Source organism: Caenimonas soli (assembly GCF_013155545.1).
Classification (GTDB): domain Bacteria; phylum Pseudomonadota; class Gammaproteobacteria; order Burkholderiales; family Burkholderiaceae_C; genus Ramlibacter; species Ramlibacter soli.
Genome location: NZ_JABJVV010000022.1, coordinates 1 through 98,667, shown reverse-complemented (window position 1 = coordinate 98,667; position 98,667 = coordinate 1). Strand labels below are relative to the sequence as shown.

Sequence of the window (98,667 nt, the reverse complement as noted above, 5' to 3'; positions counted from 1 at the left end):
GCCGTGAAGTTCACCGACAAGGGCGAGATCGTCATTTCGGTGCGGGCCAGCGAGCGAACCGAGAAAGACGTGCTGCTGCACTTCCGGGTGCAGGACACCGGCATCGGCCTCACGTCCGAGCAGATGAGCCGGCTGTTCCAGAGCTTCTCGCAGGCCGACACCTCCACCACCCGCAAGTTCGGCGGCACCGGCCTGGGCCTGGCGATCTGCAAGAGGCTGGCCGAACTCATGGGCGGCGAAGTGGGCGTGCAAAGCGAGCACGGCAAAGGCAGCACCTTCTGGTTCAGCGCGCGCTTGGGCATAGGCTCCATGGCGCGGCGCGAACTGCTGCCCAACCCCGACCTGCGCGGCCGCCGTGCGCTGGTGGTGGACGACAACGACCATGCGCGCGCGGTCATCATCGGCATGCTGGAAGGCATGACTTTCCTGACCACCGAAGTCGCCTCCGGCGCGGCCGCGATCGAAGAGGTCCGCAGGGCGGCCGGCGAGAGCCGTCCCTACGACGTGGTTTACCTCGATTGGCGCATGCCGGGCATGGACGGAATGGAAACGGCGCGCCGCATCAAGTCGCTGGGCCTGCCGACCACGCCCATGTTTCTCATGGTGACGGCGTACGGCCGGGAAGAGGTGCTGAAGGAAGCCGAAGGCGCGGGCATCCAGAACGTGCTGATCAAGCCGGTCAACGCCTCCATACTTTTCGACACCACGATGGACGTGCTGGGAGGCCGGCGGCTGGAGCAAGCACCGGGCGCGCAGCAGCCCGGCGGCGGAGTCGACGAGCGCCTGGCCGCGATACGCGGCGCGCGCATCCTGCTCGTCGAGGACAACGACATCAACCAGCAGGTCGCCCGCGAATTGCTGGAAGACGCGGGCCTGATCGTCGATGTCGCCGACAACGGCCAGGTCGCGCTGGAACTGACGCAGAAATTTTCTTACGATATGGTCTTCATGGACATGCAGATGCCCGTCATGGACGGTGTCACCGCCACCCGTGAAATGCGCAAGCAGGAGCGGCTGGAGCATCTGCCGATTGTGGCGATGACGGCCAACGCGATGGAGCAGGACCGCCGCAAGTGCATGGACGCGGGCATGAACGACTTCCTGATCAAGCCGATCGATCCGAAAGACATGTGGGCCATCCTGGTTCGCTGGGTGCGGCCGCGCCGCGCCGCCCCGCTCGCCGTCCCGACGGTACCGGTCCAGGCGCGGCCCGCTGCGCCCATCCAGGGTAGCGCGCCCGCGAACGACGGCCTGCCGCATGGCATCGCCGGCCTGGACACGGCGCTGGGATTGAGCCGCATGATGGGAAAAAAGCCGCTGTACCTGGCGATGCTGCGCCGCTACGCGGTGGGCCAGCAGGATGTGGTGCGCGACATCCGCAACGCACTTGCCACCGGCGACGTCGCGACGGCCGAGCGACTCGCACACACGACCAAGGCGGTATCGGGGAACGTAGGGGCCACCTTGATCCAGGAGCGCGCCACGGCCCTGGAAGCCGCGCTGCGACAGGGCCATGGCACGCCACAGGCCGAACCGCTGCTCGCCGAGCTGGAAGCGCCAATGAGCGAATTGCTCGCCGCACTGGGCGCCCACCTGGCGCTGGAAGCTGCCGCGCGCGCCTGATTCGGGGCGATGGTTTGCGCGATTCTCCTAGCGCACGCTAAGCAATCGGCTTAAGCAGCAAGGTGGGTCGCGTGGTTTGATAAGGTATCGCGCGCAGCTGCGCTTCACGACAAGGGTTTTTCTTATGGGTCATGCACAACCGGTTGGGGCTAAACCAGAAAGGCAGCAGGCGCCGCAAGCCGCCGGGCTCGCGGACCTGGTCAACCGCCTCGCGCAGGAGCTGGCCGAAGCACGGCGCGCCCTGGCGGCCGCTACCCAGAAACTGGGCACGACCAGCCGCACGCTGGAAGGCCGGACACAGGAATTGACCGAAGCGAAGGCCGCTCTTGCCCTGCTGCTGGCGACCCTGGATTCCACCACCGAGGGCATCCTGGCCATGGGCTATTTCGGCCGCGCCATGCACTACAACACGCGCTTCATCGAGATGTGGGGCATCTCCGCGGACAAGCTGGCCACGCTCAACGACGGCGCGCTGATGGCCATGCAGATGTCACTGGTCAAGGATCCCGCGCGGTTCCTGGCGCATGTCGAAGCTCGCAAGGCCAACCCCGACACCGAACAATTCATCATGATCGAGTTGACCGACGGGCGCATCTTCGAATGCCACGTCATGCCGCAACGCGTGCGCGGCAAGCGCGTCGGCTCGGTCACCAGCTTTCGCGACGTGACGGAGACCCAGCGCCTGGGCCGCGTGATCTCGGCGCTGGAAGCCGAGATGCCGCGCGAAGTGGCCGAGGCCAAGGCTTCTGCGTACTAGCGGTCACCGGAAGAAGCCGTCCCACACCAGCTTGGTGCCGGTGAGGAACATGCCGGTATAGATCAGGCGGTAGAACACCAGCGGCTGGATGCGATGGGCCAGCTTCACGCCGACGAGCACGCCAATCGGAGCGATCGGCAGCAAGGCCAGCGACGTCGCCATGTTGCGCAGGTCCAGCAGGCCCAGCCAGGCGTACGGAACCCACTTGCTGAGGTTCACCACGAAAAAGAACGCGGCCATCGTTGCCGTGAACACCAGCGGCGGCAGGCGCATCGGCACCACATAGGCACTGACCGGCGGCCCGCCCGCATGCGCCACGAAACTGGTGAAGCCCGACGCCACGGTGAGTATGGCGCCCAGCCACTTGGGCGGATGCGGGCTGTCCGGCCTGGGCGGGAACAGCAGGCGCTGGGCCAGGAACAGCAGCGTGAAAACGCCCACGATGCCTGCGACCAGGCGGGCGTCCAGCAGCTTGAACGACAGCGTGCCCACGACCGTCCCCAGCAGGCCCAATGGCACCAGGAAGCGGATCAGCTCGCGGTCGAAGTGCTTGCGAAAGGTAGCCAGGCCCATCACGTCCATCAGCAGCAAGATCGGCATCATGATGGCCGCCGCCTGGGGCACCGTGACCGCGAGCGCCAACAGGGGCACGGCGAGCGAGCCGAAACCCGCGCCGAAGCCGCTTTTGCTGATGCCCATCAGCAGCACCGCCGGAATGGCGACGGCGTAGAAGTACGGATCGGTGATGAGCGGGAAATTCAACAGGGCTATTCTGGCAGCATCCCGCCCGGCGCAGCCCTAGCCCCAGCTCGGCACCAACTGGAACTGCGCCTGCAAGGTTTCGCCGGGCGCCAGCCGCGCCCCGCCCAAAGGCCCGTGGCCATGCTGGGGCAGCAGGTTGAGCCAGTCGGTGCATTGGCTCACCGGCTCGGCGCAGAAATGGTCGAATCCGCGCGGGCAATAGACCACGAAGTAGTCGAGCGGCGCCTGCGCTTGCATGACCAGCCTGCGGCGCGGGCCGGCTGAGTCGGCCGGCCACTCGACGATGGCCTCGCGCTCCCAGCCGACGAAATTGTTGTCCAGGTCGAGTTCCGACAGCACGATGCCGGTGCGCAGTTTCTTCACCGCATCACTGACTTCCACGGTGGTGGGCATGACTTCGGCGTCCCCGCCCCACATCGCCTGCGTGCGACTGGTGAGTCTGGCGCCAGGCGTGTGGGGAAAGTAGGGGTGATGTCCGATGCCGGCGGGCATGGCGGCGGTGTCCTCGTTGGTCAGGGACATCGACACCGAAAGCCGGCGCTCGCTGAGCGCGAAGCGTTGCCGCGCCGAGAACCGCCAGGGCCAGGCCCGGCTGGCTCCGACCTCCAACGCCAGTTCCGCCTGCGCCGCATCGGCAGTCACCACCTGCCATGGAAGCTGCCAGCCGATGCCGTGCAGGGGATGCGGCGAATCGGCCGATGGATGGTTGGGTGGAAAGCGGATTTCGCGTCCCTCGAAACTGGCCCTGCCCTGGCGGATGCGATTGCAGAACGGCAGCAGCGGGAAGCTGGCCATCCCCAGAGGATTGCGCATTGCCCGGGCCTCGTCGGTTGCAGGACGCAGCCAATCGAGGCGCCGCTCCACCCCACCCTCGCGCCACTCGCGGCTGAAGCCGGCGATGGAGCCGCCGACGGCGGGCGCCAGGGCGAGCCTCAATTCGCCCGCGGCCAATTCGACCAGGTCGGTGTCAAGCGCAATTTGCGTGTATTCGTACTCGGCAGCTGTATAGGGCATGGCGGACAGTGTAGGAACTGCCGCCATGCGCGCAACGTTGGTGCCCGGTCACAATTGGCACAAGTTGTGGGTTCTCAGACCCGTTCGAGGATCACGGCAATGCCCTGTCCGACGCCGATGCACATGGTGCACAGTGCATAGCGCCCGCCGCTCTTGTGCAACTGGTTCACTGCCGTGGTGGCCAGCCGGGCGCCCGAGGCGCCCAGGGGGTGCCCCAAGGCAATGGCGCCGCCGTTCGGGTTGACGCGCGCGTCGTCGTCCTTCAGTCCCAGGAGCCGCAACACGGCGAGGCCCTGGGCCGCGAAGGCTTCGTTGAGCTCGATGACGTCAAGCTGCTCGAGCTTGATGCCGGTGAGGGCCAGCACCTTCTGCGTGGCAGGCGCCGGGCCTATGCCCATGACGCGCGGCGCCACTCCCGCCGTGGCCATGCCGACCACCCGGGCGCGCGGGGTTAGGCCGTGCCTGGCGGCCGAGGCTTCATCTGCCAGCAGCAGCGCGCAGGCGCCGTCGTTGACGCCGCTGGCGTTGCCGGCCGTTACCGTGCCGTCGGGCCGGACCACGCCTTTGAGCTTGGCCAGCGCCTCCAGGCTGGTTTCGCGCGGATGCTCGTCGCGGCTCACGACGATAGCGTCGCCCTTCTTCTGCGCGATCGTGACCGGCGTGATCTCGGCATCGAAGAAGCCGGCCTTCTGCGCGGCCACGGCTTTCATCTGCGACGCCAGCGCCATGCGGTCCTGCGCCGCGCGTTCGATCTTGTAGTCGGTGGCGACGTTCTCGGCCGTCTCGGGCATGGAGTCCACGCCGTGCATCTCTTTCATCAGCTTGTTGACGAAGCGCCAGCCGATGGTGGTGTCATAGACCGCGTTGTTGCGCGCAAAGGCGCTCTCCGCCTTGGGCATGACGAAGGGTGCGCGGCTCATGCTCTCGACGCCGCCGGCAATCATCAGCGTGGCCTCGCCGGCCTTGATCGCCCGTGCCGCCGTGCCGATGGCGTCCAGCCCCGATCCGCACAAGCGGTTGATCGTAGCGCCCGGCAGCTCGATGGGCAGGCCCGCGAGCAGGCTCGCCATGTGCGCCACGTTGCGATTGTCTTCGCCCGCCTGATTGGCGCAGCCGAAGATCACATCGGTCACGGCCTGCCAGTCGACCTTGGGATTGCGCGCCATCAGCGCCCTGAGCGGGATGGCTCCCAGGTCGTCGGTGCGCACTGACGACAGCGCGCCGGCATAGCGGCCGAAGGGAGTGCGGATGGCGTCGCAGATGAATGCGTGTTTGGTCATGGCGTGTGCTTCCAGTTAATCAGGTGGCAATCGGCAGGCCGACCAGCCGTTCAAGTTCAGAGTGCGAGAGACCATCGATCTTGTCGATAAGCTTCATTCCCTGGGGCGTGCACTCCAGCGTAGCGAGGTCCGAATAGATGCGCTTGACGCAGGCGATGCCGGTGAGCGGGTAGCTGCACTGGGAGACGACCTTGCTCTCGCCCTTCTTGGTCAGGAGGTCCATCATCACCCAGGTCTGCCGGGCGCCTATTGCCAGATCCATGGCGCCGCCCACGGCGGGAATCGCATCCTTCTCGCCCGTGTGCCAATTGGCGAGGTCACCGGTGGCCGAGACCTGGAAGGCGCCGAGGACGCAGATGTCCAGGTGGCCGCCGCGCATCATCCCGAAGCTGTCGGCATGGTGGAAGAAAGCGCCGCCGGGCAGCAGCGTGACGGGCTGCTTGCCCGCATTGATGAGGTCGTAGTCTTCCTCGCCCGGCGCCGGTGCCGGTCCCATGCCCAGGATGCCGTTCTCGCTGTGCAGGATGACTTCCATGCCGGCCGGCAGGTGGTTGGCCACGAGCGTCGGCATGCCGATGCCGAGGTTGACGTAGGCCCCGTCGTGGATGTCGCGGGCGACTCGCTGGGCGAGCTGGTCCTTGTTGCGTTTCTGGTAGGTCATGTGCTTTCCTCAGGCCACTTGCTTGAAGCCGCCGGCCTGCGTCGCGGTGCGACTTATCTTCACGATCTTGCTGACGAAGATGCCGGGTGTCACGATGTGCTCGGGATCGAGAGCGCCCAGCGGAACGATCTCATGCACCGTGGCGACGGTGCGCTTGGCCGCCGTTGCCATCACCGGCCCGAAGTTGCGGGCGGCCTTGCGGTAAGTGAGGTTGCCCCAGCGGTCGCCGCGCTCGGCCTTGATGAGGGCGACGTCGCCGTAGATTGGGTACTCCAGCACATAGGGCCGGCCGTCGATCTCGCGCGTTTCCTTGCCCTTTGCCAGGTCGGTGCCGTATCCGGTGGGCGTGAAGAACGCCCCGATGCCGGCGCCCGCCGCGCGTATGCGTTCGGCCAGGTTGCCTTGCGGCACCAGCTCCAGCTCGATCTTGCCACTGCGATACAGCGCGTCGAATATATGGCTGTCGGCCTGGCGCGGGAAGCTACAGATGATCTTGCGCACGCGGCCGGTCTTGAGCAGTGCGGCCAGACCCTGCTCGGCATTGCCGGCGTTGTTGTTGACCACGGTCAGGTCGCGCGCGCCCTGTTCGATCAGCCCGTCGATCAGCTCGTTGGGGATGCCGGCGGTGCCAAAGCCGCCAATCATCACGCAGGCGCCGTCGCCTATGTCTTGCAGCGCCTCGCCGATGCTGGCGGCTGTCTTGTCGATCATGGAAAAGTCCTTGTCAAAGCAGACGGGTCTTGTTCTAATTGCGAACAAGTGTTCGTATATTGAATTTTAAGGGCGCGCCGGCCGAATGGCAAATTCCTCCTCCGATCCCCTCAGACCCGGCGACAGCTATGTGCAGTCTTTCGCCCGCGGCCTGGAAGTGATCCGCTCATTCAGCGCCGCCGCACCGCGCCAGACCCTGACTGAGGTGGCGGGCCGCGCGGGCCTGACCCGGGCCGGCGCCCGGCGGATCTTGCTGACGCTGCAAACCCTGGGCTACGTGGAAAGTGACGGCAAGCTGTTCTCGCTGACCCCTCGCATCCTGGACCTGGGTTTCGCGTACCTGTCGTCTATGCCGATCTGGAACCTGGCCGAGCCGGTCATGGAAGCGCTGGTGGAGCAGGTCAAGGAATCGTGCTCGGCCGCCGCTTTGGACGGTACCGACATCGTCTACGTCTTGCGCATTCCCACCCGCAAGATCATGAGCATCGGCCTGGGCGTTGGTTCGCGCCTGCCCGCTTATTGCACGTCCATGGGCCGCATGCTGCTGGCGGCCCTCCCCGACGAGGAAGCGCTACGGCGGCTGCGCGCTTCCAAGCGGACGCCCTTCACGCGGCATACGGTGACCGACGTGGACGCGCTGTTCGCCAAGGTCCAGCAGGCCCGCAAGCAGGGCTGGTGCCTGGTGAACCAGGAACTGGAGGAGGGTTTGATTTCCATCGCCGCGCCTGTGACCAATCGGACAGGCGACACGGTTGCAGCTCTGAACATCAGCGGCCAAGCCAACCGCACCAATGCCAAGCTGATGCAGGAAACCATGCTGCCGCCCCTGTTGGAGGCGGCGCAAACCATTTCGCAGTTGCTGGGCGCACACCGCGCCTAGCGCCGGCTAAGGTCGCTTGAAGCTCAGGACAAGCAGGACGCCCCCCAGCACGATGGCGCCCAGGCTGAGCCACTGGGGAATGTTGACGGCTTCCTTTTCCTGGACCTGCAGCTTGATCGGCCCGAGCTGGGCCTGGGTGGTGTTCTTGGTGAAGCTGAAACCACCCGTGAAGAACCCGGCGATGCCCAGCACCAACAGGACGATCCCGACAATTCGTGTGGCAGTCATAGAGGTCTCCAGTTGCTATCACCGTCAGATTAACAGCTACTAGCGAACTCAGCCGTAGGACAAGCGCGTGCATGCTACGCTGGACGGATGTTCAATCCCTCGCAAGCGGATGTGCGGCGGTTCTTCTGTGCCGTGCATGCCAAAGCCCGCGCTGGCCAACCCATGGACGCATTGGAGACCCTGGCCGGACAGTGGCTGGACCAGCATCCCGAGTACCACCCCGAATTGGGGGATGCCGAGGCTGCCGTCGCCAAAGTGTTCGACGGCGGTGACGGCGGCGCCAATCCTTTCCTTCATTTGTCCATGCACTTGTCGATCAGCGAGCAATGCTCGATCGACCAGCCGCGCGGCATCCGCCAGGCTGTCGAGTTGCTGGCCGCCCGCCGCAACTCCCTGCACGACGCGCATCACGAAGCCATGGAGTGCCTGGGGCAGATGCTCTGGGAAAGCCAGCGCTCGGGCCGGCCGCCGGACGGCGCTGCGTATATCGAGTGCGTGCAGCGTCGGGCTACGCGGGACTAGGCGGCCGAGGCGCGCACCAGCGCCATGAACTGCTGCAGCAGCGGCGAGGCAGGCAGGTCGCTGCGCAGCAGCAGGCCCACCGGCTCCTCTGTTCCCTGCGTTGCCACGCGCAACCGTACCAGCTGCTTGCCGGCCAAGTCGTCGGCGACGGCGCCCAGCGGCGTGAACCAGACAGCGTCGGACTCGCGTGCGAGCAGCCGCGCCACCGACACCACCAGTGTTTCCGTTCGATGCGACGGCAGCTTGAGGCCGAATGCGCTGAGCAAACTTTCGGTGTTGTGGCGCGGGATCGTGCCTTCGCTGTACACCACCAGCGGATAGCCGAGCACGGCCTGCATGGAAGGCTGCGCCTGGCCGGCCAGGGGATGGCCAGGCCGGACCGCGAGCACGAGCGGCTCCACGTGCAGCAGCTCGAACGACAGGCCCACCATCAGCTGGGGGTCGGCCATCCGGCCCGCCACGAGGTCGAGCTCGCCGGCCCGCAATTCCTCCAGCAGGCGTGCATTGGCCTCGCTCTTGAGCTGTATCTGCACCTCGGGCTGGCGGCGCCGGAACTCCGCCAGCGGAGCAGGCAGCAAGGATGGGCCGACACTGGGCAGTGCCCCGATGCGTAGGCGAGTTGTGCGCGCCGCGCTCGCGGGCGACAAGGCCAGCGCCGCCTCGCCCAGCGTTTCCAGCACGCGCAGCGCATGGGCCAGCAGTTGCTGGCCCGGCGGAGTGAGCTGCGCCCCGCGCCTGCCGCGTTCCACGAGCGCGACGCCTGCAAGTTGCTCCAGCTCTGCCAGCGTCTTGGAGATGGCGGGCTGGCTGAGGGAGAGCCTCGTGGCGGCACGCGCCAGGTTGCGCTCCTGCGCCACCGCCACCAGGCAGCGCAGATGCCGGAGCTGGACACTGCGGGAAAACGCCTCGGGCCCAGCCAGCATTTTCAATTACCTCAGGTTATGGAAAAACGATTGCTTTTCAATTTACTTCAATTCTATTGATGAATAAAGTGTGACCCATGACCCAATTCATATCCCCTAGGGACTGGGCGAGCCACCCGCCCTACGTCTACCCCGGCTACAAATCGACCCTCAAACGCGGCCCGACCCGTCCCCTCATCCCGATCAAGGCCGCCTTGGGCGAGCTGGCCCAGCCCGTCTACGGCCACGACGCGGTGGGCGAGTTGGACCATGACCTGACGCGCAATGCCCGGCGCAATGGGGAGCCCCTGGGCGAACGCATGGTGCTCACGGGCCAGGTGCTGGACGACCGCCACCGCCCGGTGGCCAACACCCTGGTGGAGCTGTGGCAGGCCAATGCCTGCGGCCGCTACGTGCACAAGGTGGACCAGCACGACGCGCCGCTCGATCCCAACTTCCTGGGGGCCGGCCGCTGCCTCACGGACAGCGAGGGACGCTACCGCTTCCTCACCATCAAGCCCGGCGCCTACCCCTGGGGCAACCACCCCAACGCGTGGCGGCCCCAGCACATCCACCTGTCGCTGTTCGGGCAGCATTTCGCCAGCCGCCTCGTGACGCAGATGTACTTCCCCGGCGACCCGCTGCACCAGTACGACCCCATGGTCATGAGCGCGCCCGAGCGCCTGCGCAAGCGCCTGATTGCCGATTTCAGCCTGGACGCGACCGAGGAAGGTTACGCGCTGGGCTATGTGTTCGACATCGTGCTGCGCGGCGCGGACGAGACACCTTTCGAAAGCCGCTGATGAAGACACTTTCTTTGATGACCGGCCAGCAGGCCGACTTCGGCGCCACACCCTCGCAGACCGTGGGGCCGTTCTTCGCGTACGGCCTGACCGCACGCCAATACGGCTACGACTTCGGCCAGCCCTTCGATGACGTGGTTGCCCTGCCGCAGGCGCAAGGCCAGCACATCGTGCTGGAAGGCCGCGTGCTGGATGGCGACGGCCAGCCCATCGTGGATGCGATGGTGGAGATCAGCCAGGCCGATGCACAAGGGCGCTATCCGGCGAACATCGAAGAGGTGAAGGCCAGCGGCTTTCGCGCCTTCGGCCGGGTGGGCACCGGCACCGACCCGGACCAGCGCTTCGTGTTCCGCACCATCAAGCCCGGGGCCGAAGCGCCAGGGCAGGCGCCTCACATCAATGTCATCGTGCTGATGCGCGGCATGCTGCTGCACGCGTTCACACGGGTGTATTTCAGTGATGAAGCGGCGGCGAACGCGGCCGACGCTGGGCTCAATTCGGTCCCGCCGGAGCGGCGGGACACCCTGATCGCCCAGCGCCGCGAGGAAGGCGGGCTAGCGGTCTACCGCCTGGACATCCACATGCAGGGACCGCAGGAGACCGTTTTCTTCGACGTGTAGGCTAGCGGAACTTGTTCTCGGGCTTGACCTTGAGGTCGCCCTCGAGCGAGCCGACGTAATTGGCCAGTTCCTTGAGTTCGGCGTTGCTGAACTGCTTGGCGATGGCGCCCATGATGCCGTTGCTGCGGCCGACCGCGGGGTTGTTCTCGGCCTTGTAGGCCTTCAGCGCCACGAACATGTAGTCGGCATGCTGGCCGGCGATCTTGGGATAGCTAGGATCGAGCGGCTTGGCGAAGTTGGCGCCGTGGCAGGAAACGCAGGCAGCCTTTTGCATCAGGGCGGCCACTTGCGGGCTCGGCTCCTTGCTGGGCTTGTCGGCCAGGGTCTTGCCTTCTTCCTTGCCGTGCGATTCGTAATAGGCGGCAATATCGTTCATGTCCTGTTCGGACAGCGTATCGGCGATGCCGCGCATGGTGGGGTGCTTGCGGTCGCCGTTCTTGTAGGCGGTGAGCGCGGCCACGATGTACTTGGCGCTCTGGCCCGAAATCATCGGGACCTTGTGGACCTCGGGGAAGCTCGCCTGGTAGCCCTTGATGCCGTGGCAGCCGATGCACATGGCCACCTTGGACTCGATCGACTTGGCGCCGCCGGCCGCGGCCGGCGCAGCGGGTTTGGCGGCCGGTGCGGCGGTGGAAGCCTTTTGCTGGGCCGGCGCCGAGGCCTGGGCATGCGCGAAGCTGGTCACCGAAGCGACAGCCAGGGCGAATAGCGTGGTCAACAACTTGTTCATTTTGCGAGCACAATCGGGTGAGAGGTCAGTCTTCTAATCAACCTTTGATTATATCCGGCGCCACCTGCGCGCCTTTTCATTGCCACACCCCATGAAGTTCCAAGGCTCACAGAACTACGTCGCAACACAAGACCTGATGCTCGCGGTGAACGCCGCCATCACGCTGAAACGCCCGCTCCTGGTCAAGGGCGAACCCGGCACCGGCAAGACCATGCTGGCCGAGGAAGTGGCCCAGGCCCTGGACGTGCCGCTGCTGCAGTGGCACATCAAGTCCACCACCAAGGCGCAGCAGGGCCTGTACGAATACGACGCCGTGAGCCGGCTGCGCGATTCGCAATTGGGCGATGCGCGTGTCAAGGACATCCACAACTACATCGTCAAGGGCGTGCTGTGGCAGGCCTTCACCGCGGACCAGCCCGTGGCCCTCTTGATCGACGAAATCGACAAGGCCGACATCGAATTCCCCAACGACTTGCTGCGCGAGCTCGACCGGATGGAGTTCTACGTGTACGAGACGCGCGAACTGGTCAAGGCCAGGCACCGCCCGCTGGTCTTCATCACCTCGAACAACGAGAAGGAACTGCCCGACGCCTTCCTGCGCCGCTGCTTCTTCCACTACATCAAGTTCCCCGATGCCGACACGATGAAGCAGATCGTCGACGTGCACTTCCCCGGGCTCAAGAAGGAGCTGCTGACGGCGGCCATGAAGACCTTCTACGACGTGCGCAACCTGCCCGGCCTGAAGAAGAAGCCTTCCACCAGCGAACTGCTCGATTGGCTCAAGCTGCTGGTGGCCGAGGACATCCCGCTGGATGCGCTGCAGAGCAAGGAAGACAAGGTGGCGGTGCCGCCGCTGGTGGGCGCGCTGCTCAAGAACGAGCAGGACGTGACCTTGTTCGAGAAGCTGGTGTTCATGCAGCGCCACAATCGCTGAAACAAGGGGCCCGCACATGAATCCACTGCTGGTTGAAGGACTCGCCGACGCCATTGGCTTCGTGGCAGGCGCGCTGCTGGCGTATTGGATCGGCAAGATGCTCGGCTTCGATCCGCTGGCCCAGGGCTACGACAGCAGTTCGATAGGCGGCATCGTGCTGGCCGGCTTGGGTGGCGGCATCGGCCTGCAGTTGGCCCGGCGCTGGCGCGCGGGGCGCAAGAAGGACCAGTGATGCGAAAGCCCGTGCCTTGCACCCTGGAGACTCCGCTGGTGCGGCTGGAGCCCATGGACGCGGACCACGCGGCCGGGCTCGAAGCGGCGGCGCGGGACGGCGAACTCTGGAGCCTGCGCATCACGTCGGTGCCGGCGCCCGGCGAAACCGCCGCCTACATTGCGGCGGCGCTGAAGGGCCGGGACGACGGCCACATGCTGCCGTTCGTGGTGCGCGATCTGGCCAGCGGCAAGATCGTCGGCAGCACCCGCTATCACGACATCGTGCCCGCCGTCGAGCGTCTGGAGATCGGCTACACCTGGTACGGCAAGAGCTGGCAGCGCAGCCACGTCAACACAAGCTGCAAGCTCTTGCTGTTGACGCATGCCTTCGAAACGCTGGGCGCGAAATTGGTGGGCTGGCGCACCGACAACTACAACTTCGCCAGCCAGCGCGCCATCGAGCGGCTGGGCGCGAAGAAAGACGGCGTGTTGCGGCACCATGCCTTGCGCCGCGACGGCACCGTGCGCGACACGGTCATGTACAGCCTCGCCGCCGGCGAATGGCCCGAAGCCAAGGCCCAGCTGCAGTACTTGCTGGCCAAGCCCCGAATCGACTAGGAGAGCAGCGATGCTGATCGACTTCTTCTACACCCTGCGCAGCGCCAAGCTGCCGGTCTCGGTCAAGGAATACCTGACGCTGATCGAAGCGTTGAAGGAAGGCGTTGTCGGGCCCAACAGCGAAGACGGCTACAAGATCGACGACTTCTATTACCTGTCGCGCACGGCCCTCGTCAAGGACGAGAAGCACTACGACAAGTTCGATCGCGCCTTCGCCGCCTACTTCAAGGGCGTCGAGATGGTGGCCGATTTCACCAAGGACGTGCCGCTGGAATGGCTGCGCAAGAACCTGGAGCTCGAGCTCAGTCCCGAAGAAAAAGCCAAGATCGAGAAGATGGGCTGGGACGAGCTGATGGAGACGCTCAAGAAGCGCTTCGAGGAGCAGAAGGAACGTCACGAAGGCGGCAGCAAGATGATAGGCACGGGCGGCACCTCGCCCTTCGGCGCTTACGGCTTCAACCCGCAGGGCATCCGCATCGGCCAGGACAAGGGCCGCAACAAGAGCGCGGTGAAGGTCTGGGACCAGCGGGCCTACAAGGACTACGACGACAGCCAGGAGCTGGGCACCCGCAACATCAAGATCGCGCTGCGGCGCCTGCGCAAGTTCGCCCGGGAAGGCGCCGCGGACGAGCTGGACCTGGACGACACCATCAAGTCGACGGCAGCCAACGCCGGCTGGCTGGACATCAAGATGGTGCCCGAGCGGCACAACAACGTGAAGATCCTGCTGCTGATGGACGTGGGCGGCACTATGGACGAGCACATCCATCGCGTGGAAGAGATGTTCTCCGCGGCCAAGGCCGAGTTCAAGCACCTGGAGTTCTACTACTTCCACAACTGCGTCTATGACTTCATGTGGAAGAACAACCGCCGCCGCTTCTCCGAGAAGTTCGCGACCTGGGACATCATTCGCAAGTACAACAAGGACTACAAGCTCATCTTCGTAGGCGACGCCACGATGAGCCCCTACGAGATCTTGCAGCCCGGCGGCAGCGTCGAATACAACAACGAGGAAGCCGGCGCCGAATGGGTCCAGCGCCTGACCAACGCCTTCCCCAAGTTCGCCTGGATCAACCCCGAGCCCCAGGGCGTCTGGCAATACCGTCAGAGCATCAGCGTCATCCAGCAGCTGATGAGCCAGCGCATGTACCCGCTGACGATCAAGGGGCTGGAAGAGGCGATGCGGCTGCTGTCGAAGTGATGCGCTCGCAGGTTGGGCCTTTACAATCCAGCCTCCAACGCCGCCGTAGTTCAATGGATAGAACGAGCGCCTCCTAAGCGCTAGATACAGGTTCGATTCCTGTCGGTGGTACCAGCTATCGCGGCTTTCCTACAGCCGCTGTCGGCCGTCTCCTACAGACGAGTTCAACTCTTCACTTAACGTATTGCAACGCACCAAATCAATCGGTTACATATGAGACGTGGCCTTGCAATGGCGTCATTGCACTGTCAAAAGCTCGGTCTACCATGGGCATTCACCAGAACAGAAATCAGAACCGAGACAAGCAGAGTGAGGTCATCCATGTCGTCTGCCGATTTCCGCGTCGAGAGCAATCACCCTATCGCTACCCGGCTGTTGCCGGTTTCCGGCTCCCGCCAGTACTTTTTCTGTGATCGCGCCCTGGCGGTAGCCATGGCCGCAAAAAGCACGACCAAACCGTCCGGCCAGGAGATCCGCGTGGTGCACGTGCCCACGGGTGAGGTCGTTTTCCGAAAAGCAGCCGCCAACCGGGCGGAATGGAGCGAAGAGCTCTAGCTCTGCCCTATCGTCCGGATGGGCGCAGGCTACGGCTCAGCAGCACCACCGGAATCAGCCCGACCAGCACCAGTGCCAGCGACGGCAGCGCTGCTTCGCCCAGCCGCTCGTCGCGGGCCAGCTGATAGGCTACCACGGCCAGCGTGTCGGTATTGAACGGCCGCAGCACCATGGTGGCGGGCAGCTCCTTCATCACATCCACAAAGACCAGCAGCGCCGCGGCCATCGCCGATCGCTGCAGCAAAGGCCAGTGGACCCTGGCCAGCAACCCGAAACCGGCGGTGCCCAGCATGCGCGCCGAGTCGTCGAAACTGGCCGGGATGCGCGCATAGCCGCTCTGCATCGACTGCAAGGCCACGGAGACGAAGCGCACGAGGTAGGCCCAGACGACACCCAGGACGGTGGCAGTGATCCAGGCGCCGGCGCCCGACTGCGGCGCGGCCTGCTGCAGCCATCCCACCGGCAACAACAGGCCGACCACGATCACGGCGCCCGGCACCGCGTAGCCCAGGGCCGCCAGCTGCACCACGCCGCGCGTTATCGCGTCGGGCGAGCGGCGCAGGCAGAAGGCCAGCAGCACGGCCAGTAGCACGGCCAGCACCGCACTGATGGCGCCCAGCCGCAGGCTGTTGAAGGCCCACAGCAGGAAGCGGTCCCAGGGCAGCACCGACCAGTCGGCCGCGAGCGGGCGCAGCATGAACAGGACCGGCAGGATGAAACCCAACAGGACCGGAACCGAGCACAGCGTCCAGGCCAGCGCCAGATGAGGGCCGCGCAGCTGCATGGGCTGGGCATCGGCCGAACCGGCGCGGGCGCCGCGCGGCATGGCAAAGCGAAGGCGGCGTTGCGCCCGCCGCTCCAGCGCCAACAGCGCGGTCACTACCAGCAGCAACAACGTGGCGAGCTGGGCCGCGGCAATGCGGTTGTCCATCGCCAGCCAGGCCTTGTAGATGCCCGCGGTGAATGTCTGGATGCCGAAATAGCTGGACACGCCGAAATCCGCGAGCGTTTCCATGAGCGCGAGGGCGACGCCGGCGGCAATGGCCGGGCGCGCCAGCGGCATGGCGACGCGGCGAATGCGGCGCCGCAGCGGAGCACCGAGCAGGCGGGCCGCCTCCATCAGGTGGCTGGCCCGCTCGCCAAGCGCGGTGCGCGCCAGAAGATAGACGTAGGGGTAGAGCGAGAAGATGAACACCAGCGCGGCGCCGCCGAAGCTGCGAACCTCGGGGAAGACGCGGCCCTCCAGCCCGAACGTGTTTCGCAGCCACGATTGCAGCGGCCCGCCGAATTGCAGGTAGTCGGTGTAGGCGTAGGCGACCACATAGGCGGGCATTGCCAGCGGCAACAGCAGCGCCCACTCGAAGGTCCGGCGGCCGGGAAAATCGAACAGGGTCACGGCCGCGGCTGTTGCGCCGCCGACCAGCGCCACGCCTATCCCCACCACCAGGCAAAGGCCCAGGCTGGTCCAGACGTAGCCGGGAAGCACGGTGCGCGCCATTTCGCCCAGGACCTGGGCGCTCTGGCCGTCCCATTGCAGCCAGGAAGCCAGCACGGCCAGCACCGGCAGCACCAGCAGGGACGCGAGCAGCAGTAGAAGCAGATCTTGGAGCCGTCGCAGGGCCATGGAGTTGGGCAATCCCGATTGATGCAAATGAGAATTGTAAGCATCTACAATCGCACTTATGTTCGTCGAGGTCACCAAACTGCGCGTTCAGTACCCTGGCCGGCCCCATGCCGCCGTCGACGAAGTCTCGTTCGGGCTGCGCGCGGGCGACATCGGCGTGCTGATCGGCCCGTCCGGCTGCGGCAAAACCACCCTCTTGCGGGCCGTCGCCGGCCTCGAACGCGCCACCGCCGGCGAGGTGCGCATTTCCGGGCAGGTCGTGGGCGGCGCCGGGGTTCATGTGCCCGCGGAGGAGCGGCGCGTCGGCATGGTGTTCCAGGACTACGCCCTGTTTCCCCACATCGACGTCGGCCGCAACGTGGGCTTCGGCATCCACAGCTTGCCCAAGGCCGAGCGCGTTGCCCGGATCGCCGAGGTCCTCGAATTGGTCGGCCTGCCCGGCATTGAGCGCCATTTTCCGCACGAGCTATCCGGCGGGCAGCAGCAGCGCGTGGCGCTGGCCCGCGCCCTCGCGCCCAAGCCGCAGTTGTTGCTGCTCGACGAGCCCTTCTCCAACCTGGACGTCGATCTGCGCGAGCGGCTGGCCCATGAGATCCGCGCCATCCTCAAGGCGGCGCATGCCACCGCCTTGTTCGTGACGCATGACCAACTCGAAGCCTTTGCCATCGGCGACGTGATCGGCGTGATGCACGAAGGCCGCTTGCACCAGTGGGACGATGCGTACACGCTGTATCACCGGCCGGCCACGCGCTTTGTCGCCGACTTCATCGGCCATGGCGTATTCGCGCCCGCCACCCTGCGCGAGGTCAACAATCAGGTGCTGGTGCAGACGCCGCTGGGGGAGTTGGCCGACGTGGCCGAATGTCCCCTGCCCAGCGCCTTCGTGTCGGGCGAATGCGATGTGCTGCTGCGTGCGGACGACATCGTCCATGATGATGACGCCCCCGTGAAAGCGGAGATCATGCGCAAGGCCTTCCGCGGCTCGGAGTTCCTCTACACGCTGCGGCTGGCCAGCGGCCAGACCGTGCTGGCCCACGTACCCAGCCACCACGACCACAAGATCGGCGAGTGGATAGGCATCCGCGCCGAGGTCGACCACGTGGTGACCTTCGAACGCGGCTTGGCGGACTGATCAGGTTTGGCGCAGCGCGTCGACTGCGCAACGCAGGTCGGCGGCCCAGGCCCGGCGGTCGCGGCCCGATGCGTGTTGCGGCTCCCCGTAATGAACCACCGCTGTGACGGGCGGCCCGGTCACGGTGCGCCAGAGTGATCCCACCAAGGTGTCATCGCCGATGTAGCAGGGCGTGAGGCTGGGCGCGCGGGTCTGGCTGTCCACGAAGCTCAACGCGACGGGTTGCACCGGCACGCCGGCCGAAATCCCGGCCTGGATCAGGTTGGCGTGGAACGGCAGCAGCGCCACGCCGTCGCTGGTGGTTCCCTCCGGAAATACCGCGACGACTTCGCCGCGCTGCAGGCTCTCGGCGACGTGATGCACGACCCGCAGCGCATCGCGGCGCGACTCCCGCTCGATGTAGATGGTTCCGCCGCCAGTGGCCAGGGTGCCGATGAGCGGCCAGCGCTTCACGTCGGACTTGGACACGAAGCGGCAGTACCGGGCGGCGTTCATCACCAGGATGTCGAGCCAGGAAATGTGGTTGGCCACCAGCAGCACGGGGCCCGCGGCGGGCGGGCGGCCGCGCAGTTCGAGGTTCACGCCCAGCAAAGCGAGCATGCGCAGGGACCACGACTGCACCCGCGCCTCGCGCCCGGGCTGGCTCATCTTCGGGAACAGGAAAAGGATGGTGGCCAGCCCGGCCAGCGCATGCATCAGCGCCCGCCCCAGCCTCCACGCGGCGCGCAATGGCTTCATGGCCTGCGTCAGCGGTCCCGGCCTTCGAACGCGATCTGTCCCGCGGCGATGGTGCAGCGCACGCGGCCGGGAAGCTCGTAGCCCGAGAACGGCGTGTGCTTGCCTTGGCTGCGCAGCGAAGCATCGGTCACCGTCCATTGCGCCTGCGGATCGAACACGCAGACGTCGGCGATCCCGCCTTCTACCAGCTGGCCCATGCTCGCCTGCAAGGTGCCCAGCGACGCGCCGAGCACCTTGGCGGGCTCGCTGGTGAGCACCGCGAGCGAACGGGCCAGGCCCGCGCCGCTTTCCTGCCCCCACTTGAGCGCCAGACCCAACAGCAATTCCAGTCCGGTCGCGCCGGCTTCCGCCTCGGCGAAGGGAAGCGTCTTGGCGTCTTCGTCCACCGGCGTGTGATCGGACACCAGCGCGTCTATCGTGCCGTCGGCAAGGCCGGCGCGCAGGGCATCGCGGTCCCTCTGCTGGCGCAACGGCGGATTCAGGCGCATGCGGCTGTCAAAGTAGCCGATGTCGGTGTCGGTGAGATGCAGCGAGTTGATGCTGACGTCGCAAGTGACCGCCAGGCCCTGCTCCTTCGCCTGGCGCACCAGCGCCACGCCGGCAGCGCTGCTTAGGCGGCACAGATGGACGCGGGCACCGGTCATCTTCATCAGCTCGAAGATCGTGTGCAGTGCAATCGTTTCCGCCGCCACCGGCACACCGGACAGTCCCAGTCGCGTGGCCAGCGGGCCGCTTGCAGCCACGCCCTTGCCCAGGTGCAGCTCCTGCGGCCGCAGCCAGGTGGTGTAGCCGTAGGTGGCCGCGTATTGCAGGGCACGTTGCAGCACCTGCGTGTTCGACAGCGGCACCTCGGCCTGGCTGAAGCCGACGCATCCGGCCTCGGCCAGTTCCACCATCTCGGTCAGGATTTCGCCCTGCAGGTTGCGGGTGAGCGCGCCCAGCGGGAACACTCGCGCCTGGTGCAGTTTCTCCGAGCGGAATTTCAGCATCTCGACCAGGCCGGGTTCGTCGAGCACGGGATCGGTGTCGGGCGGGCAGACCAGGCTGGTGACGCCGCCGGCAACGGCCGCGGCCATCTCGCTTTCCAGCATGCCCTCATGTTCGTAGCCCGGTTCGCGCAGGCGGGCCGCCAAGTCCACCAGGCCCGGCATGACGATGCAGCCCGTGGCGTCGATTACCTTGTTGGGCGCGAAGCCGGGAGCAATGTTCTTGATCGCCAGCACGCGGCCTGCCGCCAGCGCCAGGTCGCAGACCCCGTCGAAACCCGAGGCGGGGTCGATCACCCGGCCGTTCTTGATGAGGATCTTCATGCTTCGTTCCCTGCCACGATGCTCATCACCGCCATCCGTACCGCGATGCCGAAGGTGACCTGCGGCAAGATGACGCTCTGCTTGCCGTCCACCACCGCCGAATCGATTTCCACCCCGCGATTGATCGGGCCCGGGTGCATGACGATGGCATCCGGCTTGGCCAGTTGCAGTTTCTCCGGCGTCAGGCCGAAGCTCTTGAAGAACTCCTGCGACGAAGGCAGCAGCGCCCCGCTCATGCGTTCGTTCTGCAGGCGCAGCATGATGATGACGTCGCAGCCCCGGATGCCCTCTTCCAGCGAATGGCAGACGCGCACGCCCATCTGCGACAGATCGCTCGGCACCAGCGTCTTGGGGCCGACCACGCGCACCTCGGCGCAGCCGAGGGTCGTGAGCGCATGGATGTCCGAGCGCGCCACGCGCGAGTGCAGCACGTCGCCGACGATGGCCACAGTGAGATTGGAGAAGTCCTTCTTGTAGTGCCGGATGGTGTACATGTCCAGCAGGCCCTGGGTCGGATGGGCATGCCGGCCGTCGCCGGCATTGATCACGTGCACATGGGGCGCCACATGCTGCGCGATCAGGTACGGCGCGCCGGACTCGCTGTGGCGTACCACGAACAGGTCCGCCGCCATCGCCGACAGGTTGGCGATGGTGTCCAGCAGCGACTCGCCCTTGGAAGCCGAGGAGCGTGCGATGTCCAGGTTGATCACGTCGGCGGACAGCCGGGTAGCCGCGATCTCGAAGGTGGTGCGCGTGCGGGTCGAGTTCTCGAAGAACAGGTTGAAAACGCTCTTGCCGCGCAGCAGCGGGACCTTCTTGACCTCGCGGTCGCTCACGCTGACGAAGCTGGCCGCGGTGTCCAGGATGTGCGTGACGATTTCGCGCGGCAGGCCTTCGACCGACAGGAGATGGACGAGTTCGCCGTTCTTGTTGAGTTGGGGGTTTCTTTTGTAGAGCATCAGGTCTCCCAAACGTGGCGGCTCATTTTCTAGGCTTCCTCCACCTTGAAGCTGAACTTGCCCGCGTCGTCGCGCGCCAGGGCCAGCGACTGCGCAGCGGGCAAGGCGACGCGCGCTGCGGCATAGTCCGCCTGCACCGGCAGCTCGCGCCCGCCGCGGTCCACCAGCACCGCCAGCTTGACGCTGCCCGGCCGGCCATAGTCGAACAGTTCGTTGAGTACGGCGCGGATGGTGCGCCCGGTGTAGAGCACGTCGTCCAGCAGGACGATGTGCGAATCGTTGACGTCGAACCCCAGCTGGGTCTGCTGGCCGGCGCCCGACAGCCCGCGCTTGGAGAAGTCGTCGCGGTGCATGGCGGAGGAGATGACGCCGGCCTGGCCCGCGAGCCCCAGGTCCTTGTGCAGCCGCTCGGCCAGCCACGCCCCGCCCGAGGTAATGCCTACCAGGCGCGTATCGGGCGTGCGCAACTGCTGCACGCCGCGCAGCAATTCGCGGTACAGCGCTTCCGCATCCAGGACCAGGGTACTCACGGGATACTCCTCAAAAACTGCTCAAGAATCACGCAGGCCGCGCCCGCGTCCGGGTCGCTCGCTCCGCCCGCCAGTGCTTCGGTCGTGCTGTAACGCTCGTCCACCTCGTACACGGGGAGCTTGACCCGGCTGCGCAATTGGCGCGCGAATTTCTTCGCCCGCGCCGTATTGTCATGGCTGGCGCCATCCGGGTGAAATGGCACGCCCACCACCAGCGCGTCGGGCTGCCACTCGCGCACCCTGCCCAGCGCCTGCTCCATCCGGGCCTCTCCCTCGGCCTTGATGGTGGCCTGGGGCGTGGCGCTGCGAAGCAGCCGGTTGCCCACGGCCACACCGGTGCGCTTCAGGCCGTAGTCGAAAGCGAGAAATGTCTGGAAGTGTGGCGGAACGTCGAGCACCGGGGCGCTCATGCGTGCCCCGCATCTCGCGAGAGCATCCATGACTGGAGGCCCAGCAGCGACAGCGCTTTTTCGTAGCGCTCTTCCACCGGCGTATCGAAGATCACGGACAGATCGGCACCGACGGTGAGCCAGCTGTTTTCAGCCAGCTCCGATTCGAGCTGGCCCTCGCCCCAGGCCGAATAGCCGAGCGAAACGAGCACCTTCTTGGGGCCAGCGCCGGTGGACAAGGCCTCGAGCACGTCCTTGGAAGTGGTCATCTCCAGGCCGCCGGGGATCGTCATGGTAGAGGCATAGACCGGCTCGTTGGGCGCGGCATCGGCCGCGAACACGGCCTCATGCAGGACGAAACCGCGCTCGGTCTGCACCGGGCCGCCCTGGAATACCGGCGTGCGAGCCAGGTCGTCGCGGCCCAAAGGCAGTTCGACCTTCTCGAACAGGTTGCCTAGATTGATATCGCTGGGCTTGTTGATCACGAGACCCAGCGCACCGCGGGCGCTGTGCTCGCACAGGTACACCACGCTCTTGGCAAAGGCATCATCCTCCAGGCCCGGCATCGCAATCAGGAAGTGATGCGTCAGGTTGATTGCGGGGGCATCGGCGGACATACACCGATTTTAGAGCAAAGCCCCCGGCCGCACGCGATCAGGTCAGCATGGCGGCGGCGCAGTAATGCTTCACCAGGCTTAGCAGCTCTTCTTCGGAGTAGGGCTTGCCGAGGTAGTGGTCGACGCCCAGTTCCTTGGCGTGCTCGCGATGCTTCTCGGCGATGCGCGAGGTGATCATGATGATGGGCAGGTCTTTCAGCCGCTGATCGCCGCGGATGTTGCGCGCCAGGTCGAACCCGTCCATGCGCGGCATCTCGATGTCCGACAGCACCACAGTGGGCTTTTCTTCCGCCAGGCGCTCGAGCGCCTGCAGCCCGTCGGCGGCCATCGATACGCGATAGCCTTCGCGCTGCAGCAGGCGCTGCGTCACGCGGCGAACGGTGATGGAATCGTCGACCACCAGGACCAGCGGGATCTGGGGCGCCGCCGGCGCCATCGGCACGGCCGGCATGCGGGCTCCCGCACCGCTCTGCTCCAGCATGTGGGGCTGGGCATGGTCCGCGCTGAGCTGGCGTGCCTGCTCGCCGTACACCGCCGTGAGCGCCACCGGGTTGTAGATCAGCACCACGGCGCCGGAAGCCAGCACGGTCATGCCGGCCAAGCCGGGCAGGCGGGCCAGCTGCGGCCCGAGGTTCTTCACCACCACTTCCTGGTTGCCCAGCACTTCGTCCACGTGCATGGCGATACGCTGAGCGGCGCTTCGGAACACCACCACGGGCAGCGTCTTGGTCTGCTGCTCGGTGCTGCGCTGCGAAGCCTGCAGCAGTGCGCCGGACCAGAAGAAAGGCAATTGGTCGCCACCCAGCTCGTAGAAGCCGGTGTTGTAGGCCTGCTGCACTTCCTTGGCCGGGGCGCGGCGGACGATTTCCACCACGTTGGCGGGCACGCCGATGGACAGGTTGCCGCTGCGGATCATCACCACCTGCGTCACAGCCGTCGTGAGCGGCAGCACCAGCTTGAAGTTGGTGCCCTGGCCGGGCTGCGTGGTCGTTTCGATCCGGCCACCCAGCGCATTGACTTCGGAACGCACCACATCCATGCCGATGCCTCGGCCGGCCAGTTCGGTGATGGTCGCCGCGGTGGAGAAGCCAGGCAGGAAGATCAGGTTGGCGGCGTCTTGGTCGCTCACCTCCTGGCCCGGCGTAATCATGCCCTGCTGCAAGGCCTTCTCGCGGATGCGCGGCAGGTTCAGGCCGGCGCCGTCGTCGCGGAATTCGACCGACACGTCGTTGCCTTCGTGATGCAGGCCGATCAGGATGGTGCCGGTCGGGTCCTTGCCCGCCGCCACGCGCACCGCTGGATCCTCGATTCCGTGGGCCACGCAGTTGCGCAGCAGGTGCTCGAACGCCGGCGTCATCCGGTCCAGCACGCCGCGGTCCATTTCGATGGAGCCGCCGGTGATGTCCAGTTTCACCTGCTTGCCGGTTTCCTTGGAAGCCAGGCGGATCACGCGGTAGAGGCGGTCGGCGATGCCCTCGAACTCCACCATGCGGGTGCGCAGCAGGTCGCGTTGCAGTTCGCGCGTCTGGCGCGCCTGCGCGATCAAATCGTCTTCGGTGGACTCCACGGTGCGCTGCAGGTTGCGCTGCACGGTGGCCACGTCGTTGACCGACTCGGCCATCATGCGGGTCAGCTCCTGCACCCGCGTGAACCGGTCGAACTCAAGGGGGTCGAAGCCGGCCGCCGAATCCTTGGCCTGGGCCAGGCGCGACTGCATCTGCGACTCGGCCTGCAGCTCGATGTCGCGCAACTGGGCGCGCAGGCGATCCAGGTTGCCCGTCAGGTCGGTGAGCGAGCCACGCAGCTGGCGCAACTCGGCCTCCAGGCGCGAACGCGTGATCATCACCTCGCCGGCCTGGTTGACCAGGCGGTCCAGCAACTGCGAGCGAACGCGCACAGCCTGGTTCGAGGCGGCGCGCTGCGGCGCCAGATTGGTGACCACGGGCCGGGCCAGCAGCGCCCGCGTCGGCGGCGCGGCGGCACCAGGCTGGGCAGCCGGGGCCTCAGCCCCGGGCGCAACAGGCGTGGCCTGTTGGGGCACATCGATCTCAACCTCGGCCGCGGGCTGGAGCGGCGCCTCGACGCCGACCGGCAGCCCGCCGCTGGCGCGCAGGACGTCGAAGTTGCCCTGCATGCCGTCGAAGAGGTGGAGTAAAGGCTCTACGTCCGCCGCGGACACTCCCTCGGAGCCCAGGCGCTCGATCGCCGATTCCAGGCGGTGGGCGAGTTCGCCCAGCCGCAAGGCGCCGGCCAGCCGCGCGCTGCCCTTGAGGGTGTGCAAGGCCCGCAACACTTCGTCGCGGGCGCTGCGGTTGTCGGGCCGCGCCGTCCATTGGCGCAGCGCGCCGCCGAGCTGGGGCATGAGCTCGATCGCCTCTTCCTCGAAGATCGGGAGCAGGTCGGGGTCGATCGCGTCGACGATGTCGATGTCGTCCTGGTCGTCGCCGAAGTCGGCGACGTTGCGGCTCTCGGCACTGGCCGCCGGCGCCTCCGGCATGGGCGTGAACACTGGCACGACGCGGGCTGCGACGGTCGGGACCGGCACGGCGGGCGGTTCCGGGCGCACGACGGGCGCCGCCACCACAATCGGCTCGGCCTGCGGCGGCGGCGGTTCGAGACCGGCGAAATCGCTGAACGGCTCGTCCTCGGGCAGGTCCGCGCGTTGCGGGATCTGCAGCTCCTTCAAAGCCTGGAGCGCGTCGATGACACCCGTGTTGGGCTCTTTCAGGAAGCCGGCCGCGAACTGGTGCAGCAGCCGCCGGATTTCTTCGGACGCATCGATGAAAGCCTTGCCATGCTGCACGGTGCCATAGGCCAGGGACTGGGTGTGTTCCAGGGCGTTTTCCAGCGCCCGGGCCACATCGGAAAGCGTGTGAAACCCCACCGTGGCGGAACTGCCCGCCAAGGCGTGGGCCAGGCCCACGGTCGAATCCGGCACCGGCTGGTTCAGCTCCAGGGCCCACTCGGCCACTTCGGTGGCGAGCCGGCGCGACCATTCGTCCGCCTCATTGAGGTACACGTTGTACAGCGGGATGCCGATGCGCAGAGACCCGATGACCTTGACCTGTTCGTCGGCCTCGGATGCCGCCGGCTCGGGATGCATATCAGCCAGGTCGAACGCGAAGTCATCCAGCGCGATCGGCTCGGGCACGGGTGCCGGCGCTTCGGGCGACGGCTCCGGCATGGCGAAATCTGCCATGTCGATGATCAATTCGTCGGCGGGCGCTGGCGGCTGCTCGGCCGCCGAGGACGAGACGGCGGCGAGGCTGCCGAAGTCGATGCCGTCGATCTCGACGGGCGCGGGCGCCGGCTGGGTCACCGTGGGAGACATGTCGAACTCGAAGTCCGGCGGCAGTTCGGCCGGGGGGAGCTCGGCTGCCAGTGGCGGCTCGTCGCGAATCACCTGCGTGGCTTCGAAGGAGAAAGCTTCGATGGCTTCGGGCGCCAGCTCGAATTCAATGGCAATGGGGGCGGCAACCGGCTCGGCGGGTGCCGGCATGGCCAGGGGCACCAGCCGGTTTTCGGTGCGCATCGCATCGGCCGGCCCACGGAACTGGGAGGCCTTCCAGGCGCCATCGGTCTGGTTGGCAATGTCTTCGGTCCAGCGGCCGAAAGCTTGCATGGCATCGCCCGACAAGGTGCACAGATCCTCGGTGGCCGTCTTCTGGTCGGCCAGCCAGGTGTTGAGCACCTGCTCGAGCGACCAAGCGGCTTCGCCGAACTCGGTCAGGCCGACCATTCGCGAGCTTCCCTTGAGCGTATGGAAGGCGCGGCGCAAGGTGGTCAGCTCGGATGCGTCGCCCGGATTGGCCTTCAGGGCCGCGATGGCGGTCAGGCCGTTTTGCACGACTTCCCGCGCCTCCTCCAGGAAGATGTCCCGCAGGTCGTCTTCTTCGACGTCGGGCTCGGTCGCCGCTGGCGGCATGACCGCTGCCGGCGGTTTGACGGCAGCCGCCAGGTTGGTCAGGGCGGCTACGGCGGCGCCAGTGTCCTGCGCCGACACGGCCGCGGCCGCCTCACGGGCGGAATGGGCGATACCGGTCTGCTCGGCCAGCACCGCATGGGCGGCGATGGCGTCGAGCTGCGCCGTGAGGTTCTCGCGCGAAGCGCCGGGTTCCACGGCGCTCACAAGAGCATTCACTTCCAGTGACAGCTCGCTGGTCGCCGCCGGCGGCGCTTCTTGCGCCGTGTGGCCGGCGCGGCCCATCAAGGGCCGGAGCTCGCCGGTGCTGTCGTCATAGACGAACAGCTTCTTGGCCAGCGCCGGCTGGTAATTGAGCATGTCGATCAGGAAACCGAGGGCGCCCAGGTTGTTGCCGAGCTTTTCGAAGGTGCCTGCCGCGCGGACCTGCTCCTCGTCGATCTCGGTGACCATGATTTCCTCGACAGCCTCACGCATGCGCAGCACGGCCTGGGCCGCCTGGTCCAGGCCCAGCACCGACAGAACTCCGCGCATCTGCGACAGGTGGCCCGGCGCGTCGCGCAGCGGCGTCTTGTCCTGGAGATTGCGGAAGAACTGGTCCAGCACTTTTTCCAGTTCGCTCAACGTTCCGCGCAATTCGCCGACCACGCTGCCCATGGTCTGGCGGTCGCTGACGCGGCGGTACAGCTCCTCCATCCAGGGCTCGAGCGCCTCGGGCTGTCCGCCCTGGCGCACGGTGTCCAGCCGTTCGGCCAGCCGCGCCGTACGTGCGGCCAGTTGTGCGTCCGCCGGATCCAGATCTTCGAACGCCGCCTCGAGGTACAGCACGGCGGTGGCCACTTCCATGGCGAGCTCGGGGCCGGGCGCACGTGCCGATCTCACCACGGCTTCGACCACGTTGTTCAGCGCCTGCGCCAGCGGCCCGCTCGGCGGATGCAGCTTGACCAGGGAGTCGCTCACCAGGTGGAACTGGTCGGCGACGCCCTTGATCTTTCCGGCGTCGCCGCCGGACAGGCCCGACCAGGTTTCCTTGGCGACCACGATGCGCTTGCGCGCCTGGGCCAACAGCACGGGATCGAAGCGCCCGTACTGCGCGGTCTGGTAGTCGACAGGCGCGAATCGCGCCAGGCCCCAGGCCAGGCGCACACCCTGGAGCGACGGGCCATCGGCCGCGCTGGCGGGAACCGCCTGCGAGCAGAAGAAAACGAGGTCTTGAGCCAGCCTGTCGGACACGCCGAGCTCGCCTTTGGCGAGCGACGCATATTGCAGCAGCACGCGCGAAGCCGCCCGCTTCACATACAGATCGAGCGGCAACAAGCCGAGCGCCAGGGCCTCGAAGTAGCCCGCACAGATCTTCCAGAAAATCTTGGGCTGGCGCGCAGCCTGCGTGGCAGCCAGCGAGAGGCTGACCTTGACGAGTTCGCCTGCAGCGGCGGCGTCGCCGGTCTTCACCAGCTTCAGCACGGCCTGGTCCATGCGCGAGCGCACGGCCTGGTCGTAGATGAGCGCTTCGGCAACGGCCGGCGTCTGGGGTTCGTTCCAGCGCCACTCCAGCGCCCACAAGTCGGCCGGGTGAATGCGGTCGGCCCCCGCCAGCTCCTGCACGTCGCGGTACTGGGGAAACAGGGCCACGGCCGTGGCCGGCTTGCCCAGCAGCACGCCTTCGAGGTATTCGGTCAGCGCGAAGCCGGCGCGTTCCACCTTGGCGGCAGAGGTCTCGTTGCACAGCTCGGGCCGCTCGATGAACTTCTGCACAGCCGCTTCCATCGATCGCAGGATGTGCGCCGGCGCGCCCAGGCCCACCATCTCGAGGGCGCCAACCGCCTGGTGCAGTTGCTGCCGCGCGATGCGCAGCTGGCCCTCATCGACCGAAGCCATGTCCGAACCGCGCGCCATGCCGGTATCGCGCACGAATCGGCGCAGCGCGGCGGACGCGGAGTCGAGCGACTTGCGCAGTTCGTCCAGCACCCAGGCCAAGGGGCCCAGGTCATTGGTTGCCAGATCAAGATCGGTTTCGTTGGCTTGCATGAAAAGCTCTGGCTAGGACGGGACGGGAAGCAAACTGCTATGTAGTGAAGAACGCCTTATGCGATCTTGAACCGGGAGACCGACTGGCGAAGCTCTTCGGCCATGCGCGAGAGCTCACGCACCTGCTGCGCCGTGGAGCGCGTGCCCTCGCCGGTTTGTTCCGTCACCGCGAAAATGTGCTGGATGTTGCCGGCCACCACGTTGGCGGATTCGGCTTCTTTTGACGCCGAGGCGGAAATCTGCTCAATCAGCTCGGCGAGGCGGCGTGACACCTGGTCGATCTCGGTCAGCGCGGTACCCGCGTTGTCGGACAGCTTGGCCCCTTCCACCACACCCTGCGTGGAGCGTTCCATGGCGGCCACCGCATCCTGCGTGTCGGTCTGAATGGCTTTCACCAGCGCCGAGATCTGGCGCGTGGCGTCGGCGGAGCGTTCAGCCAGGCGCTGCACTTCTTCGGCCACCACCGAGAAGCCTCGTCCGGCTTCACCGGCGGACGCCGCCTGGATGGCTGCGTTGAGCGCCAGCACGTTGGTCTGTTCGGTAATGTCGGAAATCAGTTCGGTGATTTCGCCGATCTCCTGGGACGATTCGCCCAGCCGCTTGATCCGCTTGGAGGTTTCCTGGATCTGGTCGCGGATGGAGTTCATACCGCCGATGGCGTTCTGCACGGCCGCGAGGCCCGACTCGGCGGCTTGCAGCGATTGCCGCGCCACCTGGGCCGATTCCTGCGCCTGGCCCGACACCTGGTTGATTCGGCCGGCCATGTCGAGCACCGACTGGCCGGTTTCGCGAATTTCGCGCAGCTGCTCGGTGGAGGCCGCGAGCAGCTCGGTGGACGTGCTTTCCACCTGGGCCGTCGTCTGTGCCACCTTGGTCGCCGTGTTCTGCACGTTGCCCACCAGCTGGCGCAACTCTTCCACCGTGTAGTTCACCGAGTCGGCGATGGCGCCCGTGATGTCCTCGGTCACGGTGGCTTCCTGCGTCAAGTCGCCTTCGGCCACTGTCTGCAGTTCGTTCATCAATCGCAAAATGGCCGCCTGGTTGGCGTCGTTCACGCGCTTAGCTTCCTGCTCCTGCTGCTCGGCTTCCAGCCGCTGCTGTTCGGCCACCGTCTGGCGTTTGCGGCTGTCCTGCAGCTGCACATAGGCCAATCCGACCGCGCACAGGATGGCGAAGATCGACGACAGGCCCAGGGCCGTCAGCGCGCCTGCGCCCAGGCCGGTCTGCGCGGACAGCTTGCCCTGCAGCTCTTCCATCGAGCGGCGCAGCGGTTCGCTGTCGGCAATGATCGCTGCCTGCGCTTCACGTGCGGACACCAGGCCCTGCAGGTTGCCCAGGATGGCGCCGGCCTGCGTGCGGGTCTGCTCGTATAGCTTCATCAGCGCCTCCAGGCGCTCGCGGGTCTGGGGATCCTTGGAGCCGGCCAGCCGCAGCTCGGGGCTGCCATCGAGCAGGCCCTGCGCGATTTCCTTGAAGGAGTTCAAGTCCTTGCCCAGCAGGAACACGGCCTCGGGGCTCACGCCTTCCATGGTCAGGAATTCGTTGGCCGACTTGCCGATACGCTGCGTCAACATCACCAGCTGGCCGGCGGCGGAGATTTCCGCCGGGGCCGCGTTCTGCTGCAGCTTGAGCGACGACACGGTCTCGGCGATTTCCAGCAGGTCGGACGACTGGCGGTTAATCGTGCGCAGAGCGTTGCCCACCTGCGTCAGGATCTTCTGCTGGCTCATCACGGTGGCGGCGTTCTTTTCGGCGCGCTCCATCAGCGGAACGATCTTCTCGACGTCTTCATGGAACTCGGACTGCACCGGGTGCAGGCGCAATGCCTCGTCGCCGTTGCGCAGCCCGCGCACCGTCTTGGCCAGCACGTCGGCGCTTTCCTTCACGTCGGGGAAGGCCTGCGCGCTACCCACCAGTGCCTGCGAAACCGACTTGGCGAGACGCTGCGACTGCATCAACGACTGGCCGGTACCGGCCATCTGCTGGGCGACCGTATCCGCCTGGCGCACCGCGAAGACGGCCACCGAGCCCAAGACCACCAGGGCCAGGGCCAGCAGGGTGAACAGGATTCGCTGGTGCGTGACGGTGGTGCGCCGCCCAAGCAGCGGCACCGAGATCAGTTCGGCTTCCTCGGCGGTTTCCAGGGGCGCGATCGAGTCGTCCTCGGCCACGCTGTCGGGATCGGCCGGGCCCATCGAGACGGCGTTGTTGCTGCTGTGCGCCTCCATCGAACCGGTGGCCATGGAGTCCACCGACCGATCGGGCATCGCCAGGCTCAACTCGCCGCCGGTTTGCAGCGACGACGACTCGTCGGACTTTTTCGAGAAGAGGTTTTTGAGTTGGTCAACGACTGACATGATGCAGGCCTTCCGGGGAATACTTAAGCGCTGATGCTCAGGAACTGGGGTTGTTGCGACAGCGCCTGGAGGTTGATTTCCTGCCAGTACGCGCCATTGGCATCGGTGTAGCCGCTGCCGAAATAACCCGGCGAGCCTTCTGGGGGCTCGCTCGAGGAGGAAAAAGCGTCAAGGCTGCGCAGGCCCGCCAGCCGATCGATCAGCAGGGCGCAATTGACTTCGAGCATGGCGTTGAGCGCGACCAGCCGGGACTCGGCGCGCGTCGCATCGGATCGCATGGCGGGCGCGCGGCCGGCGACGAAGCCGGCCAGGTCCACCACTCCGTACAGGCCCCCGCGCAGGTTGGCCACGCCCAGGAACCAGGCCTGGGTATAGGGCACCGGCTGGGCGCTGGCGAACGGGAAAATCTCGCCCGACTGCGCGAGCGGGAACAGGTATTTGGCCCCTGCCGATTCCACGGCCAGCCACGAGGCCTGCACGCCTTCAGTGCGAGCGGCCTGCAAGCGGCTTGCCAGCCGGCTTTGGAGATCTCTAAGAGCTTCGCGGTTGGCCATTGTCTGCCGCTGTGGGTGTCAGCTCAGGGCCTTGATCTTGGCCATGAGCTCGTCGGCATCCACCGGCTTGGTGATGTAGTCGCGCGCGCCCTGCCGCATGCCCCAGACCCGGTCGGTTTCCTGGTTCTTGCTGGTGCACATGATGATCGGCACGTCGGCGTAGAGCGGATCGCGGGTGATGGCGCGGGTGAGCTGGAAGCCGTTCTGGCCCGGCATCACGACGTCCATCAGGATCAGGTCGGGCTTTTCCTCTGCCAGGCGGCGGAACGCATCTTCGGCGTTCTCGGCCGTCTTCACGGCGAAGCCGTTCTTTTGCAGCAGGTCCGTCATGAACATCAACTCGGTCTTGGAATCATCCACAACGAGGACTTTTTTTATAGCCATCACATCACTCCTTCTTTTGCGGCCCCGAACTGCTGCACGGTCTGCAACAGCTGGTCCTTGGTAAACGGTTTGGTCAGGTAATCCTGCGAGCCCACCATCCGGCCGCGCGCCTTGTCGAAGACGCCGTCTTTGGATGAAAGCATCACCACCGGTACTGACGCGAATTTGGCGTTGCGCTTGATGATCGCGCAAGTCTGGTAGCCATCGAGGCGGGGCATGAGGATGTCGCAGAAGATCAGGTTGGGCTGGTAGTCGTTGACTTTCGCCAACGCGTCGAACCCGTCTTCGGCCAAGAGAACATCGTGGCCGCCCTGCTTCAGGAATATCTCCGCACTGCGCCGGATGGTATTGCTGTCGTCGATCACCAGCACCTTCAACCCAGTCGTGCTCACTTGACGCTGCTCCTCATTTGTAACTGCATCGGATGCGGCATCATCCAAAGATGTAACAGACGCCGCCCTTTAAATTTGTACCATCTCAAAATCTTCCTTGCGGGCACCGCATTCGGGGCAAGTCCAGTTCATCGGAACCTGGGACCATGGGGTCCCGGGTGCGATGCCATGATCGGGGGCTCCGGACGCTTCGTCGTAAATCCACCCGCAAATCAGACACATCCAAGTTTTCGTATCGGTCACAGCTTAAAGGGCCTTCGAATAGAATGCAACGATTGTATCGAGGCCCTTCACCGCGCCATCGCACAGCGTGCCAACGGCTGGAAGATTCAGGCCTATGACAAACCCCAACCCCGCAACTGACCCCACTTCCGCAACCGCCGATGAAGACGACGGCGGCAATCCCGCGTGCGTGATCGTGTTCAACGCAAGCGACCCGAGCGGCGCCGGCGGACTTGCCGCAGATGTAACAGCGATCGCCTCGGTCGGCGCTCATGCCCTGCCAGTTGTAACCGGCGCGTACGCTCGCGATACGGCGGAGGTTTTCGACCATTTTGCCTTCGACGAAGAGGCCATCGCGGAGCAGGCCAGGGCCATCCTCGAGGACGTGTCGGTGCAGGTTTTCAAGGTCGGTTTCGTCGGCAGCCCCGAGGCCATCAGCACCATCGCGGAGATCGCGGCGGACTATGCCGAGGTCCCGCTCATCGCCTACATGCCCAACCTTTCGTGGTGGGAAGAAGGGCAGATCGATGCGTACCAGGATGCGTTTCGCGAGCTCATGTTGCCGCAGACAACCGTGTTGGTAGGAAACCACAGCACGCTCTGGCGATGGCTGTTGCCTGACTGGAGCAGCGACCGCAGCCCCACCGCGCGCGACATCGCCAAGGCCGCTTCCGAGATGGGCGTGCCCTACACGCTGGTCACCGGCATCCCCTTGCCCGAACAGTTCATCGACAACGTCCTGTCCACACCGCAGGCGGTGTTGGGCAACGAGAAATTCGAGCGTTTCGAAGCCGTGTTTTCCGGCGCTGGCGATACCCTCTCCGCCGCGCTCGCGGCCCTGGTCGCCAGCGGCACGGACCTGGTCGCAGCGGCGACGGAAGCCCTTGCCTACCTTGACCGCTGCCTCGATGCGGGCTTCCGCCCCGGGATGGGCAACGTCGTTCCCGACCGCCTGTTCTGGGCCCAGCCCGAAGGCGAAACCGAAGAGCTCACACCCGAAGAAGCGCAGGCCCTGCAGGTCTTCGACATGCCCGCCCATGACACCAAGCACTGACCGCAACCAAGAGCTGTTCGAGCGCGCCAGGCGGCTCATTCCCGGCGGCGTAAACTCGCCCGTGCGCGCCTTCAAGGCCGTGGGTGGAACGCCGCGATTCGTGGCGCGCGCGCAGGGCGCCTACTTCTGGGATGCCAACGGCAAGCGCCACATCGACTACATCGGCTCCTGGGGCCCGATGATCCTGGGCCACGGCCATCCCGCCGTTGTCGAAGCGGTGCAGAAGGCCGTGCTCGAAGGCTTCTCGTACGGCGCGCCGACCGAGCGCGAGGTGGAACTGGCCGAAGAGATCGTCAGCCTGGTGCCCTCGATGGACATGGTGCGCCTGGTGAGCTCGGGCACCGAGGCGGCGATGAGCGCGATCCGGCTGGCGCGCGGCGCCACCGGCCGCAGCAAGCTGATCAAGTTCGAGGGCTGTTACCACGGCCATGCCGACGCCCTGCTGGTGAAGGCCGGCTCCGGGCTCGCCACCTTCGGCAACCCCACCAGCGCCGGCGTGCCCGCCGAGGTGGTGCAGCACACGCTGGTGCTCGAATACAACAACGTGGCGCAGCTGGATGAAGCGTTTGCGCTGCACGGCAAGGACATCGCCTGCCTGATGATCGAGCCGATCGCCGGCAACATGAATTTCGTGCGCGCCAGCGTGCCCTTCATGCGGCGTTGCCGCGAACTCTGCACCCAGCACGGCGCGCTGCTGGTATTCGATGAAGTGATGACCGGTTTCCGTGTCGCCCTGGGCGGCGCCCAGAGCCTGTACGCCAAGGCGATTCCCGGCTTCAAGCCCGACCTGTCGGTGCTGGGCAAGGTGATCGGCGGCGGGATGCCGCTGGCCGCATTCGGCGGTCCGCGGGCGATCATGGAGCAATTGGCGCCCCAGGGGCCGGTGTATCAGGCCGGCACCTTGTCGGGCAATCCAGTGGCCACGGCCTGCGGATTGGCCACTTTGAAAGAAATTCGGAAAGCGGGATTTTTTGATGCTTTGGCGGCGAAAACAGCAACACTTGTCGCCGGACTGAAAGCGGCTGCCTCAGCAGAAAGCATTCCTTTTAGCACCGACTGCGAGGGCGGCATGTTCGGTTTCTTCCTGCTGCCGCAGCTGCCCCAGAACTATTCGCAGGTCATGCAGACCGAAAGCGCGCTGTTCAACCGCCTGTTTCACGGCCTTCTGGACCGCGGCATCTACATCGCGCCGGCCCTTTACGAAGCCGGGTTTGTAAGTTCGGCGCACAGCGAGGCCGACCTCGCGGAAACAATTTCGGCTGCCAAAGAGGTCTTCCAGGCGCTGTCATCCCGGGCTTGACCCGGGGTCCATCGCAGCCATGGATTGCGGATCGAGTCCGCAATGACAAATCTAGTGCCTGAAGTGCCGCACGCCTGAAAACACCATCGCGACGCCGCGCTCGTCGGCCGCCGCGATCACTTCCTCGTCGCGCATGCTGCCACCCGGCTGGATGACGCAGTCAGCGCCGGCATCGACCACCACGTCCAGGCCATCGCGGAACGGGAAGAAGGCGTCGCTCGCCACCACCGTTCCTTTCAGGGACAGCCCGGCATGCTGGGCCTTGATGCTGGCGATGCGCGCCGAATCCAGCCGGCTCATCTGGCCGGCGCCCACGCCCATCGTCATGCCGTCCTTGCAGAAGACGATGGCGTTGGATTTCACGTACTTGGCCACCTTCCACGCAAACAGCAGATCCTGCAGTTGTTCGGCCGTCGGTTGTTTCTTGGTCACGACCCGCAGCTCGCCCACGGTCAGCTCGCGGTTGTCCGCAGTCTGCATCAGCAGGCCCGAACCCACACGCTTGACGTCCATCGCGTTGCGGCCGTTGTCCCAGTCGGTGCGGCCGCCGGGGGGCATGGCGATCTGCAGGACCCGAACGTTGACCTTGGTCTTGAACACTTCCAGGGCCTCGGTCGTGAAGTCGGGCGCCATCAGCACCTCGACGAATTGCTTGGACACGGCCTGCGCGGCCGCGGCGTCCAGGGTCCGGTTGAACGCGATGATGCCGCCGAAGGCCGAGGTCGAATCGGTCTTGAAGGCCTTGGCGTAGGCCTCGAAGGCGTTGGCGCCCACCGCCACGCCGCAGGGGTTGGCGTGCTTGACGATCACGCAGGCCGGCCCGTCGAAGCTCTTCACGCATTCCCAGGCCGCATCCGCGTCGGCGATGTTGTTGTAAGAGAGCTCCTTGCCCTGCAACTGGCGCGCCGTCACCAGCGAGCCGGGCGCCGGATGCAGGTCGCGGTAGAACGCGGCCTGCTGGTGCGGGTTCTCGCCATAGCGCAGGTCCTGCAGCTTGACGAATCGGCCATTCGCCTGGGCGGGGAACAGGCTGCGGGCGCCGCCTTCCTGGAAGCTGGAGAGGTAGTCGCTGATGGCAGCGTCGTAGTTGCTGATGCGGTTGAACGCCGCCACCGACAAGGCGAAGCGGGTCGCGTCGGAAAGCTTGCCGTCGGTCTTGAGTTCCTGCAGCACCACCGGGTACTGCGAGGCATCGGTGAGGACGCCCACGTCCTTCCAGTTCTTGGCCGCCGAACGCACCATGGCCGGGCCGCCGATGTCGATGTTCTCTATCGCGTCCTCGAGCGTGCAGCCGGGCTTGGCCACAGTGGCTTCGAACGGGTACAGGTTGACCACCAGCAGGTCGATGGTGTCGATGCCATGGGCCTTGAGGGCGGCCATGTGCTCGGGCATCTCGCGCCGGGCGAGCAGTCCGCCATGCACCTTGGGGTGCAAGGTCTTGACGCGGCCGTCCAGCATTTCCGGGAACTCGGTGACCTGCGCCACCTCGGTGACGGGCAGGCCCTGGTCGGCCAGCAGCTTGGCGGTGCCGCCAGTCGATATCAGCCGGATGCCCAGCGCGTGCAGCGCCTGCGCCAATTCGACGATGCCGGTCTTGTCCGAGACGGAAATGAGTGCGTTCATGGTTTGAGGAGCCTGTGTTCTACGAGTTTCTTGCGCAGCGTGTTGCGGTTCAGCCCCAGCCACTCGGCCGCCTTGGACTGGTTGTGGTCGGCCTTGGCCATCACCACTTCGAGCAGCGGCTTTTCGACCACTTTGACCAGCATCTCGTACATGCCATCGGGCTCGGTGCCGCGCAGATCCCGGAAGTAGCCTTCCAGGCTGGCGCGCACGCATTCTTCTATGTGTTTTTTGCTCATGCGTTTGTTTCCACCGCTTCTTCTTCCTCGTCCGTGTGGCTTGCCGGCGCCGGCATGCGGTCCATCGCGCCGGCGAGTTCGTCGAAGAACTCCGCCACTGCGCCGAGCTGGCCGGCACAGTCTTCGATGGCGTTCATGCGGGCCCGAAAGTCCGCGCCGCCCGGCAGTGTCTTGACGTACCAGCCTATGTGCTTGCGGGCGCTGCGCACGCCGGTGAATTCGCCGTAGAGCGTGTAATGGTCCTGCAGATGATCGAGCAGCAGCCGCCTGACCTCGGCGACCAGCGGCGGCGCCAGATGGCTGCCGGTGGCCAGGAAATGCGCGACCTCGCGGAAGATCCAGGGCCGGCCCTGCGCGGCGCGGCCGATCATGATCGCGTCGGCGTTTGTGTAGGCCAGCACATCGCGCGCCTTCTCCGGCGTGGTGATGTCGCCGTTGGCGACCACCGGAACGCGCACCGCGGCCTTCACCGCGGCGATGGTGTCGTATTCGGCGTGCCCGCCGTAGCCCTGTTCGCGCGTACGGCCGTGCACCGTCAGCATCTGGATGCCGGCATCCTCGAAGGCGCGCGCCAGCGTCACCGCATTCTTGTGCGACTGGCACCAGCCGGTGCGCATCTTGAGCGTGACCGGCACGCCGTGCAGCGCACAGGCCTCGACCACGGCCCGCGCGATCGCCACCGCCAGCGTCTCGTCCTGCATCAGCGCCGAGCCCGCCCATTTATTGCAGACCTTCTTGGCCGGGCAACCCATGTTGATGTCGATGATCTGGGCGCCGCGCTCGACGTTGTACGCCGCCGCCTCGGACATCATGGCCGCGTCGGTTCCCGCGATCTGCACGGCAATCGGGCCGGGCTCGCCCTCGTGATTGGCCCGCCGCGAGGTCTTCAGGCTGTTCCACAGCTCGCGGCGCGACGTCACCATCTCGCTCACGGCATAGCCGGCGCCGAGCTGGCGGCACAATTGCCGAAACGGCCGGTCCGTCACGCCCGCCATCGGCGCCGCGAACAGATTGTTCGTCAGTTGGTGGGGGCCGATGTTCATGCGGTGGGAGGAAGGCGTCTGCTGAAAAATGAGGCACGATTGTATGCCCGCCGCATTTCAGCCATTGAAATAAAGAACTGCTTGTGCGCCTACATGTTCACGGTGCCTGCCTATCTATACTGGCGCGCAATGAATAGTTCCCACTGATGGACTGGCTCGCACCCATTCTGGCTCTGCTGGCGCTGCCTCGTTTCGGGCTCTCCACGCTGTTCGTCGCGGCGTTCATTTCCGCCACGCTGGTGCCGGTGGGATCCGAAGCGGTGCTCTACGGCCTGCTTCGCTTGAACCCGGAGCTGTTCTGGAGCGCCGTCTTCGTGGCCACTGCCGGCAACACACTGGGCGGCGCCGTGGACTGGTGGATGGGCTACGGCGCCCATCAGGTCGTGGACAAGTACCACCATTCACGCTCGCATGTGAAGGCTATTGAATGGCTGGAGCGCCTGGGCCCCGTGGCTTGCCTGCTCTCGTGGCTGCCGATCGTCGGCGATCCGCTATGCGCCGTGGCCGGCTGGCTGCGGATGCCGTTCTGGCCTTGCGTGGGCTACATGCTGATCGGCAAGTTCCTGCGCTATGTGACGATGACCGCCGCGCTGCTGTACGTCTGGCCAACGGCGGCTACACATTGAACAGGAAGTTCAGCACGTCGCCGTCCTTGACGACATATTCCTTGCCTTCGCTGCGCATCTTGCCCGCGTCCTTGGAGCCTTGCTCACCCTTGTAGGCGATGAAGTCGTCGAAGGCGATGGTCTGGGCACGGATGAATCCGCGCTCGAAATCGGTGTGGATCACACCTGCGGCCTGCGGCGCCGTGTCGCCGATGTGGATGGTCCAGGCGCGCACTTCCTTCACGCCGGCGGTGAAATAGGTTTGCAGGCCCAGCAGCTTGAACGCCGCGCGGATCAGGCGGTTCAGGCCCGGCTCCTCCTGCCCGATTTCTGCCAGGAACATCTGCTTGTCCTCGTCGCTCATGTCGGCCATCTCGGCTTCGATCTTCGCGCAGATCACCACCACCGGCGCACCCTGCGTTGCCGCGTAGGCGCGCAGCTGGTCCAGGTAGGGGTTGTTCTCGAATCCGGCCTCGTCGACGTTGCCGACGAACATCGCCGGCTTGGCCGTGATCAGGCACAACGGCTTGAGAACCGCCTTCTCCTCGTCGGTGAACTTGAGCGCGCGCACCGGCTGCGCCTCGTTCAGCGCCGCCTGCACCCGGGTCAGCACGCTGACCAGCTTGGCGGCTTCCTTGTCGTTGCCCGACTTGGCCGCCTTGATCGAGCGCTGCAATGTCTTGTCCACCGTCCCCAGGTCGGCCAGGCACAACTCGGTCTGGATCACCTCGATGTCCGACACCGGGTCGACCTTGCCCGAGACGTGGATGATGTTCGGATCGTCGAAGCAGCGCACCACGTTGACGATGGCGTCGGTCTCGCGGATATGCGCCAGGAACTGGTTGCCCAGGCCCTCTCCCTTGCTGGCGCCGGCGACCAGCCCGGCGATGTCGACAAACTCGACGATGGCGGGCACGACGCGCTCGGGCTTGACGATCTCAGAGAGCCTGGCCAGGCGCGGGTCGGGCAGTTCCACGATGCCGACGTTGGGCTCGATGGTGCAGAAGGGATAGTTTTCCGCGGCAATCCCAGCCTTTGTCAACGCATTGAACAAGGTGGATTTCCCTACGTTGGGCAACCCTACAATCCCGCACTTCAAGCTCATGGCAGTTCCAGAAAATCAAGCCCGAAAGTGTATGCGATGCATCGCTCACGCTGCCCGCGATGCCCTGCGCGCGGGCATGGTGGCGTTGCTGCTCTCGGGCTGGGCCGCCGCCGCGACCCAAGGACAGCCGCCGCCTCCCGTGCAGCTCAGCGATACGCAGGGGCCGCTGGATGCCCAGGGACTGGCGGGCGCATGGGTGGATCCGCGCGGCACCGCCACGCTCGAACAGGCCCTGCAGGGCGGGCCGTCGCTGTTCCAGCCGGCCCGCGCCGAGCTGATCTACTCGCTCGGCAAAGACGGTGCCCTCTGGTTGCATTACCGGCTGGTGCGCGGCCGCAACGATCGCAATGGCTGGCTGATGGCTCTGCCGATGCCCGTGCTCGATTTCGCGACCGTCTACCAGCGGGACGCCCGCGGGCAGTGGCTGAGCCAGACGGCTGGCGACATGATCGCCGTGGCGGCCTGGCCCGAGCCCGGCCGCTACCCGCACTTCCGCCTGGACTTGCCCTCCGGAGAGGTTCGCGATGTCTATGTGCGCATCAAGCATCTCACCCCCGCCAACTTCCCGGTCCAGCTGATTTCGGAGTCGGCCTACGACCAGCGCATCCAGATCGAATACCTGGGGCTGGGCCTCACCTTCGGCGCACTGATGCTGCTGATCGCCACCTGCCTGGCCCAGACCCTGGTGTACCGCGACCGCGTGTATGCGTGGTACGCCTTGTACGCACTGGTCACCATGCTGGGCGTCACCGCCTACACGGGTGTGGCGGCGCACCTGATCTGGCCCGAGTTCGGGGCGCTGGGCGATGCGCCCCAAGCCTGCCTGGCCATACTCGCCGCTGCCGCGGCCCTGCTGTTCGTGCGCAACCTCACCGGGATATCGGCCCGCCATCCGGTCATCGACGAAATGGCGTACTGGGCGGGACTCGCCGGCATCGTGCTGGCCGCCGTGTACCCGGTGTTGGACAAGCCCGTGGGTCTGATGGCGGTTGCTGCCTACTTGGCCGCAACCTCGCTGACCAACATCTGGATCGCGACGGCGGGCTGGCGCCGAGGCGACATCGTGGGCGCCTGGGTGCTGGTGGCCTACTCTCCATTCGCGATGGCGATCGGCATGGGCGTGCTGCGCTTGTTCGGCTGGCTGCCGGTCTCGTTCGGCACGCAGTACGCGGTGGTGGTGGCGACCGCCCTGCAGGTGCCGCTACTGCTGGTCGCATTGAACATCCGCTCGCGCGAGCGGCACGGGGCGGAAATCCGCGAGCAGGCGCTTTCCAGCCAGGACGCGCTCACCGGCCTGCTGGCGCCGCACCTGTTCCACGACCGGCTGCGCCAGGTGGTGGCGCGCCACAAACGCGACAAGGAAAACGCCGCGGTCGTGTTCATCGACCTGATCAACTACCCGCGCATCAAGGACTACTACGGTTCGGCCGTGGCCGAGCAAAGCCTGCTGCGCAGTGTGATCAAGCTGCGCCGGCTGCTGCGCGACGTCGACACCGTCAGCCGCATCGGCGAGGCACGCTTCGGCCTGATCCTGGAAGGCGTGACATCGCGCATCGCGGTGACCGACCGCGCCGCGCGCTTGATCGCCGCGGGCCTGATGCCGCTCAAGGGCCTGAAACCGGACGTCACCTTGCAGTTCCATATCGCGGCGGTACTGCTCGACGAACGGATGTCCGAGGCGCCCGAGCTCGCGGATGCGCTCGACGGGCTGCTGGGCGGCATGTCACCGCGCACGCGCCGCCCGATCCGCTTCCTCGAGCCCGAGGTGACGCAGCCGGCGCCGATGGAGTCGGACTCGTCGATGCTCGAATCGGACAGCGGGCTGCCAGTGCCTGAAGGCGCAAGGGTCTCCGCGGGAATCAGCCTCAGTCGAATCGCCAGTCGGCCGTGACGGACTGGCCCACGCGCAGGGTCTGGTCGATGCCCTGCAGCACGATGGCGTTCATGCCGAAGGTCACGGCGCCATTGACAAGCTCGTTGCTGCGATAGGTCTGCAGGGTATCGGACACATGCGTCGCGGTTTCGGCCGTGGCCGGATCGATGTTGGGGATGGGGCAGCGCGGGCAGGGCTTGACCGGTTTCAGCTGAACCTCCTGCGCGGCGGCGATCCGCAGCACGTCGAGCCGGTCTTCATCGTGGGCCTCCAGGCCCGCCAGCACGATGTTGGGCCGGAAGCGCTCTATGCCCACCGGGCCATGCCCGGCCGCAGCCAGCCGGCGATTCAGCTCGGTGAGCGATCCTTCGCTCGCGACCAGGAGGGGGAAGCCATCGCTGAACTGGTTGGTCGCCTCCACGCCGCCGGTCCATTTCAGGCTGGACAGGCGTCGCTGCTCGGGATCGAAGCGCACCAGCCGAAGTTTTTGGCCGAGGAAATCGCTGAACCACTGCGCAGCGACGCCGCCCATGTCATAAGCGCTGACTTCGTCATCCCAGACGCGCACCTTCACGGGTTCCTCCACGGCATCGATGGACAGGTGCAAGGCCAGCATGCCCGGCGCGCGCAGCACCACCTCATAGTGCTTCAGCTGCACCTGCACCAGGGCCATGCGGGGCAGTTCGCGCTGGCTGACGAATTCGCCTTTTTCGTCCACCACCATCCAGGCGCGGTCCAGGTCCAGGCCGGTTTCGGTGAGCACGGCTTCCTGCAATTCCACGCCGGCGCAGGATTTGACGGGATACACGAACAGGCGGGCGATACGGGTGTTGACGTCGGGCATTGAGGAGCTCATGAACGTGATTGTGCCCCGCTCCTACAATCCCCCCATGGTCCCCGATGTTTGTATCCGCGGCGCCGGCGTCGTCGGCCGGACCCTGGCCCTGCTGCTGGCGCGCGACAGGCTGCGCGTGGGCCTGGTGCGCGACGCCGCGCCTGCGAGCGGCGCGGCCAGCGATGTGCGGGCCTATGCGCTCAATGCCGCCTCCAAGGATTTGCTCGAGATGCTGCGCGCCTGGCCGGACGCCCAGCACGCCACGCCGGTACTGGGCATGCGTGTGCACGGCGACGAGGGCGGCGAGGTGCATTTCGATGCCCAAGCCCATGGCGCACCGGCCCTGGCCTGGATCGTCGATGTGCAGGGGCTGCAGGAACGCCTGGCCGATGCCTTGCGCTACCAGCCGCTGGTGGAATGGCTGGACGCGCCGGCGCCTGCTGCACTCACCGTGATCTGCGAGGGCAGGGCCAGCACCGCCCGCGCCGAGTTCGGCGTCCAGTTCGAGGTCACGTCTTACCGGCAGCGCGCCATCGCGGCGCGGCTCCACTGTGAGAAACCCCATGACCGGCTGGCGCGGCAGTGGTTCGCGGAAGGCGAAATCCTGGCTTTTCTGCCCTTAGGCGGGTCCGAACCGGGGGCCAACGGGAACTCGGTGGCCGTTGTGTGGTCAGTCGAGGAGCAGCGAGCGACGGATTTGCTCGCGTCAGACAATGCAGCCTTCGAAGCGCAGCTGGAAGCGGCCAGCCATCGGGCCCTGGGCAAGCTGAGCTTGGCGAGCGAGCGGGCCGCGTGGCCCTTGCAGCTGGCCCAGGCCGACCGCTGGTGCGGTCCCGGTTGGGTGCTGGCGGGCGATGCCGCCCACACCGTGCATCCCCTGGCGGGCCAGGGACTGAACCTGGGGCTGGCCGATGCCAGGGAACTGGCGCAGGTGCTGCACCAGCGCGAGTACTGGCGCAGCGTCGGCGATCTGAAGCTGTTGCGGCGTTTCGAGCGCTCGCGCAAGGCCGACGTGCTGGCGATGGCCGGCGCGACGGATGGCCTGCAGCAGCTTTTTGCGCAGCAGGCCGAGCCTTGGGCGACCTTGCGCAATTGGGGCATGACGGGGTTCGATCGCAGCGGGCCTTTGAAGGATTGGGTGGCGCGCCAGGCGATGGGCCGCCTTTGAACTTGAAGTAATGGAACAACAATGACACTGATCAAACGCGCTGCGCTGGCAGCCTTGGTGGCCGCCGGCCTGCTGGCCGGCACGGCGCAGGCGCAGGAAGCGGCCATCCGCAAGAACCTCGCGGAGCGGCTGCCGCAGCTGGGCAAGATCGACGAGATCAACAAGACCCCGATGTCCAGCCTCTTCGAAGTGCGGGTAGGCACCGAGCTGTTCTATACCGACGCCGACGGCAACTTCCTGATCCACGGCCAGCTGATCGATACCAAACAGCAGCGCAACCTCACCGAGGAGCGCATGGAAAAGCTGATGGCGATCGACTTCTCGGCGCTGCCCGTCAAGGACGCGTTCACCATCGTGCGCGGCAATGGCAAGCGCAAGGTCGCCGTTTTCGAAGACCCGAACTGCGGTTACTGCAAGCGCTTCGAACGCGACTTGCAGAAAGTGGACAACGTCACGGTGTACATGTTCCTGTATCCGATCCTGGGCCCGGACTCCGGCGAAAAGTCCCGCAACATCTGGTGCGCCAAGGACAAGGCGAAAGCCTGGCTGGACCTCATGGTGCGCGACCAGGCGGCGCCAGCGGCCAGCTGCGACGCCGGGGCCATCGCGCGCAACGTCGAATTCGGCAAGAAGTACAAGATCACCGGCACGCCTACGCTGGTGTTCGCCGATGGGACCCGTGTTCCGGGCGCCATCGGTGCCGCGCAGGTCGAGAAACTGCTGGCCGACGCGAAGCAGTGACGCCGTCTCCGCCACGCGGCGCCAGCATCCACTACCGGGTGGAAGCGGCGGACCTGCACGCCCACCTGTTCCACGTCACGCTCAGCATCGATCAGCCCGCGGCCCAGCAGCGCGTATCGCTGCCGGTCTGGATTCCGGGCAGCTACCTGGTGCGGGAGTTTTCGAAGAACCTGCAGCGCCTGACGGCCCGGCAAGACGGCCGACCAGTCGCAGTCCAGCAACTGGACAAATGCGACTGGCAGATCGAGTGCGTTCCCAGCAGCCCGCTGATATTGAGCTACGAGGTCTATGCCTTCGACAACTCGGTGCGCACGGCCTGGCTGGACACGCAGCGGGGCTTCTTCAACGGAACCAGCCTGTGCCTGAGGGTGCACGAGCAGGAAAGCTCGGTACATTCGCTGGAGCTGCTGGCCGTGAAGGGGATGAGCCACTGGGAAGTGGCGACGGGCCTGGCTCCGCACAGGGTGGGCAAGCGCGGTTTCGGCACCTACCTGGCAGCGGACTACGACGAGCTGGTCGATTGCCCCGTGGAGATGGGCGCCTTCTGGAGCGGCGAGTTCAAGGCCGGCGGCGTGCCGCACCGGCTGGTGGTGGCCGGCGCCAGCGAATCGCTCGACCATGCGCGGCTGCTGGCCGACGTGCACAAGATCTGCGAGACCGAGATCCGCTTCTGGCATGACCGCAAGCGCCCGCCGCACAAGAGCTACCTGTTCATGCTCAATGTGGTGGACGACGGCTATGGCGGACTGGAGCATCGCAACTCCACCGCACTGATCGCTTCGCGGCGCGACCTGCCGCGGCTGGGCGAGGCGCGCCTGAACGATGGCTACATCACCCTGCTGGGCCTGATCAGCCACGAGTACTTCCACACCTGGAACGTCAAGCATCTGCGGCCGGCGGAGTTCACCCACTACGACTACACCGGCGAGAACTACACGCACCTGCTCTGGTTCTTCGAGGGTTTCACCAGCTATTACGACGACCTGCTGCTGCGCCGCGCCGGACTGATCGACGACGCCACCTACATCAAGCTGCTGAACAAGACCATCAACCAGGTGCTGCAGACCCCGGGCCGCGAAGTGCAGTCCGTGGCCCAGGCCAGCTTCGACGCCTGGGTCAAGTACTACCGCCAGGACGAGAACACTGCCAACGCCACCGTCAGCTACTACACCAAGGGTGCATTGGTGGCGCTATGCTTCGACCTCACACTGCGCGCCGAGGGCCACACCACGCTGGATGAAGTGATGCGGGCCCTGTGGCAGCGCTGCAAGGCAGGTCCCATGGCAGAGGCAGATTTCGCGGCGGTCCTGAAGGAACTGGGCGGACGGGCTTTCACGCGCGAGATCGCGTCGTGGGTTCACGGCACGCGCGAGCTTCCGCTGGAGGAATTGCTGCAGCCGCTCGGCGTGGTGGTCTTGGAAGAGCCCGCGCAACTGCAACAGCGGCTGGGCATTCGCGCCACGGAAACCGCAGGTGTCGTGATCAAGACCGTGCTGCGCGGAGGCGCGGCCGAACAGGCCGGTTTCGCCGCCAACGACGAGTGGCTGGGTATTGAAATCGGCGCGACCGGTTGGCGCATGACCAAGCTCGACGACCTGCTCCTTTACGCCGGCAGCCACAAGAAGGTAACGGCATTGGTGGCACGGGACCGCCGCCTGTTGCGGCTCGAGTTGAACCTGCCGTCCGCGGTGACTACCTGGCGGCTGGTCTTGCGCGACCCCGGCCGCGCCCAGCCGTGGCTGGCCGCGCACGCCTGAGCGCCGGCGCCGGCTGGCGCCTCGCGGCGCTGTTGGCGATCGTCGTGCTCGTTCACGCCCTGACGCTGAACTGGCTGTCGCGGCAATTGGACCAGACGCCTCTGCTGCGGCCGCTGGCCACGCCGATGTTCACGCGGCTGCTTCGTCCCGAGGCACCGGCGGCGGCGCCGGCACCGCCGCCGCGCAAGCCTGCGGCGGCCCGGCCCAAGCGACCCGCTGTCACGGCCATCACGAGGCCGGCCGGCGCCTTGCCGCCCGCTTCGCCCGCCTCCGCACCGGAACCGCTGCCTCAGCCCGTGGCGCAGGCGCCTCAGCCACCGCAAGAGCCGGTCAGTGCACCCGAAAACACTGCGGCCGCCGCCACCCCACCCGCATCGGCGCCTGCGCCGGAGCCGGCCCAGCCCGCGTCGGCTGCCTCGGCCGCCCCGGCCGCCCCGGCCGCCCCGGCCGCTCCCGTTGCCACGCTGGACAGCTGGCCTGCGGACACCCGCCTGAATTACCGCCTCAGCGGACAGTACCGCGGCACCGCCGAACTATATGGCAGCGCCCGGGTGCAATGGCAGCGCGACGGCGACCGCTACCAGACCAAGGTGGACATGGTCCTCACCGGCCTGACCTCCTTCGTGATGACCAGCCAGGGGGAAGTCACGCCGCAGGGCCTGCTGCCCAGGGTGTACGAGGAGTTGCGTGCCAGCGGCCCCCGCGGTGCGCGCCTGGGCGATGAAACGATTGCCCTGGCCAACGGCAGCACGGTGCCGCGCCCGCCGGGGGTGCAGGACAGCGCCAGCCAGTTCGTCGATCTCAGCCACCGGTTCGCGAGCGGCAAGGACGTGCTGGAAATCGGCCGCAGCGTGAGCTTCTGGATGGCGCGCCCCGGCGCGGTGGATTTGTGGACCTACGACGTCGTCGGCAAGGAGATGCTCCAAAGCCCGGAGCTGGGATCGTTCGAGGCGTTCCACCTGAAGCCCCGCCCCATCGCCAATCCACGAGGCAATATCACCGCCGAGATGTGGTTCGCACCCAGCCTGCAATACCTGCCGGTGCGCATCCGCGTGAACATGGGCGAAGCGACCTACCTGGATCTCACCGTCGTGAAGATCGAGCAGCGCTGATCACTCACGCGGCCTTGCGCTGGTCCAGCACGCGCTTGGCCTTGCCCATGCTGCGCTCGACGCCACCGCAGGCGCGCAGCTCGATCCGCGCCGAAGTGCCGATGTAGGTCTTGATCTCATGCGCCAGCCTCTCGGCGGCGGCCTGGGCCGGCGCCGAGTCATGCGCCAGGTCATGCCGGGTTTCGACAGCCACGGTCAGGCAATCCAGCGGACCTTCGCGGGTGAGGATGCACTGGTAGTGCGGCGCCAGCTCGGCGCGCTTCAGGATCAGCTCCTCGATCTGCGTGGGGAAGACGTTCACGCCGCGCACGATCATCATGTCGTCGCTGCGGCCGGTGATCTTCTCCATCCGCCGCATCGTGCGCGCCGTGCCAGGCAAGAGGCGCGTCAGGTCGCGCGTGCGGTAGCGGATGATGGGCAGCGCTTCCTTGGTCAGGCTGGTGAACACCAGCTCACCCAGTTCGCCGTCGGCCACCAGCTCCCCGGTTTCCGGATCGATGATCTCGGGGTAGAAATGATCCTCCCAGATCGTTGGGCCGTCCTTGGTTTCCAGGCACTCGTTGGCCACGCCCGGACCCATCACCTCCGACAGGCCATAGATGTCGACCGCGTCCAGGCCCATGCGCCGCTCGATCGCTTCGCGCATGTCGTTGGTCCAGGGCTCGGCGCCGAAGATGCCCAGGCGCAGGCTGGACTGCGCGGGATCCAGCCCTTGCCGCTCGAATTCGTCGGCGATGGCCAGCATGTAGCTGGGCGTGACCATGATGATGTCGGGGCGGAAATCGTTGATCAACTGCACCTGGCGCTCGGTCTGGCCGCCGCCGAACGGCACCACGGTGAGCCCCAGTCTCTCGGCGCCATAGTGCGCGCCCAGGCCGCCGGTGAACAGGCCATAGCCGTAGCTCACGTGCACCAGGTCGCCGGGCCGGGCGCCTGCCGCGCGGATGCTGCGCGCCATCACGTGGGACCAGGTGTCGATGTCGTTGCGGGTATAGCCCACAACGGTGGGCTTGCCGGTGGTTCCGCTGGAAGCGTGGATGCGCGCGCATTGTTCGCGCGGCACCGCGAACATGCCGAAGGGATAGCTGTCTCGCAGGTCCTGCTTGGTGGTGAAGGGGAACTTCGCCAGGTCGGCGAGCGTGCGGCAATCCTTCGGGTGGATCCGCTCCTGGTCGAACTTGGCGCGATAGACCGGCGAGTTGGCGTAGGCGTGGGCCAGCGTGGCTTGCAGGCGCTTGAGCTGCAGGGCGCGCAGCTCGTCGATGCCGGCTGTCTCGATAGCCTCCAAGGGAAAACTGTTCATTCCGCTTCCTTGATCACGTGGCCCTGGATCTGCGTGCTCTTGCCGCGAAACATCGCGACCGTCTCGCCGCGCTGGTTGCAGACCTTCATGTCGTAGATGCCGTGCCGGCCTTGCAGCACCTGCTCCACGCCCTCGCAGGTGAGCACGTCGCCGAGCCGGCCGGGCCGGAGGAACTCGATGCTGCAGCCCGCTGCCACCGTGGCCTGGTTGCGGCTGTTGCAGGCGAAAGCGAAAGTGGAGTCGGCCAGCGTGAAGATCAGGCCGCCATGGCAGATGTCGTGCCCGTTGAGCATCTGCTCGCGCACCGTCATGCGCATGGTGGCGCGGCCGGGCTCGCAGCTAAGAAGCTCCATCTGCATGAAATCCTTGCTGGCGCGGTCTCCAGCGAACATGGTTTCGCCGACCTGGGCGGCTAGCGCGCGAGCATCCGGCATCATTCCCCCTTGAACTGGGCGGGGCGTTTCTGCAGGAACGCCGTGACGCCCTCGATGTAGTCGTGCGTGTTGCCCAGGGCCGACTGGGTGTCGCGCTCGGCGTCGAGCTGGACATCGAGCTCGTTGCTGGCGGCAGCCCGCAGCAGCCGGCGTGTCTCGACCAACGCCTTGGTCGGCATGGTGGCCAGCCGCTGCGCCAATTTCATCGCGGCTTCGACGCAATCCTCGCCCTCTGCCGCAACCTCCCAGATCATCCCCTGCTCTTTTGCATCCTTGGCGCTCAGCTTGTCACCCAGCATCGCGCAGCCCAGCGCGCGCGCCAGGCCCAGGCGCTTGACCAGGAACCAGGTGCCGCCGGCGTCCGGCACCAAGCCGATCTTGCTGAAGGCCTGGATGAAGCTCGCGCTTGGTGCGGCCACCGCCAGATCGCAGGTCATCGCCAGCGAGGCGCCCGCGCCCGCGGCGACGCCGTTGACGGCCGCCACCGTCGGCACGCGCAGCGCCTGCAACTTGCGCACCGTCGGGTTGAAAGCCTGATCGATGATCGGCCCGGGATTGGCGCGCTCGATCAGGTCCGGGCCCGGCGCGAAATCGAATTCGGCCAGATCGGCGCCGGCGCAAAAGCCGCGTCCTGCGCCGGTGATCACCAGGGCGCGGATGGACTTGTCGGCCTCGATCTTGTCGAAGGCATCCCAGAGTTCCTGGTGCATCGCCCGGGTAAAGCTGTTGAGCGCCTGCGGGCGGTTGAGCGTGATCAGCGCCACGGCGCCGCGCACCTCGTAAAGGACGGTCTTGTCGGTCATGAACGGTCTCCTTGGTGTCACTCTACCATTAACCGACCACTCGGTCGGTTAATGCAGGCCTGGGTATAGTGCTGCGATTAAACAGGAGAAAAGCATGGCTTACGAACTCATCCAGGTTCGCACCGAAGGCGGCAAGGTCGGCATCGTCACGTTGAACCGGCCCAAGCAGCTCAACGCACTGAACAACGAGCTGATGGATGAACTGGGCGCCGCGCTCAAGGCGTTCGACGCCGACGAGGCGATCGGCTGCATAGTGATCACTGGCAGCGAAAAGGCCTTTGCCGCGGGGGCCGACATCGGCGCCATGGCCAGCTACTCCTTCGCCGACGCCTACAAGGGCGACTACATCACCCGCAACTGGGAAACCATCCGCAGCATACGCAAGCCGGTGATCGCGGCGGTGAGCGGGTTCGCGCTGGGCGGCGGCTGCGAGCTGGCGATGATGTGCGACTTCATCATTGCCGCGGACAACGCGAGGTTCGGCCAGCCCGAGATCAAGCTGGGCATCATTCCGGGCGCCGGCGGCACGCAACGCCTGCCGCGCGCAGTGGGGAAATCCAAGGCGATGGACATGGCATTGACGTCGCGGATGATGGACGCGACCGAAGCCGAGCGTTCGGGCCTGGTCAGCCGCGTGGTGCCGCTGGACAAGCTGATGGACGAAACGCTGGCCGCAGCCCTGACGATTTGCGACTTCTCGCAGGTCGCCGTGATGGCCGCCAAGGAATCGATCAACCGGTCCTTCGAGAGCGGCCTCTCCGACGGCGTGATGTTCGAGCGCCGGATGTTCCATGCCATGTTCGCGACCGCCGACCAGAAGGAAGGCATGGATGCCTTCGTCAACAAGCGCAAGGCTCAGTTCAAGCACCAGTGACGGTGCAATTCCTCAGCGCGCAGCCAGGCGGTTGATCTCCTCTCGCAAGGCTTGCAGCCGGGCCGGTTCCGGGCGCGTCGTGTAAGTCCCGCCAAGACCGGCAAGGGTCCAGCGCAGCTGGGCCCCGGCCAGCTCGATCACACCCGCGGGCTGGCCCTCGCGGGTCAACTCGATCCGGTGGGTCACGGCCGCTTCCAGCGCCTCCTGGCTGCGCGCTTCGCGCGCCATGCCGTTCAGCAACTGGGCGAGGCCCGGTGCCTGTTCCCGTGCCACCTCCCAAGTGCGCCCCTGCGATGCGATGCGCAAATGCGTCCAGTGAATGGCGGCAGTCGACTCAGCCCGCGACATCGCCGGTGCACCCGGCGCGGCAGATTGCGGCGAGGGGACGCTCTTCGCCAGCTCCCTCTGCTCCTGGTCGCGCATGGCATCAACCGCCGCCTCTGCGCGCCGCTCACGCGGCGACTCGGCCGGCTGAGGCTTGGTGGTGGCAGGTGCCGGCTTGCGCGCCGGCGTAGCGGCCGGCGGTGGCGTGACAGCGGCGGATGGCTGGGCTGGAGGCGACACGACCGGCGGCTCCGCTGCTGGCGATGGCTCGCGCGTCTGCGCCATGTCCGGCATGGCGGTGGGGATCTCCCGTTCGCGCCAGAGCACCGTGACCAAGGTCGCGATCACGACGCTGGCCAGGGCCGCATTCCAGGGCATGGACCGGTTACCCATGCCTTGCCACAGCTTTTGCCACCAAGCGGCGGGAGGCGGCGGCGCCAGGGCCTGCCGGGCGGCATCGAGCACCGCCCGGCGCGTTCGCCGATCGGGCAGCAGGTCCGCATCCGGCGCCGACTCCAGCGCCCGCCGCAATCGTGCATCGCGCATATCGCTCATGAAGGTTGCTCCAGCACGTCGAGGTACTGGCGCATGCAGCCCCGCAGTTTCTGCAGCGCATAGCGCAGCCGGCTCTTGGCGGTCTCGAATTGCAGGCCCAGCCTTTGGGCCAGGTCTTCCACGCTGGCGCCGTCTTCATGGTGCAGCAGGAACGCGGCGCGCTGTGCCGGCGGCAGTTCGTCCAGGCAGTGCAGCAATTGCTGGCCGGCAGCGCGCCAGAAGGCGACATCCTCGCTCGAAGGATGGGTCATATCCAGGGTGGCTGCGATCCAGTCCAGCGGATCTTCCCCATCGTCGCGTGCGCTCACGCCAACTTCGCGGCCGCTCGCGCGCAAACGGTCCATGGCCAGGTTGTGGGCAATGGTGAACGCCCAGGTTCGCCAAGCCGCGCCCTGCGGCTGGAAGCTGGCTCGCGCGGCAACGATCCGCATCCAGGTGTCCTGGAACACCTCGTCGGCCTGCGCGGCCAGCGGCGCGCCCAGCAGCCTGCGCACGAAGCGAAACAGCGCGCCCTCATGGCGCGCGTAAAGCTCGTCGAAAGCAGCGGCGTCACCCCGCGCGTAGGCCAGCATCAATTGCTCGTCGGGCATGGCGCTATAGGGCATGGGCAGATTTTCACATCACCTGCTACGGGCCAGCCCGTGCTTCGGGGTTAAACCCAGGCAGAAAAATTCACCCTCATCGCGCCGCCCAGCCGTACCAGCCTTCACCACATCCATTGGAGGCACCCGATGAAGAACCATCCCCCGCGCCCATTCGCGCTGGTACTGATCGCGCAGTTGCTGCTCGCGGCCTGCAGCGCCACGGCTCATTCACCGCCACCGGGCCAGTGGCCCGAACCCAAGCCCACGCCCTGGCCGGAGCCGATGCCGTTCCCGACGCCCATCGTGCGCACCGTGCCCAACTTCCAGGCGCCTTCGGCGACGCACTGCGCGAGGCCGGTGCAGACCCGCGAGCTGCCCGGCCGCGTCGCGGGAGACCAGATCCGGGGTGGCCATCACGAACACCGCGACCGCCTCGCCAAGTCGGCGCCCGCCGAACTGTCCGACTCCGCCCGCAGCGGCCCGCCGTCAATGTTTCCCTCACCGCAGCCGCAAGTGCAGCAACCGCCTTCGACGGGACCCGTAACGGCCGGCATGGTCGATGACAACGCGGATTTCAGCGGTTACCTGGCGTTTCGCAACCGCACCCGGGTGGAGCACCGCACGCGCGATATCCGCGAGCGCTATCTGCTGGAAGTGAAGGACCCGCGCGGGCGCGGCGTTGCGGACGCCGAAGTGGCGGTGCAGGCCACCAGCGGCCACGCGATGTGGGCGCGCACCGATGCGGCAGGCCGCGCCTGGCTGCATCCCAATGCCTTCGATCCTTCCCGCTCCAGCTACTACGCGGTGGCGGTGCGCAAGGACGGCCGGCAGTCGTGGGCGCAGCTCACCCGCGGCCAGAAGAGTTCGGTGGAGGTGGTCCTGGACGCCCGGCCGGCCGAGGCGCGCGCCAAGCTGGACCTGGTCTTCCTGATCGACGCCACCGGCTCGATGGCCGACGAGATCGACAAGCTCAAGGCCACCTTGAGGAGCATTTCGGCCGAGGTGTCACGCCTGCCCAGCCAGCCGGACATCTGCTTCGGCCTGGTCGCCTATCGCGACAAGGGCGACGAATTCCTGCTGCGCAGCCACGACTTCACCAATGACGTGGGCGACTTTCTGCAGAACGCGCTCTATCCCTTGCGGGCTGCGGCCGGGGGCGACTACCCCGAAGCGATGAACGAGGCCTTTCACGACACCGTGCACAACCTCAGCTGGCGCGGCGAGGGCGCCACCCGCCTGGTGGTGTTGCTGGCCGACGCCCCGCCGCACCTGGACTATGGCGGGCCCCACTACGACGAGGACATGCTGGCCGCCCTGGGCAAGGGGATCAAGGTCTTCAGCGTGGGCGCCAGCGGCCTGGACAAGCAAGGCGAGTTAATCCAGCGCCAGATCGCGCAGTACACCGGAGGGCGTTTCGTCTTCCTGACCTACGCCCAGGCGCATGACCCGGCCAGCGGTCCGGGCCGCGAAACGGTGCACGACGTGAAAAATTACTCGGTGGACACGCTGGACCGGCTGATCGTGCGGCTGGTGTCGGAAGAATTGGGGAAATTGGCGCGTTGAGGCTGACTCGGCCCAGGTCTTATATAATCGTTGGCTCGGCGCTTTAGCTCAGTCGGTTAGAGCGATGGAATCATAATCCACAGGTCCGCGGTTCGAATCCGTGAAGCGCCACCAGCTACCGCAAGCCTTGCAGGCCGCCAGCCTGCAAGGCTTTTTGCTTTCCGCTCGCTCAGACGGCGTCGCGCGACTTGCCCTTGACCAGCCCGTAGACGAACAGCAGCACCACGGCGCCGAGCACCGAGGCTATCCAGCCGGCCGGCTCGTTTTGCTGATACCAGCCCATCGCCATGCCGGCATAACGTGCGATGAAGGCGCCCGCTATGCCGAGCAACGTGGTCATGATCAGGCCCAGCTTGTCGTCGCCGGGTTTGACGGCTCGCGCGATCAGCCCCACGATGAAGCCGACGACGATGGTGCCAAGTATCTCGAGCATCGAAACCTCCTTGAATATTTGGTTTTCCACTTTACCGCCACAGGTTCAGCCCGTGTGGCTCAGCAATTCGCACTCGTGTTGGTAAACTTGGGCTTGCCCGAGGCGCCCCGGCGCCTTGTTACATCCACAGCCTCTGGATCTACACCATGAACCGCTGGAATCAAACCCGGGCCCGCCTCGTACAGGTCGCATACGCGGCCCTGGCCGGCCTGTCATTCACCTTGCCACCCGCCGCGCTCGCGCAAGGCATTCAACGCTCCGCGCCCAAGGACGTCGTGCTGGGCCAGATGGTGGTGACGGCGCCGCCCGAACTCACCATGGACGGCAAACCCGACCGCCTCTCGCCGGGCTCGCGCATCCGCGACCTCAACAACATGCTGGTCCTCTCGGGCGGCATCGTGGGCAAGACCCTGCCCGTGGTCTATCGCCGTGACGCGGTCGGGCTGGTGCATGAAGTCTGGCTCCTGACCGAGGAGGAATACAGCAAGCTCGGCGGGACCTCCGGCTCGGGGGCCGAAGGCTACAAGCGCTTCAACGAATTGCTCATGATGATCTTCGGGTCCCGCCGATAGGTGCTGCCATGACAAAAAAGGTTTTTATCAAGACCTTCGGCTGCCAGATGAACGAGTACGACTCGGACAAAATGGCCGATGTGATGAATGCTGCGCAAGGCTACGAGCCGACCCAAGACGTCGAGGAAGCCGACCTGATCCTGTTCAACACCTGCTCCGTGCGCGAGAAGGCCCAGGAGAAAGTGTTCAGCGACCTGGGGCGCGTCAAGCATCTCAAGAAAAAGGGTGTGCTGATCGGCGTGGGTGGCTGCGTGGCCAGCCAGGAAGGCGCCGCCATCATCGAGCGCGCACCGTTCGTGGACGTCGTGTTCGGACCGCAAACGCTGCACCGCCTGCCGGATCTGCTGCGCGAGCGTGAGCGCCAGCAGCGCCCGCAGGTGGACATCAGCTTTCCCGAGATCGAGAAGTTCGATCACCTGCCGCCGGCACGGGTGGACGGCGCCACGGCGTTCGTGAGCATCATGGAAGGCTGCTCCAAGTACTGCAGCTATTGCGTCGTGCCCTACACCCGCGGCGAGGAAGTCTCGCGGCCGTTCGACGACGTCCTGATCGAGGTGGCGGGCCTGGCCGACCAGGGCGTCAAGGAAGTGACGCTGCTCGGCCAGAACGTCAACGCCTACCGCGGCAAGATGGGCGACACCGCGGATATCGCCGACTTCGCGCTGCTGATCGAATACGTGGCCGACATCCCCGGGATAGAACGCATCCGCTACACCACCAGCCACCCGAACGAGTTCACCCAGCGGCTGATCGATGCCTATGCCAAGGTGCCCAAGCTGGTGAGCCACCTGCACCTGCCGGTGCAGCACGGCAGCGACCGCATCCTGATGGCGATGAAGCGCGGCTACACGGCCATGGAATACAAGAGCACGGTGCGCAAGCTGCGCGCCATCCGGCCCGAGCTGGCCCTGTCCAGCGATTTCATCGTGGGCTTCCCGGGCGAGACCGAGGAAGACTTCGGCAAGATGATGAAACTCATCGCCGACGTCGGCTACGACAACAGCTTCAGTTTCATCTTCAGCCCGCGCCCCGGCACGCCGGCAGCGGCGCTGCACGACGAAACGCCACATGAGGTGAAGCTCAAACGCCTGCACCTGCTGCAGGCGGCGATCGACGACAGCGCGGCGCGCATCAGCGCCAGCCGTGTCGGCACCGTCCAGCGCATCCTTGTCGAAGGGCCATCGCGCAAGGACGCCAGCGAACTGGCCGGTCGCACCGAGTGCAACCGGATGGTGAACTTCAAGGGGCCGGCCCGCCTGGTCGGCCAGTTGATCGACGTGACGATCACGTCAGCGAACTCGCATTCGCTGCGCGGTGAAGTGGTGACGGCGGAAGCCTCGGCACTGGCCGCCTGACCCGCCGTTGCCGCCATGGGTTCTTTCCGCCAGCTGTTGCTGGTCGCCTTTCTGTTGATTGCCGCACTGCTGGGAGGCACCGCGCTGCGGGCCGTGGTCATCCTGGATCGCCTCATGGCGAAAAGCAGCGAGGCCGCGGGCCATGCGCTCGCCCTCAACGGGGCGGCACAGGCGCTGACAGCCCGCACGGCCGGTATGGAGAGAGCGGCCCGCCAATCGCTGATCCTGAACGACGCTGTTCTGCGCAAGCGGTTCGACGAGGAGACCCGGGCCGCGCGCGCCGCGCTGGCCGAGATCGACGCCGGCGGCTTGCCCAAACCCGAGTTGCTGCTGTGGCAAGCCCAGGCGGAAGCCATCCAGCGGCTGTTTCAGGGTCCGCCCGAGACGGCACTCGAGCGCGAGCGCAACATTGCGGCGGAATTTCGGGAACTGGCCGCGCTCAACAATCGCATCACCGCGGGGACCCAGGCCCTGATCGAGCATCGCAACAAGGCTCTTGACGAGCAGCTGGAAGCAAGCCGCGCACGCCTGACCCGCCAAGTGCTGTTCACCATTGCGCTTGCGGTCATGCTCGCCGTCGCGCTGGGGGTCTGGCTGGCGCGGCCTTTCAAGCATCTGGAGCGCGCCATCATCGGGCTGGGTGAAAACCGGCTCGGTGAGCCCATCAATATCAAGGGCCCCTTGGACGTCCGCAGAGTCAGCCAGCACCTGGAATGGCTGCGGCTGCGCCTGACCGAGCTGGACGCGGACAAGGCTCGCTTCTTGCGTCATGTCTCGCACGAGCTGAAGACGCCGCTTGCTGCCCTGCGTGAAGGCGTCGCGCTGCTGCAGGAAGGCGTTCCCGGCGAACTCAACAGGAGTCAACGCGACGTGATCCGAATCCTGAACCAGAACACGCTGACTCTGCAGGGTCAGATCGAGGCGCTGCTGCGCTTCAACGCGGCCGCGTTCGAGGCGGGGCAACTGCAGCGCAGCAGGACCAACCTCACGGACTTGATCGAGGAACAGATCGATGCCCAGCATCTGCAATGTCAGGCGATGCAACTCAATGTGGTGGTGGAGGGCGAGCCCGTCATGCTGACCGTCGATCGCGAGAAGCTGGGGACTACCATCGCCAACCTGCTGTCCAACGCCATTCGCTTCTCGCCCCGCGGCGGCACCATTCGTGTGCAGGTCTCCGCGCAACCCGACCATGTGCGCATCGACGTGCTCGACCAGGGGCCCGGAGTGGCAGCGACCGACCGCGAGCGCGTGTTCGAGCCCTTCTACCGTGGCGAGCGCCAGCCCAAGGATGCCGTGCGGGGCACGGGCATCGGGCTGTCGATCGTCAAGGAATACATACAGGCCCATGGCGGCCGCATCGGGCTGCCGTCTGACAGTCAGGGCGGCCATTTCCGGATAGAACTGCCCCATGCAAGCTGACCTTCATACGGCCGGCCGCCTTTGTGCGCGCCACCTTCCTTACCTCATCCTGGCGCTGGCTTTCGTCGCGGGCCTGTACGGCTGCGCATCACCTGCGCAATCACAGCCGGCGCCACCGCCGATGGCGGCGATTCCCGCGCCGCCAACGGCTGTCCCGGCCACGGCGCCCAGCCCGGCGGAAACCCTGCTCGCCTACGCGGAGCGCGTCAGGAGTCTGCAGCCGGCCGAACTCGCGCAGGAAATCAACGGCCTCGGCGATCCGCAGGATTCGACGCGGCAGATGCAGTTGGCCATCGCGCTGGGCACCGCGCGCACGCCCGGCAACGCCGCACGTGCGCAGGCGCTTTTGCAACGTGTGCTGGCCCAGAACCAGCCGCAAGCGCAGGTGCTGCATCCGCTGGCGCGAATGCTGCTGGCGCAGCAAGCGGACGCGCGTCGCCTCGAGGAGCAGTTGGAACGCCAAAGCCAGCAGACAAAGGACGCCCACCGGCGCATCGAACTGCTCAACGACCGGCTGGAGGCCTTGCGCGCGGTCGAGCGCAGCCTGCTGCTGCGGCCGGCCGCAGCAATGTCGGCGCCTGCCAACGGACAGCGCCTCACACCATGACCATCAGCCTCGCATCGGACGTTTCTCCCGCGCAGCCTCGCCTTCTCGTCGTCGATGACGACGCCGACATGCTGCGCCTGCTGTCCATGCGGCTGAACTCCGCAGGCTACCGGGTGAGCACGGCCGGCTCGGCGGAAAGCGCCCTGGCCAAACTCCAGATCGAGCGTCCCCAGCTGGTCCTGAGTGATGTGCGGATGCCGGGACAAGACGGGCTGGCCCTGTTCACCGAGATCCGCATGCGCCATCCGTCGCTGCCCGTGATCCTGCTCACCGCGCACGGCACCATTCCCGATGCGGTGGAGGCCACGGCACGCGGCGTTTTCAGCTACCTGACCAAGCCCTACGACGCCAAGGTCCTGCTGGACAAGATCGCACAGGCCCTGGCACTGGGTGCGCCGCATCATGAAGCCGCCGATGCGGACGAGGGTTGGCGCCGCGACATCATCAGCCGCTCCGGCCACATGGCCGACCTGCTGGCCGAGGCCCGCATGGTGGCGACGTCGGACGCCAGCGTGCTGCTGCGCGGCGACAGCGGAACGGGCAAGGAAATGCTGGCACAGGCCATCCACCGGGCGAGCCCACGCGCCCAGCGGCCCTTCGTCGCCGTCAACTGCGGCGCCATTCCCGAAGCGCTGCTGGAGTCGGAACTTTTCGGCCACGTGAAAGGCGCGTTCACGGACGCAGTGGCCAACCACAAGGGTCTGTTCCAGGCAGCCGACGGTGGCACCCTGCTGCTGGACGAGATCGGCGACATGCCGCCGGCGCTGCAGGTGAAGCTGCTGCGCGTGCTGCAAGAGCGCACGGTGCGCCCCGTCGGGTCCAGCCAGTCGCATCCGGTCGACGTGCGCATCATCTCCGCGACGCACCGTGACCTGGACGCCGCCATGGCGCAGGGCCAGTTCCGCCAGGACCTGTATTACCGCCTGAACGTCGTCACGCTCACGCTGCCCACGCTGGGCGACCGAAGGGAAGACATCCCGTTGTTGGCGAACCATTTCCTGCAGCGCCTCGCCTCCAAGTACGGCCGACGACTCTCCGGCTTCGCCCCGGAGGCCCTCAGGGCGCTGATCGCCGCGCCTTGGCCGGGCAATGTTCGCCAGCTCTACAACGTGGTCGAGCAGGTCTGCGCTCTGGCCACGACGCCCTTGGTGCCGTTGGCCCTGGTGCAACGCGCGCTGCGCACGCCGTCGATCCCGGTGCTGACTTACGCCGATGCCAAGCAGCGTTTTGAGCGCGACTACCTGGTCGGCCTGCTGAAGCTGACCGATGGCAACGTGGCGGATGCGGCCCGGCTGGCCGATCGCAACCGCACCGAGTTCTACCGCCTGTTGCAAAAGCACGAGCTCACCCCGGGACACTTCCAATCGGACATTCCGCCCGGCGTGTCGCTATCCGGCGACTGAGCCAAGTCGTTGATTCCACTCGGTATTTTCCAGATCAGCTGGAGTGCTTGTCGCCGTATGGCGACAAAAGACACGGGTTTCCACGCCGGGCTGCTCTTCCTTTAAGCACCTGAAGCCCAGATGCCCCGTAAGCCATTGATTTAAAATAACTTTTCCAGCTGGCATAGGGTTTGCACTAGGCCATGCATGACCCATGTCCCCGCGCTGTCTCGGCGCTTTGCCCGCCTGGCCGGCCTCGCCTTCGCGTTGTTGGGCGCCTGGGCGGTATCGCAAGCCGCGCAGCCGCCCGCGTTCGACTTCGAGCGGCTTTCGGCGCTGGCCCGCCAGAACTCGCAAACCCCCTATCGGTCCGTCCCCGCCGCGTTGCCGGCGGAACTGCTCCAACTCGACTACGACGGCTTGCGCGAGCTGCGCTTTCAGCCCGCCAAGGCGCTGTGGCGCGACGCGCAACTGCCGTTCGAAGCGATGTTTTTCCATCTGGGACAACACCATCGCCAGCCGGTGCGCATCCATGAGGTGTCCTCGCAGGGCGTGCTCCGCATTCCCTATCGCAGCGAGCAGTTCGACTTCGGCAAGAGCGCGCTAGCTCCCGAGCGATGGGGCGATCTCGGCTTCGCCGGCCTGCGCGTCCACTACCCGCTCGCCGACGCGGGCTACAAGGACGAGCTCATCGCTTTCCTGGGCGCGAGCTACTTCCGCGCGCTGGGCTCGGGCCAGCAGTACGGCCTGTCCGCCAGGGGCCTGGCGATCGACACCACGGGCGGAAGCGGCGAGGAATTTCCCGCCTTCACCGATTTCTGGCTGGAGCGGCCGTCGCCCGACGCGAAGCAGCTGACGATCCATGCGCTGCTGGATTCGCCGCGCGCCACGGGCGCCTACCGCTTCGACATCACACCCGGTCCGGAGACGGTCACCCGCGTGCAGGCCCGGATCTTCCTGCGCTCGGCGCCGGGAAAGCCGATCGCCACGCTCGGCATAGCGCCGCTGACCAGCATGTTCTTCTTCGGCGAGAACCAGCCGCGCCGCGCCGACTTCCGGCCCGAGGTACACGACTCGGACGGGCTGCTGGTCGCGACCGGCAGCGGGGAGTGGCTGTGGCGGCCATTGCAAAACCCGGCGCGGCCCACCGCCACTTCCTTTGCCATGGACAGCCTGCGCGGCTTCGGCCTGATGCAACGGGACCGCGCGTTCGCCAGCTACGAAGACGTGGAGGCGCGCTACGAGCGCCGCCCCAGCGCCTGGATTCGCCCCTTGGGCGATTGGGGCCCCGGCCGGGTGGAGCTGCTGCAGTTGCCCACGCCCGACGAAACGCATGACAACGTCGTCGCCTACTGGGTGCCCGCCGCGCTGCCGGCGCCCGGCACGCCGCTGGAAATTGCCTACGAGATCGGCTGGCAGGGCGACAAGCAACAGCAGCCGCCCGGCAGCTGGGTGACGCAGTCCCGGCGCGGTATCGGCTATGCGCGCGAGAGCGCATCGGCGCCGGCGGATCAGGTGCAGTACGTCGTCGACTTCGCCGGCCCCGCGCTGGACGCGTTGCCGGCCGATGCCGCAGTCCGCGCGGTGGTGAGCTCCGACGGCAACGGCCGCCTGCTCGAACAGCTGGCCTACCGCAATCCCGCGACCAAGAGTTGGCGGATGACCGTACGGGTACAGCGGCTGGATGCCACGCGCCCGGTGGAACTGCGCGCCTTTCTTCAACACGACAACCACATCCTGAGCGAAACATGGACCAACATCATTCTTCCCGAGTAGGCCCGCGCGAATGGCGGCATCCCAACTCGGTGACGGCGCCGCCGCTCAACCGGGGATCGATGGCCCCCCAACCGTGGCGCGGCTTCTGGAACAGCATCTTCACGGCGATGCTTTCGCGCCTGGTGCGCGGGGACAAGGCGCCACCGCCGCAGAGGGAACCTTGGCAGGAGGGCGCCGGACGGCGCCGGTTGGTGTTCGCACTTTTGACCTTGGCCAGCGCGGGTGGGGCCACCGTGCTGTTCGCCGGCGCCCAGCCCGACTATGGCAACGCCTGGCTGGAATGGGGCCAGATCGCGCTGTTCGCCACCCTTTCGACCTGGGTGGTGACGGGTTTCGTGACGGCGCTGATGGGTTTTTACGTCAGCCTGCGCGGCGACGTGCGGGCGCTGTCAGCCCGCCAGGTGCGGCAGCATGCGATGAACCCGCAGGCCCGCACCGCGATCATCATGCCCATCTGCAACGAGGATGTGGCGACCGTGTTCGCGGGACTGCGCGCCACGTGCGAGTCCGTCGCGGCCACGGGCCACGCCCCCGCCTTCGACGTGTTCGTGCTGTCCGACACCAGCCGCCCCGAGATCGCGTCCGCTGAGCGCGCCGCGTGGGAAGAGTTGCGCAGCGCCCTGGCCGCGCAACCCGGCCAACCCCAGATCGAGGTGTACTACCGGCTGCGCGCCCGCCGTACCCATCGCAAGGCGGGCAACGTGGCCGATTTCTGCCGGCGCTGGGGCAAGGATTACCGCTACATGCTGGTGCTGGACGCCGACAGCGTGATGAGCGGGGACTGCATCACCTCGCTGGTCAAGCTGATGGAGGCCCATCCGCGCGCCGGCATCATCCAGACCGCGACGCAGGCGGTCGGGCATGCCACGCTGCACGCCCGCGCCCAGCAATTCGCCTCGCGCGTGACCGGGCGGCTGTTCACATTGGGCATGCAGTTCTGGCAGCTGGGCGAGTCGCACTACTGGGGCCACAACGCGATCATCCGCGTCGAGCCTTTCATGCGCCACTGCGCCCTGGCACCGATCGCGGGCGGCGGCGGCCTGGCCGGGCCCATCATGTCGCACGACTTCGTCGAGGCGGCGCTGATGCGCCGCGCCGGCTACGAGGTCTGGCTGGTGTCCGACCTGGCGGGCAGCTATGAACAACAGCCGCCCGACCTCCTGTCCGAACTGCAGCGCGATCGCCGCTGGTGCCAGGGCAATCTGCAGAACTCCCGCCTGGCGGCCGAACCCGGCATCCATCCGGTGCACCGCGCCATGTTCCTCATCGGCGCCATGTCCTACCTCTCGGCGCCCTTGTGGCTCGCGTTCCTGACGTTCGGTACCGCGCTGTGGATGACGGGTGCCGCGATCGTGCCGGACTGGCGTGCCCTGCCCAGCGAATTGCGCGGCTTGTGGGCCTGGACGCTTTGCATGCTCTTCTTGCCGCGCCTGCTGGGGCTGGCCGCGGTGTTCCTGCGGCGCGAGCAGCCAAGCTTCGGCGGCACCTTCGCGCTCCTGCGCAGCGCCGCGGCCGAAACCCTGATGGCCGTACTGCAGGCGCCGGTGCGGATGCTGGCCCATTCGCTGTTCGTGCTGGTGGCGCTGACCGGCCTGAAGCTCGAATGGAAGTCGCCGCCCAGGGAAGCAGCTGCGATCTCGTGGGGCGAAGCGGGAGCCCGGCTGTCGCCGATGACAGGCGTGATCGGTCTGCTCGCGGCGGCCGTCGCCTGGGTGGATCCGGGCGCGCTGGTCTTGCTGGCGCCGGTGGCGATGCCGCTGTTGTTGGCGGTGCCACTGGCGGTATTCACCAGCCATGTTTCGCTGGGCGGCTGGATGCGCGAACGCGGGCTGCTGCTGATCCCGGAAGAGTCGCGTTCGCCGGCGGTGCTGCGGCGCGCGTGGCTGCACGCACGCGCGGCCTGAGGGCTGCCGCGCCTTAGAAGGGCATCTTGGGCATGCCCTTGCCCCCGCCCATGCGCTTCATCATCTTCATCAGGCCGCCGCCCTTCATCTTCTTCATCATCCCCTGCATCTGCTCGAACTCGTTGAGCAGGCGGTTGACTTCCTGAACCTGCACGCCGGCACCGGCAGCAATGCGGCGCTTGCGGGTGGCCTTGATGAGATCGGGCTTGCGGCGCTCCAGCGGCGTCATGCTCTGGATGATGCCTTCCTTGCGGCGGATGTCCTTCTCGGCCTTGTTCATATCGACCTGGCCGGCCTTGGCCTGCATCTGCGCGGGCAGCTTGTCCATCAGCTGCGACAGGCCACCCATGCTCTTCATCTGCTGGATCTGCGAGAGGAAGTCGTTCAAATCGAACCCCTCCCCGCTCTTGACCTTGGCCGCGAGCTTCTGCGCGGCCTGAATGTCGACGCCGGCCGTGACCTGCTCGACCAGCGCGACGATATCGCCCATGCCGAGAATGCGCCCGGCGTGGCGCTCGGCATCGAACACCTCGAGCCCGTCGATCTTCTCGCTGACGCCGGCAAACTTGATCGGCGCGCCAGTGATCTGGCGCACCGACAGCGCCGCGCCGCCGCGCGAGTCGCCGTCCAGCTTGGTCAGGATGATGCCGGTCAGCGGCAGGGCTTCCTTGAAGGCCTTGGCGGTGTTGACCGCGTCCTGCCCCTGCATGGCGTCCACCACGAACAGGGTCTCGACCGGGTTCAGCGCGGCGTGCAGTTCCTTGATCTCGCGCATCAGGACTTCGTCGATCGCCAGCCGGCCGGCCGTATCGACCAGCAGCACGTCGAAATACTGCCGCTTGGCGTAATCGAGCGCCGCCCGGGCGATGTCCACCGGCTTCTGGTCGGGTGAGCTGGGAAACCATTCGGCGCCCGCCTGGGCGGTCACCGTCTTGAGCTGCTCGATGGCGGCGGGGCGGTAGACGTCGCCCGACACGGTCAGCACCTTCTTCTTGCGCTTCTCGATCAGGTGCTTGGCCAGTTTGGCCGTCGTCGTGGTCTTGCCGGCGCCTTGCAGGCCGGCCATCAGGATCACGGCCGGCGGTTGCGCCTGCAGATTGATGTCCGAGACGCCCTGCCCCATGGTCGCGGCCAGCTCGCGGTTGACGATGCCCACCAGGGCCTGGCCCGGCGACAGCGAGCCCAGCACCTCGGCGCCCAACGCTTTTTCCTTGACGCGGGCGATGAAGTCGCGCACCACCGGCAGGGCGACGTCGGCTTCGAGCAGGGCCATGCGCACCTCGCGCAGCATGTCCTGCACGTTGGCTTCGGTGATGCGGGCCTGGCCGCGGATTTCCTTGGCCAGGCGCGAGAGTTTGTCTGTGAGGGCGGAGGCCATATAAATGCTTCGTGAGTGAAGCAAGGCTAAACTGTGGAACATGATTCTAGCCAGTGCGCCTGTCGCGACCGTGGTGCTGACCCTGGCCGCCGCGGCGGCCTACGCCGTTCCCGCGGCTGGTGCGGCACGCCTGTCCGAACAGGCCGCGCGCATGGCCCTGCTGGTTGCATGGCTGTTGCATGGGCTGGTTCTGGCCTGGGGCCTGCTCGGCGACCCGCCGCGTTTCGGCTTTGCCCCCGCGCTGTCGGTGACTGCGTGGCTGGTGCTCACCGTCTACGCAGTCGAACGCCAGCTCTTTCCGCAGCTGGAGGCGCGCTGGGCGCTGGCGGGTCTGGGTTCGGCCGCCGTGTTGCTGGCTTTGGTGTTCCCCGGCGCCGAGTTACATGTAAGTGCCTCTCCGTGGCTGCCCCTGCACTGGGCGCTGGGCATCGCCTCGTATGGCCTGTTCGCCGCGGCGGTCGTTCACGCCTGGCTGATGACGCGCGCCGAGAAGCAGATCCGCCAGGCGGCCGATCCTCACGCGGGCGTGCCGCTGCTGACTTTGGAGCGGCTCACCTTCCGCTTCGCGACGGCGGGCTTCGTGCTGCTGTCGGCCACCCTGCTGGCCGGGCTGCTATTCAGCGATTCGCTCTATGGCCGCGGCAACGCGGCGAAGTGGGACCATAAGACCGTGTTCTCGGTCATGGCGTGGCTGGTGTTCGCATTCCTGCTGCTGGGCCGGGCGCGCTTTGGCTGGCGCGGCCGCAAGGCGATTCGCGTTCTCTACACCGGCTCGGCCCTGCTGCTGCTGGCCTATGCAGGCTCCCGCTTCGTGCTCGAAGTGGTACTGAGGCGCGCATGAAATATCTGTTGGTGCTGGCCGTAGTGCTGGCGGTCATCTGGTTCGTGCGCAACCATCGCCGCTCGGACGAACCCAAGCAAGAACCGCCGCGGCAGGACGCCCTGGCCCCGCCGCAGGACATGGTGCGCTGCCCCGTCTGCTCGCTGCATCTGCCGCGCGCCGATGCCTTGCCCGGGCGCGACGGCCGGCTCTATTGCTGCGCGGACCACCGGCTGCGCGCGGAGGATTGAAGGTGCGGCAGCCCCCCTTCGTCACCTCTTCGACCTTCGAAGCCGCCGAGCTGACGCGCGACTCCTCGTTCGCGCGGCTGTGGCTGGGGTTCATGACCGCCCGCGTGGCGATCGCACTGGTGCTGCTGGCGCTGCTCAGCCTGCTCACGCTGGCACCGACGCTCAATATCAGCCGCTGGCTGATCGGCCTGTGCGCCACCTACCTGGCGGCGACCTTGGCCGTGCGGCTCTTCACCCGCCCCGCGCCACCCGGTCAGACTTTCGATCCCCAGTGGGTCTCGACCATCGGGGTGGACCTGGTGGCTTTTTCGACGCTGCAGTTCCTGCAAGCCGGCGGCATCAACTACTCGCCGCTGTTCGCCCTGCCCGTGCTCATGGGTTCGGTGCTGGGATCGCCGCTGCTCGCGCTGGGTACGGCGGCGGGCGTCACGCTGCTGTTGCTTACCGACGCCTGGCTGCATTCACTGAGTGCGAGCGGCGACACGGCGGCGCGCTTTCTGCAAGCCGGACTGACCGGCACCGGCTACTTCGCGCTGGCCGTGCTGGTCAACCAGCTGGCGGCCCGGCTGGCCCGCGAGGAAGAGGCCGCGCGCGTGGGCCAGCTCGCGGCGCGCATGCAGGCCCAGGTCAACGAGCTGGTCATAGAAACGCTGGCGGACGGCATTTTGGTGGTGGATCCGCAATTGCGCATCCACGCGGCCAACCCGGCGGCCGGCGCGCTGCTGGGCCTCGATCAAGGAGCCATGCGGTCCGGCTTCGGGCTTGCGATGCAGCCCGCCTGGGAGCCGCTGGTGGCGCTGGCGCAAACGACGTTTGCCGAACGCAATGCCCAGCTTGGCGAGGTCGAACTGGAAGCCCGCCGCATGCGGGTGCGAACCCGCCTCACCGCGTCGCACGATTACCACACCGACAGCCTTTGCGTGATCTTCCTGGAAGACCTGCGTGAGATCGAGGCGCGGCTGCGCACCGAGAAACTGGCCGCCATGGGCCGGATGTCGGCGGCCGTGGCCCACGAGATACGCAATCCGCTGGCGGCGATCGCGCAGGCGAATGCGCTGATGGAAGAGGACTTGCGCGAGCCCGCGCTCAAGCAGCTCAGCGCCCTGGTGCGCAAGAACGCCCAGCGGCTGGCCCAGATCGTCGAGGAAATCCTGGATGTCTCGCGCGTGCAGCATCGCAGCCCCAGCACCCCCGCTGCGCTCGAACTCGACCCCTCGCTGGCCGCGACCTGCAGCGACTGGGCGATGCAGACGCGCAGCGGCTCCAGGCTTCAACTGGCACTGGCGGCGCCCGGGGCCTTCGTGCCGTTCGAAGCCGATCACCTGCGCCGCATTCTGGTGAACCTGCTGGATAACGCGCTGCGCTATGCCGGCCAGAAACCCGATTCGATCCGCGTCTGGACCCAGATCGCCGCCGGCCAGGCCAGCATGCATGTATGGAGCGACGGCGCACCACTCACGCCTACCGTGCAACGCCACCTGTTCGAGCCGTTCTTTTCTTCGGAGAGCCGCTCCAGCGGGCTGGGCCTGTACATCTGCCGCGAGTTGTGCGAGCGCCACGGCGCCACGCTGGGGCATCAACGCAGCACCGCCGGTTCGGCCAGCAACGCGAGGGAAGGCAACGAATTCATCGTCAGATTCGGACCCGGTGCAACGCCTCTTGCGGGAGCGGCTTCATTTGACACAATAGCGGCCTGATGCCCGCTGCCTCCGCCACGCCCGCACAGGTCCTTGTCGTCGACGACGAGCCTGATCTGCGCACCCTGTACGAACTCACCCTGCTGCGCGAGGGCTACCGGGTCGATGCCGCCGGAACACTGGCCGAAGCCTGGACGCAGCTTCAGGACAAGAAGTTCGACGCGGTGATCACCGACATGCGCCTGCCCGATGGCCAGGGGCTGGAGCTGCTGCACCGCATGCTGGCCGAACAGCGGGGCGAGCGTTGCATCGTGATGACGGCCTACGGCTCGGCGGAGAACGCCGTCGAGGCGCTCAAGGCCGGAGCTTTCGACTACCTCACCAAACCGGTGGACCTGAAGCAATTCCGCAGTGTCGTGGCCTCGGCGATCCAGGACACCAACACCGCTGCGCGCGCTCGGCAACCTGCCGCCCCAGGAGTGCGCCAGGCCGGCAACGGCGGCGCCCCGGGCGCGCAAACCGCGCTGGAACGGCTGGTGGGCGGCTCCCAGCCCATGCGCGCGGTGAAGGAGCGCATTGCCAAGGTGGCCCGCAGCATGGCGCCGGTGCTGGTGCGTGGCGAGTCGGGCACCGGCAAGGAACTGGTGGCGCGCGCCATCCACGCCTGCAGCCATCGCGCCGACGGGCCCTTCGTCGCCGTGAACTGCAGCGCCATTCCCGAGTCGCTGCTGGAAGCCGAATTCTTCGGCGCGAAGAAGGGCTCCTACACCGGCTCCAACCAGGATCGCGAAGGCTACTTCCAGGCGGCGCGCGGCGGCACATTGTTCCTCGACGAGATCGGCGACCTGCCCCTGGCGATGCAATCGAAGCTGCTGCGCGCCATCCAGGAGCGCCAGGTCCGCGCGCTGGGCTCGACCCAGGAAGACGCCGTGGACGTTCGCGTCGTCAGCGCCACGCACAAGGACCTGGCGGCGGACGTGCACGCCGGGCGGTTTCGCCAGGACCTGTACTACCGCTTGAACGTCATCGAGATCCTGGTGCCACCGCTGCGCGAGCGCCGCGAGGACCTGCCTGCGCTGTGCGAAGCGCTGCTGGCGCGCATCGCGCAGGACTCCGGCATGCCGCTGCCTGTCTTGTCCCCGTCGGTGGTGCAGCAACTGTGCGACCACCCGCTGGGCGGCAACGTGCGCGAACTGGAGAACCTGCTGCACCGCGCGGTGGCCCTTTCCGATGGGGAGGAACTGCAGGTGGATTTCGCCCCCACCCAGGCGCCGACGGCCCTGCGCGAAGGTGCGCCGGCCGCCGTGGCCGCGGCCGCGCCAACCCCGCAACCCGCCGCCCTGCCCCACGCAGTGCCCGCAGACTTGCAGGCCTACCTGGACCAGCAGGAGCGCGAAATCCTGGTCAAGGCGCTGCACGAGAGCGGCTTCAACCGCACTGCCGCCGCGCAACGCCTGGGCCTGTCGCTGCGGCAGATCCGCTACCGCATCGCCCGCCTGGCCATCGCTGCTCCCAACGGGGACGAACCCAATGACGATCCGGTCTGAGTCGCCCGGCACGCTCTGGCGAGCCGGCTGGTACGGATTCGCGCACCGGCTCGCCTCGCCCAACTTCGGCCCGCGGCCCGCCAGCGCCCGGGTCGACCTGATCGTGGTGCATTCGATCAGCCTGCCGCCCGGCCAGTACGGCGGGGACGAAGTGCAACGGCTGTTCTCCAATACGCTGGACTGGAACGCGCATCCCTACTTCAAGAGCATCGAGGGCATGACGGTTTCGGCCCACTTCTATATCCGGCGCAATGGCGAGCTCTGGCAGTTCGTCAGCTGCGACGACCGCGCCTGGCATGCGGGCACTTCGAGCTACCGCGGGCGCGAGAATTGCAACGACGATTCCGTCGGCATCGAGCTGGAAGGCCTGGAAGGCGCCACGTTCGAGCCGGAGCAATACGAAGCGCTGGCCGGGCTGTGCGCCGCCATCGCGCAGCAATACCCGGTGCAGCACATCGCGGGCCACGAACACATCGCGCCCGGCCGCAAACGCGACCCCGGCGAAGGCTTCGACTGGGCGATGTTGCAGCGCAGCCTGGCCTGGCCAGACCAGTGTTTTCCCGGATAAAAATCGGCTTGGCGCGAACTTTTTTACGGCGCCAATGTAAAGAGACCGGCTCTGCGGTCGTACACTACCGGTAGTGGCTTGAATTCCTCGCACACCCTATATATAGTGTCTCAGCTGACCCAACTGCTGACCTAGAACACCCCCGGCCGATGCCCTTGAGCGGCACCGGCGTTTCAACAAAAATAGTGAAAGATCCAACCATGCAAACTGCTTTGAGCACCCCCACCGCTGCAAGCACTTTCGGCGCCGCCCCAGACAGCGCCGCGGCCGGCAGCACGGCCAACAATCCGCTGGCGCACTACCAGATCATCCGGCGCAACGGCGCCGTCGTGCCGTTCGAGCCGAACAAGATCGCCATCGCCATGATGAAGGCCTTCCTGGCGGTGCACGGCACCCAGGGCGCGGCTTCGGCCAGCGTGCGCGAGACGGTCGACGAACTCACCCAGGCCGTGATCCGTGCCCTGGTGCGTTCGCGCCCCGGCGGCGGCACCTTCCATATAGAAGACGTGCAGGACCAGGTCGAACTGGGCCTGATGCGCGGCGGCCACCACGACATCGCCCGCGCCTACGTGCTGTACCGCGACCGCCGTTCGCAGGAACGCGCCAAGCAGAACGTGCAGGAAGCGCCCAAGGCGCCGACGCTGCACGTGCTCGACGGCGGCCAGCGCATCCCGCTGGACATGGACCACCTGAAGGGCCTGATCATCTCGGCCTGCCAGAACCTGGGCGCCGACGTCAAGCCCGACCCGATCATGGCCGAGACCATGCGCAACCTGTACGACGGCGTCCCGATGGACGAGGTCTACAAGGCTTCCATCCTGGCCGCCCGCACGCTGATCGAAAAGGACCCGGACTACACCTACGCCACGGCTCGCCTGCTGCTGCACACCATCTTCAAGGAAGTGCTGGGCCGCGACCTGCCGCCGTCCGAGATGGCGCAGAGCTACGCCGACTACTTCCCCGGCTTCATCAAGCGGGGCGTCGAGAACGAACTGCTGGACGAGAAGCTGCTGCAGTACGACCTGAAGAAGCTGGGCGCCGCGCTCAAGGCCGAACGCGACCTGAAGTTCGACTACCTGGGCCTGCAGACCCTGTACGACCGCTACTTCCTGCACGTGCGCAAGACCCGGATCGAGCTGCCCCAGGCTTTCTTCATGCGGGTGGCCATGGGCCTGTCGCTGAACGAGATCGACCGCGAAGCCCGCGCCATCGAGTTCTACGAAGTGCTGTCCAGCTTCGACTTCATGTCCAGCACGCCGACGCTGTTCAACGCCGGCACCCTGCGCTCGCAGCTGTCCTCCTGCTACCTGACCACGGTGCCGGACGACCTGGACGGCATCTATGAGTCGATCAAGGAAAACGCCCTCCTGTCCAAGTTCGCGGGCGGCCTGGGCAACGACTGGACCCGGGTGCGCGCGCTCGGCTCCCATATCAAGGGCACCAACGGCGAATCGCAGGGCGTGGTGCCGTTCCTGAAGGTCGTCAACGACACGGCCGTGGCCGTGAACCAGGGCGGCAAGCGCAAGGGCGCGGTCTGCACCTACCTCGAGTCCTGGCACCTCGACATCGAAGAGTTCCTGGAGCTGCGCAAGAACACCGGCGACGACCGCCGCCGCACGCACGACATGAACACGGCCAACTGGATCCCCGACCTGTTCATGCGCCGGGTCATGGAAAAGGGCGAGTGGACCCTGTTCTCGCCCTCCAACGTGCCCGACCTGCACGACAAGTTCGGCGTCGATTTCGAGAAGGCCTATGTGGCCTACGAGGAAAAGGCCAAGCGCGGCGAGATCAAGCCCAGCAAGACGGTGCAGGCCACCGACATGTGGCGCAAGATGCTCAGCATGCTGTTCGAGACCGGCCATCCCTGGATCACCTTCAAGGACGCCTGCAACATCCGCTCGCCCCAGCAGCACGCCGGCGTGGTGCACTCGTCCAACCTGTGCACCGAGATCACGCTCAACACCAGCGACACCGAGACGGCCGTCTGCAACCTGGGTTCGGTGAACCTGCTGCAGCACCTGAAGGACGGCGCTGTCGACCACGACAAGCTCAAGAAGACGATCATCACGGCGATGCGCATGCTCGACAACGTGATCGACATCAACTACTACGCCGTCAAGAAGGCCCGCGACTCCAACATGCGGCATCGCCCGGTCGGCCTGGGGGTGATGGGCTTCCAGGATGCGCTGTACGAATTGCGCATTCCCTACGCCTCCGAGCAGGCCGTGGAGTTCGCCGACAAGTCCATGGAGGCGGTCTGCTACCACGCCTACTGGGCCTCGACCGAGCTGGCCCGCGAGCGCGGCAAATACTCCAGCTACAAGGGCTCGCTGTGGGACAAGGGCGTGCTGCCGCTGGACACGCTGGAGCTGCTGGCCAAGGAGCGCGGCGGTTATGTCGAGGTCGACCGTTCGGCCTCGCTGGACTGGGAAGCCCTGCGCAAGAAGATCGCCAAGGACGGCATGCGCAACTCCAACTGCGTCGCCATCGCTCCGACGGCGACCATCTCCAACATCATCGGCGTCGACGCCTCCATCGAGCCTTGCTTCGGCAATCTGTCGGTCAAGTCCAACCTGTCGGGCGAGTTCACGGTCATCAATCACTACCTGGTGCGCGACCTGAAGCGCCTGGGCCTGTGGGACGACGTGATGGTCATGGACCTCAAGCATTTCGACGGCTCGCTGCGCCCCATCGATCGCGTGCCGCAGGAAGTCAAGGCGCTCTACGCGACGGCTTTCGAGGTCGAGCCGGTGTGGCTGGTCGAGGCCGCAGCGCGCCGCCAGAAGTGGATCGACCAGGCGCAGTCGCTCAATATCTATATGGCGGGCGCCTCGGGCAAGAAGCTCGACGACACCTACAAGCTGGCCTGGCTGCGCGGCCTGAAGACGACCTACTACCTGCGCACGACGAGCGCCACGCACGCCGAGAAATCCACGGTGCAATCCGGCCGCCTGAACGCTGTGTCGTCGGGTGGAGCGCAAGGCGGAATGAGCGCGCTCGACGCTGCCGCAGCAGCGGCCGCATCGCAGATGAATGCAGCGGCGCCGGCGACCGACATCAAGTTCTGCGCGATCGACGATCCCGGTTGCGAAGCCTGCCAATGACGACGCACATCGCGAAAATTTGTCGGTGTTCTCTGACACATCGCGATGCAATTGAGCAACACAATCGGGTAGTGATGTGAACGGACACTTTGCAATTCACATCACTGCTCACATAATCCGAGCATTGGAAAACTTATGTTGACCTGGGACGAAGAAGTCAAGCCCACATCGCCAGCCCCGAATAGCGGTTCGTTCACGAACCGTGAGGCGACTCACTCCCCCGATATTCCTCAGCCCGCGCTGCGCACGCTCGACGACGCCGCGCTCGCACCCGCTGCGCCGGCACGTACCACCGCCGCACAGCCCGCCGTCCAGCGCCGCGTCAAGGCCGCCGACAAACGAATCATCAACGGCCAGACCGACGTCAACCAGCTGGTGCCTTTCAAGTACAAGTGGGCCTGGGAAAAATACCTGTCCACCTGCTCCAACCACTGGATGCCGCAGGAAGTGAACATGACGCGCGACATCGCGTTGTGGAAAGACCCGAACGGCCTGACCGAAGACGAGCGCCGCGTGATCAAGCGCAACCTCGGTTTCTTCGTCACCGCCGACTCGCTGGCCGCCAACAACATCGTGCTGGGCACCTACCGCCACATCACGGCGCCCGAGTGCCGCCAGTTCCTGCTGCGCCAGGCGTTCGAGGAAGCGATCCACACCCACGCCTACCAGTACATCGTCGAGTCGCTGGGCCTGGACGAGGCGGAGATCTTCAACGCCTACAACGAGATCCCGTCGATCCGCGACAAGGACCAGTTCCTGATCCCCTTCATCGAGGCGATCAGCGATCCCCACTTCCACACCGGGACGCACGAGAACGACCAGACGCTGCTCAAGAGCCTGATCGTCTTCGCCTGCCTGATGGAAGGCCTGTTCTTCTACGTCGGCTTCACCCAGATCCTGGCACTGGGCCGGCAGAACAAGATGACCGGTGCTGCCGAGCAGTACCAGTACATCCTGCGCGACGAGTCGATGCACTGCAACTTCGGCATCGACCTGATCAACCAGCTCAAGCTCGAGAACCCGCACCTCTGGACCTCGGAATTCAAGGCCGAGATCAAGGCGCTGTTCCAGAAGGCGGTCGAGCTCGAATACCGCTATGCCGAGGACACCATGCCGCGTGGCGTGCTTGGCCTCAATGCCTCCATGTTCAAGGGCTACCTGCGCTACATCGCGAACCGCCGCGCCACGCAGATCGGCCTGGAAGCGCTCTTCCCCAACGAGGAAAATCCTTTCCCGTGGATGAGCGAAATGATTGACCTGAAGAAAGAGCGCAATTTCTTCGAAACCCGCGTGATCGAGTACCAGACGGGTGGAGCGCTTTCCTGGGATTGAGCAGGAACAGGTTGGAGATTCGTCCGCTTTGATGACCGGCCACAAGAGCACGGCGCAAAGCGGGCAACGGTGTTCATGATGCTGGGCTTCGGCCCAACCTCATGGATCGCTCTGTGCAATCCAACAAGCATGGAGTGCTTCTTTGGTTGATGTTGATCAACTTGAACAGGAGATAGATATGGCAACTGCAAAAAAACCGGCCGCTAAGAAGGCCACCGCGAAACGTCCCGCCGCCAAGAAGTCCGCGGCCAAGAAGGCACCTGCGAAGAAGGTAGCCGCGAAGAAGGCTCCGGCGAAGAAGGCCGCAGCGAAGCGCCCGGCAGCCAAGAAGACGGCTGCCAAGAAGGCTCCGGCGAAGAAGGCCGCAGCCAAGAAGGCGCCTGCGAAGAAAGCGGCAGCCAAGAAGACCACGGCCAAAAAGGCCGCGGCCAAGAAGCCCGCTGCCAAGAAAAGGCCTGCGGCCAAAAAAGCAGCGAAAAAGCCCGCTGCGAAGAAAGCAGCGAAAAAGCCCGCTGCCAAACCGGTAGCCAAGGCGGCGCCTGCTGCTCCGGCCATGCCGGCGGCGCAGACCACGCTGAACCCGCAGGCTGCCTGGCCGTTTCCGACGGCCAGCAAGCCCTAAGGCGAAAAGCGGTCTTGCCGCAAGGCAAGTTCGTTCTTCCGCTTCAAGCCCGGTACCGAAAGGTGCCGGGCTTTTTCATGCCTGAGCGGCCGAGCGGTCGTTGATGCGGCGCAGCGGTGAACCGACGGCCGCGACCAGGGCCGTCAGCACCAGCAGGGCGCCACTGGCAGCGAATAGTTGCGGCAGCGTAATGCTGCGCAGCAGCCAGCCGGTCACCGCCGAGGCCATCGGCACCAGGCCCATGAAGATGAACATGAACAGGGCCATCCCCCGGCCCAGGAGCGCCGGCGGCAGGCGCCGTTGCAGCCAGGTGAACACCCTCACCTGCATGAACCCGCCCAGCATCCCGATGGTGCCCATCAGCAGCGCCCCCTGCCAAGCCGCGCCGATATGGCCCATGGGCATGAACAACAGGCCGATGACCACGTCCAGAACCAGCATAGTGGTGCCCAGGGTGCCCAGCCGCAGCTGCGGTTTCGCGCCGGAGATTCCCATCCCCAGCAGCGTTCCCGCTCCGTGCGCGCCCAGCATCAGGCCGAGCGCCGAGGCGCCCAGCCCGGCCTGGGTGCTGGCCAGCACCGGCAAGGCGATGTGCAGCGGCCCCATCACCAGGATCGCGACGGCGGCCCAGTACAAATAGCAGGTGCGCAACTCGGCATCACGGCCGATGTAGCCCAGGCCCTGGCGGATGGAGGTCCACACGGCCACCGGCGCCGGCTGCGTGCCCTCATTCGCGTTTCTGGTAACCACGTGCGAAAGCGTCCAGGCCGAGGCGGCAAAACTGAACGCGTCGAAGGCGAAGGCGATCGCGATGCCTTTCGCATCGGCCATGTGGGTGCCCCCGCCGTCGCCGAACAAGGCGATCAGCAGGCCGGCCAGCAAGGGCCCGAGGAACATGCTGAACTGGCGCAGTCCCAGCATCACGCTGTTGGCGCCACCCAGGTGCTCCGGCCTCACCGCATGCGGCAGCATGGCGGTGGCCGACGGGATGCTGAAGGCGGTGGCCACGCCGATGCCGAGTGACAGCGCATAGATGACCGGCAGGGTCAGCGCCCCGGAGAACACGCCGGCGGCCAGCAGACCGAGCAGCACCGCGTTGACGTGCTTGGTCCACATCAGGACCTGCTTGGGGGAATGGCGGTCCACCATCGCCCCACCCACCAGGATGAACAGGGCGCGCGGCACGCTGATCAGGGCCAGCACGGTTCCCAGCACCAGCGTATCGCCGGTCATCTTCAGCACCAGCCAGGGCAGCGCGATCAGGGTGAACTGGTCGCCCAGCATGGACACCGCGGCGCCCGAAGTCAGCCAGAAGAAGTTGCGGTCGCGAAACAGGGCGGCGCGCGCCGCTTTGGTATCGGTCATGGAGGGCACTGTAGACCCTCACGTCACGTGAGGGTCAAGCGCTTTCCGAGCGATTCGCGCAGATAGGCGCTGAGATGCTCGCCCAGCACGGAGCCGGCCCGCAGCAGGGGCTCGCAGGCATACGCCTGCATCAGGCGGCCGCGCACACTGGCGTCGTGGTTGACCAGGCGATCGATGAGTGCCTGCCACTTTTGCGCGGCGGCCCCGGCTTGTGCGCTGGCGGCCGGCACGCCTTGCGCCAGAAGGCTCTCGACCTCGGCCGCGAGGGCGCGCCAATCGGCCTCGGGCACATGGCAGAAACGCCGGATCTCCGCCAGCGTGACATACCTGGTCAGCAAGCCCATGCGCAGCTCGATGGTCTTGGAGATGTATTCGATCATGTCGGACTGGGGCGCGCCCTTGCGGCCGTGCGCGGAAGGCTCCTTCTCGTACATCTCACCCCAGCGGTCGATCAGGTCGAAGTTGCCGTCCATCCAGCGCAGCATCAGGCTCATCCAGCGCTGCGCCAGCGGCTGCACCTGCGGCGCGTCATGGGCGAGGCCCGCGTCCATCGCGGCGCGCACGGCGTCGACCAGCGGCTGCCAGTCGGCATCCACCAGCTTCCAGTTGGCGAAAATGGTCTTGAGCTCGGCGGCGCTGAAGTACTTGCCGTAAGTCGTCATCAGCGCCAACGTGTCCAGCCAGGCCGCGATGCCGGGTTCGCCGCCCTGGGCCAGCTCGGCTTGCAGCAGGTCCAGACGGCTGCGCAGCTCGCTGGCCTGGGCGATTTCATGATCCAGCGCCCGCATCTGCTGCTCGATGATCAGCGTGGGCGAGGTCCCGGCGCCGTCCAGCATGGCGGCGATGTCGCCCAGCGCGAAGCCCAGGTGGCGCAGCGCCTGGATGCCGTGCAACCGGGCCACGTCGGTGCGGCTGTACAGGCGGTAGCCGGAATCGGATCGGCCGGAAGGCTTGAGCAGCCCGATCTCGTCGTAATGGTGCAGCGTGCGCACCGTGAGCCCGGTGTGCTTGGCCAATTCGCCCACCTTGAGCAGCATGGCTAGCGCTCGCCGGCCGCCAGCGCCATGCGCCGGCGCAACCGCTGCGCCTCCTCGGGTGCGCCGGCCTGTTCGGCCCGCTGCGCGGCAACGCCCAGCCAGGCCAGGAGCGGCCGTCGCCATCCTTGCGCGGAGGCCGTGTCTGCCGCCAGCGCCAGCAGATCGGGCGTGGCCTGGTTGCGGCGGAACAAGACGCCGGCGGCGATCAGGCGAGCGACCGGGTCCTCGATCGCCTTCACGGCGGCAGCCCCGCCCTGCGCCGAGGCCGCAGCCCGGTGTTGGGGCGGCAGCAAGGCCACGTCCGCCGGCGCGATGGTTCCCGCCACGTAGTCGGCATAGGCGCGCTCAGCCGCGGGCGAATCGGCGCGCAGTCGCTCGAATCCTTCGCAGGGCTCGAAGACCAGGCTGGCAACGCGCAGCGCGCAGCGGGTCAGTTCGGCCCGCGCCACCAGGCCCGGCTGGCCCGTGCTCTCCAGTTCGTTGCGGGCACGCTCGAACTCGGAAGCTTCCACCCGCGCATTGCCGCCCAGGTAGGCCTTGGCATAGCGCTCCAGGGCGCCGTGCGCGTTCATTTGCCAGTCGGGCTCGCGTGGCTTGCTGCCACAGCCGGCGAGTGCGAGGGACAGCGCGAGCAACAGGATCAATCTCATGGCAGCTTCACCTCGGTTTCGCGGGCGAACGGCCACTTGCGGTTCAGCTCATTGATCATGCCTTCGATCTTGCGCAAGTTGGCCTCGACGTCGGCACGCAGCGCGCCCAGGTCGCCGGTGGCGCCCTTCACATCGGCGCCTATGCCTTGCGCCTCGACCAGCACGGCGTCCACCTTCTTCAGGCTGGTCCGCGTTTCGGCCAGCAGGCCATTGAGCTGCACCACTGTCGCGCGGGCTTCCTTCATCACGCCCTCGGGGCCGAACACCTGGGTATCGGCCTTGCCCACCAGGCCGTCCAGGCGCGCCAGCAAGGCATTGGCCCGATCCAGCGCCAGCACCAGTTTCTGGGCATCCGCGTCATTGCCGAGGACGGCGCCCATCGCACCGTGCGGGCCCTTGAGTTTTTCGGTAACGTCGCGCACGTTGGCCAGCGAGGTGCGCAGCGCAGCGTCCTGGGCCGTGATGGCGCTGAGGTTCTCCAAGGTTTCCTTGGCGGCCGCGAGCACGCGGGGAAGCTCCGCCGTCGCGTCGCCGCGCAGCACCGGCCGCTGCGCCCCATCGGGCAGCGGCGGGTCGGTCAGGATGCCGGTGAAGGCGCGGATGTTGGTGCCGCCCACCAGCCCGCGCACCAGCGTGAAGATGCTGGTGGTGCGCAGCCAATGCGCATCCTTCTGGGCCACATCGACCACGATGTGCACGTTGCCGGATTCGGCCAGCTCCACCCGGTGGACGCGGCCGATGGGAAATCCGGAGAACGTCATGTCCATGCCCACCACCACGCCCTCGGAGTCATCGGTCACCAGCACCAGCTTCTGGGTGGGTTCGAACACGCCGCGCGCATACAGCAGGTACAGCGCGGAGCCTGCGACCAGCAGCGCCGTGAAGATGAGCAGGGCCGTGGCCTTGAGTTCGAGGTGCTTGACGGGCTTGGTGACCGTGGGCTCGGAGTTCTGGACCGGTGTGTCGGGCTTTTCTTGCATCGCCATCAGGTGTAGTTGCCGGCCAGGGTAGCCGCTTCCAGCAGCAGGAGCACGGCGAACATGCGCACCAGGCCCTGCAGGGCCGCGCTCTCGCGCGAGCCGTCGCCTTCCACGTCGTACAGGCCCGAAGCCATCGGGATGATGGAAACCGCGAGGCTGAAGAACAGCGTCTTGAGCACGAATATCAGCGCCACGGACCCGGTGAAGACATGCCCGAAGACATGGGTGTAGGCCGCGATGCCCGCCGAAGTCCAGCCATAGACCGCCAGATAGGCCAGCACCATCGCCACCACGCAGCTCAGCGCGGCCAGGGTGATGGTGGTAAAGATGCCTGCCAGCGCACGTGGCAGCGCCTGCGTCACCACCGGATCGATGCCCTGGCGCCGCAGCGCGTCGAAATGCCCCAGGCGCCTCATCTCGGCCAGCGCCGCGCCGTTGGGGATGGTGCAGCGCAATGCGACGAAGAGCGCCGCCGTCAGTGGGATGAGCTCCAGCACCAGCACCCGGATCACCATCTCCAGCGCGTAGCGCGACAAGCCATAACTCAGCGCGGTCACGACCACGATGCGCGTGATCACAAGGGTCAGCAGGGCGCACATGCCCGTGAACCACCAGAGGATGGGCGCCGTGTCCAGGTAGATGTGGCGGATCAGGGCGGAGCGGGTCTCGCGCACATAACTCGACGGCGACATCGCCAGCACCAGGATCGACGCACCGAAAAAAATAATGCGCCACCAGCCGGCCAGCCAGCGCAACGGCGCGCCGCCGGCGTGACCGAGCCGCTGCATGCTGAAGGGTGTTGTCATGGCCTGGAATGATAGGCCAGCCGCAAGCGAGCCCCAATCACGCCATGGCCAGCCTCAAGACCAGGAGCCGGTGGCCGCCAACACCGGCGAGAGTTCCGCGGCGCTCCAGCGCAGCGGCAGCACGGCGGTCACGCGCAAGGCCGACAGAACCTGCAGCCGCAACAACCTCTGGGCGCCCTGGAACGAAGCCAACTCGGGTCCATCGGTGACGACCTCCCCGCGCGCGGCAAGGTAGAGCAGGTCGCCGCTTGCGAAGTCCATGAACAGCAGGCCGCAACGCGGGTTCACGGCCAGGTTGCCGAGCGTGTTGAAGAAAAAATTGCCGATGAAGTCGGGCACCGTAAGGCGAGAGTCCGCATCGGCGCGAACAAAACCCGGCTTGCCGCCCCGGTGCGATACATCCACCCCGAACGCAGGCGAATCGCTGCGGGCCGCCAGCGGATGGGCCGTGGCGATGAAGAACGTATCGGCGCGCGCCAGCAACGAGCGGGCCGCCTCATCCAGCGCGTCGAGGCGATGGGCGGTGGGCGCACCCGTGCCGGCGACGAACTCCGGCTTGCGCGCCTGGATGTATTTGGGGCAGTTGCCGAAGCTCTGGTCCACCCGGACCGCGAATCCGCCTTCGTCGCGACGAGTGACGCGGCCATTCAAACGATTGCGCCGGCGCGTATGCGGCTCTATGCCGAGCAAGCCGATCGGCGCTCCGGCGCGCAGGGTTTCTGCCAGCGGATCATGCGGAAGGGCCTGGGCGTGCACGAGCAACTGCCGGGGGTCTGGCGAAGCCACGAAACCCGGCGGGCCGGCCAGAACCGACGCCCAGGGCTGGCCCTGCGCATCGACAGTGCCCGCCAGCAGGAAAGGCAGCTGGGCGAAGAACTCACGATGCTGCTCGGGCATGTGGTCGCGAATGACGCGCGGCCCGGCTTCGGCCAGCCGCGCGCGCGAACCCGCGCGCTCTTGCCAGGCAAGTTCTCCCTCGTGGAAGGTTGGTCCCGTCATGGGCGCCAGTTTCTTTGTTATCCGCTTCGGCATAAATGGCCTATCTTGCACATGACTACTCCGGTTTATGGATTAATTGCCGCATGGACAAATTCAAGGCGATGCAGACTTTTGTGCGGATTGCCGACGAGGGCAGCCTCACGGCCGCCGCCCGGGCGCTCGGCTCTTCGCTGCCCGCCGTGGTGCGATCGCTGGCGGCCTATGAGATTTCGCTGGGCGTGCGACTTTTCAATCGGACCACGCGGCGCATCTCGCTGACCGAGGAAGGCCGGCAGCACCTGGAAAATTGCCGCCAGGTGCTGGCCGCGCTGGAAGAGTCGGAGGCGGCGCTCAGCGCTGGCGCGGGCGAACCCGCGGGCCATCTCACGATCACGGCGCCGGTGTTGTTCGGCCAGATGCATGTGGCCCCGGCCGTCACGCGCTTTCTCAAGCAGCACCCGAAGATGCGTTGCAGCGTGGTACTGCTCGACCGCGTCGTCAACCTGCTCGAGGAAGGCATGGACCTGGGCATCCGCATCGGCGCACTGGAAGACTCTTCACTGGTGGCGCAGCCGCTGGGACAGATTCGCCGCGTCGTGGTGGCCAATCCGGCTTACCTGCGCAAGCACGGCGTGCCGCGGCATCCGCGTGAACTGCTCCAGGCCAACTGCATCCGCATGATGGCGGGGCGGCCGACCTGGGGCGACTTCCAGGAGAACGGCCGGGCGTTCCGCTTGTCCGTGAGCGGCAACCTGGATTTCAACCATGTGCTGCCGGCGGTGCAGGCCTGCGCCGATGGCGCCGGCTTCGGCATGTTCTTCTCTTACCAGGTCGCACCCTTCATTGAAGCGAAGCGCCTGAAGATCGTGCTCGACAAATTCGAGCGCCCGCCCCTGCCCATCAGTGTGGTGTACCCGCATGCGCGGCTGCTGCCGGCGCGAACCCGCGTGTTCATCGACTGGATCCGCAACGACATCCGCGCGTTCCGAACTGAGCAGTAACAGCAACAGCAGAGCTGCTTTACAGGCAATTACAAAAAACACAGGTTTTGTGTGCCCGCTTTACCGCCCCTTTGCCACCCGAAAAGTTGCTCAGGCGTTCTACTTGTACAGGGAGAGAACAGCCATGAATACCACGCAATTGCTTCGTTACTTTATGGTCCGCCTGTTACCTGTGCTGGGCCTTTTGAGTGCGCACGCGATTGCGCAAAACGACCCGCCGGGCCGCGTCGGGCGGCTCAACCATACGGAAGGCGCGGTGACTTTTTCGCCCGCCGGCGACAACGAATGGATAGACGCCGAACTCAACCGGCCGCTCACCCGCGGCGACCGGCTGTGGACGGACAAGGGCTCGCGCGCCGAGATCCAGATCGGCTCTTCCGCCGTACGAATGGATGGGCACACCCAGGTTGAGATCCTTGCGCTCGACGATCAGTCGGCGCAGCTGAGCGTGACGCAAGGCACGGTCTATGTCCGCGTCCGCAGCTTGCCCGAGGGCGAGAACTTCGAGATCGACACGCCCAACCTTGCCTATCGCGCGGCCTACCCCGGCGACTACCGCATCGATGTCGATGCGGGGCGCGGCAGCACGCGCGTCACGATTCATTCGGGCACCGGTGCCGTCTACGGCGAAGGGGGCCAGGCACTGCCCCTGGGTGGCGGCCAGCAGATCACTTTCCGCGGACGTGGGCTCGCGCAGCTGGCTGCGCAGGAGTCGCCGCCGCAAGACAACTTCGACCGCTGGGCCGCAGAACGCAACCGGCGCGAAGACCAGTCCGTATCGGCCCGGTATGTGCCGCGCGAAGTGGTCGGCTACCAGCAGCTCGATGCCCACGGCCAATGGTCGCAGGACGCGACCCACGGCCCCGTCTGGCATCCACAGGGAACACCGGCGAACTGGGCACCGTACCGCCATGGCCGCTGGGAGTGGATAGGGCCCTGGGGCTGGACCTGGATCGACGATGCGCCGTGGGGCTTCGCGCCCTTCCACTACGGCCGTTGGGCAATGGTTGGCTCGCGCTGGGCCTGGGTGCCGGGCCGCATCGGGCTGCGCCCCGTGTACGCGCCGGCGCTGGTGGCTTTCATCGGCGGCGGCAGCGGCGGTGTGAACTGGAGCATTTCGATAGGTTCCGGCCGGCCCGGGGTGGCGTGGTTCCCGCTGGGACCGGGCGAATCCTGGCAGCCCGGCTACCGGGCGAGTCCGGTCTACATCAGCAACATCAACCGCAACATGTCGTTGGCCAATGCGAGCTATGCGCACCAGCGCCGGCCCGAGGCCTTGACCGCGATCTCGGCGGAAGACTTCCATCGCGGCCGGCCGGTGCGCGGCAGCTTGCTGCGTGTGGCGGCCAACGTGTTGACCAGCGCGCAGATCGTGCCGCCGCCGCCCATGCCCGAACGCAGCGGCATCATCGGGCGCGACCGCACGGCGGTCGCACGGGCGGCGCCACCGCAGGCGGAGATCCGTCAAGTCACGGCCAGCGGCGCGCCGGCGCCGCAACAGGCCGAGGCACAGCGCCTGCTCGCGGAGCAGGCAAAGGCAGCGCAGCAAGCCAAGGCGGCCGAACAGGCGAAGGCCGAGCAGGCCAAGCTGGCGCAGCAGGCCAAGGCCGCGGAGCAAGCGAAAGCCGTGGAGCAAACCAAGGCAGCCGAACAGGCGAAAGCTGTGGAACAAGCGAAGGCTGCGGAGCAAGCTAAATTGGCGCAGCAGGCCAAACTTGCCGAGCAGGCGAAGGCGGCGCAGCAGCAGGAACGTTTGGCACAACAAGCCCGGGCGGCGGAGCAAGCGCGGTTGGCGCAGGCGGCCGCTGCCGCCAAGCTCGCGCAACAGCCCAAGGCCGCACCGGCGCCCCGGGTGGCGCAGCAGGCCAAGCCGGCGCAACCTGCCAAGCTGGCCGAACAGGCCAAGCTCGCCGAACAATCCAAGCGGGCCGAGCAGGCCAAGCGCGAACAGGTCGCCAAGCGTGCCGACGCGAGCAAGCGCGAACAGCTGGCCAAGCTGGAACTGGCGAAGCTGGAGCAGGCCAAGCGCGAGCAAGCGGCGAAACGTGAACAGCTGGCCAAGCGCGAACGCGAGCAGGCCGTTGCCAAGCGCGCCGAACAGTCCCGCAAGGAGGCGCTGGCCAAACGCGAGGAACAGGGCCGGCGCCAGGCCCACGCCCAGCAAGTGGAACTGGCGCGCCGCGCCGCCGAGCGCGACGCCCAGGCCTTGCGCGAGCAACGGGCCGAGCGCGAAGAGCAGGCCCGCCGCGTGGCATTGGAGCGCGAGCAGACGCAGCGCGAAGCCTGGCAGCGCCAGCAGCAGGCCATCAGCGAGCAGTGGCGCCGCGACCATCAGGCCTGGGAAGAACAGCAACGCGAGCGCACGCGCCAACGCCCCGATCTGCGCAATGACCGGCGCCCGCCGCCCCAGCCCGAGGTGTGGCAGCGCGGCATCCCGATACTGAACCCCGGCCGGACCAGTTGAAAGGCCCGGGCCCAGGAGACCGTCATGAAGTCCTGCCTTGTGCCGTTTCGCGGTTTTCTGTCACGCCTGCTGCCCGTTATGGCACTGGGCCTTGCCGGCGCCGCGGTCATCGCACAGCCGGCCCCGCCGGCAAGGCTGGCGGGTCTGACGCACATCGAAGGATCGGTGGCCTTTGCGCCGGCCGGCGCCACGGAATGGTCCGATGCGTCGGCCCGGCGCCCCCTCGCCCGCGGCGACCGCCTGTGGACCGACAAGGGAGGCCGGGCGGAAGTGCAGATGGGACCGGCCGCACTTCACTTGGACAGCGAGACCTTTGTCGAGGTCGTTGCGCTGGAGCGCAACGTGCTGCAGGCCAGCTTGAACGAGGGCACGGTCAACGCACGGGTGCGGCAGCGCGAAGGCGGTGAGGTGTTCGAGATCACCACGCCGCAGCTGGCATTCAGGGCGGCGCAGCCGGGCGACTACCGTATCGACGTCGACCCGACGCAGGGAACCACGCGAGTCGTCGTCCGCAGCGGCACGGCAATGCTCTATGGCGCCGCAAGCGGCACAATGCAGCTACAGGCGGGCCAGCAAATGGCGTTCGGCGGGCGCGACCTGAAAGTCGCAGGCCATCGGGTTGGGCGCGATAGCGGCTTCGACCAGTGGGCGGCCGACCGCAATCGTATCGAGGATCAATCGATGGCGGCGCGCCATGCGCCGCAAGCGGCGATGGGCCACCAGTCAGGCACAAGCCGCGCCATGCCGAACTGGGTGCCCAATCAGCACGGGCATTGGGAATGGATAGCGCCTTGGGGTTGGACTTGGGTACAGCCTCGGATGACGGCACCTCCGGCGGTGATAGTGCAACCGCACTATCCGCCACCGGGCTGGCGCTTCAATTGACGGATTCGGGGAAAGAACGAACGACAGGAGAGGATTTTTCTTCTTCGGGCGGCAGATAGACCGTGGTGCGGTCGATCTTGGCGTCATAGGCTGCCAGTTCGGCGCTGGCACTGCGGATCACGGCCCGGTCCAACGGATGGCATTGGCGCTGACTCAATCTGCTCAGGGCTTCGGACCGGTCGATCATCTGGCGCACGCCCGCAGGGTCCATCATCAGTGCAAAGGGATTGCCGGCCGTTGTTGCTGTTCTCATTCGCTCAACTCCTGGTAGTTGCAGGTTCACGTTTTGGATGGATCGACTGTGGCCGATGGGTGCGGTTTGTAACGTCAGGTGGCTTCGTTACACCTTGTAGGACGGTTTCTCACGCGCAAAAGGGGGTCTGGGCTGCGGGGTTTGCACGTTGCACAATAGGCTTCATGCCCTATTTGCCGCCCTTCATCGCTCCCAGCCGCCACAGCGACCCGCACACGGCGCTGGCCCAGGTCCGCGCCATCTACTCGCAGCAGATCGACCACCTGCGCGATGCAATGCAGCGATTTGTCGCAGGTGAGGCGCTGCCAGGGCATGTGCGCGCCTGCTACCCCTTCGTGCGCATCCACACGGACACGGTGGTGCGCCAGAACGCGCTGGAGAACTCGGGCTTGAGCTATGGCTTCGTGGCCAGCGCCGGCCGCTTCGAAACCACGCTCACCCGGCCCGACCTGTATGGCAATTACTACCTGGAGCAGTTCCGCCTGCTGCGGCAAAATCACGGCGTCGAACTGGAAGTGGGCACAAGCACACAACCGATCCCGGTGCATTTCTCGTTTGCCGAGAATGAGCACATAGAAGGCACACTCAGCCCGGAGCGGCGCATGCTGATGCGCGACGCCTTCGACCTGCCGGACCTGGGCGCGATGGACGACGGCATTGCCAACGGCACCTGGGAGCAACGCCCCGGCGAGCCGCAGCCCCTGGCCCTGTTCACCGCGGCGCGCGTGGACTACTCGCTGCACCGGCTGCGCCACTACACGGGCACGGCGCCCGACTGGTTCCAGAACTTCGTGCTGTTCACCAATTACCAGTTCTACATCGATGAATTCGTGCGCCTGGGGCACGAGGAAATGGCCAACCCCAAGAGCGACTACACCGCTTTCGTGGAACCTGGCAATGTGGTGACGCGCCGCGCGGGACTGGCCGCCGAAGCGGGCGACAGCCTGGGCGCGGTGCCGCCGCGGCTGCCGCAGATGCCGGCCTACCACCTGATGCGTCCCAACCACGGTGGCATCACCATGGTCAACATCGGCGTGGGCCCGGCCAATGCCAAGACCATCACCGACCACATCGCGGTGTTGCGGCCGCACGCCTGGATGATGCTGGGCCACTGCGCCGGCCTGCGCAACAGCCAGCAGCTGGGCGACTACGTGCTGGCCCATGCCTACGTGCGCGAGGACCACGTGCTGGACGAGGAACTGCCCCTATGGGTGCCGATCCCCGCCCTGGCCGAAATCCAGCTTGCGCTTGAAAAGGCGGTGGCCGACGTCACGCAATGCAAGGGCGCCGACCTGAAGCGCATCATGCGCACCGGGACAGTGGCCAGCACCGACAACCGCAACTGGGAGCTTTTGCCAGGCAACCAGCCGCAGCGCCGATTCAGCCAGAGCCGGGCGGTGGCGCTGGACATGGAAAGCGCCACCATCGCGGCCAACGGCTTTCGCTTCCGGGTTCCCTACGGCACCTTGCTGTGCGTGAGCGACAAGCCCCTGCACGGCGAGATCAAGCTGCCCGGCATGGCCAACCAGTTCTACCGCGAACGCGTCGACCAGCATTTGCGCATCGGCATGCGTGCCATCGAGATCCTGCGCGCGGAGGGCAGCCAGCGCCTGCACAGCCGCAAGCTGCGCAGCTTCGACGAAGTGGCGTTTCAGTAGGTCGCGGACGACAGGACCGTCGCCATCGGCTCGCCCAGCCGCACCGGCCGGGTCGGCGCCCAGTCGGCCATGAAGGTGACGACGTTCTTGGGGAACAGCATGACCACCGTGGAGCCGAGCAGGAACCGGCCCATCTCCGCCCCCTTGGCCAGCACGATGTTCTCGTCGTCGTAGCGCCACTCCCGAATGGTCCGCGTGCGCGGCGGATTCACCACCCCGTGCCAGACGGTGGCGACGCTGCCGACGATGGTCGCGCCGACCAGCACGTTGACGAAAGGCCCGTAGGGGGTGTCGAACACGCAGACCACCCGTTCGTTGCGCGCGAACAGGCTCGGCACATGGCGTGCCGTCAGCGGATTCACCGAAAACAGGTCGCCCGGCACGTAGATCATGCGGCGCAGGCGGCCCTCGCAGGGCATGTGGATGCGGTGATAGTCCTTGGGCGCGAGGTACAGGGTGGCGAAATGCCCGTGGTCGAACCGGTGCGCCAGGGACTGGTCACCGCCGACCAGGGCGCGCGTCGAATAGCTGTGGCCCTTGGCCTGGAAGATCTGGTCATGCTCGATCGGCCCGAACTGGCTGATCGCGGCGTCGACAGGGCAAATGAACGGCGAGTCGGCCATCGGGCGAACGCCTTCGCGCAGCGCCCGGGTGAAGAACTCGTTGAAGGTTGCGTAGCTCTCGACGCTGGGATCGGCGGCCTCAGCCATGTTGACCCGGTACTTCTTGATGAAATTTCGGATGATGGCGTGGGTGATCGGACCGCCGCGCATGTTTGCCACCTGCCCGGCAAAGACGGTAAGAAGCCGCTTGGGCAAGAGGTATTGCGGCGCTACCGCGAGACGTTGGGGCACTGGGCGGCTTTCGAAAGGCGAAAACAAAAATTCTAGCGGCTGGGACACAATAGCTGGCCCCCATGAGTGAACTTCTCTTCCAGGCCAGCCATCTTTCCAAGCGCTACGGGCAAAGCACGGTGGTCAGCGACCTGTCGTTCGACATCGCCCGCGGCGAGTGCCTGGGGGTGATCGGCCCGAACGGCGCGGGCAAGACCACCACCGTCCGCATGTGCCTGGGACTCACCGTCCCGGACGGCGGGGAAATCGCCGCACTCGGTCTTTCCATGCCGCGCGATGCGCTGGCGATCAAGGCCCAGCTGGGTGTGGTGAGCCAGTTCGACACGCTGGACCCGGATTTCAGCTGCGCCGAGAACCTGCTGGTCTATGGCCGCTATTTCGGCATGAAGGATAAGCAGATCCGCGAGCGCATCCCCAAGCTGCTGGAGTTCGCCGCGCTGTCGCACAAGGCCGATTCGAAACCGGGCGAACTGTCCGGCGGGATGCGCCGGCGCCTCAGCCTGGCGCGGGCCCTGGTCAACGACCCGCGGCTGCTGCTGCTGGACGAGCCGACCACCGGACTGGACCCGCAGGCGCGCCACCTGATGTGGGAGCGTTTGCAACTGCTGTTGCAGCAAGGCAAGTCGATCCTGCTTACCACGCACTTCATGGACGAAGCGGAGCGGCTTTGTTCGCGCCTGCTGGTCCTGGACCATGGCAGGAAGATCGCGGAAGGCCGGCCGCGCGACCTGATCGCGCAGCACCTGGAACCCGACGTGGTCGAGGCCTATGGCAACGGGGCGCTGGCGCTGGCCGCGTCGCCGCTGAAATCGCTGGCTGCGCGCGTCGAGGTCAGCGGCGAGACCGTGTTTTTCTACACGCAGGGGGCCAAGCGGCTGCTCGATGCGCTGGCGGCCCATCCCACGCTGCGCACCCTGCACCGGCCCGCCAACCTGGAGGACCTGTTCCTCAAGCTGACGGGCCGGCAAATACGCGAGGAAGGCTAGCGATGAACCAAAGCATCTGGAGAGTGCCGGACCTGTCGCTGCGTTGGTGGCCGGTGTTCCTGCGCAACCTGCTGGTGTGGCGCAAGCTGGCGATACCCAGCCTGCTGGGCAACATCGCCGAGCCGCTGATGTGGCTGGTGGCCTTCGGCTACGGCATGGGCGCGCTCGTCGGGCAGGTGCAGATGGGCGGCACCCAGGTGCCGTACATCTTGTTCCTGGCCAGCGGTTCGATCTGCATGAGCGCGATGAATGCGGCCTCCTTCGAGGCGCTGTACTCGGCGTTCTCGCGGATGCACGTGCAGAAGACCTGGGACGGCATCATGAACGCGCCGGTCAGCCTGGACAACGTGGTGATGGCCGAGATGCTGTGGGCCGCCTTCAAGTCGCTATTCACCGTCACGGCCATCCTGTGCGTCATGCTGGCCCTGGGCATCAGCCACAGCCCAAAGCTGCTGGCCGCGTGGGCGGTGCTGCTGTGCGTGGGCATCACCTTCTCGTGCATCGCGCTGATCTTCAATGCGCTGGCCACGGGCTACGACTTCTTCACCTACTACTTCACGCTGTTCCTCACGCCCATGATGTTCCTGTCGGGCATCTTCTTTCCCCGGGAGCAATTGCCGGGAGCCGTGAGGATCGTGTCGGACTGGTTGCCGCTGACCAACGCGGTGGAACTGGTGCGCCCGATGTTCATGGACCAGTGGCCCGCCGATGCCCTGCGCAGCGCCCTGGTGCTCACGGGCTATACGGTGGGCGGGTTCTGGATCGCGCTGGCGCTGACGCGAAGGCGGTTTTGGAAGTAGCAGGCCGGTGAGTCCATCCCTTCGTGCAAAATTGAGTTGCACGCAATTCAATTTGACGCTATACTTCGGCCATGGCGCAAAAAATCGACCCAAACCAGGCTCTGCTGCTGGACAACCAGTTGTGCTTCGCCCTGTACTCGGCGTCGCTGGCCATGACCAAGCTGTACAAGCCGTTGCTCGATGAGCTGGGCCTGACCTATCCGCAATACCTTACGCTGCTGGTGCTATGGGAGCGCGACGGCCTGACGGTCTCCGAGCTGGGCGAACGCCTGTCGCTGGACTCCGGCACGCTGACCCCCTTGCTCAAGCGGCTGGAGGCAGCCGGCCTGATCGCCCGCATCCGCGCCGTCGAGGACGAGCGGCGCGTGCACATCACCCTGACCGCCGCCGGGCGCAAGCTCAAGAGCCGCGCCCAGAAAATCCCCGGCTGCATCCTGGCCGCCAGCCAGTGTTCGATACCCGAGCTGGTGCAACTGACGCGCCAGATCCAGGGGCTGCGCCAGCGCCTGGCCGGCTGACCCTCACCCCCTCTTTCAACCCGCTTCAAACGAAGTCTTTCAACCCCAAAGGAACCACCATGACCCAACTCGAAAAAGTGCTGTACACCGCCAAAGCCCACACCACCGGTGGCCGCGACGGCGTCTCCCGCACCGACGATGGCCGCCTGGACATCAAGTTGTCGCCCCCCGGCACCCCCGGCACCGGCACCAACCCCGAGCAGCTGTTCGCGGCCGGTTATTCCGCCTGCTTCATCGGTGCCATGAAGGCGGTTGCGGGCAAGATGAAGGTCGCCCTGCCGGCCGACGTGGCGGTGGACGCCGAAGTCGACCTGGGACCGGTCGGCCAGTCCTACGGCATCGCTGCCCGCCTGAACGTGAGCCTGCCGGGCATGGAGCGCGCCGCCGCCCAGGCCCTGGTGGACACCGCCCACAAGGTGTGCCCGTACTCCAACGCCACCCGCGGCAACATCAACGTCGCGATCAACCTGGTGTAAGGCCTGCTGTCACCGATGCGGCCTGCCTGTCTTGAACAGGCAGGCCGTTTGGTTTAGGGTGCCCCCATGAGCACGACCACCCTCCTAGTGCGCCAGGACCAGCTGGGCACCACGCGCATCGAAACCCGCGAGGACGCCCCGCTGGCCGACGGCCAGATCCGTGTGCGCGTCGATTCCTTCGCGCTGACCTCCAATAACATCACCTACGCGGCCTTCGGCGAGGCGATGAACTACTGGCAGTTCTATCCCACCGGCGAGCAGGGCTGGGGGATCGTGCCGGTGTGGGGCTTCGCCACCGTGGTGCAGTCGCTGCATCCGGGCGTGGCGGTGGGCGAAAAACTCTACGGCTACTGGCCGATGTCCAATCAAGCCGTGCTGCAACCCGATCGCGTCACGGCTTCGGGTTTCAGCGATGCGGCGCCGCATCGCGCCCAGCTGCACGCCTTGTACAACCAGTACCTGCGGTGCAGCGCCGACCCGTTCCATACACCGGGCAGCGAAGACGCCCAGGCGATATTGCGGCCGCTCTTCATCACCTCCTGGCTGATCGACGACTTCCTGGCGGACAACGACTTCTTCGGCGCCCGCACCGTGCTGCTGTCCAGCGCGTCGAGCAAGACCGCCTACGGCACGGCTTTCCAGCTCATCCAGCGGCCGGGCATCGAGGTGGTGGGCCTGACTTCGCCGGACAATCGCGCATTCTGCGAGAGCCTGGGCTGCTACAGCCGCGTGCTGAGCTACGACCAGCTCGACCAACTGCCTGCCGATACCGCGTGCGTCTATACCGATTTCGCCGGCAACGCGCAGCTGCGGCGCAGCATCCACAGCCGCTTTGCCAACCTCAAGTACAGCTGCTCGATTGGCGGCACCCACGTGGACCAGCTGGGCGGCGCCAAGGATTTGCCGGGGCCGCGTCCGACCCTGTTCTTCGCACCGGCTCAAGCGAAGAAGCGCCAAGCCGACTGGGGTCCCGCAGAACTGGGGAAACGGCTGGTGCAGGCCTGGCGCGCGTTCAGCGCCAAAGCCAGCAACGACAGTGCGCCCTGGCTCCAGGTACAGCGTCACCAGGGTCCGGAAGCGGCGCAGGCGGTGTATGCGCAGGTACTGGCGGGCCGGGGTGATCCGCGCCAAGGGCACATCCTGTCATTGAGCTAGGGCGACAATGAGGGATGTCATCCCATCCCTATGAACAGCTCACGCCCGACGTGGTGCTGGACGCAATGGCCAGCGTCGGCCTGTACGGCGACGGCCGGCTGCTGGCGCTGAGCTCGTACGAGAACCGCGTCTACCAGATCCACCTCGAAGAAGCCCACGAGGGACTGGACGCCGTGGTGGCCAAGTTCTACCGCCCCGGCCGATGGAACACGGCGCAGATCCTGGAGGAACACGCTTTCGCGGCCGAACTGATGGCCGCCGAGGTGCCCGCCGTCGGCCCGCTGGTCCTGAACGGCAAGACCTTGCATTCGTTCGGCGGGTTCGAATTCAGCGTAAGCCCGCGCCGGGGTGGCCGTGCACCCGAACTGGACGACGCCGAAGTGCTGGAATGGATCGGACGCTTTCTTGCGCGCATCCACATGACGGGCAAGGCCCGGCCGTTTGTCAGCAGGCCCGCGCTCGATATGCAGACCTTCGGCCTGGAGCCGCGCACGTGGTTGCTGGAGCACCAGATGATTCCGCTCGATGTCCAGTCTGCCTGGGAAAGACAGTGCGACGAGGCCTTGCGCATGATCGCCGACACTGCGTTGGGCGAACGGCGGGACAGCGGCATCTCGATGATCCGCCTGCACGGCGATTGCCATCCCGGCAACATCCTGTGGGTGCCCGACCAGGGCCCGCATTTCGTGGACCTGGACGACGCGCGCACCGGGCCCGCGGTGCAGGACTTCTGGATGCTGCTGTCGGGCGATCGCGGCCAGCGCCAGAAGCAGCTGGGCCCGCTGGTGGACGGCTACGAGATGTTCCGAGAGTTCAACCGCGAAGAGCTGGCCCTGATCGAGCCGCTGCGCACGCTGAGGCTGATCCACTACAGCGCATGGCTGGCACGGCGCTGGGCCGACCCGATCTTCCCGATCAATTTCCCCTGGTTCGGCTCCAGCGACTACTGGCAGGGCCAGGTGCAGATGCTGGAAGAACAGATCGAGGCCATGGCCGAGCCACCGCTGGTGGTGTGACGCGCGGGTCAGCGCTCGCGCCCGGCGCGGCGCAATACCTGGCTGATCGGCTCGATCAGGTATTGCAGGGGCGTTCGCTCCTCACCGAGGATGTACACCTCGGCCGGCATGCCCGCCAGCAGCTTCAGGTCTCCCGCCGCGGCCAGCGACACGGGATCTGCTTCAACCAGGACGGAGTAGTACGGGACATTGTTTGCACGGTCGACCAGCCGGTCCGCCGAAATGTAGACCACCTTGCCATGGACGAGTTGTGTCGTGCGGTACTTGAAAGCGGTGAACCGGATGTCCGCGGGCTGGCCGCGTTGGATCCGGTTGATGTCTTCGGTGCGAATGCGCGCCTCCGTCAGCAACCGGGAGTCGACCGGCACGATGTCGGCAATGGTTTCGCGAGGTGGAATGACCGAACCGGGCGTTGAATATTTCAGGTCGATGACCTCGCCGGTAGCTGGCGCCAGGATCACCTGGCGCGCCGACGCATCGACCGACTTGCGGCGCTCCTGCTCGATCTCGGAGAGCCGCGCAGCCGTGACCTTGAGCTGGTCGCTGGCCTGCTGGCGGTAGTCGCTTTCCAGCGAACGTATCCGCAGGTCCGCATCGACCATCCGCTGCTGTGCCCGCGCCAGTTCCGAACGGCGCTCCCCGATCTTCACGCCGTAGTCGGCCACGGTGCCTTCCAGCTGGGCGATGCGGGTGGCCGAGATGAAGCCGTCCTTGAGCAGCCGGCGGTTGGTTTCGAGTTCGGTTTTCTGGAATGCGGCGGATTCGACTGCCTGCGCAATCTGCGCCCGCAGCGCCACGATCTCTTCCGCCACTTTTTCGCGCTGAACCTGCAGCAGCCGCACCTGTCCCTGCAACGCATCGCGCCGCGCGCCGAACAAGGCCCGCTCCTTGTCCATCTGCCCTGCCAGGCGCGGGTCGTTCTTCGCTCCCTCGACAAGCTCTGGCGGAAATACGATCGCGCGTGCCAGGGTTTGCTCGGCGTCGAGCCGCGCCAGGCTGGCCCCCTCGGAGCGGACACGGTAGTCGAGCCGATTCCTGTCGGCATCGACGGACACGTCTCCCAGAATCAGCAACGGCTCTCCCTGGCGCACCCGCTGGCCGTCGCGCACCAGCACCTCGCGCACCGTGCCACCTTCGGCATGCTGCACCGGCCGTCGATTCAGGTCCACCTTGACGTACGCCTGCGCCACCACCGCAGACGACAGCGGCGCGAACGACAGCCAGGCCAGCACCGGCAACAAGCCGCACAAGAGCACCGCCATGCCCCAACGGGTCAGCCGGACGGCTTCGGCCAGATGCGGTGCCACCGGATCGTTTGCCGCCACAGCGCCGACGAAGTTGTTCATGATGCTGCTGCCTCGCGCGGCGCCCGCGGTATCGCCACCAATTGCCCGCCGACCGCCTTTTGGGCCGACCGCTGCATCGCTTGCCTGACCTCGGCCGCGCTGCCGTACTCCTGCACACGGCCGGCTTCCAGCACCAGCATCTTGTCCATGTGCTGTACCAACGTGTTGCGGTGGGTGACGACGATGACCGTTACGTGCCCCTTGAGAGATTTCAGCGCCTCGCCCAGCGCCAGCTCGCCGGCCCCGTCGAGGTTGGAATTGGGCTCATCGAGCACAAGCAACTTGGGATCGCCATATAGCGCCCGGGCCAGCGCGATCCGCTGGCGCTGCCCAGGCGAGAGCATGGTCCCCATGGCATCGACGGGCGTGTCGTAGCCGCCCGGCAGCGCAAGGATCAACTCGTGCACGCCGGCCCGCCGGGCCGCCCGCACCACCATCTCCGAATCCACCACGCCCAGACGCGCTATGTTCTCCGCGACCGTACCCGCGAACAACTCCACATCTTGCGGCACATAACCGAGCCAGGGGCCAAGCTGCGCCCGCGGCCATTGCGCCACATCCACGTGATCCAGCCGCACGACGCCGGCCGTAGGCTTCCACAGGCCGGTGAGCAGGCGCAGCAGTGTGGACTTGCCGGCGCCGCTGGCGCCAACGATGGCCAACGACTCGCCGGGCTCGAGACTGAGCGATACCCCGGCCAGGATCAACCGCTCACTCTGCGGCGCCCGGTACACCAAGCCCTGTGCCTGCAGCCTGCCGCTCGGCGGCGGCAGGGTCATCCGTTCGGGCTCGCGCGCGGCCATGTCGAGCAGCTCGGACAGCCGTGAGAAAGCGGCGCGCCCTTCGGCCAGCACTCGCCAGCCGCCCACCACCTGCTCCACCGGAGCCAGGGCGCGCCCGAGCAGGATCGTGGCGGCGACGAGGATGCCGGGCGTGCCATCACCGCTGATGACCAGGTAGGCGCCGAGCGCCTGCATCGCCACCTGAACCGCCTGGCGGGTGGCACGCGTCAGGGCGGCCATCGCCACGGACTTGCGCGCGGTCGGGCCCTGCAGCGCGGTGACCCTGGCGTTGAGATCCCGCCAGCGTCCCAACAGCGCCTCGCCCATGCCCAGGGATTGCACCACCTCGGCGTTCTGCATCGAGGATTCGAGATAGCGCGTGGCCACCGCCGCCTCCTTCTGCAGCGCTTCGATCTCTCGGCGCGTGATGCGGTCGTTCACCAGCGCCAGGACGAGCATCAGCAACGACGCGGCGGCCGCCGCTATCCCCAACAAAGGGTGCGCTAGCCAGATCACGGCCACGTAGATGATTGCCCAGGGCATGTCGAACAGCGCCAGCAGGCCCTGGGCGGAAAACAGGTTGCGCAGCGCCGCGACGTCCCGTAGGCCCTCAGACGGCACGCGCTCGGTCCGACGCGCGGAACTGGCCAGCATGACCTTGGCCACGATCGGCGAAAGCTGCTCCGCGATCAGGTTGCCGACGACCCCCTGCAGGCGACTTCGCAGATAGTCCAGCAGCAACATCAGGCCGAGCGCCACCGCCATGCCGAGCAGCAGCACCAGCAACGTCGCCTGGCTCTGGCTGGTCAGCACGCGGTCGAAGACCTGCAGCATGAACAGCGCCGGCGCCAACAGCAAGAGGTTCACGAAGAAGGAGAAGCCCGCAACATGGAGCAGCGGGCGCTTGAGGAGTTGGAGCAATGCGATCATGAAAAAGCCCGAAGATTCGCGAGAGCTCAGGGGATGACGACGAAATCGGTGTTGTCGACCGTCCCCGTCACGTCCGGCAGGTACAAGATTGCAAAGAGAACCCTGGCACCGCCACCGTTGCCATCAGCGTCGTAATACAGATTTCCGGTACTGGTGTCATACAGAATGAAGTCGTTGGCGTCACCGGCCACACCGCCCGCATTGGCAGCGAAATTCGCGGCTGCAAGCGGCGCCCCACCAGCCGGGGGAGTCGCGAAGGCGGCGAATATCGACTCGTCCAGGTGGATCTTGTCCGTTCCATCGGCCTGAAGGTCCGCAATTCGATCGACGTTGGTTGAAGCATTGAGTGTCGTATCGAAGACGAAGGTGTCGTTACCCCCGCCACCGACGAGCAAGTCATTGCCTGTGCCGCCATCTAGAGTGTCATTGCCCGCGTTGCCGAAAAGCAAGTCGTTCTGGTTCTGGCCGTTCAGTGTCTCCCCGGTAAGCGACGACGTTCCGGCGATCATGTCCTCCTGGTTGGTTCCGTCCAGCGGACTGCTCGCGTCGATGCTGAGACGGTAGCCGGTGGTGTTCAGTTGATAACCGTAGGCGGTGCCGCCATTGGTGAACTGGATTGTCGACAGGGAGTTCGCCGCGACGTACTGGTCATACACGGTGATCTGGGAAGCATTGACGCTGACAATCAGATCGTCCCCGACGCGCTCGAAATTCAAGGAAGCGATGCTGGTGCTGTTGAGTGGGCTGCTGGTGATGATCTGGATTTCTTCGCCGTTTCCACCCATGTCACGGATCGCGTCTCGGCCGAAACCTCCGGCTGCCGTTGCATCGAACTGGTAGACCTCGTTGTTGCTGGAACTCCCCACGAAAATCTCGTTGGCTGTGGTTCCAACGAACGTCGCCGACGCCTGCCGGGCGATCGACACGTCGCCGGCAGCGCTGGTGTTCGTGCCGTCGGATACCGTGTACTTGAACGACCCGCCCGCCGGCGTGTTGTCGGTGTAGGTCACGTTTCCGGTCGACAGGCTGACAGTGTCGGAAGGCGCGGCGGGGTTGGACACGCTGGCAATGCTGAGCAGCGACGGACCGCTATCGGCATCGGTGTCGTTCGCCAGCAGTGCTTTGCCCGGGATGACGTACGAGGTTCCGAGCGCCACGTTGGTGACGACCGTATCGGCCACCGCCACCGGCGCGTCGTTGACCGGGTTCACCGTGAAGTTGAAGGTGCTCTGCGTGGGCGTCGAAGCGTCCTCGTTGCCGTCTTCCACCGACACCTTGAACGAGGCCGTCAGCGTCTCGCTGCCGTCGTGCAGGAACGTCACGTCGCCAGCCGCCAGTTGCGTTCCGGTGAACGAGGTGGCCGCAACGCCGCCGACCTTCAACGTGCCGTTGATCTGGTCGGTGACCGTGAAGGTCACACCCGCCGCGTTGTCGTCCGGATCGGTGTAGTTCAGATCCGTCGTGGTGATCGTGTAGCTCGCGCCCTCGTCCACCGTCGCCGCCAGGTCGCCCGTCAGCACCGGCGCGTCGTTGACCGGGTTCACCGTGAAGTTGAAGGTGCTCTGCGTGGGCGTCGAAGCGTCCTCGTTGCCGTCTTCCACCGACACCTTGAACGAGGCCGCCAGCGTCTCGCTGCCGTCGTGCAGGAACGTCACGTCGCCAGCGGCCAGCTGCGTGCCGGTGAACGAGGTGGCCGCAACGCCGCCCACCTTCACCGTGCCGTTGACCTGGTCGGTGACCGTGAAGGTCACCCCCGCCGCGTTGTCGTCCGGATCGGTGTAGTTCAGATCCGTCGTGGTGATCGTGTAGCTCGCGCCCTCGTCCACCGTCGCCGCCAGGTCGCCCGTCAGCACCGGCGCGTCGTTGACCGGGTTCACCGTGAAGTTGAAGGTGCTCTGCGTGGGCGTCGAAGCGTCCTCGTTGCCGTCTTCCACCGACACCTTGAACGAGGCCGTCAGCGTCTCGCTGCCGTCGTGCAGGAACGTCACGTCGCCAGCCACCAGTTGCGTTCCGGTGAACGAGGTGGCCGCAACGCCGCCGACCTTCAACGTGCCGTTGATCTGGTCGGTGACCGTGAAGGTCACACCCGCCGCGTTGTCGTCCGGATCGGTGTAGTTCAGATCCGTCGTGGTGATCGTGTTGCTCGCTCCCTCATTAACCGTCGCCGCCAGATCGCCCGCCAGCACCGGCGCATCGTTGACCGCCGTCACGCTCACCTGCACCTGCACCGGCGTGGCCGACTCCAGCCCGCCGTTGTCTTTTGCCACCACCGTGAACGCATTGAGCGTGCCGTTGGCATTGGCCGCACCGGTCCAGTACGCTTTTTGCGTCGCATCGACCGTGTCGTTGCTGCCCGCCGCCCACGCCGTCGCCGTCCCCGCGCTGGTGCCGATCAGCAGCGTGCCGCTGCTCACGGCCTTGACCACGAACGCGGTCACCGTGCCATCGACGTCCGCTTCGTCACCCTGCGCCGCGATCTCGGCAAACGTGACCTCCACCTGCGTGTCTTCATTCACGGTGTCCACCGGTGCGGCCATCGTGGTGAGCGTCGGCGCGTCGTTGACCGCCGTCACATTGATGGTCGAGGTGCCTGCCGCGCTCGTGGTAGCGCCTGCGCCGTCCGAGTTGGCGTCGGTCACCTTCCACTCAATGGTGCGGCTGGCGCTGACGGCGGTCGGGTCGTCCGAAGTGCTGTGGTAGGTCACTGACTCCAAGGCCGCCTCGTAGGCCGCCGTGGTGGCCAGGCCTGTGAGCGTGAGTACGCCAGTGCTCGCGTTGTAGCTGCCGGTGATGGAGGCAGTGTTGGTGAAGCCCAGCACGTCGCCGGCGGTGAAGCCGGCGCTGATCGTCACCGTGGCCGAGACCATCTGCGTGTCGTCCGCGTCGGCCAGGGTGATCGTGCCGTCGATCACGCTGGCCGCAGCGTTTTCTGTATACGCCAGCGTGCCGCCCAGGTCCGTCAGCACCGGCGCGTCGTTGACCGCCGTCACATTGATGGTTGAAGTGCCCGCCGCGCTCGTGGCAGCGCCCGCGCCGTCCGAGTTGGCATCGGTCACGGTCCATTGAATGGTGCGGCTGGCGCTGACGGCGGTCGGATCGTCCGAGGTGCTGTGGTAGGTCACCGACTCCAGAGCCGCCTCGTAGGTCGCCTTGCTGGCCACACCGCTGAGCGTGAGCACGCCAGTGCTCGCGTTGTAGCTAGCGGTGATGCCCGTGCCGGTCAGGTCGCCCGTGCCCAGCACGTCGCCGGCGGTGAAGCCGGCACTGATTGTCACCGTGGCCGAAGCCATTTGCGTGTCGTCGACATCAGTCAGCGTGATCGCGCTGTCGATCGCTGCCGCCGCGCCATTCTCCGTGTACGCCAGCGTGCCGCCCAGTCCCGCGAGCACCGGCGCGTCGTTGACCGCCGTCACATTGATGGTCGAGGTGCCTGCCGCGCTCGTGGCAGCGCCCGCGCCGTCCGAGTTGGCATCGGTCACGGTCCATTGAATGGTGCGGCTGGCGCTGACGGCTGTCGGGTCCTCCGACGTGCTGTGGTAGGTCACCGACTCCAGAGCCGCCTCGTAGGTCGCCTTGCTGGCCACACCGCTGAGCGTGAGCACGCCGGTGCTCGCGTTGTAGCTAGCGGTGATGCCCGTGCCGGTCAGGTCGCCCGTGCCCAGCACGTCGCCGGCGGTGAAGCCGGCACTGATTGTCACCGTGGCCGAAGCCATTTGCGTGTCGTCGACATCAGTCAGCGTGATCGCGCTGTCGATCGCTGCCGCCGCGCCATTCTCCGTGTACGCCAGCGTGCCGCCCAGGTCCGTCAGCACCGGCGCGTCGTTGACCGCCGTCACATTGATGGTTGAAGTGCCCGCCGCGCTCGTGGCAGCGCCCGCGCCGTCCGAGTTGGCATCGGTCACAGTCCATTGAATGGTGCGGCTGGCGCTGACAGCCGTCGGATCGTCCGA

General features: G+C 66.3%; 91 protein-coding genes and 2 tRNA genes. 49 read left to right on the top strand and 44 right to left on the bottom strand.

The features are described from left to right. Positions 1–1,623, top strand: a 1,623-nt coding sequence (locus HNE04_RS25355) for a response regulator (RefSeq protein ID WP_172225871.1), incomplete at its 5' end; no start/stop codon positions are given. Between the two features lie 124 nt (positions 1,624–1,747). Next, on the top strand, positions 1,748–2,380 hold the full coding sequence (locus HNE04_RS25350) for a PAS domain S-box protein (RefSeq protein WP_172225869.1): 633 nt from the start codon (positions 1,748–1,750) through the stop codon (positions 2,378–2,380). 3 nt (positions 2,381–2,383) lie between these two features. Here the strand turns inward: HNE04_RS25350 and HNE04_RS25345 are convergent, their stop codons facing one another. From HNE04_RS25345 to HNE04_RS25325, 5 genes are all read right to left on the bottom strand, one after another. Next, positions 2,384–3,142: a sulfite exporter TauE/SafE family protein gene (locus HNE04_RS25345; RefSeq protein WP_172225867.1), complete on the bottom strand. Its 759-nt coding sequence runs from the start codon at positions 3,140–3,142 to the stop codon at positions 2,384–2,386. Positions 3,143–3,178: 36 nt separating this feature from the next. Beyond that, positions 3,179–4,156 carry an aldose 1-epimerase gene (locus tag HNE04_RS25340; RefSeq protein WP_172225865.1) on the bottom strand — a complete coding sequence of 326 codons (978 nt, stop codon included), beginning with the start codon at positions 4,154–4,156 and terminating at the stop codon, positions 3,179–3,181. 74 nt (positions 4,157–4,230) lie between these two features. After that, entirely contained in the window at positions 4,231–5,436 is a 1,206-nt protein-coding gene (gene pcaF / locus HNE04_RS25335) for a 3-oxoadipyl-CoA thiolase (RefSeq protein WP_172225863.1), read from the bottom strand. Positions 5,437–5,455: 19 nt separating this feature from the next. After that, positions 5,456–6,097 (bottom strand): 3-oxoacid CoA-transferase subunit B, encoded by a 642-nt coding sequence (locus HNE04_RS25330; RefSeq protein ID WP_172225861.1) that lies wholly within the window; start codon positions 6,095–6,097, stop codon positions 5,456–5,458. A gap of 9 nt (positions 6,098–6,106) precedes the next feature. After that, positions 6,107–6,808, bottom strand: a complete 702-nt coding sequence (locus tag HNE04_RS25325; RefSeq protein ID WP_172225859.1) for a 3-oxoacid CoA-transferase subunit A — start codon at positions 6,806–6,808, stop codon at positions 6,107–6,109. 85 nt (positions 6,809–6,893) lie between these two features. On the opposite strand from HNE04_RS25325, the gene HNE04_RS25320 reads away from it, so the two are divergent. Continuing rightward, entirely contained in the window at positions 6,894–7,688 is a 795-nt protein-coding gene (locus HNE04_RS25320; protein WP_172225857.1) for an IclR family transcriptional regulator, read from the top strand. Positions 7,689–7,694: 6 nt separating this feature from the next. Here HNE04_RS25320 and HNE04_RS25315 read toward each other — a convergent pair whose 3' ends face one another. Continuing rightward, a complete protein-coding gene (locus HNE04_RS25315; RefSeq protein WP_172225855.1) occupies positions 7,695–7,916 on the bottom strand; it encodes a hypothetical protein in 222 nt (73 codons plus the stop codon). Between the two features lie 87 nt (positions 7,917–8,003). On the opposite strand from HNE04_RS25315, the gene HNE04_RS25310 reads away from it, so the two are divergent. Further along, the gene (locus HNE04_RS25310; protein WP_172225852.1) at positions 8,004–8,438 is read left to right on the top strand and encodes a DUF1841 family protein; all 435 of its coding nucleotides are present in this window, start codon (positions 8,004–8,006) and stop codon (positions 8,436–8,438) included. Here HNE04_RS25310 and HNE04_RS25305 read toward each other — a convergent pair. Beyond that, positions 8,435–9,361, bottom strand: coding sequence for a LysR substrate-binding domain-containing protein (locus tag HNE04_RS25305; protein WP_172225892.1), 927 nt, complete (start codon positions 9,359–9,361; stop codon positions 8,435–8,437). The two genes, HNE04_RS25310 and HNE04_RS25305, sit on opposite strands and share 4 nt — an antisense overlap. Before the next feature lie 77 nt (positions 9,362–9,438). Between HNE04_RS25305 and pcaH the strand changes: the two genes are divergently transcribed. Beyond that, a complete protein-coding gene (gene pcaH / locus HNE04_RS25300) occupies positions 9,439–10,143 on the top strand; it encodes a protocatechuate 3,4-dioxygenase subunit beta (RefSeq protein WP_172225849.1) in 705 nt (234 codons plus the stop codon). Next, positions 10,143–10,763 carry a protocatechuate 3,4-dioxygenase subunit alpha gene (gene pcaG, locus HNE04_RS25295; protein ID WP_235965407.1) on the top strand — a complete coding sequence of 207 codons (621 nt, stop codon included), beginning with the start codon at positions 10,143–10,145 and terminating at the stop codon, positions 10,761–10,763. The genes pcaH and pcaG overlap by 1 nt, the downstream gene beginning before the upstream one ends. A 1-nt stretch (position 10,764) precedes the next feature. Here pcaG and HNE04_RS25290 read toward each other — a convergent pair whose 3' ends face one another. Then, positions 10,765–11,493 carry a c-type cytochrome gene (locus HNE04_RS25290; protein ID WP_172225846.1) on the bottom strand — a complete coding sequence of 243 codons (729 nt, stop codon included), beginning with the start codon at positions 11,491–11,493 and terminating at the stop codon, positions 10,765–10,767. Between the two features lie 91 nt (positions 11,494–11,584). Here HNE04_RS25290 and HNE04_RS25285 point away from each other — a divergent pair, with 91 nt between their 5' ends. The 6 genes from HNE04_RS25285 to HNE04_RS25260 all read left to right on the top strand — a co-directional run bounded on the left by HNE04_RS25285 (position 11,585) and on the right by HNE04_RS25260 (position 15,014). After that, complete coding sequence (locus HNE04_RS25285) at positions 11,585–12,427, top strand: AAA family ATPase (protein WP_172225843.1); 843 nt, start codon at positions 11,585–11,587, stop codon at positions 12,425–12,427. Positions 12,428–12,443: 16 nt separating this feature from the next. Next, positions 12,444–12,659 carry a hypothetical protein gene (locus tag HNE04_RS25280; protein ID WP_172225839.1) on the top strand — a complete coding sequence of 72 codons (216 nt, stop codon included), beginning with the start codon at positions 12,444–12,446 and terminating at the stop codon, positions 12,657–12,659. Next, positions 12,659–13,258, top strand: coding sequence for a GNAT family N-acetyltransferase (locus HNE04_RS25275; RefSeq protein ID WP_172225835.1), 600 nt, complete (start codon positions 12,659–12,661; stop codon positions 13,256–13,258). The genes HNE04_RS25280 and HNE04_RS25275 overlap by 1 nt, the downstream gene beginning before the upstream one ends. A 10-nt stretch (positions 13,259–13,268) precedes the next feature. Continuing rightward, positions 13,269–14,459, top strand: coding sequence for a vWA domain-containing protein (locus tag HNE04_RS25270; RefSeq protein ID WP_172225832.1), 1,191 nt, complete (start codon positions 13,269–13,271; stop codon positions 14,457–14,459). Between the two features lie 39 nt (positions 14,460–14,498). Then, positions 14,499–14,573 (top strand) — tRNA-Arg (locus HNE04_RS25265). A 207-nt stretch (positions 14,574–14,780) separates the two neighbouring features. Beyond that, positions 14,781–15,014: a hypothetical protein gene (locus tag HNE04_RS25260; RefSeq protein WP_172225829.1), complete on the top strand. Its 234-nt coding sequence runs from the start codon at positions 14,781–14,783 to the stop codon at positions 15,012–15,014. Positions 15,015–15,021: 7 nt separating this feature from the next. On the opposite strand, the gene HNE04_RS25255 is transcribed toward HNE04_RS25260, so the two are convergent. Continuing rightward, positions 15,022–16,638, bottom strand: coding sequence for an ABC transporter permease (locus HNE04_RS25255; RefSeq protein WP_172225886.1), 1,617 nt, complete (start codon positions 16,636–16,638; stop codon positions 15,022–15,024). Between the two features lie 58 nt (positions 16,639–16,696). On the opposite strand from HNE04_RS25255, the gene HNE04_RS25250 reads away from it, so the two are divergent. After that, positions 16,697–17,770 carry an ABC transporter ATP-binding protein gene (locus tag HNE04_RS25250; protein WP_172225826.1) on the top strand — a complete coding sequence of 358 codons (1,074 nt, stop codon included), beginning with the start codon at positions 16,697–16,699 and terminating at the stop codon, positions 17,768–17,770. Here HNE04_RS25250 and HNE04_RS25245 read toward each other — a convergent pair whose 3' ends face one another. From HNE04_RS25245 to HNE04_RS25190, 12 genes are all read right to left on the bottom strand, one after another. After that, complete coding sequence (locus HNE04_RS25245) at positions 17,771–18,508, bottom strand: lysophospholipid acyltransferase family protein (RefSeq protein ID WP_172225823.1); 738 nt, start codon at positions 18,506–18,508, stop codon at positions 17,771–17,773. It abuts the gene before it with no gap. A gap of 8 nt (positions 18,509–18,516) precedes the next feature. Next, entirely contained in the window at positions 18,517–19,818 is a 1,302-nt protein-coding gene (locus tag HNE04_RS25240) for a dihydroorotase (RefSeq protein ID WP_172225820.1), read from the bottom strand. Continuing rightward, positions 19,815–20,777, bottom strand: a complete 963-nt coding sequence (locus HNE04_RS25235) for an aspartate carbamoyltransferase catalytic subunit (RefSeq protein ID WP_172225817.1) — start codon at positions 20,775–20,777, stop codon at positions 19,815–19,817. The genes HNE04_RS25240 and HNE04_RS25235 overlap by 4 nt, the downstream gene beginning before the upstream one ends. A gap of 29 nt (positions 20,778–20,806) precedes the next feature. Further along, entirely contained in the window at positions 20,807–21,307 is a 501-nt protein-coding gene (gene pyrR, locus HNE04_RS25230; RefSeq protein ID WP_172225814.1) for a bifunctional pyr operon transcriptional regulator/uracil phosphoribosyltransferase PyrR, read from the bottom strand. Then, positions 21,304–21,717 (bottom strand): Holliday junction resolvase RuvX, encoded by a 414-nt coding sequence (ruvX, locus tag HNE04_RS25225; protein ID WP_172225810.1) that lies wholly within the window; start codon positions 21,715–21,717, stop codon positions 21,304–21,306. The genes pyrR and ruvX overlap by 4 nt, the downstream gene beginning before the upstream one ends. Beyond that, entirely contained in the window at positions 21,714–22,313 is a 600-nt protein-coding gene (locus HNE04_RS25220; RefSeq protein ID WP_172225806.1) for a YqgE/AlgH family protein, read from the bottom strand. The genes ruvX and HNE04_RS25220 overlap by 4 nt, the downstream gene beginning before the upstream one ends. A gap of 37 nt (positions 22,314–22,350) precedes the next feature. After that, positions 22,351–28,263 (bottom strand): hybrid sensor histidine kinase/response regulator, encoded by a 5,913-nt coding sequence (locus HNE04_RS25215; protein ID WP_172225803.1) that lies wholly within the window; start codon positions 28,261–28,263, stop codon positions 22,351–22,353. A 56-nt stretch (positions 28,264–28,319) separates the two neighbouring features. Further along, on the bottom strand, positions 28,320–30,620 hold the full coding sequence (locus HNE04_RS25210) for a methyl-accepting chemotaxis protein (RefSeq protein ID WP_172225800.1): 2,301 nt from the start codon (positions 30,618–30,620) through the stop codon (positions 28,320–28,322). A 23-nt stretch (positions 30,621–30,643) separates the two neighbouring features. Next, positions 30,644–31,174 (bottom strand): chemotaxis protein CheW, encoded by a 531-nt coding sequence (locus tag HNE04_RS25205; protein WP_172225797.1) that lies wholly within the window; start codon positions 31,172–31,174, stop codon positions 30,644–30,646. An 18-nt stretch (positions 31,175–31,192) separates the two neighbouring features. After that, positions 31,193–31,558, bottom strand: coding sequence for a response regulator transcription factor (locus HNE04_RS25200; RefSeq protein WP_141507783.1), 366 nt, complete (start codon positions 31,556–31,558; stop codon positions 31,193–31,195). After that, complete coding sequence (locus HNE04_RS25195; RefSeq protein ID WP_172225794.1) at positions 31,558–31,950, bottom strand: response regulator; 393 nt, start codon at positions 31,948–31,950, stop codon at positions 31,558–31,560. The genes HNE04_RS25200 and HNE04_RS25195 overlap by 1 nt, the downstream gene beginning before the upstream one ends. A gap of 69 nt (positions 31,951–32,019) precedes the next feature. Beyond that, a complete protein-coding gene (locus HNE04_RS25190) occupies positions 32,020–32,193 on the bottom strand; it encodes a rubredoxin (protein ID WP_172225791.1) in 174 nt (57 codons plus the stop codon). 94 nt (positions 32,194–32,287) lie between these two features. On the opposite strand from HNE04_RS25190, the gene thiD reads away from it, so the two are divergent. Next, complete coding sequence (gene thiD, locus HNE04_RS25185; protein WP_172225788.1) at positions 32,288–33,226, top strand: bifunctional hydroxymethylpyrimidine kinase/phosphomethylpyrimidine kinase; 939 nt, start codon at positions 32,288–32,290, stop codon at positions 33,224–33,226. Continuing rightward, positions 33,210–34,526, top strand: coding sequence for a glutamate-1-semialdehyde 2,1-aminomutase (hemL, locus tag HNE04_RS25180; RefSeq protein ID WP_172225785.1), 1,317 nt, complete (start codon positions 33,210–33,212; stop codon positions 34,524–34,526). The genes thiD and hemL overlap by 17 nt, the downstream gene beginning before the upstream one ends. Before the next feature lie 51 nt (positions 34,527–34,577). On the opposite strand, the gene purH is transcribed toward hemL, so the two are convergent. Genes purH through dusB form a run of 3 tightly spaced genes read right to left on the bottom strand, consistent with a single transcriptional unit; the run spans position 34,578 to position 37,428 of the window. Beyond that, positions 34,578–36,149, bottom strand: a complete 1,572-nt coding sequence (gene purH, locus HNE04_RS25175; protein WP_172225782.1) for a bifunctional phosphoribosylaminoimidazolecarboxamide formyltransferase/IMP cyclohydrolase — start codon at positions 36,147–36,149, stop codon at positions 34,578–34,580. Next, complete coding sequence (locus HNE04_RS25170) at positions 36,146–36,385, bottom strand: Fis family transcriptional regulator (protein WP_172225779.1); 240 nt, start codon at positions 36,383–36,385, stop codon at positions 36,146–36,148. Before HNE04_RS25170 ends, purH begins: the two co-directional genes overlap by 4 nt. Then, positions 36,382–37,428, bottom strand: a complete 1,047-nt coding sequence (dusB, locus tag HNE04_RS25165) for a tRNA dihydrouridine synthase DusB (protein ID WP_172225776.1) — start codon at positions 37,426–37,428, stop codon at positions 36,382–36,384. Before dusB ends, HNE04_RS25170 begins: the two co-directional genes overlap by 4 nt. Before the next feature lie 146 nt (positions 37,429–37,574). On the opposite strand from dusB, the gene HNE04_RS25160 reads away from it, so the two are divergent. Then, the gene (locus HNE04_RS25160) at positions 37,575–38,054 is read left to right on the top strand and encodes a YqaA family protein (RefSeq protein ID WP_172225773.1); all 480 of its coding nucleotides are present in this window, start codon (positions 37,575–37,577) and stop codon (positions 38,052–38,054) included. Here the strand turns inward: HNE04_RS25160 and ychF are convergent. After that, on the bottom strand, positions 38,044–39,138 hold the full coding sequence (gene ychF / locus HNE04_RS25155; protein ID WP_172225770.1) for a redox-regulated ATPase YchF: 1,095 nt from the start codon (positions 39,136–39,138) through the stop codon (positions 38,044–38,046). The two genes, HNE04_RS25160 and ychF, sit on opposite strands and share 11 nt — an antisense overlap. A 31-nt stretch (positions 39,139–39,169) precedes the next feature. Here ychF and HNE04_RS25150 point away from each other — a divergent pair, with 31 nt between their 5' ends. After that, on the top strand, positions 39,170–41,029 hold the full coding sequence (locus HNE04_RS25150; protein WP_172225767.1) for a sensor domain-containing diguanylate cyclase: 1,860 nt from the start codon (positions 39,170–39,172) through the stop codon (positions 41,027–41,029). On the opposite strand, the gene HNE04_RS25145 is transcribed toward HNE04_RS25150, so the two are convergent. Continuing rightward, the gene (locus HNE04_RS25145) at positions 41,004–41,867 is read right to left on the bottom strand and encodes an MOSC domain-containing protein (protein ID WP_172225764.1); all 864 of its coding nucleotides are present in this window, start codon (positions 41,865–41,867) and stop codon (positions 41,004–41,006) included. The two genes, HNE04_RS25150 and HNE04_RS25145, sit on opposite strands and share 26 nt — an antisense overlap. Positions 41,868–41,901: 34 nt before the next feature. Between HNE04_RS25145 and HNE04_RS25140 the strand changes: the two genes are divergently transcribed. Genes HNE04_RS25140 through HNE04_RS25125 form a run of 4 tightly spaced genes read left to right on the top strand, consistent with a single transcriptional unit; the run spans position 41,902 to position 46,624 of the window. After that, positions 41,902–43,014, top strand: coding sequence for an FAD-dependent monooxygenase (locus tag HNE04_RS25140; protein WP_172225761.1), 1,113 nt, complete (start codon positions 41,902–41,904; stop codon positions 43,012–43,014). Positions 43,015–43,035: 21 nt separating this feature from the next. After that, positions 43,036–43,755 (top strand): DsbC family protein, encoded by a 720-nt coding sequence (locus tag HNE04_RS25135; RefSeq protein WP_172225758.1) that lies wholly within the window; start codon positions 43,036–43,038, stop codon positions 43,753–43,755. Beyond that, a complete protein-coding gene (locus HNE04_RS25130; protein ID WP_328700413.1) occupies positions 43,752–45,512 on the top strand; it encodes a M61 family metallopeptidase in 1,761 nt (586 codons plus the stop codon). The genes HNE04_RS25135 and HNE04_RS25130 overlap by 4 nt, the downstream gene beginning before the upstream one ends. Beyond that, complete coding sequence (locus tag HNE04_RS25125) at positions 45,491–46,624, top strand: DUF3108 domain-containing protein (RefSeq protein WP_172225755.1); 1,134 nt, start codon at positions 45,491–45,493, stop codon at positions 46,622–46,624. The genes HNE04_RS25130 and HNE04_RS25125 overlap by 22 nt, the downstream gene beginning before the upstream one ends. Positions 46,625–46,628: 4 nt before the next feature. Here the strand turns inward: HNE04_RS25125 and paaK are convergent, their stop codons facing one another. The 3 genes from paaK to HNE04_RS25110 are packed head-to-tail and all read right to left on the bottom strand — an operon-like array spanning position 46,629 to position 49,164. Continuing rightward, positions 46,629–47,927: a phenylacetate--CoA ligase PaaK gene (gene paaK / locus HNE04_RS25120; protein ID WP_172225752.1), complete on the bottom strand. Its 1,299-nt coding sequence runs from the start codon at positions 47,925–47,927 to the stop codon at positions 46,629–46,631. Continuing rightward, positions 47,924–48,364, bottom strand: coding sequence for a hydroxyphenylacetyl-CoA thioesterase PaaI (gene paaI, locus HNE04_RS25115; protein WP_172225749.1), 441 nt, complete (start codon positions 48,362–48,364; stop codon positions 47,924–47,926). The genes paaK and paaI overlap by 4 nt, the downstream gene beginning before the upstream one ends. After that, positions 48,361–49,164: an enoyl-CoA hydratase-related protein gene (locus HNE04_RS25110; protein WP_172225747.1), complete on the bottom strand. Its 804-nt coding sequence runs from the start codon at positions 49,162–49,164 to the stop codon at positions 48,361–48,363. The genes paaI and HNE04_RS25110 overlap by 4 nt, the downstream gene beginning before the upstream one ends. A 94-nt stretch (positions 49,165–49,258) precedes the next feature. On the opposite strand from HNE04_RS25110, the gene HNE04_RS25105 reads away from it, so the two are divergent. After that, positions 49,259–50,038 carry an enoyl-CoA hydratase gene (locus HNE04_RS25105; RefSeq protein WP_172225745.1) on the top strand — a complete coding sequence of 260 codons (780 nt, stop codon included), beginning with the start codon at positions 49,259–49,261 and terminating at the stop codon, positions 50,036–50,038. A gap of 12 nt (positions 50,039–50,050) precedes the next feature. Here HNE04_RS25105 and HNE04_RS25100 read toward each other — a convergent pair whose 3' ends face one another. Both HNE04_RS25100 and HNE04_RS25095 read right to left on the bottom strand, forming a co-directional pair. Beyond that, positions 50,051–50,917: a hypothetical protein gene (locus tag HNE04_RS25100; protein ID WP_172225743.1), complete on the bottom strand. Its 867-nt coding sequence runs from the start codon at positions 50,915–50,917 to the stop codon at positions 50,051–50,053. After that, positions 50,914–51,522 (bottom strand): sigma-70 family RNA polymerase sigma factor, encoded by a 609-nt coding sequence (locus tag HNE04_RS25095; RefSeq protein WP_235965404.1) that lies wholly within the window; start codon positions 51,520–51,522, stop codon positions 50,914–50,916. Before HNE04_RS25095 ends, HNE04_RS25100 begins: the two co-directional genes overlap by 4 nt. Positions 51,523–51,648: 126 nt before the next feature. Here HNE04_RS25095 and HNE04_RS25090 point away from each other — a divergent pair, with 126 nt between their 5' ends. Beyond that, positions 51,649–53,064, top strand: coding sequence for a VWA domain-containing protein (locus HNE04_RS25090; protein WP_172225741.1), 1,416 nt, complete (start codon positions 51,649–51,651; stop codon positions 53,062–53,064). 37 nt (positions 53,065–53,101) lie between these two features. Further along, positions 53,102–53,178: transfer RNA gene (locus HNE04_RS25085), tRNA-Met, on the top strand. A gap of 55 nt (positions 53,179–53,233) precedes the next feature. Here HNE04_RS25085 and HNE04_RS25080 read toward each other — a convergent pair. Beyond that, complete coding sequence (locus HNE04_RS25080; protein ID WP_172225739.1) at positions 53,234–53,497, bottom strand: GlsB/YeaQ/YmgE family stress response membrane protein; 264 nt, start codon at positions 53,495–53,497, stop codon at positions 53,234–53,236. A gap of 146 nt (positions 53,498–53,643) precedes the next feature. Here HNE04_RS25080 and HNE04_RS25075 point away from each other — a divergent pair, with 146 nt between their 5' ends. The 7 genes from HNE04_RS25075 (at position 53,644) to mdoH (ending at position 62,515) form a co-directional block, all read left to right on the top strand. After that, on the top strand, positions 53,644–54,069 hold the full coding sequence (locus HNE04_RS25075; RefSeq protein ID WP_172225737.1) for a hypothetical protein: 426 nt from the start codon (positions 53,644–53,646) through the stop codon (positions 54,067–54,069). 8 nt (positions 54,070–54,077) lie between these two features. Then, positions 54,078–55,424 (top strand): tRNA (N6-isopentenyl adenosine(37)-C2)-methylthiotransferase MiaB, encoded by a 1,347-nt coding sequence (gene miaB, locus HNE04_RS25070; protein WP_172225735.1) that lies wholly within the window; start codon positions 54,078–54,080, stop codon positions 55,422–55,424. Positions 55,425–55,439: 15 nt separating this feature from the next. Next, positions 55,440–56,846, top strand: coding sequence for a sensor histidine kinase (locus tag HNE04_RS25065; RefSeq protein WP_172225732.1), 1,407 nt, complete (start codon positions 55,440–55,442; stop codon positions 56,844–56,846). Then, on the top strand, positions 56,836–57,453 hold the full coding sequence (locus HNE04_RS25060; RefSeq protein ID WP_172225729.1) for a hypothetical protein: 618 nt from the start codon (positions 56,836–56,838) through the stop codon (positions 57,451–57,453). Before HNE04_RS25065 ends, HNE04_RS25060 begins: the two co-directional genes overlap by 11 nt. After that, a complete protein-coding gene (locus HNE04_RS25055; protein ID WP_172225726.1) occupies positions 57,450–58,856 on the top strand; it encodes a sigma 54-interacting transcriptional regulator in 1,407 nt (468 codons plus the stop codon). Before HNE04_RS25060 ends, HNE04_RS25055 begins: the two co-directional genes overlap by 4 nt. Before the next feature lie 186 nt (positions 58,857–59,042). Then, positions 59,043–60,611 carry a glucan biosynthesis protein G gene (locus HNE04_RS25050; protein ID WP_172225723.1) on the top strand — a complete coding sequence of 523 codons (1,569 nt, stop codon included), beginning with the start codon at positions 59,043–59,045 and terminating at the stop codon, positions 60,609–60,611. After that, the gene (gene mdoH, locus HNE04_RS25045; RefSeq protein WP_172225720.1) at positions 60,584–62,515 is read left to right on the top strand and encodes a glucans biosynthesis glucosyltransferase MdoH; all 1,932 of its coding nucleotides are present in this window, start codon (positions 60,584–60,586) and stop codon (positions 62,513–62,515) included. The genes HNE04_RS25050 and mdoH overlap by 28 nt, the downstream gene beginning before the upstream one ends. Positions 62,516–62,528: 13 nt before the next feature. Here the strand turns inward: mdoH and ffh are convergent, their stop codons facing one another. Continuing rightward, positions 62,529–63,893, bottom strand: a complete 1,365-nt coding sequence (gene ffh / locus HNE04_RS25040) for a signal recognition particle protein (protein WP_172225717.1) — start codon at positions 63,891–63,893, stop codon at positions 62,529–62,531. 40 nt (positions 63,894–63,933) lie between these two features. On the opposite strand from ffh, the gene HNE04_RS25035 reads away from it, so the two are divergent. The 8 genes from HNE04_RS25035 to HNE04_RS25000 all read left to right on the top strand — a co-directional run bounded on the left by HNE04_RS25035 (position 63,934) and on the right by HNE04_RS25000 (position 73,777). Then, on the top strand, positions 63,934–64,734 hold the full coding sequence (locus HNE04_RS25035; protein WP_172225714.1) for a cytochrome C assembly family protein: 801 nt from the start codon (positions 63,934–63,936) through the stop codon (positions 64,732–64,734). Beyond that, positions 64,731–64,964 carry a PP0621 family protein gene (locus HNE04_RS25030; RefSeq protein WP_172225711.1) on the top strand — a complete coding sequence of 78 codons (234 nt, stop codon included), beginning with the start codon at positions 64,731–64,733 and terminating at the stop codon, positions 64,962–64,964. Before HNE04_RS25035 ends, HNE04_RS25030 begins: the two co-directional genes overlap by 4 nt. Before the next feature lie 2 nt (positions 64,965–64,966). Further along, positions 64,967–66,661, top strand: coding sequence for a sensor histidine kinase (locus HNE04_RS25025; RefSeq protein ID WP_328700412.1), 1,695 nt, complete (start codon positions 64,967–64,969; stop codon positions 66,659–66,661). Beyond that, positions 66,661–68,148 (top strand): sigma-54-dependent transcriptional regulator, encoded by a 1,488-nt coding sequence (locus HNE04_RS25020; RefSeq protein WP_172225708.1) that lies wholly within the window; start codon positions 66,661–66,663, stop codon positions 68,146–68,148. The genes HNE04_RS25025 and HNE04_RS25020 overlap by 1 nt, the downstream gene beginning before the upstream one ends. Further along, positions 68,132–68,716 carry a 1,6-anhydro-N-acetylmuramyl-L-alanine amidase AmpD gene (gene ampD, locus HNE04_RS25015; protein ID WP_172225705.1) on the top strand — a complete coding sequence of 195 codons (585 nt, stop codon included), beginning with the start codon at positions 68,132–68,134 and terminating at the stop codon, positions 68,714–68,716. The genes HNE04_RS25020 and ampD overlap by 17 nt, the downstream gene beginning before the upstream one ends. Before the next feature lie 200 nt (positions 68,717–68,916). Next, positions 68,917–71,823, top strand: a complete 2,907-nt coding sequence (locus tag HNE04_RS25010; protein ID WP_172225703.1) for a ribonucleoside-diphosphate reductase subunit alpha — start codon at positions 68,917–68,919, stop codon at positions 71,821–71,823. A gap of 135 nt (positions 71,824–71,958) precedes the next feature. Then, complete coding sequence (locus HNE04_RS25005) at positions 71,959–73,155, top strand: ribonucleotide-diphosphate reductase subunit beta (RefSeq protein ID WP_172225700.1); 1,197 nt, start codon at positions 71,959–71,961, stop codon at positions 73,153–73,155. A gap of 178 nt (positions 73,156–73,333) precedes the next feature. Further along, a complete protein-coding gene (locus HNE04_RS25000) occupies positions 73,334–73,777 on the top strand; it encodes a histone H1-like DNA-binding protein (protein ID WP_172225697.1) in 444 nt (147 codons plus the stop codon). Between the two features lie 75 nt (positions 73,778–73,852). On the opposite strand, the gene HNE04_RS24995 is transcribed toward HNE04_RS25000, so the two are convergent. From HNE04_RS24995 to HNE04_RS24970, 6 genes are read right to left on the bottom strand one after another with little or no spacing between them, the layout of a single operon-like run. Beyond that, positions 73,853–75,142, bottom strand: a complete 1,290-nt coding sequence (locus HNE04_RS24995) for an MFS transporter (RefSeq protein WP_172225694.1) — start codon at positions 75,140–75,142, stop codon at positions 73,853–73,855. Between the two features lie 23 nt (positions 75,143–75,165). Further along, positions 75,166–76,179, bottom strand: coding sequence for a MerR family transcriptional regulator (locus tag HNE04_RS24990; RefSeq protein ID WP_172225691.1), 1,014 nt, complete (start codon positions 76,177–76,179; stop codon positions 75,166–75,168). A 2-nt stretch (positions 76,180–76,181) separates the two neighbouring features. After that, positions 76,182–76,829 (bottom strand): hypothetical protein, encoded by a 648-nt coding sequence (locus tag HNE04_RS24985; protein ID WP_172225688.1) that lies wholly within the window; start codon positions 76,827–76,829, stop codon positions 76,182–76,184. Beyond that, positions 76,826–77,815, bottom strand: a complete 990-nt coding sequence (locus tag HNE04_RS24980; RefSeq protein ID WP_235965402.1) for an MlaD family protein — start codon at positions 77,813–77,815, stop codon at positions 76,826–76,828. The genes HNE04_RS24985 and HNE04_RS24980 overlap by 4 nt, the downstream gene beginning before the upstream one ends. Next, a complete protein-coding gene (locus tag HNE04_RS24975; protein ID WP_172225685.1) occupies positions 77,815–78,615 on the bottom strand; it encodes an MlaE family ABC transporter permease in 801 nt (266 codons plus the stop codon). Before HNE04_RS24975 ends, HNE04_RS24980 begins: the two co-directional genes overlap by 1 nt. Positions 78,616–78,669: 54 nt before the next feature. Then, complete coding sequence (locus HNE04_RS24970) at positions 78,670–79,614, bottom strand: pyridoxamine 5'-phosphate oxidase family protein (protein WP_172225682.1); 945 nt, start codon at positions 79,612–79,614, stop codon at positions 78,670–78,672. Positions 79,615–79,697: 83 nt separating this feature from the next. On the opposite strand from HNE04_RS24970, the gene HNE04_RS24965 reads away from it, so the two are divergent. From HNE04_RS24965 to HNE04_RS24955, 3 genes are all read left to right on the top strand, one after another. Beyond that, positions 79,698–80,594, top strand: a complete 897-nt coding sequence (locus tag HNE04_RS24965) for a LysR family transcriptional regulator (protein ID WP_172225679.1) — start codon at positions 79,698–79,700, stop codon at positions 80,592–80,594. A 124-nt stretch (positions 80,595–80,718) separates the two neighbouring features. Further along, positions 80,719–83,058 (top strand): FecR family protein, encoded by a 2,340-nt coding sequence (locus tag HNE04_RS24960; protein ID WP_172225676.1) that lies wholly within the window; start codon positions 80,719–80,721, stop codon positions 83,056–83,058. A 24-nt stretch (positions 83,059–83,082) separates the two neighbouring features. After that, the gene (locus HNE04_RS24955; RefSeq protein ID WP_172225673.1) at positions 83,083–83,943 is read left to right on the top strand and encodes a FecR domain-containing protein; all 861 of its coding nucleotides are present in this window, start codon (positions 83,083–83,085) and stop codon (positions 83,941–83,943) included. Here the strand turns inward: HNE04_RS24955 and HNE04_RS24950 are convergent. Further along, the gene (locus HNE04_RS24950; RefSeq protein ID WP_172225670.1) at positions 83,936–84,196 is read right to left on the bottom strand and encodes a hypothetical protein; all 261 of its coding nucleotides are present in this window, start codon (positions 84,194–84,196) and stop codon (positions 83,936–83,938) included. The two genes, HNE04_RS24955 and HNE04_RS24950, sit on opposite strands and share 8 nt — an antisense overlap. Before the next feature lie 164 nt (positions 84,197–84,360). On the opposite strand from HNE04_RS24950, the gene HNE04_RS24945 reads away from it, so the two are divergent. Further along, positions 84,361–85,854, top strand: coding sequence for an AMP nucleosidase (locus HNE04_RS24945; protein WP_172225667.1), 1,494 nt, complete (start codon positions 84,361–84,363; stop codon positions 85,852–85,854). Here HNE04_RS24945 and asd read toward each other — a convergent pair. Beyond that, positions 85,848–86,708, bottom strand: a complete 861-nt coding sequence (gene asd / locus HNE04_RS24940) for an archaetidylserine decarboxylase (RefSeq protein WP_172225664.1) — start codon at positions 86,706–86,708, stop codon at positions 85,848–85,850. The two genes, HNE04_RS24945 and asd, sit on opposite strands and share 7 nt — an antisense overlap. Positions 86,709–86,770: 62 nt before the next feature. Here asd and HNE04_RS24935 point away from each other — a divergent pair, with 62 nt between their 5' ends. The 6 genes from HNE04_RS24935 to HNE04_RS24910 all read left to right on the top strand — a co-directional run bounded on the left by HNE04_RS24935 (position 86,771) and on the right by HNE04_RS24910 (position 91,659). Further along, positions 86,771–87,694 carry an ATP-binding cassette domain-containing protein gene (locus HNE04_RS24935; RefSeq protein ID WP_172225661.1) on the top strand — a complete coding sequence of 308 codons (924 nt, stop codon included), beginning with the start codon at positions 86,771–86,773 and terminating at the stop codon, positions 87,692–87,694. A gap of 2 nt (positions 87,695–87,696) precedes the next feature. Next, positions 87,697–88,494 (top strand): ABC transporter permease, encoded by a 798-nt coding sequence (locus HNE04_RS24930; protein ID WP_172225658.1) that lies wholly within the window; start codon positions 87,697–87,699, stop codon positions 88,492–88,494. A 71-nt stretch (positions 88,495–88,565) separates the two neighbouring features. Beyond that, positions 88,566–89,012 carry a MarR family winged helix-turn-helix transcriptional regulator gene (locus HNE04_RS24925; RefSeq protein ID WP_172225655.1) on the top strand — a complete coding sequence of 149 codons (447 nt, stop codon included), beginning with the start codon at positions 88,566–88,568 and terminating at the stop codon, positions 89,010–89,012. Positions 89,013–89,071: 59 nt separating this feature from the next. Next, positions 89,072–89,488 carry an organic hydroperoxide resistance protein gene (locus tag HNE04_RS24920; RefSeq protein ID WP_172225652.1) on the top strand — a complete coding sequence of 139 codons (417 nt, stop codon included), beginning with the start codon at positions 89,072–89,074 and terminating at the stop codon, positions 89,486–89,488. A 66-nt stretch (positions 89,489–89,554) separates the two neighbouring features. Next, positions 89,555–90,643, top strand: coding sequence for a DUF2855 family protein (locus tag HNE04_RS24915; protein WP_172225650.1), 1,089 nt, complete (start codon positions 89,555–89,557; stop codon positions 90,641–90,643). Positions 90,644–90,657: 14 nt separating this feature from the next. Then, entirely contained in the window at positions 90,658–91,659 is a 1,002-nt protein-coding gene (locus HNE04_RS24910) for a serine/threonine protein kinase (RefSeq protein ID WP_172225647.1), read from the top strand. Positions 91,660–91,667: 8 nt separating this feature from the next. Here HNE04_RS24910 and HNE04_RS24905 read toward each other — a convergent pair whose 3' ends face one another. From HNE04_RS24905 to HNE04_RS24895, 3 genes are all read right to left on the bottom strand, one after another. Continuing rightward, on the bottom strand, positions 91,668–93,005 hold the full coding sequence (locus HNE04_RS24905) for an HlyD family type I secretion periplasmic adaptor subunit (protein ID WP_172225645.1): 1,338 nt from the start codon (positions 93,003–93,005) through the stop codon (positions 91,668–91,670). Continuing rightward, a complete protein-coding gene (locus HNE04_RS24900) occupies positions 93,002–94,717 on the bottom strand; it encodes a type I secretion system permease/ATPase (protein ID WP_172225643.1) in 1,716 nt (571 codons plus the stop codon). The genes HNE04_RS24905 and HNE04_RS24900 overlap by 4 nt, the downstream gene beginning before the upstream one ends. Before the next feature lie 26 nt (positions 94,718–94,743). Then, a partial coding sequence (locus HNE04_RS24895) for a beta strand repeat-containing protein (protein WP_172225641.1) occupies positions 94,744–98,667 on the bottom strand: 3,924 nt, incomplete at its 5' end.

Bases quoted from the DNA above. Each gene is read 5' to 3' on its own strand.
- HNE04_RS25100 (WP_172225743.1), bottom strand. From the start codon at position 50,917: ATGAGCGATATGCGCGATGCACGATTGCGGCGGGCGCTGGAGTCGGCG.
- HNE04_RS24905 (WP_172225645.1), bottom strand. From the start codon at position 93,005: ATGAACAACTTCGTCGGCGCTGTGGCGGCAAACGATCCGGTGGCACCG.
- HNE04_RS25105 (WP_172225745.1), top strand. From the start codon at position 49,259: ATGGCTTACGAACTCATCCAGGTTCGCACCGAAGGCGGCAAGGTCGGC.
- HNE04_RS25080 (WP_172225739.1), bottom strand. From the start codon at position 53,497: ATGCTCGAGATACTTGGCACCATCGTCGTCGGCTTCATCGTGGGGCTG.
- HNE04_RS25110 (WP_172225747.1), bottom strand. From the start codon at position 49,164: ATGACCGACAAGACCGTCCTTTACGAGGTGCGCGGCGCCGTGGCGCTG.
- HNE04_RS25020 (WP_172225708.1), top strand. From the start codon at position 66,661: ATGCCCGCTGCCTCCGCCACGCCCGCACAGGTCCTTGTCGTCGACGAC.
- dusB (WP_172225776.1), bottom strand. From the start codon at position 37,428: ATGAACATCGGCCCCCACCAACTGACGAACAATCTGTTCGCGGCGCCG.
- miaB (WP_172225735.1), top strand. From the start codon at position 54,078: ATGACAAAAAAGGTTTTTATCAAGACCTTCGGCTGCCAGATGAACGAG.
- HNE04_RS25170 (WP_172225779.1), bottom strand. From the start codon at position 36,385: ATGAGCAAAAAACACATAGAAGAATGCGTGCGCGCCAGCCTGGAAGGC.
- HNE04_RS25145 (WP_172225764.1), bottom strand. From the start codon at position 41,867: ATGAGCTCCTCAATGCCCGACGTCAACACCCGTATCGCCCGCCTGTTC.
- HNE04_RS24990 (WP_172225691.1), bottom strand. From the start codon at position 76,179: ATGCTGCTCAAGGTGGGCGAATTGGCCAAGCACACCGGGCTCACGGTG.
- paaK (WP_172225752.1), bottom strand. From the start codon at position 47,927: ATGAACAGTTTTCCCTTGGAGGCTATCGAGACAGCCGGCATCGACGAG.
- HNE04_RS24965 (WP_172225679.1), top strand. From the start codon at position 79,698: ATGGACAAATTCAAGGCGATGCAGACTTTTGTGCGGATTGCCGACGAG.
- HNE04_RS25290 (WP_172225846.1), bottom strand. From the start codon at position 11,493: ATGAACAAGTTGTTGACCACGCTATTCGCCCTGGCTGTCGCTTCGGTG.
- HNE04_RS25260 (WP_172225829.1), top strand. From the start codon at position 14,781: ATGTCGTCTGCCGATTTCCGCGTCGAGAGCAATCACCCTATCGCTACC.
- HNE04_RS25325 (WP_172225859.1), bottom strand. From the start codon at position 6,808: ATGATCGACAAGACAGCCGCCAGCATCGGCGAGGCGCTGCAAGACATA.
- HNE04_RS25285 (WP_172225843.1), top strand. From the start codon at position 11,585: ATGAAGTTCCAAGGCTCACAGAACTACGTCGCAACACAAGACCTGATG.
- thiD (WP_172225788.1), top strand. From the start codon at position 32,288: ATGACAAACCCCAACCCCGCAACTGACCCCACTTCCGCAACCGCCGAT.
- HNE04_RS25210 (WP_172225800.1), bottom strand. From the start codon at position 30,620: ATGTCAGTCGTTGACCAACTCAAAAACCTCTTCTCGAAAAAGTCCGAC.
- HNE04_RS25150 (WP_172225767.1), top strand. From the start codon at position 39,170: ATGCGATGCATCGCTCACGCTGCCCGCGATGCCCTGCGCGCGGGCATG.
- HNE04_RS24955 (WP_172225673.1), top strand. From the start codon at position 83,083: ATGAAGTCCTGCCTTGTGCCGTTTCGCGGTTTTCTGTCACGCCTGCTG.
- HNE04_RS25305 (WP_172225892.1), bottom strand. From the start codon at position 9,361: ATGCTGGCTGGGCCCGAGGCGTTTTCCCGCAGTGTCCAGCTCCGGCAT.
- paaI (WP_172225749.1), bottom strand. From the start codon at position 48,364: ATGATGCCGGATGCTCGCGCGCTAGCCGCCCAGGTCGGCGAAACCATG.
- ampD (WP_172225705.1), top strand. From the start codon at position 68,132: ATGACGATCCGGTCTGAGTCGCCCGGCACGCTCTGGCGAGCCGGCTGG.
- HNE04_RS24920 (WP_172225652.1), top strand. From the start codon at position 89,072: ATGACCCAACTCGAAAAAGTGCTGTACACCGCCAAAGCCCACACCACC.
- HNE04_RS25000 (WP_172225697.1), top strand. From the start codon at position 73,334: ATGGCAACTGCAAAAAAACCGGCCGCTAAGAAGGCCACCGCGAAACGT.
- HNE04_RS25255 (WP_172225886.1), bottom strand. From the start codon at position 16,638: ATGGCCCTGCGACGGCTCCAAGATCTGCTTCTACTGCTGCTCGCGTCC.
- HNE04_RS24900 (WP_172225643.1), bottom strand. From the start codon at position 94,717: ATGATCGCATTGCTCCAACTCCTCAAGCGCCCGCTGCTCCATGTTGCG.
- HNE04_RS24910 (WP_172225647.1), top strand. From the start codon at position 90,658: ATGTCATCCCATCCCTATGAACAGCTCACGCCCGACGTGGTGCTGGAC.
- HNE04_RS25340 (WP_172225865.1), bottom strand. From the start codon at position 4,156: ATGCCCTATACAGCTGCCGAGTACGAATACACGCAAATTGCGCTTGAC.
- HNE04_RS25035 (WP_172225714.1), top strand. From the start codon at position 63,934: ATGATTCTAGCCAGTGCGCCTGTCGCGACCGTGGTGCTGACCCTGGCC.
- mdoH (WP_172225720.1), top strand. From the start codon at position 60,584: ATGGACCAACATCATTCTTCCCGAGTAGGCCCGCGCGAATGGCGGCAT.
- HNE04_RS24980 (WP_235965402.1), bottom strand. From the start codon at position 77,815: ATGGCGATGCAAGAAAAGCCCGACACACCGGTCCAGAACTCCGAGCCC.
- HNE04_RS25075 (WP_172225737.1), top strand. From the start codon at position 53,644: ATGAACCGCTGGAATCAAACCCGGGCCCGCCTCGTACAGGTCGCATAC.
- HNE04_RS25315 (WP_172225855.1), bottom strand. From the start codon at position 7,916: ATGACTGCCACACGAATTGTCGGGATCGTCCTGTTGGTGCTGGGCATC.
- HNE04_RS25135 (WP_172225758.1), top strand. From the start codon at position 43,036: ATGACACTGATCAAACGCGCTGCGCTGGCAGCCTTGGTGGCCGCCGGC.
- HNE04_RS24950 (WP_172225670.1), bottom strand. From the start codon at position 84,196: ATGAGAACAGCAACAACGGCCGGCAATCCCTTTGCACTGATGATGGAC.
- HNE04_RS25010 (WP_172225703.1), top strand. From the start codon at position 68,917: ATGCAAACTGCTTTGAGCACCCCCACCGCTGCAAGCACTTTCGGCGCC.
- HNE04_RS24995 (WP_172225694.1), bottom strand. From the start codon at position 75,142: ATGACCGATACCAAAGCGGCGCGCGCCGCCCTGTTTCGCGACCGCAAC.
- HNE04_RS24935 (WP_172225661.1), top strand. From the start codon at position 86,771: ATGAGTGAACTTCTCTTCCAGGCCAGCCATCTTTCCAAGCGCTACGGG.
- HNE04_RS25200 (WP_141507783.1), bottom strand. From the start codon at position 31,558: ATGGCTATAAAAAAAGTCCTCGTTGTGGATGATTCCAAGACCGAGTTG.
- HNE04_RS24975 (WP_172225685.1), bottom strand. From the start codon at position 78,615: ATGACAACACCCTTCAGCATGCAGCGGCTCGGTCACGCCGGCGGCGCG.
- HNE04_RS25050 (WP_172225723.1), top strand. From the start codon at position 59,043: ATGACCCATGTCCCCGCGCTGTCTCGGCGCTTTGCCCGCCTGGCCGGC.
- pcaF (WP_172225863.1), bottom strand. From the start codon at position 5,436: ATGACCAAACACGCATTCATCTGCGACGCCATCCGCACTCCCTTCGGC.
- HNE04_RS25090 (WP_172225741.1), top strand. From the start codon at position 51,649: ATGAAGAACCATCCCCCGCGCCCATTCGCGCTGGTACTGATCGCGCAG.
- HNE04_RS25270 (WP_172225832.1), top strand. From the start codon at position 13,269: ATGCTGATCGACTTCTTCTACACCCTGCGCAGCGCCAAGCTGCCGGTC.
- HNE04_RS25065 (WP_172225732.1), top strand. From the start codon at position 55,440: ATGGGTTCTTTCCGCCAGCTGTTGCTGGTCGCCTTTCTGTTGATTGCC.
- HNE04_RS25240 (WP_172225820.1), bottom strand. From the start codon at position 19,818: ATGAAGATCCTCATCAAGAACGGCCGGGTGATCGACCCCGCCTCGGGT.
- HNE04_RS25160 (WP_172225773.1), top strand. From the start codon at position 37,575: ATGGACTGGCTCGCACCCATTCTGGCTCTGCTGGCGCTGCCTCGTTTC.
- HNE04_RS24970 (WP_172225682.1), bottom strand. From the start codon at position 79,614: ATGACGGGACCAACCTTCCACGAGGGAGAACTTGCCTGGCAAGAGCGC.
- HNE04_RS25220 (WP_172225806.1), bottom strand. From the start codon at position 22,313: ATGTCCGCCGATGCCCCCGCAATCAACCTGACGCATCACTTCCTGATT.
- HNE04_RS25250 (WP_172225826.1), top strand. From the start codon at position 16,697: ATGTTCGTCGAGGTCACCAAACTGCGCGTTCAGTACCCTGGCCGGCCC.
- HNE04_RS25350 (WP_172225869.1), top strand. From the start codon at position 1,748: ATGGGTCATGCACAACCGGTTGGGGCTAAACCAGAAAGGCAGCAGGCG.
- HNE04_RS25280 (WP_172225839.1), top strand. From the start codon at position 12,444: ATGAATCCACTGCTGGTTGAAGGACTCGCCGACGCCATTGGCTTCGTG.
- HNE04_RS24930 (WP_172225658.1), top strand. From the start codon at position 87,697: ATGAACCAAAGCATCTGGAGAGTGCCGGACCTGTCGCTGCGTTGGTGG.
- HNE04_RS25095 (WP_235965404.1), bottom strand. From the start codon at position 51,522: ATGCCCTATAGCGCCATGCCCGACGAGCAATTGATGCTGGCCTACGCG.
- ffh (WP_172225717.1), bottom strand. From the start codon at position 63,893: ATGGCCTCCGCCCTCACAGACAAACTCTCGCGCCTGGCCAAGGAAATC.
- HNE04_RS25055 (WP_172225726.1), top strand. From the start codon at position 57,450: ATGACCATCAGCCTCGCATCGGACGTTTCTCCCGCGCAGCCTCGCCTT.
- HNE04_RS24945 (WP_172225667.1), top strand. From the start codon at position 84,361: ATGCCCTATTTGCCGCCCTTCATCGCTCCCAGCCGCCACAGCGACCCG.
- hemL (WP_172225785.1), top strand. From the start codon at position 33,210: ATGACACCAAGCACTGACCGCAACCAAGAGCTGTTCGAGCGCGCCAGG.
- HNE04_RS25320 (WP_172225857.1), top strand. From the start codon at position 6,894: ATGGCAAATTCCTCCTCCGATCCCCTCAGACCCGGCGACAGCTATGTG.
- HNE04_RS25235 (WP_172225817.1), bottom strand. From the start codon at position 20,777: ATGCTCTACAAAAGAAACCCCCAACTCAACAAGAACGGCGAACTCGTC.
- purH (WP_172225782.1), bottom strand. From the start codon at position 36,149: ATGAACGCACTCATTTCCGTCTCGGACAAGACCGGCATCGTCGAATTG.
- HNE04_RS25275 (WP_172225835.1), top strand. From the start codon at position 12,659: ATGCGAAAGCCCGTGCCTTGCACCCTGGAGACTCCGCTGGTGCGGCTG.
- HNE04_RS25140 (WP_172225761.1), top strand. From the start codon at position 41,902: ATGGTCCCCGATGTTTGTATCCGCGGCGCCGGCGTCGTCGGCCGGACC.
- ruvX (WP_172225810.1), bottom strand. From the start codon at position 21,717: ATGAGCGCCCCGGTGCTCGACGTTCCGCCACACTTCCAGACATTTCTC.
- ychF (WP_172225770.1), bottom strand. From the start codon at position 39,138: ATGAGCTTGAAGTGCGGGATTGTAGGGTTGCCCAACGTAGGGAAATCC.
- pcaH (WP_172225849.1), top strand. From the start codon at position 9,439: ATGACCCAATTCATATCCCCTAGGGACTGGGCGAGCCACCCGCCCTAC.
- HNE04_RS25330 (WP_172225861.1), bottom strand. From the start codon at position 6,097: ATGACCTACCAGAAACGCAACAAGGACCAGCTCGCCCAGCGAGTCGCC.
- HNE04_RS25030 (WP_172225711.1), top strand. From the start codon at position 64,731: ATGAAATATCTGTTGGTGCTGGCCGTAGTGCTGGCGGTCATCTGGTTC.
- HNE04_RS25245 (WP_172225823.1), bottom strand. From the start codon at position 18,508: ATGAAGCCATTGCGCGCCGCGTGGAGGCTGGGGCGGGCGCTGATGCAT.
- HNE04_RS25005 (WP_172225700.1), top strand. From the start codon at position 71,959: ATGTTGACCTGGGACGAAGAAGTCAAGCCCACATCGCCAGCCCCGAAT.
- HNE04_RS24960 (WP_172225676.1), top strand. From the start codon at position 80,719: ATGAATACCACGCAATTGCTTCGTTACTTTATGGTCCGCCTGTTACCT.
- HNE04_RS24915 (WP_172225650.1), top strand. From the start codon at position 89,555: ATGAGCACGACCACCCTCCTAGTGCGCCAGGACCAGCTGGGCACCACG.
- HNE04_RS25310 (WP_172225852.1), top strand. From the start codon at position 8,004: ATGTTCAATCCCTCGCAAGCGGATGTGCGGCGGTTCTTCTGTGCCGTG.
- HNE04_RS25215 (WP_172225803.1), bottom strand. From the start codon at position 28,263: ATGCAAGCCAACGAAACCGATCTTGATCTGGCAACCAATGACCTGGGC.
- HNE04_RS25060 (WP_172225729.1), top strand. From the start codon at position 56,836: ATGCAAGCTGACCTTCATACGGCCGGCCGCCTTTGTGCGCGCCACCTT.
- pcaG (WP_235965407.1), top strand. From the start codon at position 10,143: ATGAAGACACTTTCTTTGATGACCGGCCAGCAGGCCGACTTCGGCGCC.
- HNE04_RS24985 (WP_172225688.1), bottom strand. From the start codon at position 76,829: ATGAGATTGATCCTGTTGCTCGCGCTGTCCCTCGCACTCGCCGGCTGT.
- HNE04_RS25205 (WP_172225797.1), bottom strand. From the start codon at position 31,174: ATGGCCAACCGCGAAGCTCTTAGAGATCTCCAAAGCCGGCTGGCAAGC.
- HNE04_RS24925 (WP_172225655.1), top strand. From the start codon at position 88,566: ATGGCGCAAAAAATCGACCCAAACCAGGCTCTGCTGCTGGACAACCAG.